The following is a 108,728-nucleotide window of genomic DNA, read 5'->3' as shown; positions in this document are numbered from 1 at the left end:
GGTGTGTTCTTCGAGCACAGCCGCGGCCTGGCTGACCCGGCCCTGGTCCCAGTGCTCCTTGGCCTCGTTCCACGGCCCCTTGAGCACCCGCATGCTGAACTTGCGGACCGCGCGCCTGGCCCGGCGGGCGGCCGGCCAGGCGACCTTGCCCACGACGGGGCGGAGGGCGGGCGGGAGCGACTCGGCCGCCGCCTGGGCCACGCGCACCGGGTCGGCCTTCACCTTCGTCATGACGACGCGGGAGACGATGATCGGGTGCTGCACGAAGCCCCTGATAAGGCCGCCGACACCGGCTCTAGCGGACTTGGCGGAAACCTTGCCGTTTGGTCTTGGGGAGTCTTCACGACTGGCGTCGGATGCCACGCGGTGACCGTACCATAGGCAGCGTTTTTTCCCTTCCGCTATGAAAGGCGAGGTCAATGAGGGAGAACCCCCTGGTCCTGCACGTTCTGGGCGCTCGTCCCAACTTCGTGAAAGCGGCCCCGGTGGTGCGGGCACTCGGTGAACTCGGCGTGCGGCAGGGCATCATCCACACCGGTCAGCACTATGACGCGCTGATGTCCGACGTGTTCTTCGCCGACCTCGGGCTGCCGGAGCCGGTGGCCAATCTGGGCGTCGGTTCGGGCAGTCACGCGAAGCAGACCGCGGCGCTGCTCGTCGGCCTGGAGGAGGTCGTCCTGGAGCACGACCCCGACCTGGTCGTGGTCTACGGCGACGTGAACTCGACGCTGGCCGCGATCCTGGTCTGCGCGAAGCTGGGCGTACGCACCGCGCACGTCGAGGCGGGCCTGCGCTCGTTCGACCGGGGCATGCCGGAGGAGGTCAACAGGATCGTCACCGACTCCCTGTCCGACCTGCTCTTCGCCACCTCGCCCGACGCGCTCTCGCATCTGGCCGCCGAGGGCGTGCCCGCCGCCAAGGTGCACCTGGTGGGCAACCCCATGATCGACAGCCTCTTCTCCGCGCTGCCCTCGCTGGACCCGGCGCCCGTGGTGGCCCGGCTGGACATACCGGCTCGTTATGCCGTGGCGACCCTGCACCGCCCGGCGAACGTCGACACCCCCGAGGCGGCCAAAGAACTGGTCTCGGCCGTGCTGGACGTCGCCCGCCAGATCCCGATCGTGGTGCCGATCCACCCCAGGGGGCGTACCCGGCTGGCCGAGGCGGGCCTGGTCGACGGCCCCTCGGTCAAGGTGATCGAACCGCTGGGCTATGTGGACTTCCTCTCACTCGTCCGGGGCGCCGCGCTGGTGGTCACCGACTCGGGCGGCGTGCAGGAGGAGACGACGATGCTGGGCGTTCCGTGCCTGACGGTCCGGCCCAACACCGAGCGGCCGATCACGATCACGCATGGGACCAACCGCCTGGTCACCCCGGCCCTGCTGCCGGCCGCGGCCGAGAAGGCGCTGGCCGACGGGGCCTCGACGCCGTCGGGTGAGCTGCCGCCGCTGTGGGACGGCGCCGCCGGGCCGCGGATCGCGCGGGTCATCTCGGCCTGGCTCAAGGGGGACAACCTCTCGCCCGCCGCACAGGGTGCGCGTTCCGAATAACCCCCTCATTCCGTACGGTCCCCGCCGTACCATGACATACCTCCGCTAAGCGATAAGGCGTGCATCCCCATGGCCGAAACCCCTGAAGAGCCCACGTACCAGCGACTCGGCCCCGTGAACTGGCTGCCCGAGGAGCGCAAGCTCGTCGAGCGCTACGAAGCGGATATCAGGGAGCTGCGCCGGCGGCTGGAGATAGCCGAGGCCAAGGCCGCCTACGCGAACTGGAAGCTGGAGGCCACCCAGGCCAAGCGGACGTTCAAGCTGGGTGAGGCGCTGGGGTCGAAGAGCCCGGGCAAGGTGCTGGAGGCGGTCAGGTCCAAGGACCGGGCGCCCAAGGCCCCGATCCCGGTCACCTTGGCCGTCGCGGCGGCCAACCACCGGCCGCCGCAGGTCGAGGTGCCGACCGTGAAGTGGCCGGCCGGGCCGGTGAACCGGCCGGACCTCAAGGTCGCCGTCATCCTGGACGACTTCTCGCGGCTGGCGTTCAGGTACGAGTGGGACCAGATCGAGTTCGGGCTCAAGGACTGGCCGGAGATCTTCGCCGAGAAGCGGCCTGACCTGCTGTTCTGCGAGTCGGCCTGGCACGGGAACCAGGGCCGCTGGCGCTACCAGATGACCGGGACGAACGCCCCCAAGGACCCGCTGCGCGACCTCGTGGCGTGGTGCCGCGCCGAGGGGATCCCGACGGTCTTCTGGAACAAGGAGGACCCGCCGAACTTCGAGTTCTTCATCGACACGGCCAAGCTGTTCGACTACGTGTTCACCTGCGACGGTGACATGGTCCCGAAATATCGTGAAACTTTGGGCCACGATCGGGTGGACGTGCTCCAGTTCGCCGCCCAGCCCCGCGTGCACAACCCGATCCAGCAGAAGCAGGGCCGCCTGCACGACGTCGTCTTCGCCGGCATGTACTTCCGCGACAAGCATCCCGAGCGCCGCGAGCAGATGGAGACGGTCATCGACCCGATCCGCGAGCTGGGCCTGCACATCTTCGCCCGCAACGGCGAGGTCGACGAGAAGTACGCCTGGCCGGAGAAGTATCGCCCGCACATCGTGGGCGAGCTCCCCTACGACCAGATGCTCGCGGCCTACCGGATGTACAAGGTCTTCCTCAACGTCAACTCGGTGCTCGACTCGCCCACGATGTGCGCGCGCCGCGTGTTCGAGCTGTCGGCCTGCTCCACGCCGGTCGTCTCCGGGTGGTCCAGGGCGATCGAGGAGACGTTCGGCGAGCTGCTGCCGATCGCCCGCGAGCCGGTCGAGTCGTACAACCAGGTGCTGCACCTGATCAACAGCCCGGAGCTGCGGGCCCGCATGGGGCACCTGGCGATGCGCGAGGTGTTCGACAAGCACCTGTTCACACACCGGGTGGACCAGATACTCCGGTTCCTGGGGCGGCCCGTCACCACCGGGGCCCGGTCGATCTCCGTGGTGCTGCCGACCAACCGGGCCGCGCAGATCGAGCACGCGATCTCCTCGGTGGCCAAGCAGATCCACCGGCCGCTGCAGCTCGTCATGGTCCTGCACGGCCTGGACATCGACCCCGTCGTGGTGGCCGACAAGGCTCGCATGGCGGGCATCTCCGATGTGGTCGTCCTGCCCGCCTCGGCCGAGCTGTCGCTGGGCGCCTGCATGAACCTGGGCATCTCAGCCGCCGAAGGCGACCTGATCGCCAAGATGGACGACGACAACCTGTACGGCGAGCACTACCTGTCGGACCTGGTCAGGGCCTTCGACTACACCGACGCGGAGCTGGTCGGCAAGGGCGCCCACTACTCCTACTTCGAGGGCCTCAACACCACCATGCTGCGGCTGCCGGGGCTGGAGCATCGGTACTCGTTCCTCGTGCAGGGCGGGACGTTCCTCGGCAAGGCGGACATGTTCCGGTCGTACGGCTTCGCGGACATCACCCGGGGCGAGGACACGCACCTGGTCCGCAGGCTGAAGGAGGACAGCGTCAAGATCTACTCCGCGGACCGGTTCAACTTCGTCTACTGGCGCAGCGCCGACGCCTCCATGCACACCTGGCAGGCCGACCACATCAAGCTGACGCGGAACGCACAATTTTCCTTTGTCGGCCGGCCGGACGATCACGTGCTTGTTTAGTTTTATCTGGTGATGCGGGCCAGGTTCTGGTCGGCCAGGCCGGCGAGTTCGAACAGGTCGGCGGGTGCCACCTTCCGGCCGACGACGAGCATGCTCATGATGACCTTGCCGCGCCGGATGACCACCGAGCCGACCTGCGCGTCGCGGTGGCCGCCCGACGCGGTGGTCAAATAGGCCCGGGACTCCTCGCCCCGCGTGGGCATGCCCAGGTCGCGCGTTCGGTAGGTCACCCGCGTGCCGTGCACGTCGGCCCCATAGGAGGCGCACTGCGCGGGCAGCGGCGCGGGGAAGGCGGAGGCGGGCATTGACACCAGCGCCTGGGTGATCGAGTCGCTGCCGGAGGAGAAGGCGACCACGGCGGCGGGCGCCTCCGCGACCTCGGGCTTGCTCAGGTCCAGCTGACCGGCCCCGCCGCACTCTGGCCGGTCGAGCTTGGCCTGGCGCACGGCCGCGAGCCCTTGCCTGGTGGACTTGAGCGAGCCGAACGCCCCGGCCTCCGGCCCGTAGGCCAGGCTCATGCCCTTGGGGGTGGGCAGCAGGCCGGCCCGGAGCCTGGCCGCTCCGGGCGCGGACCGGGACGGGGACGGGACGGCGGAGGGGTCGGCGGGCGTGGTGCCGGACGGGTCGGCGGCCGGGGGCACGTCCGGCAAGGGCGCGCCCACGACCTTGTCGGCAGCACATCCCGATATGGCCATCATGCTCAGACAGATGAGAGAAAGAGCCTTAAGCATGAATTCTCCACTCCCCTAAAGCGACTTACCATAAAACGCTAGAGGAAGCGCGGAGTAACGAGCCGAGCAACGGCGCTATTCGCGTAATTCAGGTGATTCGCGAACGACCTCGGAGTTTGCTCCATTGGATGCGGGAGCGGGAGTAGGGGCGGGGGCGGCGGCTATGGGCGCCTCCGACGCGGGCCGGTTGAGCAGCGTCCTGGCCAGGCCCAGACCGGCGCCGCCGAGCGTGAGCGCCTTGGCCAGCATCTCCTCCACACCCTGGGCGCCGTTGAGCACCACCATGTGCTCGACGTTGCCGAACGCCTTGGCGCCCGCCTCCACCACCTCGGGCCAGCGCTCGGCCAGCTGCTGGGCGACGACCGCCTCCTGGTTGGACGCCAGCGCGTCGGCGCGGGCCTTGATGGCGTCGGCCTGGGCCAGGCCCTTGGCCCGTGCCGCGTCCGCCTCGGCCATGCCGCGCAGCCTGGTCGCCTCGGCCTCGGCCTCCCCGAGCAGCCGGATGCCCTCCGCCTCGGCCTGAGCCCGCGCCACGGCGGCCCGCCGATCCGCCTCGGCGATGGTGACCTGCTCATAGGCCCGCGCGTCGGCCGGTCTGCGTACCTCTCCTTCCAGCCGCTTCTCGGCCAGCACCGCCTCCAGCTCGGCGGCCGTCGTCTGCTGGACCACGACCTCCTGGCGCGCGGTGGCCTCGGCCAGCGGCCCGGCCTGCTTCGCCTTGGCCGCGGCCCGGTCCATCTCCGCCTGGTAGCCGGCCTGCTGGATGCGGGCCTCGCGGATCGCGGCGGCCTTCTTGATCTGGGCCTCCTGCTCGGCGGTGTTGGCCTCCTGGTCGCGCTGCGCCTCGGCGGTCCTGGCCAGCGCCGACACGGCGGCGGCGTGCGGGCGGCCGAGGTTGACGATGTAGCCGGTAGCGTCCTCGATCTCCTGGATCTGCAGCGAGTCGACGATCAGGCCGAGCTTGCTCATCTCGTCGGAGGAGGAGGTGCGGATCTCGTTGGTGAGCGCGTCACGGTTGATGATCAGGTCCTCGACCGTGAGGTTGCCGATGATCGAGCGCAGGTGCCCGGAGAAGAGCTGGTGCGTCTTGTCGTCCACGGTCTTCTGCTGGTCGAGGAAGCGCCGCGCCGCGTTCGCGACGGAGGCGAAGTCGTCGCCCACCTTGTAGATGACCACCCCGCGTACGTGTACGGGGATGCCCTGCTTGGTCACGCAGTTGACTTCGAGCGGCGAGACCCGGCTGTCGAGCGAGATGCGGCGCGCGGTCTGGAACCCCGGTACGACCAGCGCGCCCTTCCCCGTGACGATCTTGAAGCCGAGCGTCTCCCTGCCCCGCGCGCCCAGGCCGGAGATGATGATCGCCTCGTTGGGCTCGGCGACGCGCCAGATCAGCTTGAAGGCGACGATCGCGACAAGTGCCAGAGCCACGATGACGCCGGTGAGAACTAAGTCCATGACTGGCTACCCCCTGGATGTCGTAGCGACTTCCCGGCTCAGCTGTTCGTGACGGCGGGCCGGTTCATTGCGCTTTGCCGGAGGACTCCGGTTCGGAGCCGTTCGGGGTCGCGCCGTTGAGCAGCGCCCTGGCCAGGCCGAGGCCGGTGCCGCCGAGGGTGAGCGCCTTGGCCAGCATCTCCTCCACGCCCTGGGCGCCGTTGAGCACCACCATGTGGTCGACGTTGCCGAACGCCTTGGCGCCCGCCTCGACGACCTCGGGCCAGCGCTCGGCCAGCTGCTGGGCGATGACCGCCTCCTGGTTCTCCTTCAGCGCCTCCGCCCGCGCGCTGATCGCCTGTGCCTCGGCCAGGCCCTTGGCCTGCGCGGCCGCCGCCTCGGCGAGCCCGAGCGCCTTGGCCGCCTCGGCGTGGGCCAGCCCGCGTGCCTTGGCGGCCTGGGCCTCGGCCTCTCCCGCCACCTTGGTGGCCGCGCCCGCCGCCTCGCCGCGCAGCCGTACGGACTCGGCTTCGGCCGCGGCGGCCTGCTTGACCTGGGAGGCCTGCGCGACGGCGCGCAGCTCGGTCTCCCGCGCCTCCGCCTCGGCCTGGGCGATGCGGGCGTCCCGCTCGGCCTGGGAGAGCGTGACGGTCTCGTACGCCTTGGCGTCGGCGGGCTTGCGGACCTGCGACTGCAGCCGCTGCTCCGACAGCTGCGCCTCCAGCTCGGCGGCCCTGGTCTCCTGGACGACGACCTCCTGCCTGGCCGTCGCCTCCGACAGCGGCCCCGCCTGCCTGGCCCTGGCCGCCGCCTGGTCCATCTCCGCCTGGTAACCGGCCTGCTTGATCTTGGATTCGCGTACGGCGGCCGCCTTGCGCGCGGCGGCGGCCTGCTCGGCCTCGGTGGCCTCCTGATCACGCTGGGCCTCGGCGATGCGGGCCACGGAGGCGACCTTGGCGGCGTGCGGCTTGCCGAGGTTGACGATGTAGCCAGTCTCGTCGTCGATCTCCTGGATCTGCAGCGAGTCGACGATCAGCCCCAGCTTGCTCATCTCGTCGGCGGCCGACGCCCTGGTCTCGCTGGTCAGCCGCTCGCGGTTGAGGATCAGGTCCTCGACCGTGAGGTTGCCGATGATCGAGCGCAGGTGACCGGTGAACAGCTCGTGGATCGCGCCGGTCATGAAGTCCTGCTGGTCGAGGAAGCGCCGGGCGGCGTTGGCGATCGAGGACAGGTCGTCGCCCACCTTGTAGATCACCACGCCGCGGATGTGCACGGGGATGCCCTGCTGGGTGACGCAGGAGACCTGGAGGTTGGCGGCCCTGGTGTCCAGGCGCAGCCTCCTGGAGGTCTGGAAGCCGGGCAGCACCGCCGTACCCTTGCCGGTGATTATCTTGAAGCCGAGGCTGTCCGGGCCCTCGCTGCGCCGGCGCGCGCCGAGACCCGAGATGATCAGGGCCTCGTTGGGCTCGGCGACCCGCCACACGGCCTTGAAGAGCAGGATCAGCACGATGACGGCGACGAGGATGCCGCCGCCGAGAAGAAGGAGCTCGGGGGACATCGGGGGCCTCCCTAGACGAGTGCTCGGGCCACATAGACCGTTCGCGGTGGGAAGTAGTCCACCACGATCACGATCGTTCCGACGGAGAACTCCTCGTCAGGCACGGTCGGATGAGCGTAGAAAGCCTCCACGCCTCCTCTGACCGGGACCATGACCTCGCCGACGAGGCCAGGGCCGATCTTGCCAGTGACCCTGCCCTGCTTGCCGACCACCCGGACTCCCCCCGTCGTGATATTTCGGACGCTACTCCAAACAGGCATTCGCGGTAATAGGTCACGCAAAATGTTTCTCGAAGCACTGCGCGGCAGGACGCGGCTTTTACCCGGAGTCCTGAGGATCGGCGCATGAGCGACATGAACGCGCGCTCGGCGCGCGACCTCGGGATGGACCGGCCCATTTCGCGCCGCGACTTCTTGGACGGCGTCGCCATGGCGGTGGGCACGCTGGCTCTGGGAGCGTCGGCGGGCTGTACGTCGCGGCCGAGCCCGCCGGAGTCGGGCGAGACCTATCCGCCGGGCATTCCCCGGGCCGAGGTCTCTCCGCCGAGCCTGACCGGACTGCGGGGCGGCACCCCGGAGTCGCTCAGCGTCGCCCACGCGCTCCGCGACGGCCGCTTCTGGCAGCACGCGGGCACGCCGGTGCCCACCGGCGAGCACTACGACCTGGTGGTGGTCGGCGGGGGCATCAGCGGGGTGAGCGCGGCCTTCGAGTGGCACCGGCAGAACCCTGGGGCCCGCATCCTCATCCTGGACAACCACGACGAGATCGGCGGGCACGCGCGGCGCAACGAGTTCCACCCGGCCGGCCGTAACGGGGTGCTGGTCGGCTGCGGCGGCTCGCGATCGCTCCGGACGCCCTCGGTGTGGACGCCCGAGGGCAAGGAGCTGCTCCACCGGCTCGGCATCGAGCTGAAGAGGTTCGACCGGTACTTCGACCAACGCCTCTACGGCGACCTCGGGATGCATCGCGGCGTGATGTGCGACCGGGAGACGTTCCGGACGGACGCCCTCGTCCGCATCGCCCCGAAAATGCGGACCGAGGAGTGGGTCAAGGGGCTGCCGATCGCCGAGCAGGCCAAGAAGGACCTCGTCATGCTGTACGACAAGCCGCGCGACTGGTTCCCCGGCCTGTCGCGGGAACGGAAGGAGGAGCGGCTGGCGGCGCTGACCTACTCGGACTTCCTGCTGAAGGTCTGCCGGGTGCACCCCGACGTCGAGCTGTTCTGCCGGACCATGCCGAGCGTCATGTGGGGGTACGGCACGCAGACGTTCGGCGCGATCGACGCCTGGGGCAGCGACTACCCCGGCTTCGGCGGCCTGGGGCTGGACGGCGGCAAGCCCTCGCGGTTCAACTCGCCGAGCATGAAGAAGGAGTGGAAGGCGGCCGACCCGAACATCTACCACTTCCCCGAGGGCAACCAGGCGCTGGTCCGCATGATGGTCGGCCGGATGATCCCCGGCTTCACCGATTCCACCTCCATGGACGGCATCACCACCGCCTCCTTCGACTACGGCCGGCTCGACCTGCCCGCCAACCGGGTCCGCTTCCGGCTGTCGAGCACGGCCGTCAGCGCGCGCAACGACGGCCCGCCCGACACGGCGGGCACCGCGACCGTCGGCTACTTCGACGGCCACCGGGTGCGTACGGTCCGCGCCGGCGCGGTCGTCCTGGCCTGCTGGAACATGGTCATCCCTTACCTCGTCCCCGACCTGCCCGAGGACCAGAAGCAGGCGCTGCGCGACGCGGTCAAGATGCCGGTGGTGGACGCCATGGTGCAACTGCGCGACTGGGAGGCGTGGCAGCGGCTCGGCATCGACCGCACCCGCTGGACCGGCGCCTACTGGTGCCTGTCGGAGCTCGACCATCCGGTCACCATGCCCGGCTACGACTGCCCGACGAAGCCCGGCAACCCGATCAACGTACGCATGCTGGCCGCCACGTGCCGCTCGGAGCTGGGCCCGGCCGCGGGCGCCGCCACGGGCCGGAACGAGCTGCTCAACACGCCCTACAGCCGCCTGGAGTACACCATCCGCGACCAGCTCGCCCGGCTGCTCGGCCCCGGCGGCTTCGACCCGGCGGCGGACATAGAGGCGATCACGGTCAACCGCTGGGGTCACGGGTACGCCCCGGAGTACTGCCGCCCGTGGAACTCCTTCTACCCGGACGGCCCGTTCCCCGCCGACCTCGCCCGCCGGCGGTTCGGCAGGATCGCGATCGCCAACTGCGACTCGGTGCCGGCCTCCCGGGCCGACGCGGCCATCACCGCCGCCCATCGGGCCATCAGCGAACTGCCGACGTGAGACTCGGGGGCCGCTGAGACCGGCCTGCCCGGCGTCAGCCGCTCAGGGCGCTGGGACCGGCCTGCCGGTGTCAGTTCTTCAGGGCGGTCAGGCTGGCCTGCCAGAGGCGTTCGGCCAGGGCTGGGTCGGACATCGCGGACGGGACCGGCTCCGGGGCGCGCTTCGCGAAGTAGGCTCCGGCGCGCCGCTCGCCGTCGGCGTGCGTGGCCAGGTGCACCAGCGTGCGCGCGCCGTACTCGGGCGGCTTGGCGTAGCCGGGCACGGCCAGGAACATCCGCATGATCCACGTCTGCGCCGCGAACCCGGTGCGGATCACGCCGGGATGGAAACAGGTGGCCGCCACCCCCCGGGCCGCCAACCCGACCGTGAACAGGGCGTTCGCCTGTTTCGTGTCGCCGTACTGGAGCCAGCCGTTCCATCGTCGCCGCTCACGCGACAGATCGTCCGGGTCGAGCCGGCCGCTTCTGCCCGCCCGTGAAGAAGTGGTGACTACCCTGTCGACCCGATCTGTTAGAGAATCGGTCAACAGAAAGGGGGCAAGATGGTTGACCTGAACCATCAGCTCGTGACCGTCCACAGTAATCTGGCGCCCCGGACTCATGACGCCCGCGTTGTTGGCCAGTACGGCAATTCGGTCATAACGCTCACGCAACACCGCCGCGAGCCTACGAACGTCGTCAAGCGATGTGTAGTCGCAGGTCAAAACATCGGCTTCCGGCCCGCTCAATGCGTCGGCCACGGCTTTGAGCCGAGCCTCGTCCCGACCGACGAGCACTACCCGGTGCCCCCGTCGTGACAGCTCGGCCGCCGCCGCGGCGCCGATGCCGGCACTCGCCCCAGTAATCACGCTAATCAACGCGTTCCTCCCACTGCGCCGGAAGCATAATCGGTGCTAGTCTCCTGTGCGATCTTCCGGAGGTGTGTTTACACAGAGTGTGCAAATACCCCTCGACTCCGAGGTTGGGACATGGGCTCGCATAACCGGTCAATTCGGTTCAAGATCTTCTTATTGCTGCTGCTACCCCTCCTGTCTCTGAGTGCGCTCTGGGGCTTTGCCCTCAATCTCACCGTGGGTGACGGCCAGGCCCTACTAAGAGCCAACACGCTTTATCAGACGATCGGCATTACCTCCACCGACCTGGGCTTACAGCTCCAAGCCGAGCGGGCCCAATCGGCCGTGGCGGTCACCACCCGTCAACTCACCCAGGAGCTCGGGACACAGCGCGCCCGCACCGACAAGTCCGTGGCCGACTTCCAGAAGTCCGCCGTGACAGCGGGTGACGCGATCAAGGACAACCTGCGCACCTCCCTCGACACCCTCACCGGGGAGCTGAACCGGCTCGGCTCCATCCGCGCCGACATCGACGGCGGCATCAGCTCCCGGCTGACCAGCCTCAACGAGTACAACCGGGTCCTCGACGCCATTTTCCGGCTCTACGACCACCTCGTCTCGGTGCCCGACCTGCCGCTCTTCCAGCAGGCGTCGTCGCTGCAGGCCATGGGCAACGCCCGGGAGATCATCGCCCGCGAGCACGCGCTGGTCAGCGGCGCGCTCATCGACCACCGGCTCACCGAGCCGGAGCTCACGGCTTTCACCGAGTACGTCGCGACCCGCAGGTTCCTCAGCGCCCGTGGCCAGGCCGGGCTCGACACGGCGCTCCGCCGGCCCTACGAGCAGATCTTCGCCGGTGAGCCGTTCAGGGACTTCACCGCCATGGAGGCGCGCATCATCGCGAGCGGCGCCCCGCCCGCCGACGGCGCGACGTGGAACGCGACCGTGGACCGGCTCACGGCGCAGCTCGACAAGCTCGGCGCGTCGTCCGGTGAGGTGCTGAGCGCGCGCGCGCTCGACGCCGCCACCAGCACCATGGTGAAGATCGGCACCGCGGGCGGTCTCGGGCTGATCGCCGTGCTCGCCTCGATCATCATCTCCGTACGCTTCGGCCGCCGCCTCGCCGGCGAGCTGGCCGCGCTCAGGTCCGCGGCCGTGGAGCTGTCCGACAACCGGCTGCCCAGCCTGGTCGACCGGCTGAGCCGGGGCGAGGAGGTCAACGTCAAGAAGGAGGCCAAGCCGCTCAAGGTCAGCGGCGCGGCCGAGATCGTCGACGTGGCCAAGGCGTTCGGCTCCGTGCAGCGCACCGCCGTACAGGCCGCCGTGAGCCAGGCCGCGATGCGCCGCGGCATCGGCCAGGTGTTCCTCAACCTGGCCCGGCGCAAGCAGGGCCTGCTGCACCGCCAGCTCGCGCTGCTCGACGGCATGCAGCGCCGTACGCACGACCCTGACCGGCTGGAGGAGCTCTTCCGCCTCGACCACCTGACGACCCGCATGCGGCGTCACGCGGAGAGCCTGATCATCCTGTCCGGCTCCGCCCCCGGGCGGGCCTGGCGCAAGCCGGTGCCCGCGGTGGACATCGTCCGGGCGGCCATCGCCGAGGTCGAGGACTACACCAGGGTCACCGTCGAGGCCATGCCCGGCAGCGCGCTCGACGGAGCCGCCGCCGCCGACCTCACCCACCTGGTCGCCGAGCTGGTCGAGAACGCCACCATCTACTCTCCACCGACCACCACCGTGGTCGTCCGCGGCGACCTGGTGAGCAACGGCTACGCGATCGAGGTGGAGGACAGAGGGCTGGGGCTGTCTCCGGGCGAGTACGCGGCGTTCAACGGGCTGCTGACCAACCCGCCGGAGTTCGACCTGGCCGACAGTGACCGGCTCGGCCTGTTCGTGGTGGCCAGGCTGGCCGAACGGCACGGCATCCAGGTGCTGATGCGCCGTTCTCCCTTCGGCGGCACCACCGCGATCGTGCTGGTGCCGCGCGGGCTGGTCCACGACCAGACCGCACTCGAGGCGGGCGGCGACGGGGAGTCACCCGCGCTGCCCAGCCGTACCAAGAAGAAGACGCTCGCGGTGGTGAACGGCACGCATGCCGGGCTGCCAAGGCGAGTGAAACAGGCAAATCTGGCACCCCAGCTCAAGACGGACGAGCCGCCTGAGCCGGAACCGGAAGCGAAGACAGAGCGCTCTCCCGATGAGGTACGGGACCTGTTCTCCGCCTACCAGCGGGGAACCCAGCGCGCCCGAGAAGAAGCGAATGAGGAGGGGGAGGCATGAGTGTGCCGACGACCAACACCGGTGAGCTGAACTGGCTCCTCGACGACCTGACGACCAGGGTCGGAGCAGTACGCCAGGCCGTCATCCTGTCGACCGACGGCCTCGCGGTCGGCTACTCCAAGGGGCTGAGCCGCGAGGACGCCGAGCACCTGTCGGCCGTGGCCGCCGGGTTCCAGAGCCTGGCCCGCGGCACGGGACGGCACTTCGGCGGCGGCGACGTGCGCCAGACCATCGTCGAGATGGAGTCGGCGTTCCTCTTCGTGACGGCGGCGGGGAAGGGCACCTGCCTGGCCGTGCTGGCCGACGCCAACGTGGACGTCGGCCACATCGCCTATGAGATGGCGATGCTCGTCAAGCGGGTGGGGCAGCACATATCCACCAACCCCAGGGCGACATCGTCATGAACGAACCCCCGCGGTGGCTTGACGAGGACGCGGGGCCGGTAGTCCGGCCCTACGCCCTCATTCGCGGGCGCACCAGAACCTCCGGGGAGGCGTTCGACCTCATGGCGATCGTCTCCGTCGTCGGCGACACGGAGGCGTACGATCTCGAACCCGAGCAATTGCTCATCCTGCGGGCAGCGCGTAACCCGATCACGGTGGCCGACGTGGCCGTCGAGCTCGATCTGCCCGTAGGCGTCGTCCGAGTGCTGCTCGGCGACCTGCGTGACCACGGCCTCATCTCGGTGTCGTCCCCCTCGGAAAAGGGACCGCGCCCGAATGAGCGCATTCTCAAGGAAGTGATCAATGGACTCCGTGCTCTCTGAGGACCCCGTCGCGCTGAAGATCCTGATCGCCGGGGGGTTCGGCGTGGGCAAGACCACGCTGGTCGGCGCGATCAGCGAGATCAGGCCGTTACGCACGGAGGAGGTGCTCTCCGATCGCGGCGTCGGCGTCGACGATCTCGACGGCGTGGAGGCCAAGACCACCACCACCGTCGCGATGGACTTCGGCCGTATCACGATCCGCGAAGGGCTGGTCGTCTACCTGTTCGGTACCCCGGGGCAGGAACGGTTCTGGTTCATGTGGGACGAGCTGTCCTACGGCGCGCTCGGGGCCGTCGTGATCGCCGACACCCGGCGGCTGACCGACTGCTTCCCGTCCGTCGACTACTTCGAGCAGCGCGGCACGCCGTTCGTGGTGGCCGTCAACTGCTTCGACGGCGCCGACCGGCACAGCGTGGACGACGTGCGGATCGCGCTCGACCTGGACGACGACGTGCCCGTGCTGCTCTGTGACGTGCGGCGGCGCACCTCGGCCAAGGAGGTCATGGTCACGCTGGTCGAGCACTCTTTGAGGACGATGACGTCAGCGAACTAGAGCGCCCGTAGACCGTTGATGACCTCTCTGAGCAAACTCTCCGTAGGGGTCGTCGCTTTGGCGAGCGGCGGCCGGGCCGACACCAGGCCGTAGTCGAGCAGATCTCCGAGCAGTACCCTGGCCACCCCCACGGGCAGGTTCAGCTCGGCGGCGATCTCGACTACCGGCCTGGTCTGAGCCATGACGCAGTCCATCATGCGGCGGTGCTGGCCGCTCAGCTCCGCCTTGGCGGGCACCGGCAGGCCGGTCGCCGACACGGTCGCCAGCAGGTCGAGCTCGGGTGACGAGGATTTGGTGCGCCCCCTGGCCACCGCGTACGGCCGCACAACCGGGCCGGCCTCCTCGTCAACCCACTCGTCTGGCCCATGGGTCACTATTGGGATCCCCCATCCTGATCGCTGTCCTGCCGCCCGCGCTGCCAGCCCGACTGGAGCGAGGAGAGCAGGGCCCTGGCCTCCTCCGGTGAGCGGCTCTCGGGCGAGCGTGTCTCAGTCTGCTCGGGGGGTGGCGACTGCTTGAGCTGCTCCGGCAGGTTGGCCTGCCGCACCCGGCGGGGCAGCGCCGGCTCCTGGGACCGCTCAGGGCCGTGCTTGACCGTGCGCTGGCGGCGTGGCAGCTGGCCGGGGGCCGTCGTGTCGTGCGGCGTCCTGGTGTCGTGAGGTGCCCTGGTGTCCTGAGGCGTCCTGACCACCGAGACGGACACCGACTCCAGCTCGGGCATCCGCACCGGCGTCGGGAGGGCCTGGATCAGCGCTGTGGGCACCAGCACGATCGCGGTGGTGCCGCCGTACGGGGAGGGCTTGAGCGTGACCGTGATGCCGTGTCTGGCGGCCAGCATGCCGACCACCGAGAAGCCGAGCCGCTCGGTCTGCGACGCCTCGAACTCGGGCGGGCTCTCCAGCTTCTCGTTGACGGCCTGCCGGGCCTCCGGGGTCATGCCCAGCCCGCGGTCCTCGACCTCGACGGCGAAGCCCCTGCCGACCAGCTCGCCGCGGACCGACACCTCGTTGCCCGGTGAGGAGAAGGCGGCCGCGTTCTCGATCAGCTCCGCGAACAGGTGCATGAGGTCGGCCACGGCCGCGCCGGAGACCCCGCACTCCGGCATCGGGTAGACGCGGACCCGGGTGTACTCCTCGACCTGCGCGGCGGCGCCGCTCAGCACGTCCTCGACCGGGATGACGCCGCGCCACCTGCGGCCGGCGGAGCCGCCGGACAGCAGCACCAGGCCCTCGGCGTGGCGGCGCATGCGGGTCGTCAGGTGGTCGATCTTGAACAGCCGCGACAGCGCTTCCGGGTCCTCGGTCTCGCGCTGCATCTCGTCCAGCAGCTTGAGCTGGCGCTGCAGCAGCGACTGGCTGCGCCGGGCCAGGTTGCGCAGCGCCTCGGAGACACCCTGGCGCAGCTTGGCCTGCTCGACGGCCGCGTCCACGGCGGTGTACTGGACGCTGTCGAACGCCTTCGCCAGGTCGTCGATCTCGCTGGTCGCGCCGTCGCACATCTTGATGGGCGGCACCTCGGCCTGGATGTCGACGTTCTTGCCCTGCCGCAGCTTCGTCACGACGCCGGGCAGCCGGATCTCGGCCAGGTCGAGCGCGTTGCGGCGGAGCGCCGCCAGCTCACGGCTGACGCGGCGGCCCACCCGGATGGAGATGAAGATGGACAGGGCGACCGCGATGAGGCCGAGGACGCCCGCCACGCCGGCCCGTACGAGGATGGCGATGCCGGCCGGCGTCATCCGGGCCAGCAACCGGTCACCGTTGTCCCAGATGACCTGGGTGTAGTCCTTCAGCTCGGGGTCGGCCATGCCGCGCCAGACCGCCGGGTCGAGCATCCGGCCCGAGACGTAGCCGTCCAGCGCGCGCTCCATCGCGGCCCAGCGCGCGGACTCGGTGACCTGCTCGAACGGGGTCCGCAGCTCGGCGTCGAGGTTGGCCATGGCCTTGGGGAACATGTACGTCCGCGTGCCGTCGAGCCTCGCGAGCATGTGCATGTCGCCCATGGACGGCTTGCCGTTGGAGGCGATGATCAGCGCGTGCTCGCGGCTCAGCAGCTCGCGAACCTCGCTGGCGGCGATCAGACCCTGCGCCTGCTGGGCCAGCTCGACGTCCGTGCCGAGCGTCAGCGACGGGTACAAGTGATGGACCGCGTCGCTGACCGCCGAGTATTCGGTGACCAGCGCGCCGGGGGTCAGCTTGCGGCTGTCGACCTTCTTCCTGATCTCAGGCAGGCGGTCGATGGCCGAGAAGACCTCTTTCAGCCGCCCCTGCATCTCAGGGGTGAGGGCGGCCTGCGTCGTCTCCGACAGGCCCCCGTCGGAGAGCCGCTTCTTGACCTCGTCGACCTTGCCGCGCGTGGCGGCCAGCTGGGCGGGGTCGGCGACGCCGCCGGAGATCACCTCGGCGGAGGCGAGGCGCTCCTGCTCGAGTGTGTAGACCAGGAAGTCGGCGTGGCTGATGACTCCGGACCAGATCGTGTCGACCTTCAGCAGGCCCATGGCCTCACCGGAGGTCGTGCTCGCGGCGAAGCCCCAGAGTCCGACCAGAGAAACCAGTGGGAGAACCAGCAGCGTCGAGATCTTGAATCTGATGGATCTGCCAGATGCCATGACGCCCGCTCCCGGATAGAAGATCGCGGGAGAGAATAGCACCAAATGCGATGGTTCTTAAGATCGACTCGCGACAAATCTATGATATGTCGGGAAATCCGCAGGTCGCTCGACTGCCCGTCCCCATGCCAGCCGTACCAGCCACGCGGCGAGCACCGCCAGCAACGCCACCTCCGCGCCCAGCAGCAACCGCTCCACCAACCCGATCATCACCCGCTCGCCGGGCAGCGCCACGTAGGTGACCGCCAGCACCCCGAGCCCGCCCGCCAGGGCCAGCCACTCGACGGTCCGCGCGACCGGCTTCCACACCTCGTCGACCGTGAGCCGGGGCACCAGCAGAGCCGCCGCCGCGGGCAGGCTGACGAACGCCGCCACCGACACGTAACGGTGAATCTCCGCCGTCAGGGTCAGGTCGGCGCCGATCGGCGAGGTCGGGATGACCGCGGCGACGATGAGCGCCCCCGACCACACCCACAGCAGCCGCTCCGGTAGCCCCCGCACCGGTGCGTTCGCCGCTTTCAGCGCCCTCAGCAGGACGAGCGAACCGAGGCCCAGCACCATCATCGCCGCTTCCGTGACGCCCCCGCGGTCGGACACGGCGTATTCGCTGACGGTCGCGTTGAGTGGGTTCAGGCCGGGGTCGAGCACCAGCTGCCCGACCACGATCCCGACCACCGCGAACACGATCGACCCGCAGGCGATGATGGGATAGAGCCTCTTTGCGGTCATGGCCCTACTCTTTCGTCTGCGGCCCACGCTCACATCCGGCGCCGCCCCTGACCCGACCCGGAGGTGATGTCGGGGTTTTTTAAGGGTCTTTTTATTACGGCAGGCGTTCGGGCGTTTTTTTGTTACGGCAGGCACGGGAGGGCCCATCCACCGACCGGGGTCGGCGGCCTTCCAGGGGCACGGTCCTCCGCCTCACCGGCTGGGCGCCGTGACGTGCGTCTTCTTGGCCGGGCACGGTCCATCGCTGCTCGCCGCTCGGGAGTGGAGGGCCCTGCGCTCTTGTCGGGCTCCGTCGGGTCCTTTCGGGCTCCGTCGCGTCGGCTCTGTCGGGGTCCGCAGGAAACCCAGCCCACTCCCAGGCTGTGTCGGGTTCCGTCGGGGACCGTCGGGTTACAAGCCCGAGGGGTCTCTGCCGACGCTGATCTCCTCGGCGATTCGGCGGAGTTCGGCCATGTCCAGGCCGGGGGCCTTGGGCAGCTGGCGTAGCAAGGCGTCCATCACCACGGGCACCGGCTGCCCGGCCAAGCGGCCGGCGATCCCGTGAACTGCCCTGAACAGCGCCTCATCCGTGTCGTGCATCGGCTCTCCTCGTTCGACTTCCGGGAGAACCGTACGGCGTCGCGGGGACAGTTTCGCGCTACGGCCTCAGCGTGTTCCACACCGTTTCGCGCTACGGCTCCAGCGTGTTCCGCACCGCCGCGCAGATCTCGGCGAGCTGCCCCAGTTGCTCGGGGGTGAGGACGTCGAACAGGCTCCGCCGTACCTCCTCCACGTGGCCGGGCGCGGCGGCGGCCAGCGCGGCGAAGCCCTCATCGGTGAGCGCGGCGAAGCTGCCCCGGCGGTCGGAGTCGCAGGGGCGGCGCCGCACCCAACCGCGTTCCTCCAGCCGCGCGACCGCGTGGGAGAGCCGGCTCTGCGAGCTCTGCGCTCTGTTGGCCAGCTCGCTCATCCGCATCGAACGTTCCGGTGCCTCCGAGAGGGCCACCAAGATCATGTAGTACGTGTGCGGCATGCCCGCCTCGCGCTGGAGCTGGCGGTCGAGCGCTTCGTTCACCAGCTGGGTCGCGGCCAGGAAGTCGCGCCAGGTGCGCTGCTCGTCATCGTCCAGCCATCGGGTCATGTGCCCATTTTAGTTGAACTCTCATATACTTAGAGGTAGCTTCCGCCGAGAGGGGTTCACCATGCCGGTCCAGCGGCTCAATCACGCGGTCCTGTACGTACGCGACGTCGAGCGCAGCGTCGCCTTCTACCGGGAGGCCCTCGGCTTCGAGGTGGTCATGGGCATGCCCGGTGCCGCCTTCCTGCAGGCGGCCGGCTCGACCAACGACCACGACCTCGGTCTGTTCCAGATCGGCGAGCAGGCGGGTCAGTCCACCGCCGGCCGGTCCACCGTGGGCCTCTACCACCTGGCCTGGGAGGTGGACACGCTCGACGAGCTGGAGCGCATCGCGGCCAAGCTGAGCGAGCTGGGCGCGCTGGCCGGGGCCTCCGACCACTCCACCACGAAGGCCCTGTACGCGCACGACCCCGACGGCCTGGAGTTCGAGGTCTCGTGGCTGGTGCCCGCCTCGCTCCTCACCGAGGAGGTGCTGACCGCGCGCAGCGGCATCCGGCCGCTCAACCTCGCGGCCGACAAGGAGAGGTACGGCGGCCAGACGCGCGGCGGCGTGGGCGTCTCCATCCCCGCCTGACGTCCCGTCTATCCCAGTCCGACGTCCAGGCGTCTCCATCCCAGTCGGACGTCCTGGCGTCACATTTCGCACTGGATGTACCGTGGCCTTATCCCACTCCCGCGCTTTGGAGGAGGGCCATGCCGAGCGATCCCGACCATGTTCTCGACGCCATCGACGGTGTCGTCGACGAATGGGAGACGTTGAGCGCCGACGCGATGCGCTGGGCGCCTCCCGAGAGCAAGTCCGAAGACCTGATCCACGAGGTGACGGAGATCTTCGGCCCGCTCGCGAACGCGCTCAGCCAGGCGTTCCGCCCACTGGGTGACGCCGTGACCCGCGTGCTCGACAACCTGATCGACAACGACGACGAGTCCTGAAATAACCCGAATAACCTGACAGAACCCGCCATAAGTCCGCCTGCCACACCGCCCGGCAGGCCGTACCGGATGCTTGGCCAGACGGGTCAGGCGGACGATCCGCCGCGCCACGCGGAGTGGGCAGGTCAGGCGGCCGAGAGGCGCATGGGGCGTAGGGCGCCCGTGAGCTTGGCGAGTTCGGCCAGCATGGCGTCGGCGGCGGCGGTCATCACGTCGTTGGGCTTGACCGTGCCGTCCTCGACGAACTGCGGCACGAACGGCAGGTTGACCGCCTCGACCACCGGGATCATCTTCAGGGTGCTGACCACCTGGCGCAGGCTGTTGACCGCGCGGGTGCCGCCGGAGAGGCCGCCGTAGCTCACGAAGCCGGCCGCCTTGTGCTGCCATTCCTGGTGCAGGAAGTCGAGGGCGTTCTTGAGGACGGCGTTGAAGCTGTGGTTGTACTCGGGCGTCACGAAGACGTAGGCGTCGCCGCGCTCGACGATGGCGCTCCACTCCTTGGTGTGCGCGTGCTCGTACTGCTTGAGCCTGGGGTGGTTCGGCTCGTCCAGGAAGGGCAGGCCGACCTCGGCCAGGTCGATCAGCTCGACGTCGAAGTCGCCGCCGGCCACGGCCCGCTCGTAGAACCACTCCCCGATCACCCTGCCCACGCGGCCGGGGCGGGTGCTGGCGATGACCACCTGCAGTACGGGCTTGGACATGGGGCGCTCCTCAGTCTTAGACGGCTAGTTGCTCAACATTATTGAGTAACTACATATTTCTTAGCAAATGGAGCGGCGGTTGGGTAAGATCTACGGCGTGAGCATTGATTCGGTGTGCGTCAGGTTCCACACCGCCCTCGAACTGATCGGCGCCCGGTGGTCGGGCGCCGTGCTGCAAATGATCTTCAAAGGCGCGCACCGCTACGCCGCGCTCAAAGCGGCCATCCCCGGGGTCAACGACACGATGCTCGCCCGGCGCCTGCGGGAGCTGGAGGCAGCCGGGCTCATCGAGCGGCGAGTGCTCGCCACCTCACCGGTCAGGGTCGAATACCACCTGACGGAGATGGGCGAGGAGCTGCGGCCGGTCATAGACGAGCTGGTCATCTGGGCGCACAAGTGGATCCCGCTCCCGGAGGAGAAGGCCTCCTGACATTCGGGTGCTGTCAGGCGGCTCCCACGTGTTCGGCGATGGCCCCGGTGACCGGTATGACCGTGGGCAGCGGCCGGGCGGTGAAATGTGCTGGCTTGTGGGTACGCAGCAGCAGCTCGCCGCTGCGTTCCCAGTCGAAGCCGCGCTTGTTGAGTAGTTTGGCGAAGACCGCGCCGGCCTTCTCGGGATCGCGTTCGGCCAGCCGCCGGATCGGCACCGGTGAGACGGCGTCGCCCCTGAGGTAGGAGCTGACCAGCTCGCGGTAGGACCGCCTGGCGATCAGATCGGGGTCCTGGAAGACCTCCTCCAACTTGGCGAAGTCGGCGTAGTAACCGAGCCCCGCCACCTCGTCGAAGATCAGGGCCACAGTCTCGGCCCCGTCCATCCGTACGGGCAGCTCCTCCGTGGCCGGCGCGGCGCCGCCCAGGCGCCCCGACTGGTAGGCCAGGTAGCCGCGGATGCGGCCGGCCAACTCGGCGGGCCGCAGCACGACCAGGTCGGCCCCGAAGTGACTGATGAAGCACCGGCGCTGCTCGCTCTGCAGCTCCCTGGCCCGCGCCAGCAGCACCGGGTTGCGGAACACCCAGTCGGGACGCTCCAGCGCGATGTGCGCGGCCACCGGCAGGAGCGTGTCACGCGCGGCGGCGGCGTGCACCGCGGGCGTGCCGCTGATCAGCCAGTCGAGGCCGAGCGGCAGCAGCCTGCCCACCACGTACATCCCTGGGCGCAGCTCCTCGAACGCCGCCGCACCCAGGTTGGAGAACGCCCGGTAGACCAGCTCGTCCACGAGGTTGAACAGCAGCACGGCCGCCCCGTCGACCACCCGCACCTCGTACACCCCCTCGACCACCTCCTTCCAGCTCGACAGCAGCTCGACCTCGGCCCTGGCCAGGTCGGGCCGCTCGCGCAGGAACCGGTCGATGACCGTGTCGCCACCGGTCAGCGGGTGCTGGTGGGCGAAGTAGTCGATGGGCAGGAAGGCCGCGGCCTCGTCGGTGGGCGGGTCGTCGGCGTAGAACCGGTCGAGCACCCCGCTCAGCTCGCGCTCGAACCTGCCTGAGGTGGCAAAGTGGATCAGCTCGGCCTTGAGCTCAACAGCCCGCGCCAGCATGGTCATCATCACTCCTCGTGTCCGGAGTGACACTAACCGTCCCTGGGGCGGTCGGGACGGCTCTTCCGCCAGTTGGGGTCACCACCTGCCGTTCGCCGCCGGCCTCGCCGATAGCCTCGTACCGATGAGGGGCCGGGCGAACCGCTGCCGTGGTGGCCCGGTCGCGCGCTCAAGAGGTGGTAGGCGAATGACGCTCTTGGATTACCTACGCGACTGGCATCCCAAGCCCGTGACCAGCGAAGACGTCATCTCGCCCCAGCCCGCGGCGGCCCTGGCGGCGGTTCTCGACGCGCCACCCACCGCCGGTGAGGCGCTGCCGTTGCCGTGGCAGTGGCTGTACTTCCTGGAGTGGCCGCCACAGACCGCCCTCGGCCTCGACGGCCATCCGGCCGAGGGTCACTTTCTGCCGCCCATCCCGCATCGGCGGCGGATGATCGCGGGTGGGCGGATGCGGGCGCGGCGGGGGCTGGAGATGGGGCGGCCCGCCGTACGGACCGCCGAGCTGACGGCCGTCACGCCGAAGGAGGGGCGGACGGGAGAGCTGTTGTTCGTGACGGTGCGGTGCGAGTACCGGCAGGGTGGGGAGTTGCGGCTGGTCGACGAGCAGGACCTGGTCTACCGCTCGGACCCGCCGACCGAGGGAGCGGCTCCTAGCGAGACCCTTCCGCCGCCCGGAGCTGGTCCCACGGATGCTGATGCCGCGTGGCGGCTTGCGGTTACCGCTACTCCGCCGCTGCTGTTCCGTTTCAGCGCGCTCACCGCCAACGCCCACCGCATCCACTACGACCAGCGCTACTGCACCGACGTCGAGCGCTACCCCGGCCTCGTCGTGCACGGCCCGCTGCTCGCCGTTCTCATGGCCGAGCTGCCCCGACGGCACGCCCTGGGGCGGCGGATCACCGGACTGACCTACCGCCTGCGCCGTCCCGTCTTCGAGGGCGAGCCGTTCGTCGTCACCGGCTCGCCGGAGTCGGGGCAGCTGAGCGTCCAGGACGCCTCCGGCAGGCTGCGAGCCGAGGCGCACTTCACCTGACCCCCGGCTCACACCGTCTTGAGCATCCCGCCGTCGACGAAGTACGTGGAGCCCACCGAATAGCCGGCCCGCTCCGAACACAGGAAGACCATGAAGTCCGCCACCTCCTCCGGGGTGGCGAACCGCTTGATCGGCGCGTGCTCCCGCGCGACCTCGTCGAGGTGCGCCTGCCAGTCCCCGCCGCTGTCCGCGGTCAGCTGCTTGGCGGTCTTCACCCAGTCGGGGGTGAGGACCAGGCCGGGGTTGACGCAGTTCACCCGGATGTTGTGGTCGATGACCTCCGTCGACAGCGTCTTGGAGAACATCATCAACGCGGCCTTGGTCACGTTGTAGATGGGTTCGTACCAGAGCGGCTGGACGGCGCAGATCGACGCGTTGTGCAGGATCACCCCGCCACCGCGCCGCCGCATGCCGGGCACGAGCCCGCGGGCCAGGCGTACCGCCGCCATGACGTGCAGGTCCCAGTACGCCTGCCACTTCTCGTCCGGGGCCTCGAGTATGGTCTCGTTGGACCCGGCTCCGGCGTTATTGACCAGGATGTCCGCGCCCCCGAAGCCCTCTTCGGCCGCCTCGATCAGCGTCCCCGTGCCGTCCGCGGTCGCCACGTCACACGGGACGGGCACCACGCGCACGCCGTGGGCTTCGCGGATGCCGCGCGCCGCCTCCTCCAGGCGGTCGCCGACACGGGCGGCGAGTACGAGATGCGCGCCCTCTGCCGCGAGCCCCTGTGCCACGGCCAGGCCGATCCCGGAGCTGCCACCGGTGATGACGGCGACCTTGTCCCTCAACCCGAGTTCCACCGAACCTCCCGCAGACTGTCCACACGTGCCCCTCCATCATCGGGCACCGCCTGCGGCGCACCGGGATCGCGCGCCGCGGGGGTGTCGGCGTGGATTCAGTCCGCCACGAGGCGGCTCCTCTGGCCCTCGTGCTCGCGCTGCCGCCGGATGACGTACGTGCCCGGCGTGCAGCCCGTGGCCCCGTGTTCGGGATGCAGCAGGTAGGCGACGGCGGAGGTCTCGAAGATGCCGATCGCCAGCCGGTCGGAGTCCATCACGTCAACCGTCCAGCGGCAGGTGCCCGGGTCGGCGACGAGCGTGTGCGGGTTGCCGCCGGCCGCGCCACGCAGGAGTTCGACCCCTTCGGGCGGTACATCCGTCCAGGTAGTCGGGTTCCATGGCCGTACGGACGACGCGACGACGGAGAGCGGGATGACGATGAGGTCGCCCTGGGCTTGGAGCCCGTCGACGACAGGGATGCGCACCGTCTGCTCGAGGTGGTCGAGCACGGCGAGTCCGGTCTGCTGGGAGAGGGAAGCGAGAGTCACAGTCATGGGGATCACCTCAGGTTCGGCGTACGAGAAGGGAGTACTGCTCGGCGGACAGCCCGTAGGTCCAGCCGGCGGCTTCGAGCGGGTCGTTGAGGAACCCCGGCACGGTCAGCCCGTACCGGCGGCGGTGCCCGTCGCGTTCGACGGACCCGTTGACCGCGAGGAGCACCTTGGTCTCCTTGCGCAGGTCGTACAGCCGCAGTTCCGACCCGGGGTTGCCGGGGTCCGGCGCGGCGGCGACCAGCCGCAGGCCGGCCTGTTCGATGTACGAGCTCCAGCCGATGCGCTCGATCGCGCACCGCCTGACCTCGACGTTGGCCTCCTGGGCGATCCGCTGGGCGTCCGGACCCGTGATCACCCAGGGGGGCACCTGGGTGCCGTGCCAGGCGTACACGTCCCACCCGTCCGCGTAGCGCACCGCCGGGCCGTCGGCACAGTGCAGCCGGACTTCGCCCTCGTCGCTCCACACCTCCGTGTGCAGGGCGACGGGCCGTTCGGAGATGACGCACACGCCTTCACGAGGCCACCACCAGCCGCCTGAGCGGGCCGCTGCCGCCCACAGATCGAGCTGCCTGGCCCGCTCGGTCCCGAAGACCACACCGGCCGCTCGACGGAGGGCGTCGTAATGGGCGATCCAGGAGACGCACTGCACGCCGTACCAGCCGTTCATCCGGCGTTCCCGCGAGCCATGCACCGCCCGGACAGGCACGAGGAGCGAAGCTTGGGTGGATCGCGCGAGCGAGCCGACCACCTCCCGGCGAATCAGCCGGTCCATCGGCTGCCATCTGACCCGGGTGTCGAGTTCGAGGCACAGCTGCCTCATCAGAGCGGAGAGCCGAGGTGGCAGCGGCCATTCCGACATGTGCCGGGCGGCTTCCGAAGGCCGAAGACCCGGCGGGGCGGTCTCCAGCGCCGCGAGCGGTGACGAGACCCAGTGGAAACGCGGTGGGGCGAGCCCGATCAGGTGGTAGAGCTCGGAGATGGCGGCCTCTTTGGCCGGACGGTCGGCGGGCATGGTCGACAGCGTCGAGCCCAGCCATTCTTCGCGGATTTCGGCAGCTTCCCGCTGCTCGGGAGCGCTCACCAGATGAAGGTGGCGTCGTCCTTTCCTACGATCATGGTGGAAATGGTGACAGATCTGGGTGGCGGCTGTCTACTGCGGAGGTATCGCTGCTGACCGCCCCCGTCCCTCCGCTTGCCCAGCCGACTGGACAAGCGGAGGTGTGCCTGTGGCAGTGCTTACGGGTTGTCGACGCCGATCCAGTTGACGTACCACCCGTAAGTCTCCGCGTCGGCGACGGTGAGCGGGGGGAGGTCCCTCTCGCTCCAACGGATATAGACGCGGAATCCGGTCGCGGTGGGGTGGTAAACGGTGCTGGTGCCCGTCAGCTCGAACTGGTGATCCGTGCCGCCGACCGAGACCGTGTAGACGGGAGTACCCCTGAAGCCCGCGGCCGTGGTGTCCACGTCGATGTAGAGGCCGGGCGAGTTGTTTATGTAGAGCTGCCAGCCCATTCCCGGCGCCGTGCTCCCGGAAGCGATCCGCTGAGTCGTCGTCCCCGAAAGTGCCTTGGCTACCGTCTGCTTGACGACAGGGCGGGCGTCGGCATGCGCACCGACCCCTGTCGTGAGGGCGGCTCCGAATGCCAGGGCAGTGGCAAGGGTGGTGAATCTTACGATGGACATGCGTGCTCCTTAGGTCAAAGTCCTCAGCGGTCATGACCTCGGAGAGACACTGTCCGCAGGGGGCAGCCATGGCGTGCGAGGATAAAGCGATCATCACACATGGTAATCGCCGCGAAGCGCTACTCCATGGCACGACACTCTCCCGAAAAAGGGAGTATGAGCTGGGGATTCTCCCGTTCGAGCAACCCCACGACGCCTTCTCATCCGATGCGCAAACCGTAACTCAGCGTGACTTCGATGCCGGAGTTCGGGCGCCTTCTCACCAGGCGAGGAAGAGCGTCTCGGGAGAGCGGTGGATGAGGGTGGGGGCCATCGTGATGTCGGTGTGGGCCAGGCGCAGGCCGGGGAGTTCGCGGATCAGGATTTCCAGGGATATCCGGACCTGCTCCTTGGCGAGTTGCGAGCCCGGGCACCCGTGCGGACCATGTCCGAAGGACAGGTGGCGGAAGGCTTCCCGGCCGATGTCGAACTCATCCGCCCGCAGGTCACCGTCCGCGGCATCGGCATCGGCATCGGCGTCGGCGTCGCGGCCGGCTGAGGCGAAGGACACGAAGACCACGTCGCCCTCGTGCAGCTCAGTGCCGCTCAGCGTCACGGTGGTGGTGACCGTACGCCGGAAGCCCTGGACCGGTGCCTCGAACCGAAGTGCCTCCTCGATGGCCGCGGCGATGAGCCGCGGCTGCTCGCGGAGCAGTTCCCACTGGCGGCGATCACGCAGCAGGTTGAGCACCACGGTGCCGAGCAGCGCGGTCGTCGTCAGGTGGCCGGCCAGCAGCAGGTTCTGGACATTGGACACGATCTCCTTGCGCTGGTCCAGCGTGAGGTCCTCAGAGCCGGGGGCCAGGTCGCGGACCATCTCCGTGAACAGGTCGTCACGCGGAGCCCTCCTCCGCGCGCGAGCGTAGCCGTCGAGCAGTTGCTGCATGTCCACGATCTCCTGCGCGACCTCGACCTGCTCGCCCTCCGTCAGCTCGGTGAACACCAGCCGCTCCGCTCCCTGCGCCCCGCGAATCGCGCCAGGCGCGTCGGCGGGGTCCAGGCCGACCAGATGGCCGATCACGGCGGCGGGCAGCGGCCTGGCGTACGCGGCCATCCACTCGACCTGACCGTCGCCGGCGAAGGAGCCGATGAGCGCCTCGGCCCGCTCGGTGATGAACGGGAGCGCGGCGGTCACCTTGGCGGACGACAGCCCTCTGCTGAGGGGGCGGCGCAGGCGCCGGTGCGCGTCGCCATCGGCGCCGAGCACCGTCCGCACGCCACCGAACCCCTGGCTCAGCACCGAGAGCGCGGCCTTGCTCGGCAGGTGGTCGGGCCGCAGCGCGCCCGCCGACGAGAACTGCTCAGGGTTGCCCAGCACCTCGCGTACGTCTTCGCGCCTGCTCACCAGCCAGGCGTCCAGTTCGGGTACGAAGGTAAGCCCTTGCGTCCGGCGAGCCTCGGTGTAGACGGGGTACGGGTCGCGGTAGAACGCCTGTGGGTTCACGTGCCTATGGTCGCGGGTGGGATATGCGCCGGACAAGCTTTGCCCAAAGGCTCAATACGTTGCCGTTTAGTGGGAAATTTCCTCATTAATGTCGCCTCACCTGCGCTTTGTCGCATTTGAGGTCTAGCGAGAGGATCGGCGGACGATGCCAACAGATATTGTTGTGATCCTCAATGATCAGCCGGGTGAGCTGGCCCGACTCGGCAGGGTCACCGGCGACGCGGGCGTGAACATCCAGGGTCTCGCGGCGTTCACCGGAGAGGGCAAGGGCGTCGTACACGTGCTCGTGGATGACGAGGCCGCCACCAGATGCCGGCAGGCGTTCGAAGGCGCCGGGATGGGGATCGCCGACGAGCGCTCCGTACTCGTGGCGGACATGGACGACCATCCGGGCGCCCTTGGCGACCTGACCCGGCAACTCGCCGACGCCAACGTCAACATCGACCTCGCCTACACGACCTTCGGCGGTGTACGGATCGTCATCGCCACCGACGACATGGCGAACGCGAAGTCGGTCCTCGAAAGCAGGCGCTGATCCTTCTCACGAGTCGCGGCGATTGACGTCGCCGATATCCGTCGCTATTGTCGTTTTGGAAATGACGAACAGGCGTGAATTCACCGACCGCCTGAAGACGAAGGTCAGGAGCCGGACGATGGACAGGAAGGTAGCAGCCATGATGGCCTGCTCCGCCTGCGATCCGGCCGCTTCGTCCTGTTGTCGTTGTTGTCGCGCCTGACGCGCACCCTTCCCGCGCACATCGCCCCACCGGCGTTTTCTCGCCGCGCCGTCAAATGACGCCGCGCGCGCATCTTTAGCTTTCTTCCCTTTTCGAGAGAGTGGATATCGTCATGCCTGAAACGCTTTCCCTTATTCAGGGATTCCGTGTTCTCTCGTGCGCCCCTGATGGCGAACCGATTAAGGACGAGCGCGCCGCCACCGATCTGGTGGGCGAGGCGTGGGGGCAGCGCGCCGAGGTGATCGTCATTCCGGCGGAACGGCTCGACGACGCCTTCTTCCAACTCCGGACCCGGGTCGCGGGTGACATCACGCAGAAGTTCACGACGTACCGGCTGCTTCTGGTGATCGCGGGGGACATCTCCCGGCACACGGCGGCGAGCTCGGCCTTGCGCGACTTCGTTCATGAGACGAACCAGGGTGACCACGTCTGGTTCGTGTCCAGCCTGGAGCACCTCGACGAGCGTCTGGCCCGCCGCGCCGGCGCCTGACCGTTCGTCTGCTTGGCCGTGTGCCCGAGTGGTCCAGGGAACCGCCTGCAAAGCGGTGGACGCCGGTTCGAATCCGGTCACGGCCTCTCAACTTGCCCGCCCACCCTTTGACCAGGGCTCATACCGAATCGGATATCGATTCCGGGCGAATAGCGCTATTAGACATCATCTGTCCGGTTCTGATTTGCTCCTGCCCTCTGCTGACCAAGAGGGGCTTTGATGGCGCGTCGGGGGACGAAGATCGTACGGCTCACCGCGGCCGGGGTGGCCGCGGGTGTGCTCATGGCGGGGATCGCGGTGCCGGCCGTAGGGGGTGCGGCGCTCGGGTTCGTGTCGGCGGTGGGCGAGGCGGAGCTCAAGCCGGTCGCCCTCGTCGAGCCGCCGCCGGCCGAGGTCACGATCGTGCAGGACGCCAAGGGGGGCGAGATCGCGCGCTTCTACGAGGAGTATCGGGAGATCGTCGGCTTCGACCAGATCGCCGAGGTCATGAAGACGGCGATCATCTCGATCGAGGACTACCGCTTCTACGAGCACGGCGCGATCGACATCGAGGGCACCGTACGAGCGCTGGCCAAGAACCTGCGGGCGGGCAAGGTGAGCCAGGGCGGGTCCAGCATCACCCAGCAGTACGTCAAGCAGGTGCTGCTCAACTCCGCCGACACCGACGCGGAGCGGAACGCGGCGCTTGCGGCCAGCTACGCGCGCAAGCTGAACGAGTTGCGGTACGCCATGGGGGTCGAGGAGAAGTACACCAAAGACCAGATCCTCGAGAAATATCTGAACATCGCGTACTTCGGGGCCGGTGCTTACGGTGTCGAGGCGGCGGCCAAGCGGTTCTTCGGCGTCAAGGCCAGCCGGCTCACCCTGCCACAGGCGGCGACGCTGGCGGGGGCCGTACAGGACCCGAACGCCACCGACCCGAACATCGACAGGAAGCACCGCGACAGGCTGCTGAACCGCCGTAACGTCGTGCTGAACCGGATGGCCGAGCTGGGCAAGATCACTCCCGCCGAGGCGGCCGCGGCGAAGGCCACCAAACTCGGCTACAAGGGAACCAAGCTCCCCGGCGGCTGCGACTCCAGCAAATATCCGTACTTCTGCCTGTATGTCCGGCAGGAGATCCTCAACAACCCCGACTTCGGCAAGACCGCCGCGGCGCGCCTGGCGATGCTCAACCGCGGCGGCCTGACGATCAGGACCACGATCGACCCCGCCATGCAGCGGGCCGCGGATCGGGCGATCAGGAAGTACGTCTACGCCTCCGACGACGCCGTCGCCGCCGAGGCGCTGGTCCAGCCGGGCACCGGCGCGATCAAGGCCATGGCCGCGAGCAGACCGTACGGCGTCGACCGCGCCAGGAACGAGATCTCCTACAACCTCGTCGCGGACGCCGTGCACGGCGGCGGCGCCGGGTTCCAGGCCGGCTCCACGTTCAAGACCTTCACCCTGATCAGCGCGCTGAAGAACGGCATGAAGCTCGACGACGGCCTGAGCGCGGGCGCCGGATACCGGGCCCCGGCCTATTCGACGTTCAAGAACTGCAAGGGCGAGAACATCGGCGACCCGACGCACACGGTCACCAACGACGAAGGCTCCCCGGGGTGGAAGACGCTGCGGACCGGCACCTGGGCCTCGGTGAACACCTTCTTCATGGAGCTCGAGCGGCGGGCCGGGCTCTGCGAGACGGTCACCACGGCCAAGTCGCTGGGCATCCGCCGCTCGGACGGGCGGAAGCTGCAGGAGTACGAGACGTTCACGCTCGGCATCAACGAGATGGACCCGGTGACCGTGGCCACCGCTTACGCGGCGATAGCGGCACGCGGCAAGTACTGCGCGCCGACGGCGATCACCCGGGTCACCGACCGCGACGGCAAGGCCACCCGGTACCGGCCGAAGTGCCGTCAGGCGCTCGACCCCGCCATCGCCGACGCGACGGCCGACGTGCTGTCCGGCGTGCTCACCAAGGGCACGATGCGCGACGTCGGGGGCATCGGGCGCGACGCGGCGGGCAAGACCGGCACCACTGACGACTACGCGTCAGCGTGGTTCGCCGGGTTCACCCCGGACCTGGCGGCGGCGGTGAGCATCGGGGACCCGCGCGGCTCCCAGAAGCACAAGCTGACCGGGGTGACGATCGGCGGGCGCTACTACGGGGCGGTGGCGGGTGCCACCCTTCCCGGGCCGATCTGGAAGGACACGATGATCGGCGCGTTGGCGGGCGTGCCCCCGACGTCGTTCTCCCCCATCGACACCGCTCGATTCGAGGGGTGCTCCGAGGGTTGCCGAACCGCGCCGACGACAGCTGAAGATGACAGCACGCCTGACCCCTGATTCGGGCGGGCGTTCGCGCGAAACCGCTGGTTGGATGTCCCGTACGCGTGTGGTGCTGATCACCTTGGATGTGCGGATTTCTGCACAGTTGATCGCTGGCCGTCTCCCTAATGTCTGTCCTGCCGGACGAACCCGGCAGCACCGACAAGGGGGAGGAACCCAATGCGTAAGACCTTTGCGATCGCGGCTCTGGCCGGCTCGATGGCCTTCACCGGTATCGCTCTCAGCCCGGCCGCCCAGGCGACCACCCAGTCCACGACCACCACCGCGAGCGCGACCAACTTCACGGTGAACTGGGGCAAGTTCTTCTCCAGTGACCGCAAGGCGTACACGTTCGGCAGGACGTGGAAGAGCGGTGGCAAGGTCTTCACGACGTGGCACGGGGTGGACAACGTCGGCGGCAAGAAGGGCTGGGTGTGGTTCGAGTACTACAAGAACGGCAGCTGGCACAAGTTCAACCAGTCGTGGGACGGCGAGGTCGTCGGCCGCTGGAGCGGGCGTGGGATCAAGAAGGTGTACACGTTCACCTGCTGGGCGGGCAAGTTCGACAACTGCGGCCGCAAGTACCGCATCTACTAGACCGGGCGACGTAACGAGCGGTGCCCCTGCCGTACTGGCGACTCCTCCCACACGGTCCGTCAGCACCGCGGATCCGCAGCGTCCCTGTCGTGAAAATCGCGGTCAGCGGAAGTAGCTGGTAAGGGTAGAAGCATGATCTTTTTGAGGCGGACAGTGGGAGTCGCCGTACTCACCCTTCTGGCCATCCCGATCACCGCCGCCACGGCCACGCCACCGGCGGCCGCCGACGTGCGCGAACGGTCGCAGGCCGAGGGCGGGACGGCGGGCCGCCGTATGCTGGCCCGGTTGAAGGTCGCCAAGCCGTTATCCAGCCGTGGTTACAGCCACCGGCGGTTCCTGCCCCGGTGGGCGCACCACAAGGGCAGGTGCGACGCACGAGAGGTGGTCCTGGCCCGCGACGGGCGACACGTACGCAGAAACGCCGCCTGCCACCCGGTCAAGGGCGTCTGGTACAGCCCGTACGACGGTAAACGGCTGAAAAGCGAAAGGCTGGTCGACGTCGACCATGTCGTGCCATTGGCGTACGCCTGGCGCTCCGGTGCCAGCAAATGGAGCCAAGCGCGGCGCCGCGCCTTCGCCAACGACCTCACCCGCCCCGAGCTGGTGGTGGTCAGCCACTCCGCCAACATCGCCAAGGGCGGCCAAGGGCCGCAGAGCTGGCGTCCGCCGCGGCGCGCCTATTGGTGCCGGTACGCGACCTCGTGGATCACCGTGAAGCATCACTACCGGCTCCTCGTGACCCGAAAGGAGAAGGTGGCCCTGCTCAACATGCTCCGCACCTGCTGAGGGCCCCATGATCAGGATTCGTCTTCGGCAGCGATCCGCTTGCCGAGGTTGATGAAGAAAAGGACCAAGCCCACGGTCAGCACGATGTGTCCCAATCCGGCGAGTCCGGAGATCATCGCACTGGTCTGAGCGCCCAAGACGGTCTGGGTGCCGTGGATGATCATCATCAGGACCGTTAACGCGAGACCGGCGTTGTAGACCCAGAAGGACCAGTTGAAGAGCCTGCTGGCCGACAAGGTGAACAGCTTCTCCAACGCCAGCACGATGAGGAAGAAGAGCATGCCGAGCGCGAGCAGGTGCGTGTGCACGACGCCGAGCTGGGTGTCGCCCGTGAAGTCGGTCAACTTGGTGAGCTCACGATAGTACAGTCCGCTGATCACGCCAATGATCATGTAGATGTGTGCCGCATGGAGGAGCTTTTTCATGGTTAGGGCCTTTCTGGGGGGCTGGCGGCGCTTCAGGACCTGGCGTCGTTCCAGGTCGTGCTGGTGAGGAAGTAGGTGTCGTAGAGCTCCTGCACGTCAAGGAGGCTCTCCGGCGGCACCTTGCCGTACGCGATGCGCTCCAGGTGGCGGAAATACTCGAACCGCTCGACGCCCGGAGTGATGACGATGAGGATGTCGGCGTCCTCTCCCGGCGCCGCGGCGAAGGCATGGGGAAGACCGGCCGGCACGATCACGAGGTCCCCGCGCTCGGCGGTGACGACCTGCTCGCCGGACAACAGCTGCGCGGTGCCGTCGAGCATGTAGAACAGCTCGGCGGAGGCGCCGTGGCGATGCGGTTTGGCGCCGTCCGCGCCGTTCGCGAGCGTGACTCGCTGGGTCGACAGCGCGCCACCGGTTGAGCTGCTGTCGGCCAGCAGCCGGATGGTGGTGGGGGCCTGGCCGATCACTTCGGCGTCCCCGGATCTGACGATGACGGACCCGTTCGCGTTGCTGTCGAAGTTGGGCACGATGAGCGACATTTCGATGACTCCTTCAGATTCAGGCTCAGGCGAGGAACAGCAGGAGGGAGCTGATGAGGACGACCACGGCGGTGGCGAAGTGGATGCCGAACGCCACCGCCTTCGTGCCGCCGTTGCGCAGGACGATGATGGTGTCGGTGAGCGGGAGGAGGGCGACGACCAGCATGAACCAGGCCTCGGCGCGGACCCCGACGAAGAAGAGCAGGGCCAGGCCGACGATGCCGTAGACGGCGTCGCGTTGGCCCTTGACGGTCAGGTAGACGGCGTCCCCGTCCTTCTTGGCAGGCACGCCGTAGCCGGCGGCGGCGGTCTGTGGCACCCGCAGGAACTGCAGGCCGATGAAGAGGATGAACAGGTCGAGCACGACAGCGAGTCCGTAAGCGATGGGGATAAGCACGATCCACTCCAATTTCTAGCGCTGCTAGTTGCAAGAGTGACGCTAACATAGCCGCGACAGTTGCGCTAGCGGCGCTAGAATCGCGGTCATGCGGCACCCGTTGCGGTCAGCTGGAACCGGAGGGTCTGGAAAGGCGTGACCCGTACGGAAACCTAGATCGACGCCAGAACACGGTCGATCGCCGAGCGACCAGCGGGCCCCCAGGTCTCCCCACCGGGGAGGCCCCGGTCTCCGGCCCGGCCGATACTGATGAGCATCAGGCCGCGCAGGATCGCCCACCCTCGTGCGCGCCGGATCATCGCCTCGTCCGTGACGCGTACGCGGTGAGGAATCGGGTGTCCGCTCCTGAGGACAGGAGCAGCCACGCGGCCGCGAGGTCCGGCGCCTCCGTGATCCCGATCGGCCGGCGCATGCTGATGGAGCGCCCGGAGGAAGCCCCCCAAGCTGTCGGCCGCGTGCCCGCCATGGGTGATGGAGGCCCGGTCGGCCGGCTCGCCGGGAACCCAGGCCGTAATGGTCCACGGCCACGGAAAGCGTTCGGACGGTTCACCAATCCGTACAACGGTCGGCACCGGGAGCGGAAGGCGAGGGGCCAGGACGGGCATCCACTGGTGCTCCTTAGCGGGTGACTTTCCGCGAGAGGTCCGCGAGGCGCTCGGTCTCCTCGCTGCTCAGCGCCACCTTCATCGCCCCGGCGATCGCCCGCATCTCGTCGATCAACGGAGCGGTACGATCCAGGTGCGCGTTGGTCAGGCCGGTCACCTTGAAGGGGATCTTGCCCTCGTTCGGATGGCCATCGGAGGAGACCACCCGCCAGGCGATGACGTACTTGCCCGCAGCCAGCGGCTTGGAGACAGCGGCAGTGACCGTGGCACCGGACACCTTGGCCTTGCCGACAGCGGCCTTCTTGCCGTCCGCCGTCGACAGCACGACCGTGGGGAAGCGGACTCGGGTATGGAACTCCAGCTTGATCCGCTTGACCACTGCCACCTTGGCGTTCTTCGCGGGCGAACTGCTCTTCAGGCCGTCGTGGGCGAGCGCGGCCGGCGCGCCCAGCATGACGAAGGCGGCGGTGCACAGGGCCGCCAGGACGAATCGCGGTAGGGATGCCATCGTGAGCTCCAGAAAGGGGATCCGGCCACGCCCTGGGCGCGGACCGACGGGACGCTCGCGCGGACGAGCAGGCAAGCGTTCGGTCACGGGGCACGCGGGCCGCCGGACCCTCCAGGTCCCTCAGCCGGCGTGCGGCAGCGCGGGCGGACCACACACCAGCAGCAAGGACGTCCAGTGACCTACGAATACCGCCAACTCGACATCACGCCCACCATGCATGCGCAGCTCATCGACCTGTACCAGCGTTGCTACGCGGCCCCGCCATGGTCGGAAACCCCTGAACAGCTCAACGGTTACCCCGCCAATCTCGCCGCATCCATGGAACGGCCCGGCTTCATCGCTCATACCGCCAGTGACGACGCCGGCCGGCTCGTTGGTGTCTGCTACGGCTGGCCCACCCCCGCCGACCTGACCGGAAACCACGTCTACGACACCCTCATCAAAACCTTCGGCCTGGACGCCACCACCGCGCTCACCCGCGACGCCTTCGAGGTCGTCGAGCTCTTCATCCACCCCGACCACCAGGGTCAAGGAATCGGCCGAAACCTGCTCACCCAGGCGACCGGCTCCTGGCCCACCGCCTGGCTCATCACCAGCCCCCAGGCTCCTGCCGCCGTCCTCTACCGCAAACTCGGCTGGCAAGAAGCCGGGGACCTGCCGACCGACTTCCACCCCCAGCTCAAGCTATCGGTCTTCGCCCTGCCCAGAGGCTGATTCAGACGCACTTCCCCCCGCCACAGGCCACGGCCGTCAGCGCCGTACGGTCAGCACCTCGTCCTTGTGCGACAGCCGACCGCCGGTGAAACACAGCCGGTACGCCGGCGACGGCGAGTTCGCCCTGATCCGATAGAAGCGGCACTCGTCAGCGCCCCGCGGATCCGCAGGCGCGCCTCTCGGCCGCCCACCGGCGTCCACCTGGTACGCGGGCAGCCGTGACCCGAGTGACGCCAGGCTCTGGCCGACGCGCAACTCCGTGTACACCCCGGCGTCCAGCACCGAGCGGCGCGCGGTGTAGAGGTCGTAACCGGAGGTCACCAGCGTCAGAGCGGCGGCCGCCGCGATCGGCAGCCAGATCGCGTCGATCACTCTGCGCCGTACCTTGCGGCGGGCCAGGGCGAGCTCCCGCTGCGAGTCGGGTGGCGTGGCCGCGGCCCCCGCGGTGAGCGGCAGCCGGGCGGTGACGGCGAAGCCGCCGTCGGCGGGCCGCGCCCGCAGCCTGCCCCCGGCCAACCGGACCCGCTCGTCCAGACTGACCAGCCCGTAGCCACCGGACCCCGACGCTACCTCCGGCCGGGCCACTGCCCCCGCCCAGGCCGCTGTCCCCAGCCGAGCCGCCGGCAGTGGCCCGGCCGGGGGCGCCGCGTTGACCACGGTGACCTCCGCCTCGCCGGACGCGTGGTCCGTGCCCAGCCGCACGGTGACCGCGGCGCCCGGCGCGTGCTTGGTGGCGTTGGTCAGGGCCTCCTGAACCACCCGGTAGGCCGCCCGGTCGGCCATCGGCGGCAACGGCTCCAGCTCGCCGTGGAGCGTCACCGCCATCCCCGACGCGGCGGCCCGCTCGACCAGCGCGGCCACGGTGTCGCCGGACGGCAGCACGGGCGCGCTCTCGCCTTCCTCCCGCAGCACCCCGATGATCTCGCGCAGCCGCTCGGTGGACCTCGCAGCGGAAACGCGCAGCTCGGCGGCCGCCTGGCGGGCGGACTCGTCCAGCCCCGGATGTACCTGAAGCGCGGCGGCGCTCAGCGCGATCAGGCTCAGCTCGTGCCCCAGCGAGTCGTGCATGTCACCGGCGATCCGGGACCGCTCCACCAGTCGCATCCGCTCACCGATCAGGCTCTGTTCTCGCTCCAGCCGCTCGGCGAGCTCCCATCCGCTGCGGATGAGGCCGTCGTGCTGGCGGACGTACCGGCCGGCCAGCCAGGGCAGCAGGATGTTCGTCACCGCGGTGGTGACCAGCGACAACCAGTTCGACAGCGTGCTGCCAGGGGTGAGATTCACCGCCACAAGTCCCGCCAGGCACACCCCGGTGAAGAACAGCAGCCCGGCACGCATGCCGGCGGTCCGTCGCCCCAGCAGGAACGCCAGCAGCAGCTGGGGAATCATGAAGGTGTCGGTGTACAGCTCCGGTGTCACCGCCAGAGCCAGCCCCACCGGCACGGCCGCGGCCACGACCGGCCACCGTCGGCCCACGGCCACGGCCAGCGCCAGAAGCGGTACGGCGGCGATCCGCACCCAGGGCAGCGGCAGGCCGGGAGGCTGCCTCACCTCGGGCGACTCGTTCGCCAGGAACACCGGCACGGTGACCGCCAGCCAGAGCAGCAGATCGGCCGGGAACGCCTTCATCGCCACGATGTCGCGGAACGACCGATTCATGGCGGTCACGCTACGCGGCGCCGCACGCCGCGACACCTGACGAAAGTAAGGGTCACCCGCTGCCGATCGTGCATGATCCCGGCCATCTCCGGATCCCTATGGTCGAGACCCCTGTCGGCGAAGGAGCCTGATGATCACCCTGCACGGACTGACCAAACGTTACGGCGACAAGACCGCCGTCGACGATCTCACCCTGGAGCTCACCCCCGGCACGGTCACCGGCTTCCTCGGCCCGAACGGCGCCGGAAAGTCGACCACCATGCGCATGATCATGGGCCTGGACTCCCCCACCTCCGGCACCGCCCTGATCGGCGGCCGCCCCTACGCGGACCTCGACCGTCCGCTGTGTACCATCGGCGCCCTGCTGGACGCCAAGGCCGTCCACCCCGCCCGCAGCGGCCGGGACCACCTGCGCGCCATGACCGTGAGCCAGGGCCTGCCTTCATCCAGGGTCGAGGAGGTCCTCGCCCTCACCGGGATGACGCAGGCGGCCAGCCGCCGCGCCGGAACGTACTCCCTGGGCATGAGCCAGCGGCTCGGCATCGCGGGCGCGCTGCTCGGCGATCCCGAGGTGCTGATGCTGGACGAGCCGGTCAACGGCCTCGACCCCGACGGGGTCCGCTGGATCCGCACATTGCTCAGATCGCTGGCCGCCGAGGGCCGTACCGTCTTCGTCTCCTCCCATCTGATGAGCGAGATGGAGCGCACCGCCGACCGGCTGATCGTCCTCGGCAAGGGTCGGCTGATCGCCGACGAGCCCATGGAGCGTCTGATCGCCGGCTCGGAGGTGCGGGTACGCGGACCGCGACTGCGACCGCTGGCCGACGTCCTGCCCGCCGCGCGCTGGACCGGCCCGGACGAGCTGACCGTCAGCGGCCACACCACCGAGCAGATCGGCCGGCAGGCGTACGAGCTGGGGTTGCCGCTGTACGAGTTGCGCGCCGTCGAGTCCTCGCTGGAGGAGTCCTACATGCGGCTGACCGCCGACAGCACCGAGTTCGGAGCCCACGCATGAACGCCCTGACCCGCGCGGCCGCCGCCGAGTGGCTGAAGCTCCGCTCCGTCCGCTCCACCTGGTGGTTCGCCGGCGGCGCGCTCTTGACGATGCTGCTGGTGGCGGTGCTGGAGGCGAAGGACACGGCCGTCTTTCTGCGCAAACAGGGCCTACCGGTAGAGCCGGTGTCGTCGGTCCTCGAAGGACTGGACTGGGTGCAGCTCATCTTCGGATCGCTCGGCATGCTGGCGGTGACCAGCGAGTACGCCACCCGTAGCATCGTGGTGACGCTGGCCTGCACGCCCTCCCGCGCCCGGCTGCTGCTGGCCAAGACGGCCGTCGTGGGCGCCACGATATTCGTCGCCGGCGGGCTCGTCGCCGTCCTCGGCGTGGCGGCCAGCGCGCCGCAGCTGGAGAAGTACTGGGAATTCGACGCCGGACAGGTGACCGGGCGAATCCTGGCCATCGCGGCGTACCTGGCGCTCATCGCCGTGCTGGCTCTCGGACTCGGCACGCTGATCCGCAGATCGGCCGGGGCCATCACAACACTGTTCGCCCTGCTGTACGTGCTCCCGATCGGGCTGCAGGGGCTCGCCACCTCGCTGGGCGCCGAGTTCCTCAACACGCTCGCCGACTACACGCCCGCCCCCATCGGGGAGCGCTTCATCGCGGGGGAGGCGGCATCCGGCCTCGTACTCACCGCGTGGGCCGCGGTGGTGGTCGCCGCTGGGGTGTGGGTGATGCGCAAACGCGACGCTTAAGCGGATCGCGGGGGTACGCCGTGCGAACTCACGATGTTCTGACTGGCTTATCCCGTCAGTCGTGCGGGACCAACCCGGCCTCGTACGCCAGCACGGCCGCCTGGACCCGGTTCTTCAGCCCCAGGCGGCTCAGCACGGCACTCACATACGCCTTGACCGTCCCCTCCACCAAGAACAGCCGCCCGCCGATCTCCGCGTTGGACAACCCGGCGCCGACCAGCGCCAGCACCTCCCGCTCGCGCGGCGTGAGCACCGCGATCCGCTCCTTGGCCGCCGACTGCCGGCTCATCCGGCCGCCACTGACCTGCTGGATCACCCGATGGGCGATCTGCGGCGAGAGGAACGCCGCACCCCCGTGCACGGCCCGTATCGCCGCCATCAGCTCGTACGGATCTCCCGACTTGAGCAGGAAGCCGCTCGCCCCGCCGTCCAGTGCCCTGGAGATGTACTCGTCCTCGGAGAACGTCGTCAGCATCACCACCGCGACATCCGGGGCCGCCCGGCGCAGCTCCGCCGCCGCGCTCAGCCCGTCCAGCAGCGGCATCCGGATATCGAGCAGGGCCACGTCCGGCCGGTGCGTGCGGGCGAGCTCGAGCGCCTCCCGTCCGTTGCCCGCCTCCGCGACCACCTCGATGTCGGGGGCGGCGGCCAGGATGGCTCGCACACCCGCCCGGACGAGGACCTCGTCGTCGGCGAGCAGCACCTTGATCACGCCCCAGACGCTACCGCCGTGTCCCGCCCCACGAATCCGAGTTGCGGCATAGCCGGGATACCGGCAGGCGCGCACTGGTCATCCGCCGAGCGGCAGGTCACTTTCTGAGGCGGAGCAGGCGGTCCACGAGGGTGCGGGCGTGGTCGGGGCCGATGGGGCGGTTGAAGAACATCGCGTGGTAGTAGACCGGCGCGATGATCACTTCCATGAACTCCAGCAGGTCGGTAGAGCCCTCCCCGCGCTTGGCCGCCCGCTCCAGCATGTCCTGCAGTTGGACGGCCCGGTCGGTCAAGTAGGTCTGGTGTTCGTGGGTTCGGGTGCTGATCTGCGCGGCGCGTATGTACAGGGCGCCGAGCGGCCCGGCCACGTCCGCCGCCAGCTGGACCGCGTAGGCCTCCAGGTCGCCGCGCAGCGAGCCCGTGTCGGGCACCGGCGACTCTTGCGACAGCCGTTCCATCACCACGTCGTCGACCAGCGCCTCCAGCGTCCCCCAGCGGCGGTAGACGGTGGCCTGGTGGACGCCCGAACGCTCGGCGATCTGGGGGATCGACAGGCTGTGCCAGTCCTGTTCTGACAGGAGGTCGAGGACCGCTTCGTGGACCTGCTGGCGGATGCGTGCGCTGCGGCCTCCTGGCCTTCGTGCCTGTTGCATGCCTCCACTTTAACGCGAAGTTCCTTGCGTTAGCTCTTCCCAAGGGCTTATCTTGAAGCGAAATCCTTCGCAATAAGGAGCCCAGCTATGGAAAGGACCTGGTCATGAAAGGCGGCTTCGTCAAGACGATCCTGGCCGATGTGGCACCGCCCATCGCCGCGTACTACCTGCTGCGCGCTTTCCACGTGAGCGAGTACACCGCGCTGCTGACCGCCACCGTGGTCGGCCTCGCCCGCACCGCCTACATCGCCCTCCGCGAGCGCAGGCTGGACGGCTTCGCCGCCTTCACCGGCCTGGTCTTCGGCATCGGCCTGGTGCTGGCCTTCTTCACCGGCGACGAGCGCTTCATGCTGGCCATCAAGTCCGTCAGCACGTTCGCGATCGCCGCCGTCCTGACGGCCACCTGCCTGGTCGGCCGGCCCGCCGCGTTCGCGCTGGCCATCCGCTTCGGCGCCGAGGACGAGAAGACGGCGGCCCGCTGGCGGGTGCTGTACCGGGCGGAGCCGACCTTCCGGCGCATCTATCTAGTGATGACCCTGACCTGGGTGATGGCCCTGGTCGCCGAGTCGCTGATCCGCATCCCGCTCATCTACCTGCTCCCCGTGGACGTGATGACCGGGCTGTCGACCGCCCTGCTGGTCGGCACGCTCTGCCTGATCGCCGCCTGGAGCGCCTGGTACGGCAAGCGCGGCGAACTCGCCGCACTCGCCGGGGCCAGTACGGATTCACCGGACAGCTCCGCCCATTCCTGACTGACGCCGCCATCATCGACTACCAAGGAGAGAGTGCATGAGCGATCAAAATGGGCCGATATTAGTCATAGGGGCCACCGGCCAGCAGGGCAGCGGAGCCGTACGAGAACTGCTCGAACGGGGTCGCGCCGTCCACGCGTTCGTCCGCGACACCGACGCGTCAGCCGCCAAGGCGCTGCGCGAGGCGGGGGCCGAGCTCGTTGTCGGCGACCTGGACGACCCGGCGTCGTTACGGGCCGCGATGCGCGGGGTCCATGGGGTCTCCCTCGTGCTGACCATGTTGGAAGGCCGGAAGGTGACCGCCAGGGGCATCGCGGCCGAAGCGCGGCGCGGCAGGTCCGTGGTGGACATCGCCCGGGAGAGCAGCGTCGGCCACATCATGGCCCTGCGGGTCCGCCATGACATTCACCAGCTCACCCCGCTCACCCTCCACAGCTGACGTCCGGGATGTGGATGGGAACCTTTCTCCAGCATCCGGATAAGTACGGCTGTGACCCCCATTCCAGATAAGGAGCCGACCCCGGCGGGCCTGACGCTCCGCATGGCGACACCCGCGGTTTCGGCGGCCTTCGACGCGCCGGACCCGATGGAGGACTCGGCGATCATCGAAGCGTCGCTGCGCGAGCCGGAGCGTTTCGCCGAGTTGTTCAACCGGCATGCCGCCGTACTGCACCGCTACGTCGTCCGGCGGCTCGGTCCAGATCACGCGGAGGACGTGGTGGCCGAGACGTTCACCAGGGCGTTCGAGAAGCGGCGCACGTACGCCTTCGACCGCTCGGACGCCTTGCCGTGGCTGTACGGCATCACCACGAACATCATCGGCACCCACCGCAGGGCAGAGGTACGCGGTTACCGGGCCCTCGCCCGAACCGGCGAGGACCCCGTGGCGGTGGCCTTCGACGAGCGGGTGGCCGCCCGGGTCTCCGCCTCGGCGACCCGGGAACGGCTCGCGGCCGCCCTGGCCAAGCTGGGTCGAGGCGAGCGCGACGTGCTGCTGCTGATCGCCTGGGGTGATCTCAGCTACGAGGAAACGGCGCAGGCGCTGGGTGTGCCCATCGGCACCGTACGGTCCCGGCTGTCCCGCGCCCGCCGCAAGATCGCCTACGCGCTGGGCGGCAGCAACCCGACTGACGTGACCGAGGAGGTCTGATGAACGATCTGGACATGGTCCGCGACCTGCGGTCGCAGGTGCGGCAGAGCGAAGAACGCGATCTCCAGGGCGCCCGGCGGCGGATGCTGGCCTCGATGGCTCAGGAGCGACCGACTCGCCGGCTCCCCCGTATGGCGCTGCGCGTCGCCGCCGTCGGCGTCCTCGGCGTCACGATCGCGGCCGGCGTCACAGTGGTGCAGTCCGTCCGTACGGATGACCAGGGGAAGGGAGGAACCGCCACCGCCCCGGCATGGCTGGCCGCGGCCAACGCGGAGACCCTGGCCAAGCACGCGACAGCGGCGGCGGCCCGCCAGACGGACGTCTACCCGCGAGCCGATCAGTGGGTCTACACCAAGAGGGACTTCTACCGCACACCCAAGATCGCCTCGGCGAACTCGCGGTCCACCGTGGAACTGTGGACCCGGGGGGACGGCAAGGAAAGGGCCATGCGGGAGCAAGGCAGCAAGACGATCACAAGGCGCAAAGGCGGGGAGGATCCCCGCGTACGTTTCGACCCCGCCTACCTACGCTCACTCCCCTTGGATCCGGACGCTCTACTGGAACGCCTGAAAAAGGACACAGCGGAGGTGATCCCTCTGCCCGAGGCGCGGGCGATCTCCCATCAGGTCCTGATGATCCTGCAAGAAGGCGCTCCAGGGGCTCGCCTGCGCGCCGCCTTCTACACCGTCCTGTCGAAATTGGACGGGGTCGGTGTGGAGAAGGTACGCGATCTGCTGGGCAGAGAAGGCTTGGCCATCTACACGGATGACACCGACGAGGGGATTCGCCAGGAAATCATCATCGACCCGAACACCTTCGCCCTGCTCGGGGGGCGCCGCGTCTACATCGGCGGAGCGGATGCGCGGTCCCCGTACGGCAAGCTGCCCAAGGGCGAGGTGGTCCTCTCGGTGGCGCAGGTGGCCGTCGGCATCGTGGACCAGGCGGGGGACGTTCCGTAACCGGGGCGGTGGCCGTCGGCATCGTGGGACCACGCGGAGGACATTCCGTAACCGGGGCGGTGGCGATTCCGAGGCGAAGACGCACAGAGGGCGTGGGACCAGTTCCCGGTCCCACGCCCTCGCCCCCGCGGTGTGGTCGTTCAGCTCTGATGGGTGACCTCCGGCGCGGGTTCCTCGGTCTTGCGGTAGCCGAGACGGCCGCGGGTCGCGACGAGAATGATGATCGCTGCCGTACCGCTCGCCAGCAGGGTGACGTGGGATGTCTGCTGCGCGTTGGCGATCGACGGGAACATGTCCGCGTAGGCGAGCGACATGAAGTTGTTGACGCTGACGTGCAGCACCATGACCAGCGGCAGGCTCTGGCCGGTCCGGTTGAACACCCAGGTGACGATCACGCTGAACAGGCAGGCGAAGGCGATGAACTCGGCGACCGTGAGCCAGGTGACGTTCGGCCACCCGCCCCACTCGCTCAGGAACAGCGGCACGTGCCAGAAGCCCCACAGCGGGCCGAGGATGAGGGTGCCGACCAGCGGACCGAACTTGCGCTGCAGGCGGGGCAGGGCGAAGTCACGCCAGCCGGGCTCTTCCGCCAGACCGGTGGTGACCATCTGGAGCAGCAGACTGGGCAGATAGGCCACCAGCACGGCGACGGGCGGCATGTGGATGTCTTCGTTGGACAGCGCGTAACCGGCGACGATGATGGCGGCGGGAACACCGGCGGCGGCCCCGAGGTACCAGACCCAGCTGACCCGCCACTTCATCATCCGCCCGACCCACCGACGAAGGCCCGCCTTGCCGTCCGCCACCGCGGTCACGATGAACGCGGCGAAGATGGGTCCGAGATAGGCGCCGGGGAGAACACCGGCGAACTGCGTGGTCCCGAGCACCGAGGGGAAGGTGAAATCTAAAACCCCCAGGCCGGTCGCCGAGAGAATGTAGGGCGTCCAGGCGAGCCAGCTCATCAGATTCGCCAGTACGAAGAAACTGAGCAGCGGACGACGACGGATGAAACCCCGTAGCCCTGTCTGACTCGCGTAATGCTCGCTGCCCGGCCGACTGTCGACTGTCATTTCATTTTCTCCTGAGAGATGCGCTTGACTGACAGTGATCAGCACACCAGTCAGGGGCCCTCCCGGTCGCTCCCATGTACGCCCCAATGGGGGTATAGCTAGGGGTACCTATGCCGCTTCACCTGGGCATACAGACGTCCCGGTACACGTCGTCGCAAGCCCGTCCCGGCGATTCGGATCCATGACTCACCCTCCGGGTCCACGCCCACGTGATCTGTCGCGAGCCACGGCCTACGTTGCGGAGTTCACCGTGGCCCACTACTGCTTGCGCCACGATCCTGTCTCGTCTCCACCTCGGCATCGCCCCACTTTGTAATGTCGACAGGTAGGCCGCCCGCGCGTAGCGGTCCGCTCCTCAACGGGACCTACAGCCTTCCTTGATCCGCTCACCGTGAGGACACCCTCATGACCGACGAAGCGGTACCCCCCAATGTCGACCCCGTCGCGCCCGCCACAGCGGCCGACCCTCCGCAAGATGAGCGCCCCTACCTGACGGAGATGTTCGGCCTGGCCAAGCAGCTGGACGGCACCTGGCCGCTCTTCGCCCGGAGCCTGAACCCCGCCACCGACCCGGCACGCCTGCGCGGCCGTTTCCGGGCGGCGGCCGCGTCCACCGCCCGCCGGTCGGTCCAGCGCAGGTTCTTTGAGGGGAACCTGACTCTGTTCGCCGTGCTGTTGGTGCTCGCCGCGGCCTTCACCGTCCTGGTGGCGGTCTTCTCCATCAACTCCTGGCAGGAGTTCATCCAGGCCGTCCTGGGCCCCGCGGTCTTCCTGACGATCTGCGACTGGGCCGAGAAGCGCCGGCATCGCCCGCTCTTCCGCTTCATCGATATGCTGCTCAGCGTGGGGGGACTCGGCTGTTTTCCGGCCGCCCTTTACATCCGCTACGCCAGTGGCCCCGCATGGGCCGTCGACCTGGCGGACCGATGGTGGATGCCGATCCTCCAGGGCATCGGCACCACCTGCGTTGCCCTGGTCCTTATATGGATCCTGGTCAACGCGGCGATGTGGCTGTGGGACCGCGAGTCTCGCATCTCTTTGACCGAACCTCTGTTTGACAAGCTGACGGCCATCCTCGCCCGCACCGAACTCGACCATCGCGGCCGTCTGGCGCCCAATGCCCGTCAGGAGATCCTCACCCTGCTGGCCAAGGCCGCCTTCCTTCTGCGGGCAGGCATCCCGGCCGTCACCCGCAACGGAACTCCTCTGACCAGGGCCGTCGTCCGTGCCCGTGCGATCGAGGCCTCCCAAGCCGTCATCGACCTCCAGCTGTGGATCGCACTGCCCTCCATGACCACCCACGACGACTTCCGCAGGCGCATCGCCGACCTGACCTGCACCATCCTCACGGGCGAATACGACCGGCTCCCCACCCGCAAGACCACCCCCGAAGCTACGCGCCGCACCTGGCACGTCCGCACGATGGATGCCGCCCGGACCCTGATCATCGCCCTGGTCCCCCTTGCCTGTCTTCTCATCACCGACCGGCTGGGTTTCACGCTCCCGTCTCCTCTCGACGGTGGAGCCTTGATCGCCGCACTGGCTTGGGCCATCGTCCTCTTCTTGAGTCTCCTCGACCCGCTTTTCCCCGCCCACCTGGCCGCCGTCCGCGACCTCATCACACTCGTCCCGTTCACCCGAGCCACAGGGAACAACCCAGGCAACCGACCCAGTCTGTGACCGGGTCGTGGGGAGCGCAGACCCTTCGCCCGCTCGCAGGTTGTTCGTCGTCGCCGCCGGCCGCCACCTCGAGACCCGCGTCGAACAAACCGGCACCGACATCCTGTACGGCCTCGTCATCGAGACCTTCGAAGGCGAAGAACGCGCCGAGTTCTATCCGAACGGCATCGGCTTTTACGAACCCTGGGACGGCTTGTACGACACCTGACCACGCGGTTCGCAGGCAAGGGCGGACACCTGGTCAGCGAGACCTCGTCTTGCTCAGATGGTGGTGCGAGTCGGTGGAGGGTGATCCATGGCGGCAACATACTTACGCTCAATTGCAGCAGCAACCTCACGCGCAGGCCGCCCTGCTCGATCCTGATCCTTCAGCCGCCGTCAGCCATCTGGCAGTACGGCGGCTCGACGACTTCCCTGGTCCTCGCCTGGGACGAGGCCCGGGAGACCCTTAAGGCCACGCCTTGCTGCCTTGCGCATCACTGGCAGCGATATCTCTTGCCCGTGAGGCCAACGGAGAACGCGTAGGCGAAGCCTGCGCCTGGGAGGGCGTCCGAGCGCAAGCGAGGTCCTGCAGGGGTCGGGCCGTTGGCCCGACTGGGAGCTACGCCTGAGCTCCCGAAGCGCGAAGCGCCGACTGCGAAGCCCGTTGTGCGCCGCAGGCGCCCCCTGGAAGAACGCCCGGAGCGAAGCGCAGGCCCTTTGCGCCGTGCCGGTCAGCCGCGGGGCGCGTACATGATCACCAGGACGCCCGCCAAACAGATCAGCGAGCCGATGACGTCCCAGAGGTCGGGGCGGAAGCCGTCTGCCACCATGCCCCAGATCAGCGAGCCGGCCACGAACACGCCACCATAGGCGGCCAGGACGCGTCCGAAGTGGGCGTCGGGTTGGAAGGTGGCGACGAAACCGTACAGTCCGAGCGCGATCACGCCCGCGCCGACCCAGATCAGGCCGCGTTGCTCGCGTACGCCTTGCCAGACCAACCAGGCGCCGCCGATCTCGAACAGCGCGGCCAAACCGAACAACAGCAGAGAACGGGCGATCGTCATAGCAGCCATTGCACCAGGCCGGGCCGGAGCAGGTCCGCGCCGGGGCTGGTGAGCATCCGCATCCCGGTCGCCATGAGGACGACCGTGCCGACGGTGTTCTGTTTGGCGGAGGATGGACCGGCAGCGACCGCGGCCATGTCTGTGGTGGCGGGCGTGAGCGTGGCCGGCAGGGCGGCGGCGAGCGCGGACGCGACTGCCCAGCGACGGGAGAACCGAGGTTCGCGAGGCTGCGCTCCGATCTCGTGGATGCCAGGGCAAGGCCGTAAGTCATGCCGCTGCTGCGGTAGAAGACGGGTATTCAGGCTTGAATGTGCGGAAGGTATGGTGAGGCTTGTGACGACGTTTCGGATCAGCGAGGCCGCGGCACTGCTCGGGGTCAGCGCCGACACCGTTCGCCGGTGGGTGGACGCGGGTCGGCTGGGCGCCGAGCGGGATGAGCACGGTCACCGGCGGGTCAACGGCGCCGACCTGGCCGCCTTCGCTCGCTCGCAGATCGAGGAGAGCGACGGCGGTAGTCGCTCCTCGGCGCGTAACCGCTTTCGCGGGATCGTGACCGAGGTGCTCCGCGATGCGGTGATGGCGCAGGTGGAGATCGCCGCCGGGCCGTTTCGGGTGGTTTCGCTGATGAGCCGCCAGGCCGCGGATGAGCTGGGCCTGGAGGTGGGGGTGGTGGCGGTCGCCGTGATCAAGTCCACCAACGTCGTCGTGGAGATTCCCGGTCACGAGCGCGTGGCCAGTTATTTGTGAGGAGCCCTCCTTGGTGTTCAGGCGTCTTTCCCGATGCGCGATCGCCCTGCCCGTCGCGCTCGCGCTGGCGGGCCTGTCCGGTTGCGGCTCCGGTCAACCAGCCACCTCCTCCACAGCATCGGCGTCGGCTTCCGCCGCGGGCGGGGCCAAGGAGGTGACGGTGTTCGCGGCGGCGTCGCTGACCGGGACGTTCACCGAGCTCGGCAAGACCTTCGAGGCCGCGCATCCGGGGACGACGGTGAAGTTCAACTTCGGCTCCAGCGCGACGCTGGCCCAGCAGATCGTTCAGGGAGCGCCGGCGGATGTGTTCGCCGCGGCGAGCCCGGCCACGATGAAGACGGTGACCGACGGGTCGCTGGCGAGTGCGCCGACCACGTTCGTACGTAACAAGCTGGAGATCGCCGTGCCGAAGGACAATCCGGCCAAGGTGGATGAGTTGAAGGACCTGGCCGACAGCAAGGTGAAGGTGGCGTTGTGCGCCGAGCAGGTGCCGTGCGGGGCGGCGGCGGTCAAGGCGCTGGACGCGGCCGGGCTGAAGGTCAAGCCCGTGACGCTGGAGCAGGACGTCAAGGCCACGCTGACCAAGGTCGAGTTGGGTGAGGTGGACGCGGCGCTGGTGTACAAGACCGATGTGATCGCCTCGGCGGGCAAGGCGCAGGGGCTGGAGTTCCCTGAGGCGGACAAGGCGATCAACGACTATCCGATCGCCACGCTGGCCAAGGCTCCGGCCGGTGACCTGGCCAAGCAGTTCGTGGATCTGGTGCTGTCGCCGCAGGGCAAGGACGTGCTGACCAAGGCCGGCTTCGAGGCGCCCTGATCACTCATGAACCCTTCCGTGCCGGAGCAGGTCGACCTGTCGAGCTCGCCACGCGGGCCCGGCGGTCGGCCGACCGTGGGGCGCGAGGTCTCCGGGCGCCTGCCGTGGATGCTGGTCGTGCCCGCCGTCGTGGGTCTGGTCTTCCTCGTACTGCCGCTGGCCGGGCTGCTGATCCGCGCCCCCTGGTCCACGCTGCTGGAGCGGCTGGCCGAGCCGCAGGTGCTGGAGGCGTTGCGGCTGTCGCTGGTGTGCGCCACCATCGCCACCGCCGTGTGCCTGCTGCTCGGGGTGCCGCTGGCCTGGCTGCTGGCCCGGGTGTCGTTTCCCGGGCGGCGGCTGGTCCGGGCCCTGGTCACCGTCCCGCTGGTGCTGCCGCCGGTGGTCGGCGGTGTGGCGCTGCTGCTCGTACTGGGGCGGCGCGGGTTGGTCGGGCAGTGGCTGGAGGCCACGTTCGGCATCACGCTGCCGTTCACCACCGCCGGGGTGATCATCGCCGAGGCGTTCGTGGCGATGCCCTTCCTGGTGATCAGCGTGGAGGGGGCGTTGCGGGGTGCCGACCGGCGTTTCGAGGAGGCCGCGGCCACGCTCGGCGCCTCGCGGTGGATCGTGTTCCGGCGGGTGACGCTGCCGATGGTCATGCCGGGTGTCGTGGCCGGGGCCGTGTTGTGCTGGGCGCGGGCGTTGGGCGAGTTCGGCGCGACGATCACGTTCGCGGGCAACTTCCCCGGCACCACCCGCACCATGCCGCTGGCGGTCTATCTGGCGCTGGAGACCGAGCCGGAGGCGGCCATCGTGCTCAGCCTCGTCCTGCTGGCCGTCTCGGTGATCATCCTGACCAGCCTGCGCGATCGGTGGGTGAGCGCGCCATGACCCTGCGTCGCCGGCGAGTGAGCGCGCCATGACCCTGTACGCCCGGCTGGTGGTCACCCGGCCCGCCTTCACCCTCGATCTCACCCTGGAGGTCGCTCCGGGCGAGGTCGTGGCGCTGCTCGGCCCCAACGGCGCGGGCAAGACCACCGCCCTGCGTGCCCTGGCCGGGCTCACCCGCCTGTCCGACGGGGAGATCGTCCTGCGCGGCAGGCCGCTGCACACCCTGCCCGCCGAGGAACGCCCGATCGGCATGGTCTTCCAGGACTACCTGCTCTTCCCGCACCTGACGGCGCTGGACAACGTCGCGTTCGGGCCGCGCTGCCACGGCGTGCCCAAGGCCGAGGCCCGCCGTACCGCCGCCGCACTGCTGGAACGCGTCGGCCTGGCCGAGCGCGCCACCGCCAAGCCACGGCAGCTGTCCGGCGGCCAGGCTCAGCGGGTGGCGCTGGCGCGGGCGCTGGCCGTACAGCCCGATCTGCTGCTGCTGGATGAGCCGCTGGCCGCGCTCGACGCCCACACCCGGCTGGAGGTCCGTTCCCAGCTGCGCCGCCACCTGGCCGACTTCGACGGCGCGACCGTACTGGTCACCCACGATCCTCTCGACGCGATGGTGCTGGCCGACCGGCTGATCGTGATCGAGAACGGCGCCATCGTCCAGCAGGGCAGTCCGGCGGAGGTCGCCCGCCGCCCCCGTACCGATTATGTGGCCCGCCTGGTCGGGCTCAACCTGTACCGCGGCGTGGCCGACGGATCGCGGGTCAAGGTCGGCGAGCTGCTGCTGTACACCTACGAACACCTCGACGGGCCCGCGTTCGTCGCCTTCCCGCCCTCCGCCGTCGCCCTCTACCGGACCCGCCCGGACGGCAGTCCGCGCAACCTGTGGCAAGCCCGCATCGAGGGCATCGAACGCCACGGCGACAACGTACGCGTACACCTCGACGGCCCCATCATCGCCTTCGCCGACATCACCCCCGCCGCCGTCGCCGACCTCGACCTGACCCCGGGCCAGCAGATCTGGGCCTCGGCCAAGGCCACCGAGACCCACGCCTACCCCGCATGAACCCGCCCGCGCCGGACGACCTGCATGACTGCAACGCCATCTGCCTCGGCGGACCCTGCCACGGCCTGCTCACCCACGTCGACCAGGACATCGGCATCCTGACCATCCCCGTCCCACGCCGCTCACCGGACGGGCCCGAGCAGCGCGCCGGCTACCGCGTCACCCGCGAACGGGTGCGCTACTGGGGCCAGGCCGAGCCGTACATCGCCCTGCACCGGGCCGGCCCGCCCTGCTCCTGGGATGCTCAGCCCCATAACCGGTCGTCGGCGTACACCCTGATGTCGGTGATCTGGCTGATGTGCCGGCCGCCGCACCGATCGCCCGGCATCACCAGGTGCGGCCCCTCGTCGTCGAGCCCCCGGCAGTCCATGCTGACGGCCAGCAGCGCCGAGGTGTGGCCGAAGTCCGGGTCGATCTCGCCCCACGAAAGCACCGCACGATGACCGTCCCGGGCCCAGTACCGAGATCAGGAAACGCAGCCGGTCCTTGCGCTCGCCCGGATCGAACATCGGCTCGGCCGCCCGCAGCACGTCGAGGAGCAGCGGCCCGGAGAAGTAGTGCCGCCGCAGCCCGGAGGTGCGGCATTCGAATCTCACCGTGGTCTCCCGCTGCGGCATCGAGCGGAGCGTCGCGACGCTCAACCAGGCTGGTAGGCGTACATCGCCCAACAGAGCCACCTGGCCGTCCGTTGGAAGATCGGTTGACGTGGGCGGCCGGCACGGTCTGGATCAACTGCTACAACGTCTTCGACGCGGCCCTGCCGTTCGGCGGCTACAAGCAGTCGGGCCGGGGTCGCGAGATGGGCCATGAGGCGCTGGAGGCGTACACCGAGGTCAAGGCGGTCTGCACCCAGCTGCGACCGAGGAACTCCCGGGCTGTTTGGGAAAGGCGGACCCGGGGATCGAGGGGCGGACGCGACGAGTCACACCGGCCGCGCCCGCCCTTCGTGTGCCGGGACTACGGATGAGTCGTGTCGACCCAGGTGAGCACTGTGAACGGGACGGCGCTCGAAGGATGGTGAAGGCTGCCGAAAGTGATCCGGTAGGCGATGTCCTCGGTGTCGCCGGGCGGTCCGAAGGGCACCTGCACGATGCCGACGTCCTGGTGGATACTGCCGCCGGTGGCGCATCTGCATCAGGCGCAGGGCGGCTTCAGCAGCTTGACCAGGAACTCGGTGCGGATGTCGCGGATGGGTGAACGTGAGCCGCCGTCAGTACACATCCCGTACGTAACGCTTGCTCGCGGCCAGCTGCTTGACGTACGCGGTCGCGTCATCAGGAGAGAGGCCGCCATAGCGGGCCGTGATGTCATGCAGCGTCTGGTCGACGTCCTTGGCCATCCGGCCGGCGTCGCCGCACACATATACGTGCGCCCCGTCCTGCAGCCAGGCCCAGAGCTGGGCACCGTGCTCGCGCATGCGGTCCTGAACGTAGACCTTGGCGCGCTGGTCACGGGAGAAGGCCAGGTCGAGACGGGTCAGTAGCCCGTCGTCGTGCATCTGGGTGAGTTCGTCGCGGTAGTAGAAGTCGGTGGCCCGGCGCTGCTCTCCGAAGAAGAGCCAGTTACGGCCGTGGTGGCCGAGGGCGCGGCGTTCGTCGAGGAAGCCGAGGAAGGGGGCGACGCCGGTGCCGGGGCCGATCATCACCATCGGGGCGCCCGGGTCCGAGGGCGGGCGGAAGTGGGTGGTGTGCTGGACGTACACCGGCACCTGGGTCCGCTCCGGGTTGCCGGCCAGGTAGGCCGAGCACGCGCCGCTGCGTGGTCGGCCACGCAGGTTGTCGAAGCGGACTACCGAGATGGTCAGGCGTATCTCGTCAGGGCTGATCAGCGGGCTGGAGGAGATGGAGTACAGGCGCGGCTGGAGCCGTTTGAGCACGCCGATCCATTCCTGGGCGTCGGCGCGTACCGGGAGTTCGGCGATGACGTCGATGGCCTGGCGGCTCCAGGTCCACTTGGCCAGCTCGCCCTTGTTGCCGGGACGCAGCAACCGGGACAGATCGCGGTCACGAGTACGTTCGGCGACGAACTTGAGCAGGCCCGAGGTGATCTTGGTGATGTCCAGATGGCGGTGCAGCGCCTCGCCGAGGGGAAGCGAGCCGAGGCCGGTGAGCTCCACGTTGTCGACCGGGCTGAGACCGGTCACCGCCAGCCATTCCATGACCAGATCGGCGCTGTTGACGGGCATGACGCCGAGCGCGTCCCCGGCCTGGTAGGCCAGCTCGCCGCCGGTGTCGAAGGTGAACTGGCGGACCTCTTTGGCCGAGCCGGGCAGGCTGAGCAGCCGGTTGCCCGACAGCGTCGCGGTGAAGGGGGCCGTCTTGCTGTGGCTCGACGCAGGCGCGGGAGACTCGACAGGTACGGACGGTGCGGCGGGCTTGGTCTCGGTGAGCGAGGCGGGCGTCGTCTCGGTGAGCGTGGTGAGCACCTGGTCGAGCCAGCCCAGCGCGCGTTCCTGGTCGTCGGGCTCGCAATCGGCGCGCGGCGCCAGGCGTACCGCGCCGAGCTCCTCAAAACGCCGGTCGAGCTGGCGTCCGTGACCGCAGAAGTCGTCGTAGCTGGAGTCGCCGAAGGCCAGCACCGCATAGCGCACGCCGTCGAGCCGCGGCGCTCCGGGCTCGGCGAGCGCCTCCCAGAAGGCGGCACCGTTGTCGGGCGCTTCACCGTCGCCGAACGTACTGGAGATGACCAGCAGGTCCGCCGCCGCGGGAAGAGTGGCCGGGGTGCAGTCGGCCATGTCGACGAGCCTGGCCTTGCGGCCCGTGTCGGCCAGGCGGCGAGCGCTGGCGGCGGCGAACTCCTCGGCGTTTCCGGTCTGTGAGGCCCACAGGACGATGAGCTCGCGCACCGGCGCCACAGGCGCCTCCGGTACAAGGGCGGGGGCCGCGACACGAGAGAAGGCGCCGGCCAGCGCACCGTTGATCCACAGAGCATGGCTCGGGTCGATGGGGGCATGGCTCGGCAAGATCGGTACAGCCGTGCCGGCGGGCGGCGCATCGCTCAAACCGGCCAGGAACCCGGCCAGATATTGGCGCTCGTGACCTGCGAGCACCGGCGGGGTCAGCTCGGCCAGCCCGAACAGCCCGGCCAGCGCCGCGACCGGACCCGGCACTGCGGCCGGCTCGGGCACTCGCGAGGGGGCGTCGTCTGTGGCCACCCTGGCCAGAGAGACCGCGCACACCTTCAGCTCGGGCTGGAACGAGATCGGATCCACGGCGTCGCTGGTGACGGCGTTGACGCTGAGGTACTCGCCGAACAGGTCGTTCCAGTGGAACGGCGCGAAGCTGTTGCCCGGCATCACCCGGTCCGTCACGACCGCGGGCAGCACGGCCCGGCCGCGCCGTGAGGAGATGGCCACCAGGTCGCCCTCCCCGATGCCGAGCTCGGCCGCGTCCCGCGGATTGATCTCGACGAACGGGTCCGGGTTGAGCTTGTTCAGCTTGGCGACCTTGCCGGTCTTGGTCAGGGTGTGCCATTGGTGCGCCAACCGACCGGTGTTGAGTACGTACGGGAAGTCATCGTCGGGCAGCTCGGCGGCGGGCAGGTGCGGGCGCGGGAAGAAGACGGCACGACCGTCGGCGGTGGCGAAGGCCAGGCGCGGGCGGCTGCCGTCCTCCCGTACGAGCGGCGCCTGGCTGAGACCGTCGTTGAGATAGCGGATCGGGTTGCGCGCGCCGGAACCGGGCGGGCTCGGCCACTGCACCGGCGTCTCCCGCAACCGCTCGTAGGTGACACCGCGCAGGTCGTAGCCGGTCGCGGGATTGCCCGCCCGCTTGATCTCCTCGAACACCTCCTCCGCGCTCTCATAGGAGAAGCCGTCCTCGAACCCCATCTCGCAGGCGATTCTGGCGATGATCCGCCAATCCGGCAGCGCCTCCCCGACCGGCTCCACGGCCTGCTGGAGCAGGGTGAGGTTGCGTTCGGAGTTGATCATCACGCCTTCGGACTCGGCCCACAGGGCGGCCGGGAGGACGACGTCGGCGTAGGCGTTGGTCTCGGTGGCCGCGAACACGTCCTGGGTGACGACGAACTCGGCGGCCTCCAGGCCGGCGATCACGGTCTTGCGGTTGGCGACGCTGGCGATCGGATTGGTGCAGATGATCCAGCACGCCTTGATCTCGCCCTCGGCCATCCGCGAGAACATCTCGATCGTGCCCTGCCCGACTTCGGTCCGAAGCGTGCCGGGCGCGATCCCCCACAGCTCCTCGACGAACCGGCGATCCTCCTCCACCAGCGCCGACCGTTGTCCGGGGAGGCCGGGCCCCATGTAGCCCATCTCACGCCCACCCATCGCGTTGGGCTGGCCGGTCAGCGAGAACGGACCGCTGCCGGGGCGGCAGATCGCGCCCGTGGCCAGGTGCAGGTTGCACAGCGCGTTGGTGTTCCAGGTGCCGTGAGTGCTCTGGTTGAGCCCCATCGTCCAGCAGCTCATCCACTCGCCGGCTTCGCCGATCCACTGAGCGGCCCGACGCAGGTCGGCCTCGGGTATCCCGGTGATCTCCGCGACCGTGGCGGGCGGATAGTCGAGCAGGAAGCCCGGCATGGCCGCCCAGCCGTTGGTGTGCTCCGCGATGAACTCCTGGTCGATGTGACCGCCCTCGACCAGGAGGTACAGCAGCCCGTTGAGCAGGGCCAGGTCCGTGCCCGGCCGTACCTGTAGGAACAGGTCGGCCTTGTCGGCCGTGGCCGTGCGGCGCGGGTCCACCACGATCAGCTTGGCCCCGGCCTTGACCCGGTCCATCATCCGCAGGAACAGGATGGGGTGGCAGTCGGCCATGTTCGCGCCGATGACGAAGAACACCTCGGCGCGCTCGAAGTCCTCGTACGAGCCGGGCGGGCCGTCCGACCCCAGCGACAGCTTGTAGCCGCTGCCCGCGCTGGCCATGCACAGCCGTGAGTTGGACTCGATCTGGTTGGTGCCGACGAACCCCTTGGCCAGCTTGTTCGCCAGGTATTGGGCTTCCAGCGTCAGCTGCCCGGACACGTAGAACGACAGCGCGTCGGGCCCGTGCTCGTCCAGGATCGCGCGCAGCCGCCGGGCGGTCGCCGTGATCGCCGCGTCGACACCGGCCTCCTCCGGCTCCGCACCCCGATCCGGCCGGACGAGCGCCCGCTCCAGCCGTCCCGGAGCCGCGAGCATCGCCGCGCTGGTGGCTCCCTTCGTACACAGACGCCCGGCGTTGGCCGGGTGGCTCTTGTCCCCCGAGGCCTTGACCACCGCGCCACGCGTTATCTCAAGCACGATGCCGCAGCCGACGCCGCAATAGGAACAGACGGTCTTCACACGCGTGGCCGTGTCGTCGTCCGGGTCTGTCGCCGTCATCGGCCCTCTTCTTCTACAGGGCCTGAACGCTGTCCCGGGCAGTGGACGCGTCGCAGCCGCAGCGGGCAGATCCAACGCGCAAAAGGTAAGAAGCTGGCGTTACAGGGACGTCACATCGGCCGACCGCGGCCGGTTAACTTCAAATCACCACCGATCCCTGCCCGCCACACACCTGTCGCTCCCGGCTCGACCCCACCTGCCGGTGATAGCAAGAAGCCCCCTGTGATGATCACAGAGGGCTTCTGACCTGGGAGCCTCGCCGAGCAGATGGTGTGCCGGTCTTCCGGGCCGAGCAGGTGACCGACCGTCGGTCAGGCGTCGGCCAGGCGGGTGCCGTCGTCGATCAGGCGGACGGCGCGGCCGGTGGTGGCCGAGCGGGTGGCCGCGGCTCCCACCAGCACGCTGCGGATGCCGTCGCGGTACCCGGCGGGGCGGCCCAGCGGGTCCTCGCTCGGGCCGCGGAAGACGTCGTCGAGCAGCAGCCGGTCGCCGCCGCCGTGGCCGCCCTCCCCCTGCTCGATGACGATCTCCTCGCGCTCCTGCCAGTGCCGGTGCAGGGTGAGCTTCTCCCATGCGCCGGCCGCGTGCTGCTTGGTGGCGGCGCTCGGGTCGATCGCGGCGTGCGGCGGCGTCCAAGATCGCTCGCACACCTCCAGCTCGATCCGGCCCTCCGTACCGTTGAACACCACGCGGTAGCCCTCGTACGGGGCGTGCGCGGTGAGCGAGTACGTGAGCATCGCCCGATTCGCGTAACGGACCAGGACCGACATGTTGTCGTCGATCGTCACGCCCGGCCCGAAGACGTCCTGGTCGCGGATGTAGCCGTCCTCGTGCTCGGCGTCCAGGTAAAGGCGCTTGAGGTGCTGATCGGCGGAGATGTCCAGGATGAACGGATCGGTCCCGAGACCGGGCGCGCCCTGACCGCGGGCCGGGCGCGGGCCCCTGGGCAGGGCCTGGCCGTAGAAGCGCAGGTCGGTCTGGGCGAAGACGAGCTCGGGCGCGGCCGCGAGCCACCAGTTGACCAGGTCGAAGTGGTGGGTGGACTTGTGCACCAGCAGGCCGCCGGAGTTGGCCCGCTCGCGGTGCCAGCGGCGGAAGTAGTCGGCGCCGTGGATGGTGTCCAGCGCCCAGTCGAAGTGGACCGAGGTGATCTCGCCGATCGCGCCTTCGCTGATCAGCTTCTTCACCGCCGAGTTGCGGGGCGAGTAGCGGTAGTTGAAGGTGACCACCAGTTTGCCCGGGTTGCGCTCGGCGGCGGCGGCGATGGCCTCACAGCCTTCGGCGTCGACGGTGAGCGGCTTCTCCACGATGACGTCGAGCCCCGCGTCGAGGGCGGCGACGACATAGTGGGCATGCGTCACGTCCACCGTGGTGACCACGACGGCGTCGGCCAGTTCCAGCAGCTTGCCGAACTCGTCCGGATGGAAGCGGGGCACCTCGTCGCCGATGCGCTCGGCGTAGTAGTCCATGCGGGTCCGGTTGGTGTCGCAGAGGCCGACGATCGTACCGGTGTCCCGCCAGTCACCCAGCAGGGCGTCGATGTACATCCGGACGCGGTGACCAAGGCCGACGAAGGCGTACCTGGTGCTCAACTTTCTCTCCCCGAGTAGCGAAAATAATGGGCCGGAGCCACTGACGGCCCCGGCCCTGCCTTGCTGACCTCAACCCTGCTGTACCGACCTCAGCCGGCGAGGGCGGCGTTGGCTTCGGTCAGGAACTTCTGCGCGGCGGCGTCCGGAGTCGTCTTGGCGAAGACGACCTCCTCGGTGACGCGCTTGAGGATGTCATCCACCTGAAGGGCGCCCTTCGGCGGAGCGGCGATCGGGCTCAGCTCGCTCCTGACCTCGTCGATGAAGCCCAGCGTCTTCTGGTCGACGGCCGGCAGCTTGTCCTTGACGGCCGCGAGCACCTTGGCGTTGGTCGGCAGGCCACGGTCGCTCAGCAGGATCGAGGCCGCGTCCGGGTCATTGACCATGAAGTCGATGAACTTGGCGGCTTCCGCCGGATGCTCGGACTTGGCGGCGACCGTGTAGAACATCGACGGCTGCAGGAACATACCGCTGGTGGTCGCCTCCTTCACCTTGGGCATGCGCAGCAAGGTCAGCTCCTGACCGGACGCCTTGGTCAGGCCGCCGAGCTGGTTGCTCCACCACATGCCCGTCGCACCGGTGTTGGTGCCCAGCGGCGACTGTTCGACCCCGCCCGCGATCAGCTCGGAGCTCTTCGCCGCGTCAGGCGAGCCCTTGGTCTGGATGAGCTGCTGGTGGATGGCCCACCAGGCCTTCAGCGTGTCAGGCGAGACACCCAGCTTCTTGCCGTCGTACAGCTTCTCGCCCCGCTGGGCCGCGAAGATCTGCAACCAGGCGGGGTTGTAGTTGTACTCGGCTCCCGTGATGCCGCCACCGCTCGCGCTGATCTGCTTGGCCAGGTTGATCCAGTCGTCCCAGGTCCAGGACTTGTCGTCGGGTACCTTCTGCTTGGCCTTCTCGATCGTCGCCTTGTTGACGAGCATGGAGAAGGCGTTGACGCCGGAGGGAATGGCGTACTGCTTGCTGTCGATGTTCCCGGCGGCGAGCGCCTGCTGGTCGAGGTCGGTCGTGACCACCTTGCCCGCCAGGTCGGCCAGGGCGCCGCGCCCGGCGTACTCGCCCAGGCCGCGGATCTCGATGCTCATGACGTCGGGGGCGTCGTTCGCCGCCACCTTGGTGGCGAGTTTCTCGTAGTAGTTGTTGAAGTCGGAGAAGTCACCCTCGACGTTGATGGTCGGGTTCTTCTCCTCGAACTTCTTGATCACCTGCTCGGTGAGCTTCTGCCGGGAGTCGCTGCCCCAGTAGGAGAAGCGGAGTTCGACCTTGCCGCTGTCCGCCTTGTCGCCGCCGCCGCAGGCGCCGACCGACGTCATGACGGTGGCCGCGAGCAGGGCGACCGTCCAAATCTTCTTGCGCGAGCTGAAATTCACAGCTCTACCTCCTGGTGAAGAGTTGCGGGGGGTGTTACTTGAGTCCGGTGGTCGCCATGCCACGGATCAGGTATTTCTGGCCGGCCAGGAAGAATCCGAAGATCGGCCCCAGCGACACGATCGACATCGCGAACATCGGCCCCCACGAGGACTCACCGCTGGAGTCCAGGAACTGGCGCAGCGCGACGGCGACCGTGAGGTTGTCGGAGTTCGTCAGGTACAGGTTCTGGCTGAAGAAGTCGTTCCACGTCCAGATGAAGGTGAAGATGCCGGTCGTGGCGAGCGCCGGGGTGCAGAGCGGAAGGATCACCTGGAGGAAGACCCGCCAGTAACCCGCGCCGTCGATGGAGGCGGCCTCGTCCAGTTCTCTCGGCAGGGTCCGGATGAACTGGACCATGAGGAAGATGAAGAACGCGTCCGTGGCCAGGAACTTGGGCACGATCAGCGGCCAGATCGTGTTGATCCAGTCGAGCTTGGAGAACACGATGTACTGCGGCACGACCGTCACATGATGCGGCAGCATGATCGAGCCGAGCATGACCGCGAACCAGAGCTTCTTCAGCGGGAAGTTCAGCCGGGCGAAGGCGTACGCGGCCAGGGAGCAGGCGATCAGGTTGGCCGCCACCGACAGGCCGGTGATGACCGCGGAGTTCCACAGGTAGAAACCGAAGGTGTGCTTGAGCGAGGTCCAGCCGTCGCTGTAGTTCTCCAGTGTGAAGGTGCTCGGCCACAGGCCGGGCTCGCGGAAGATGAGCTCCTCGGGCTTGAGCGAGCTGGACACCATCCAGAGCAGCGGATAGAGCATGACCAGGCCGAACCCGATCAGCAGGAGGTGCTTGAGCAGGCGGCTGCCCCGCGGAAGCGGGCGGAACAGCAGCGGGACGGCCTTACTTGGTGTCGCCATAGAAGACCCAATACTTCGACGCGAGGAAGTTGACACCGGTCAGTCCGGCGATGATGAGCAGCAGCACCCAGGCCATGGCTGCCGCGTAGCCCATGTCGTAGCTCTTGAAGCCCTTCAGATACAGGTAGAGCGTGTAGAAGAGCGTGGAGTCGACCGGTCCGCCCGTGCCGCTGCTGACGATGAACGACTGGGTGAAGGACTGGAACGACTTGATCACTTCGAGTACGAGGTTGAAGAAGATGATCGGCGTGAGCAGGGGCAGCGTGATCGAGCGGAACTGGCGGAGCTTGCCGGCCCCGTCCACCTGAGCCGCCTCGTAGTAGCTCTGCGGGATCTGCCGCAGCCCCGCCAGGAAGATCACCATGGGCGCGCCGAACGTCCAGACGTGCAGCAGGATCAGCGTCCCGAGCGCGGTGTCGGGGTCGGAGACCCAACCGGCGCCCTGGATGCCGAAGACGTCCAGCACGGCGTTGACCAGGCCGTCGCTACCGAAGATCTTGCGCCAGAGGATCGCGATCGCCACGCTGCCACCGAGCAGGGAGGGCAGGTAGTAGATCGACCGGTAGAACGACAGCCCGCGCAGTCCCCGGTCGAGCGCCAGCGCCAGCCCGAGCGCGAAGGCCAGCTGCAGCGGCACCGACACGACCACGTAGATCGTGGTCACCTTCAGCGAGGTGAGGAACCGCGTGTCCTCGGTGAACATCTTCGCGTAGTTGTCGAGGCCGATCCACTTGGCTGTTTCCAGCATGTTGAAGTCGGTGAACGACAGGTACAGCGACGCCAGGATCGGACCGACCGTGATCACGAACAGGCCGAGGAACCATGGCGCCAGGAAGAGGTAGGCCGTACGGGCCTCTCGCCGTTTGTGGGCGTTCACCCGCTTGGCGCGTCTCCCCGCACCCGGCGGCTTGGCGTGGGCTCGCCTGGGAGCGAGCGCCCGTTCCGGGGTTACCGCGATCGAATCGGACATAGACGCATGTGTCCCTCATTCCTGGCCGTCCGGGCACGGCGGGATCGGATAGCGCTTTCCTATAGGTGCACCAAAAGTTTCGTCAACCCTTTGCAGGCGTTACGTAGATGTTATCGATATATCGTGATCTATGTTTTCCCAGCTCGCGCCACTATCCGAGCAATTAGCTTCCCAGCTAAAATTTTCCAGGAACTACAACCGGTTGCACTGCTCCGCTCACCAGGAGCCGCTCAGCTCCTTGATCGTGGAGGCGCGGCTCACCCGGTCGTGCAGCGGCCCGCTCAGGCCCGGCTCGCCCTCAGAGCGGTCTCAGGGCCGCGCTTCCCTCGCTTGGGCAGCGACTCGCCGTGGTGCCGGCAACCGTTGCTGGGCAGCGTCAGGGGTAGATCTTCTTCTGCTCGGCCAGCATTGCGACGTACTGCTCGATACGACGTGCCCGAGTCTCGGGTTTCTTGGCGTCCTGCACGCGATACAGCACCGCGTAACGATTGCGGCTGTCCAGCGTCGCGAAGAATTCCTGCGCGGCGGGATTCTGAGCCAGGGCGCGCGCCAGATCTTCGGGCACGGTGGCGGTCCGCGGTCCGTCGTATGCGGCGTCCCAGCGGCCGTCCTCTTTCGCGCGTTGGATCTCCAGCAGGCCCGCCGGCCTCATCCGGCCCTGGTCGATCAGCGCGGTGACCTTGTCGCGGTTGACCTTCGACCATTTGCTCCTCGGCCTGCGCGGAGTGAAGCGCTGTAGCCAGTGGTCATCGTCGAACTTGGCCTTTTGCCCGTCGATCCAACCGAAGCACAGTGCCACGTCAAGCGCCTCGGCATAGGTCAGCGACTGGCCGCCCGCCACCTTCTTGTCGAGCTTGAGCCAGATTCCGGACGAGGAGGCATGGCTGACGGCGAGCCATTCTTCGAATGCCGCGGCCGACGGGAACGAGCGAGTTTCCACTAGATCACCTGCTGTGATGGCGCGGACGTGAGGGTGTCCCAGGCGGCCATCGCGCAGGTGATGACCGTTTCCAGTTCGGCGCGGGTGGCGCCGTCGCGGGCTTGTATGGACAGGCCTTGAACCACGGTGGTGTAGTAGCGGGCGATGGCGTCCAGGCTGGTGGGCGGTGCGGTGAGGTCACCGTCGGTGACGCCGCGAATGAGCCGGTCTTTGACGGTGGTGAGCTGGTCGTGCCGGCGGTCGGCGAGGAATTCTCGGACCGCGTGGTTTTCCACGGCGCCGGTCGGCGCGGCGAGGATGAGCATGCAGTAGTGCGGGGCGTCGGGGCGGGTGATCTCATCGGCGGTGGCACGCAACATGGCGTGGATCGCGGCGCGTGTGGTCGGTTGTTCACGCAGCGCGCGCCTGGGCGGCTCGCCTGAGGTCGCGCCGTAGAGCGCCATGACCTTGCGGAACAGGTCTTCCTTGCTGCCGAAGCAGGCGTAGATGCTGGCCGAGGCGATCCCCATGACCTGGGCTAGGTCGTTGAGCGAGGTGCCCTCGTAGCCCCGTTCCCAGAACAGGTCCAGCGCCTGACGCAGGGCGGTGTCCGGGTCGAACGTGCGCGGCCTGCCGCGAGCGGCCATCGGGATGTGCCTCCGTACTTGTTTGCCGTTCGATCAAGTTTACCTTGACCTGCGACGTACGGGCGTGCCACGATTTGTTGGCCGTTCGATAAATAAATCCGTTCGATAAATGGAGAGGGAGCCCATCGTCATGAGCATTCCCGCGACCATGCGCGCCCTGGAGCAGACGTCACTGAACGGCCCGCAGGACCTGCGCCTGATCACCGACGCGCCGGTACCGAGCCCGGGCCCGGGCGAGGTCCTGATCCGGGTCACCGCCGCCGGCGTCAATTTCGTCGACATCTCGCAAGCCCATGGCACGTTCGCGGGCGGCCCGCGGCCGCCGTATCTGGCGGGCATCGAGGGCGCCGGTGAAGTCACCGCCGTCGGTGAGGGGGTGACCGGCCTGGAGCCCGGCGCCCACGTCATCGGCGTCGACGTCACAGGCGGCGCCTTCGCCGAGTACATGGTGCTGCCCGCGGCCGGCGCGGTGCCCGTGCCGGCGGGCTGGGCCGACGAGCAGGCGCTCGGCCTGGTCGTGAACTGGCCGACCGCGCTGGCGGCGCTCAAGCCGCTGGGCCACATCGCCGCCGGACAGACCGTGCTCATCCACGCCGCGGCCGGCGGAACCGGCCAGGCCGCGGTGAAGATGGCCAAACACTACGGCGCGACGGTGATCGCCACGGCCTCGCCAGGCAAGCACGAGGTGGTACGGGCACAGGGCGCCGACCACATCATCGACTCCCGCGGCACCGACATCGCCGCCGAGGTCCTGCGACTGACCGGCGGCGCGGGCGTCGACCTGGTGCTGGAGTCGGTCGGCGGCGCCACCCTCGACGCCAGCCTGGCCGCTGCCAAGCGGGTCACCGGCCGGGTCGTCGTCTATGGCCTGGCCGGCGGCGAAGCCGCGATCACCAACTGGGAACTGGTCTACAAGCACCAGATCCACCTCATCGGCCTGAACATCGGCTCCCTGATCCAGACCGCACCACAGATCTTCGGCGAAGTCATGAGCGAGATGTCCGGCCTCCTCGCCGCCGGGGTGCTCGGCCCCGGCCGGCCGACCGTCTACGAGCTGGCTGAAGGGCCGAAAGCGCTGGCGGAACTGGAAGCGCGGGCCACCGTGGGCAAGCTGGCGCTGCTGCCCTGAGCCGACCGTGACGCCAGGCGGCTTCTGCCGATGGCAGGCACGAGCGCAGGCTTGCGCCCGATCACCCCGAAATGACAGGAGCAACAGGCATGGCCATAGAGGAAAAGACAGTCCTGGCGACCGGGGCCAACCGCGGCATCGGGCCTCGGCGCCGGCCAGGCAATCACGAACGCCGAGGTGGGACCAAGGAGCTCGCCGACGAGTAGCCCGTCAGTGCTCCGGCGGACTACCCAGCTTGTCCCGTTCAGCCCTGGTCAGGCGGGCCACGACCAGGTCGTAGGAGTGATCGATCAGGTCGAGAAGTTCGTCGTCGGGCACGGAGCCGTCGAGCGTGATCGTGTTCCAGTGGCGCTTGTTGAGGTGGTAGCCCGCGGTGATCGCGGCATACCGGCCGCGCAGGCCGACCGCGAGGTCCGGGTCGCATTTGAGGCTGATGCTGCCGGGGAGCGGGCCCAGCGCGACCAGCGCGAATATCTTGCCGGCGATTTTGAACACCGCCACCTCGTCGCCGAACGGGTAATCCTCCACCGATCCTGGCTGGGCGCCGCACGCCGCGATCATCCGGTCACGCCGGGAGTTGTGCGCCATCGCGTACTCACCTGCCATTCTCTAGACCGCGGCTGGTGCCAAATCCTAACTTTCTCAGCATCCGCGCAGGAGTTCGTCGTCGCCGCTGAGACTCACGGAGCAGCCCGCAATGGGCCGAGATTCATCATCGCTGGTGACGTCGCCGCCCGTGATCGTGTAGTCGGCATCGGTCGTCAGGTAGGGGTTCAGCCGAGAGGACAGCCACGCGTGCGAGGGACGGAACGGGCACGCTGCGCAGCAGTTCACCCCCACACGAGGTCTAATATCGACCCCGCGATGAAGAGGATCAGCGCCGTCCATTTCACTGGATCGCCGGTGGCCTGCCGCCCGAGGAGAAACAGGCCCCATGAACTCAGGACCCGTACAGCGGCCACGGTCAGGCGCAAATGGGCGTCGATTCGGACCTGCCGATATTGCAGGGCGAACGCAAAAGAGCTGCCAGCAACGAAAATTCCGAACCCCACGACTGTCGTGATGACCAGTTGCAGATAAAAGAAGAGGACGGCAACCACTGCCGCACCGACCGCAACCATCCCAGGAATGATGCAGCCGGACAGACCCCCATCGGGGCTGTACCTTCTGTGTTGCGCGGCCAGGAAAGAATTCGCCTGGTCCGACAAGTCGAGTCGGCGAGCTACCTCCTGCAGGGCTTCCGCTTCAATGAACGTCGCCTGATCAGGGCATATGCGGTCGCCGTGCTGCTCGCTACACGGGAATTCCGCTCTCATTCGGATGCTCACTCGTGCGATGAATTCCTCGACATCGGCAACCGATAGCAGCGGCGGCACCGCTGCCACCGGAGACTCGGAGAACCAATACCCCTTTATATGAGGAATGACAAATCCGTTGATCGGAACGGTACCCGGGACAATGGGGGCCTCGATCGCTGCTCCGAGGATCGTTTTGGCGAGCTGTTTCGGCAGTTGGTCATACTTCGCAAACTTCCGGATCTCACTAAGTAATTCGCGTTGTCGCGTGGCCCGCTCATGGGCTCTCAGTAACCGCTCGCGACCTACGAGATCGAGTGCGACCGCCAGCCCGGCGAGAAACTGGAGCAGCTTTCCCGACTTGGCCAACCACCACGCTGCCGGCTACTCACCCGATGCTTGCGACAGTCCATGCAGAAGGGCGGACACGACATCGACCTTACCCAGACGCGGCGCGGGCCTTGTCGGCCAGCAGTCGCACCATGTCTCCGTCGTCGGCGAGGAACAGGCCGCTGTAGACCAGCACGCCGATCTCCTGCGACGCCGCCGTACGGCGCTGCTGTACAGCCCTCCCCACGACCTCTCACTTCAGACTCGGGCGGCGCCGAGTTCGGCGAGCAGGGCGTCGAGCACGTGCATGGCGCGCCACGCCTTGGTCATGCCGAACTGCGCGGAGAACCGTACGACGGCACGGGCCTCCTCTGATGTGGCGCCGGCGGCGAGGGCGCGCGTCAGGTGGGCGCGGAAGCTCTCCTGCAGGGTCTGGAAGAGCACGTCGACGGTCATCGTGATGAACGCGCGCTCACGAACCGACAGCAGCCGCATGTCGGCGCGCATCCGCGACTGCAGGTCCATGTAGCTGCCGAACGGTGCATCAAGGGCGGCCACGGCCTGCCGCATCGGCTCGGGGATCGGGCTGCCCGTGCCGTTGGCGTTCACCTCGTGGCCCTGGCCGGTAGGGGCGGGCAGGGCGTGCTCCCGTTCCAGGTCGATCAGGCGAGCGAGCGCCGTCAGGGCGGCGGGATAACCGCTGTCGTAGGCGACGAAGCGGAGCATTTCGCGCAGGTCGTCGGCCGACAAGCCACAGTCTGCCGCCATGGTCACGTGCTGCTGGAAGGGCAGGCCGAGGGTCTGCTGGCAGACGTCGGCGGTGAGGCACAGCAGGACCTTCTCGCGCGTGGTCAGCTCCGGGCTCTCGTCCCAGAGCAGGCGGTCGGTGGCGGCGCTCATCTCGGCGAATACCGGGTCCAACGCCTTTGCTTGGTCAGCCATTGGAAATCCTCCATATGTGAACGGCTGTAGTGCTACGACCGTAGCGCTAAAGTCGTTCGCCTACAATGGGCCACCATGGACACGACCCCCTCCGCTCCGGCCGGCCCTTCTGGCGGCAGGCGGGGCCGCAATCCGCGCGGCCAGGGCGAGCGGCTGCGCGAAGACATCGTCGGCGCCGCCCTGCGACTGCTGGACGAACACGGCGACGACCAGGCCTTGTCCATGCGCGCGGTGGCCCGGGAGGTCGGCGTCGCGGCGACCTCTGTGTACATTCACTTCGCCGACCGGGACGCGCTCGTCCTTGCCGCCCTGGAGAAGTTCCATCGCGAACTCTTGGAGGCCGTCGATCAGGCCGAGACCGGTGCCGCCGATCCGGCGGGGAAGCTGCGTGCCCGTGTCCTGCTGCTGGGCAGGTGGGTCCAACGACACCCCGGCCTGTACAAGGTGCTGCACGAGAGCACGCTCAACCAGCGGGCGGCCATGTCCTTCAAACAGGAGCTGGCCGAGCGCACCACCGCCGCGGTGCGGCGGTGTATCGACGCCGGGCTCGCCCCGGCCGACGACGCCGCAGTGGTCTCACTGGACTTGAGGGCGGCGGTCCACGGGGCTGTGTCGATGCGGGTCAATCAGCCCGACCTGCCATGGCCGCCGCTGGAGGAGCAGGTCGATCGCTTCCTGACCAAGCTTGTCGGCCTCGGGTGAAAACCAGATGCCGTCGGCGCGACAGATCGTTTACCCTCCGGGCGTGGAGCTTCGAGAAGAGCGGCCGGCCGACGCGGACGCTGTGCGTCACGTCCATCTACGAGCGTTCGGCGACCACGGCGGAGTTGTTGCCGGCCTGGTCGACACCCTCCGCCACGGCATCCGCTCCGACGGGGGGTTCGCGCTCGTGGCCGAGGCCGACGGACAGGTCGTCGGGCACGTCATGTTCACCCGCAGCCTGCTCGACGCGCCGCGGCGGCTGGTCGACGTGCGGGTACTCAGCCCGCTGGGCGTGCTACCCGAGCACCAGCGGCAGGGCATCGGCTCGGCCCTGGTCCGCGCCGGGCTCACGACTCTCGCCGAAGGAGAAAGCCCCCTCGTCTTCCTGGAAGGCGACCCCCGCTACTACTCCCGCCTCGGATTCACCCCGGGGGCCGAGCAAGGCTTCCGCAAGCCGTCCCTGCGCATCCCCGACGACGCCTTCCAGGTGGTCAGGCTTCCGGCGTACGAGCCGTGGATGACGGGGACGCTGGTCTACTCCGAGCCGTTCTGGCGTCACGATGCCGTCGGGCTTCGAGACCCCGACGCCTGATCAGTCCAACCTCGAGTCCCTACCTGCACGGAATCGCGCCATCCCGACGCCTAGTAGACCAGCGATCACGCGTCGAGATGACGTCGGCTGTAGGTCAGCGATCTATGAGTCCTTGGCGGAACAGGCTTTCCGCGGTGTCGACGACGGTGGTGACCACGTCGCGGGGCGCCCAGCCGAGCACCTTGCGGGCCTTGTCGGTGTGCAGGACGGGGACTTTGCCCAGCTGGCTGAGGGCGTCCCGCAGCGCGGGGTCGGTGCGTGCGCCTTCACGTACTTGCTCCGCGGTCAGTTCCTGAGTGGGGACCCGGGCAGCGCGCTCGCCCAACTGCTCGGCGAGGATGTTCGCCATCCACAGGAAGCTGATCGCGTGTTCAGCAGGATGCGTAGATGACGACCTTCGGCCAGCAGACGTGAGACATGGGACCCAGCGGGCAAGGCGGTTCCGAAATCCAGGTGTCCACTCCTGGGACACGAAGGCAAGATCTCAGCATGTCTACCGACATCAGTGGGATGATCGAGTGCCGACCGGGTGCCCGCCTTTGGGGCCCGGACGATGAAGACTCTGTGTGGCAGGCCGCCATCGACCTCTTCCTGCTCAACCGCGGCAACGCTTACGACGGACTCGCCTGCCTTTTCGGGATCCGCAACACCTTCGGCTTTCGCCCTATAGCCGAAGGCCGTGGCTTTCCCCGCGACGCCTCGGAGGGGCTGACGAGCGAGCTTGCCGCCTATGGTGGACCTGCCGACGTATTCGGCATCACGTGGCTCACTTGGGCTGAGGTCGCCTCTATCGACTGGACCGAGACAGACAGCTCCGGCACGCGAAGCCGCGGCATGGTCGCCGGCGACCAGAGTGACTGGGGCCGAGTGTGGAGCGTGATGCGCACGCTCAGTGAAGTGCACGGCGCGCACAGCGTGCGGCTTGTCGTCTGGTTCCACTAATCACCCGGGCTGGCCAGCCACGGCGCTGAGTCATTCGCAGCCCACCTGGCCGCCTGTGGTCAGCGCCCAGTACCAGCCTGGGAAACTGTGGCCGCTCTTGCTGCAACGGAATCTGCGCGCCAGCCAGCGGCGTGGCCGAGCGTGAGGATTCTGCACCTGGGGTTCCGGAGTGATGTCTCCGCCCGAATGCGGCCGGCTTCGTTCGGGTGTCGCGTTTGAAGAACAACCCGTCATGGCTGTCGCGGATCTTCAGCGTGGTCACGTGGGAGTCAGGCGCCACCTGAAGCCCGCGTCGCCCAGTTCAGTGACGAGTTCCCGAGTGGCAGGGTGTGATCGTGTAAGACCTCGTTGCTGTACTTCTCTGCTGTAGTGCGCTGAGCACACGGCAGGACGCCGACAACTGATCCGCAAGGCCTGCGTCCCCACATGAATCGTGATCAATGCGAGTGCATCGCGAGACGGTCGGATCAGATGCTTGCGGTGTGGACATGTGCAACGCGAGTGTCTCACCCGCCGCCGAAGGGCGGCTTGCCGAGCGGGTGGTCGCCGCCGCGCTCGCCGGCATCATCCTGCCCTTCATCCAGTTCGGCTGGCTGCTGCTCGTAGCCGCCCTGTCCGACGACTCGCACTGCGGCCACTTCGGCTGCCTCAGCCAGCTGACCGATGCCTGGACGGTGGGGAACTGGGCGGCGGTCGTGCTCGCCTGGCCGCTGCTGCACCTCCTACGGGTGCGCCCGGCGTGGCCCGTCGCCGTGCTGGCGCCCTTCTTCCTGGTGCCAATCTGGGAACTCGCCGACGCACCGGTCGGCGTGGTCGCCGGATTGTTCGCCTACCCACTGGCCGCCCTGGCGAGCGCGCCGCGCCTGTCGTGGCGGCGGCGCAGTCTGGTCCTGACCCTCCTCCTTCTGCTCTGCGCCTTCCTCGCGCTTTCTTCCGGATAGTCCCGGCCCGGACAGCCCTCAGGTCGGCCTCACCGCAGGTCAAGATCAGGGGAGTACAGCATCTGATCCGCAGCCAGTTCGAAATCGTCCACCGGTGCCAGAAATGCCTGCTCACGGGCACCTCCGACTGATCATTTTCTATGAACGTCCATCGACGTCCAGGGACGTTGTCAGCAGCAACATCGGCGCGGCGTGAACCAATGGTCGTGTAGTGGGATCTAACGAGATCACAGCATAGAAGGGACCCATGTGATCATCTGGTTGAGCTGCACCTTCGGGGGCAGGCAACCATGTCACCGTGGATGGGCCTTTCGCACGCGACCAGGGCCGCGCATGACACAGGGCGCCCCCGCAGCCGTGAGCGTGTCCCAGGCATGGTGATCCGCAAAAGCGCCCCGCGCTCCACTCAGCGAATCGACGTGACCCGCCTTCCCGAAGACGTCGTGGCGCTCATCGACGCCCTCGGTCCTGGTGAGAACCTGGTCCTCACACGTGACGGCGCATCGATCGCGACGATCTCCAGCACCATTGACGTGGTCCAAGGCGCCATCGTGGATCGCGACGCGCCAGATGGGGCCAACGACCAAGCACCGATCGACCACGAGAGCGTGACAGTCGTGGCCACCGCGATGGAGCTGTCGACCGCGGCTCGGGTCGCACTCTCCACCCAGCTCGGGGCGGACTACGTAGTGCTCGATATGCATGCGGCTCCCGCCACAACCGATGTGCTGCTGGTACCCCCAGGCAGCCCGCAACTGATCACAGCGCTCCGATCGATGTTCCCGAAAGCTCGCGTCGTCGTCACCGAAATCGAGGACCACGAACTCGGAGTTCAGTACCACGGCCCGGTCCGACGACTACTCGACGCCGGCGCTGATGCGTATCTACCTCCGGCGGCTCTCCCACAGCTGGCCAGGCAGCTTGACTACACACTGAATCAAGGGCGCGAGATCGCTGGCGGCGCCGCGACACCACCGCAGATCGCACCGACCGTGGAGCCGGCGGATCCAGACGACGAATGACCCCGTGCCTCTTCGCTGGATCCCAGGTAGGGCGTACCGTGCCTGATGATCTCCACTGTGCTCCCCTGTCGGTCACGTCCACGGACGTGACCCAGGGAAGGGCAGAGGGGCTTGTCGATCACTTTCACGTCGCCCTGAACAGCGGACATAGATGGCTACAGTGCACGGGGCTCGGGCTGGGCGTGCTGCTGGATGCGACCGTGATCAGGGCGCTGCCGCTGCCGGCGTTCGTCGCGGTGATGGGTCGATGGAACTGGTAGCTTCCCGGCCCTGCTCCTACAGGTGCCCGCCGGTCCAGAGGTTCCGGTCCCGGTTCGTACGCCTGGATCGCGGGCTGAGCCCGATCCCGCGGGCCAAGGTTGACTGGATCTCCGGGTAGGCGGGGGCGCGGCGGGCTGCGCGAGGCGATCAGCGGCAACAGCCCATCCGTGACCGACACGTCATGTGCCGTCCACGGGTCATCTCACCGGAAGTCGCGTGCGTGGTCGAGTGCCCATTCATCGAATGTGATCGCCGAGCGGCCCAGGACTCCTCGACGGTGGGCACCGCCGGCGAGTTCCCGGCAGCCGCATCGTCGAGGAACTGCAGCACCGCCTCGACTTCCCCCGCCGGCATGAATTGCGAGAACTGTCGCATCGCGGCATCGCGGGACAACTCCCGCACCGGGATCTCCCTGCCCACAGCGCGGCCGATCGCGGCGACCTGGTCACGCTGGGAAATCCGAGCCGGGCCGGTGAGCAGCCCGCTCACAGCCCGTGCGGTGTCGCCGGACAGCGCCGCACAGACGACGGCGGCGACATCCCACTCGTGGATCGGAGCGGTCAGCGCATCCGGCTGGTACAGCGCCACGCCTCCGTTGGCCCGGATCTGGTACGCCCAGCCCAGAGCGTTGGTGGCGAGCACGAGCGGACGGACCGGCACCATCAGCACATCTGAGGCGACAGCGAACGCAGCCTCGACCGCACGATGCTTCTCAGCGATGGCGTTGCCTGCCGAGGAGGGGTGGATCACGCTCCCTGAGGACATCAGCACGATGCGCTCCAACGCGGCGGCACGGGCGGTCTCGATGACACCGTGGACGCCCTGGTGGTTGGCGTAGAGGAACACCTGCCTGGCACCCCCGAACGCTGGGAGAAGACTGGCCGGGTCGGTCAGGTCCGCGGCGAACACCTCGACGCCGTCCGGGAACTGACCGGGGGCCGGACGGCGGGCGGACGCGCGGACGGGGACGCCTTCAGCCAGAAGCCGCTTCATGACGAACTTGCCGACGCTCCCGCGAGCTCCCATGACCAGGGTGGGCTTGCGATGAAGACTTGCCATGACAGGCTCCAATGCACGCAGTGACCACGCGCCACGGAGACCCTGATCGGCCGACGGGGCGTTCCGACGCAGCACCCCGATACTGAAGAGCATAACTCCGTGATCAGGAGTGGCAGAGGTCTCCGCCACGGCCCCGTCCCGGTCCAGCGAGGGCATCGCTGCAGGTGGAACCGCTGACGCAACGGGTGGGCGAGCGCCGCGAACTGCTCAGCCGCGCCGATCTCCAGAACATCCTCAGGAGGTGGCAAGTGCGCATACCGAAGGTTTCTCAACGTCTTTGACGCTTTCGTCAGGGCAGTGATCTACTCCCTGCCATGACGACTCTGACGGACCTTCAGCCCGCCCCTGTCATCGACGAGACAGCCCGGCTGCTGACCGAGCACTACGTTTTCCCTGAGATAGCCGAGCAGCTCGCCGACCTGCTAAAACGACGCCTCGCCCAGGGCGCCTATGACGTCGACGGTGCCGAGGAACTCGCCCGTCTGGTCACCGCGGACCTGCAGTCCGTCAACAACGACAAACACCTGAGACTGAAGCACCACGCCGACCCGGTGTCCCCCGAGCAGGGCGCGGCAACCCTGGAGTCCATCCGCCGGGACTTCGACACCTCGCTGGGCGGTGCGCCCCGGGTGGAGTTGCTCGAGGGAGGAGTCGCCGTCGTGGAGCTGGCGCCGATGCTGTTTCCGCTGGAGTGGGCCGCCGAACCGCTGAGCGCCGCGCTCACCCTGGCCTCCCGCGCCCAGGCGCTGATCGTGGACCTTCGCAACAACCGGGGCGGCGACCCGGACACCGTCGCCTTCGTCTGCAGTTACCTCCTGGACGAGCGCACCCACCTCAACACCATGTACTGGCGCAGCGGCGAGCGCAGCGAGCAGTCCTGGAGCCTGCCGCACGTTCCCGGCGCGCGTTTCGGCGGCAGCAAACCGGTGTACGTGTTGTCCAGTGACAGCACCTTCTCCGCCGCTGAGGAACTGGCCTACGACCTGCAACAGCTCGGCCGCGCCGTTGTCGTCGGTGAGCCCACCCGCGGCGGCGCGCACCCGTGCGAGGGCTGGACCGTCCACCCCCACCTGGAAACCACCGTCCCCACCGGTCGCGCCATCAACCCCGTCTCCGGCGCGAACTGGGAGGGCACCGGCGTGCGGCCGGACGTCCCTTGCGCTGCCGCGGAATCCCTCGACCAGGCACACGCGCTGGCCCTCGCCCGACTGGCAGGCTGACGCAGCCCAGCTCATCGACGGTGCGGTACCAAACGTCGTTCGTGATCAAGGCGCGGGCGGCCTGCACTTTATCCGGTGGCTCTACCGCTCGGACCGCGTGGTCGAGCACCAATCCGACTGGCTGCGCGCTCCCGTGTCAGCTCCCTGTTCCCGATCCTGATCAAGCGCAACAACGCTCAGAACCCGAACACCCCACTGCCCAAAGCCCGCCTCCGCGATCTCCGCCGCATTCACGCGACGACCCTGTCCTGGCGGGCGTTCCCGTCCACGTCGTCGCGGCCCGGCTCGGCCCCGCCGACCCCTCGATCACTCTCCGGGCCTACGCCCACGTGATCCGCGCAGCGGAAGCTTGTCCTCGGTGCGGCCCATCGCGGTCAGGAAGATGATCGGGAACCGATGTCCCAGCCGCCGACAGGTCTCCAACCCGGAGCCGTGGGCAGTCTGATGTCCAGCGGCGGGTCTCCGACGGCAACCTGACCGCCAGGCCGGGCATGCCTACCCTCGACGACCTGGGCGCGGTGGTCGGCGGCGCGCACGCCGACGCCGCCGCCGACGACGACCATGACCAGCACGTCGCTCATCGCCGCCACGGCCGAACGGGCCGCCCTGCTGCGGGGCCTGGTCGAACGCCTCGGCTGGCGCATGATGGGCGCATGCCTTCTCGCTCAGTCACCGCGCCGACCACCGCCGATCACGAACGGGCATGGGAGCACGTCTCCGCCGTGCTCCCACCCACCCCCCTGCTGCCGACCGCGCTGGCCCCCGGCGCGTTCCTGAAGGCCGAGACCCAGCAGCCCACCGGCTCGTTCAAGGTACGCGGAGCGCTGGCCGCCCTGACCGCGCTACCCGGCGACGCGGCGGCCGTCACGGCGAGCGCCGGCAACCACGGCCTGGCGATGGCCTACGCCGCCACGCTGACCGGCACCCCGGTCACCGTCGTCGTCTCCACCAAGGCGTCCCCGGCCAAGGTAGCCAAGATGGCGGCCTACCCCATCACCCTGGTCCGGTACGGCGACGACTTCGACGCCGCCGAGGCCCACTCCTTCACCCTGCCGGGGTGGTACGTGTCGGCGTACAACGACCCCCATGTGATTGCCGGGCAGGCCACGATCGGCCGCGAGCTGGATGCCCAGGCACCCGGACCGCTCACGGTCGTCGCGCCGGTCGGCGGCGGGGGGCTGGTGGCCGGGCTGGCCCTGTGGGCGGAGGGCCGGGGCGACGTCACCGTGGTGGGCGTCGAGTCGGCGGTGTCTCGGGCGGTCTCGGCCGCCGTGACCTCCGGGCGCATCGAGCCCCAGGTCATCGGTGACACCATCGCCGACGGCATCGCCGGCAACATCGAGGCGGGCTGCGTCACGCCGGACCTGATCCGGGGCCGCGCCGAGCTGACCGCGGTCACTGACGCCGAGATCCACGTCGCGATGCGCTGGTTGTTCACCGAGCACGGACTGGTCGTGGAGGGTGCGGGGGCGTGCGGGGTCGCGGCGATGCTGGCCGGGAAGGTCACGGTAAATGGACGGCTCATTGTCGTACTTTCAGGAAGGAATATCACTATTCCGACAGCCATTAATATACTGGCCGAAAATTAACCTTCCCATCGCCACCAAAGGTTAATAAGATACGTTGAGACTTTCGCCGGGACCTTGTTCAGCAGGGAGATCTCGATGTCGGAAATCCTCGTCCAGGTGGTGACCGAGGACGGTCGCGAGATCGGCTGGGGCAGCAATTTCGCCGAGCCTTTCAAAGAGCGATCGAAGGACGTCGCGCGCGCGGTCGAGCAGGGCGCGCAGGCCATCGGCGAGGCCGTTGGGTCCATCCCGAAGGTCACCGGCTGGCTCCTCGACGAGCTGGAAGCGACCTTCGGCGTGACGCTGACCGCCGAGGCCGGCGCGATCCTCACCAGAGGCTCGGCGGGGGCGACGTTCGAGGTCACGCTCACGTACCGCAGGGACCGGTGAAGGCCGACCGCAAAGACGCCGTCGGCCGCATCCTGGTGGACGGCAGACCTCGGGGGTGTGGGTTCATGCTGGGGCCCCGGGTGGCGGTGACCGCCAATCACGTCGTGCGCGGACGGGACGGCCAGCCGGTCGACGCCTCGCTGGTCCGGCTGGTGCTGCCGCGCGAAAGCCTCGAAGTGGCGCGCGTCGAGGTGGACCCCGAGCTGGACGTCGCTGTGCTGCGCCTGCGCGACGAGGCCGGGCTCTGGTTGCGGCCGGGACCGGCCGAGCTGAACTCCCGCTGGCAGGTCTCCACCCAGCCGCACCCCAACGACCCGTTGCTCGACGGCCGCATCGCGGCGGTGCGGCGGCTGTTCGTCAACGCCAAGGGCTTCCGGCTGGAAGCCCACCAGCTCCTGGTCGACACCGAGGCCGACGACTACGAGGGCTATTCGGGCAGCCCGGTCGAGTCCCCGGCCGGGGTGGTCATCGGCGTGCTGATCGAGCAGGTGCGCTCCCGGTTGCGCTCCTCGGCCGGCGACGCGCGGCGGGCGCTGCCGCTGCTCTACGCCGCTCCCATCCAGGACGTCATCGAGCGCTTCGGCCTGGAGACCGGCCGGGAGCCCGAGGAACTGCCGACGGTGTCGTGCCGGATGATCGGCATCCCGGTCGCCTTCGGACTGGACCTGTTCCGAGACCGGGTCCGGGAGCGGGCCCTGATCAGCCAGTACCTCAGCGACCCCGGAACCCGGCTGATCACCATTGTCGGGCGGCGCGGCATTGGCAAGAGCGCGCTGGCCGCCAAGGTACTCGACCTGCTGGCCAACGGCGTCTGGCCGCACGGCGGCGACGACCCGCTGCCGCGTGGCATCGTCTGCCTCAGCACGCGCACCAGCGAGATCACCATCGAACGCATCTTCATGGACTGCGCCTCGGTGCTCGGCGAGGGTGAAGAGGGCCGCCTCCACGCCGTCTGGCGTAACCAGCGGTCGCTGGCCGACCGCATCCACGAGTTGTTCTCCGCGATGTCCGACGGACGTTACGTCATCCTGCTCGACAACATGGAGGACAAGCTCGGCGACGGCGGCGAGCTGGACGACGAGCTGGGTGTCTTCTTCGACATCCTGTTCCGGGCCCGCCGGGCGCCGTGCGTGCTGGTCACCACGCAGATCCCGCTGGCGCTGCCACCGGAGCTGCTGCGCTTCGACGTGCGGGTCAACCTCGTCGAGGGGCTGCCGACCGACGACGCGGTCGAGCTGCTGCGCGACCTCGACCGAAGCGGCGACATCGGGATCAGGGACATTCGGCCGGACCGGCTCGCGCGGGCCGCCGAGCGGGTGCACGGCATTCCGCGCGCCCTGGAGCTGGTGGTGGGCGCGCTGGCGGACGACTACCTGACCCTGCCGACGCTCGACGACCTGCTGGCCACCTTCGCCCAGCGCGGCGACGTGCTCGGCAACCTGGTCCGCGACCAGTACAACCGGCTCGACGACGATGGCCGGGTGGTCATGAACGTACTCTCGGTCTTCGGCCGCCCGGTGCCCGCTCGGGCCATAACCTGGATACTGCCGGGCCTGGACGTGCCCGCCGCGCTGCGCCAGCTCGTCCGCGCCCAGCTGGTCGGCGTCGACCGCACGACCCGCACTTTCGCCCTGCACCCCATGGACGCCGACCTCATCTACGCCCGCCTCCCGGCGGAGCGGCAGCGCGAGCTCGACGCCAAGGTCGCCTCCTGGTACGCGGCCGAGGCCGTGCCCGAGGCCGAGTGGCGCTCCCTCAACGACGTCACCTTCCAGCGCTACGAGTTCGAGCACCGTGTGAAGGCCGGCGACTTCGACGCGGCGGCCCGGGTGCTGGGCACCTTCGACGAGTTCCTCATCTTCCAGGGCTCGGTCGCGGCGGCGGTCTGGATGCACACGCAGCTCGAAGGCCGTCTGACCGACCCCGAGGCGAAGGCCATGCACTACCTCGGCCTGGGCATCGCCCGCATCCGGGGCGGCCCGTTCAGCCAGGCGGTGACCCTGCTGGAGCAGGCCTTTGAGGTGGCTACCGAGATCGGCGACCTGCGGCGCCAGCAACGTTCACTGCTCCAGCTCGGCAAGGCTCACCGGCAGCAGCGCCAGGCCCCCAAGGCGGTCACCACGCTGACCCTGGCCATCGCGATCGCCCGCGAGAACGAGGACTGGGTGCACGAGGCGCACGCCCTGCTCGGCCTGTGCCTGACCCACTGCTACGCCGGGGACGCCGCGCTGGCTCGCGCGGTCGCCGACGAGCTGGACGAGCTGGTCGACCGTCACCCCGACGACCTGCTGCGTGGCCGGGCCGCCGACGCCCGCAGCATCGTCTGCCTGGTCTCGGAGGACTGGCAGGGTGCGATCGACGCCTGCGAGCGGGCGCTGCTCACCTACGAACGCTCGGGCGTCCCGGAGGCGATCGGCTACGTCCGCAGCATCGAGGGGATCGCTCACCTCGGGCTCGGCCTGGTTGACGAGGCCATCCAGATCTTCCTGCTGGGCCGCCACGAGGGCGCGAAGGTCGAGACGATCGAGGTCGAGGGCCTATGCCTGTTCAACTTGACCTGGGCGTACTGGCGTGCCGGGCGGGTGCCGGAGGTGGTGGCGACCGCCGCCGAAGCGGCCGACCTGCTGGAGGAGTGGGGCGGCACGGACGCGCTGGCCGCCCGCGCCCTGGCCGAGGCCGCGAAAGCACTGGCCGAAGGCGACACCGCGGCGACCGCCCACCACCTGCGGCGCACCGCCGAGGCGGCCCGGGGCAACGCCGAGCTCATTCCGCCCGCGTGGTTCGCGGCCGAGGCCGACCGCCTGTCATGACCGCCCGCACCGCCTCCTCGGGGCTGTCCCCGGTGGCGGCGATCATGCCCCATTTCCCCGGCACGGCGGCGATCGGCTCGCCGTACCGCGCCAGGTCCGCCAGGCCGCCCTCGGGGACGAGCACGCGGGTGGCCGCGTAACGCGCGTTGTGACGGAGGGCGTGGGCGCGGGTCAGGGCGGCGGCGGTCGGGGTGGGGTTGAGGTCCTGCACGGCCAGCACGACCCGGCCGCCGGCCCGGCCGTCGAGCCGGCCGACGCCGAAGTCCACGCCCATCGTGACCAGCTCGCCGGGCAGCCGGGCCATGACCTCGCCGATCGCGGCGTACTGGGCTCGGGTGAGGCCGGGATGGCGGTCGGCGTCGACCAGCACGTTGCCGGCGCACGCGGTGCCGCGCATGAGCTGCAACGTCGCGCCCTCGGCGCCCAGGTGGGCGGACGGGGCGGCCAGGTAGTCAAGGTGGGCCTCCAGGACGTGCGGGCCGTTCACCGGGACCGACAGGTCGCCAGTCAGGTCGAGGCCGGGCCGGATGCCGTAGCCGCCCGAGCCCTGGGCCGGTTTGAGGCAGCCGCGCGTCACGCCGTGCCGCTCGCGGAGCAGCCGGGCGGCCCGCCGCAGGCCGGCCCGGTCGTGCACGGCGTATCCGGGCAGCACGGGCACCTCCACGCCGTGGTCGCGCAGGACGGGCGCGTGGTCCCGTTCGGTGGCCGCGTCCGCGGTGTCATCCACGTGGGGGTGCAGCAGCGTCTTGTCCGACCAGATGGCCAGCAGGTCCTGCGGGTTGGCGTCCACCTCCAGGTACGGCAGGCCCGACCGGTCGAGAATCCAGCGCAGAAGCGTGATGGTGGGGTCGTCCAGGGCGTACACGGAAAACCGCGACCACCCGAGCAGCGTCGGCGGACGGGCCGTGAGCAGGTCGTGGGACAGGTGGTAGTGGCGGCGCGGCACCTCCAGACCGCGCGCGCCGTGGAAGGCCAGCGCCTCGCGGAACGCGGCCCCCCGGCCCACCACCAGGTCTCCAGGCCGGGCGAGGTAGACCGAACGGGCCTCGACGTACGCGCCCGGATCGCCCGGCGACTGCGCGTCGCCCTTCAGGTCGGTCGTCGAGTGGATGATCACCTTCGGTCCGTCGCCCGAGGGCGGCCGGATCCAGTCAGGCATCGGGATGGACCCAGTAGCTCGTGAGGATCAACCGCCGCCCCGCCTCCAGGGGGGTCGCGTGGTGCAGGCCACGGCCGTCGAACAGCAGCAACGTGCCCGCCCTGCCGGTGCAGACGACCTCCTCGAAGCCGTAGGCGGCGCGCAGGCGGGCCACCTCGTGCGGCCACAACGCGCCGACGTAGAGTACGTCCTCGTCGGCGAAGCCCTCCTCATCCACCCGGAACCAGTCGTGGTGGCGGGCCTCGTGGAGCAGCCGCCAGGCGCCCCGGTGGCTGCCCTTCAGGTAGACGGTCGGGGCGTTCTCCGGGCCGACGTCCTCCAGGTAGAGCCAGGCCTTCACACGTAGCTTCCACGTGTCGATGTGGTAGCTCGTCTCGAAGGTCGGGATGCTCCCGGTGCGTACCTTCAGCCCGACCGTGCGCCGCACCGGCTCGGCCGTCCGGGACAGGTAGCCGCGCACGATGGACGGCACAGTCTCCTCATCGAAGAACGGGGCGAAGGCCTCGATCTCGGCCGCCCTCGGGTAGCGCAGCGCGCCGTCGCCCTCGGGCGACTCGTCGAACTCCGCCGAATCCGGCACCGCCGCGCGCATCCGGGCGATCGTCTCCGCGTCCAGGAAATCAGGAATAATCACCACCCCGTCGCGGCGCAGGGCGGTGACGTACCCGGAAACTGAAGAATTGGCGAGAGTGGGGCGGAGTTTCCGAAAATAGCCCACCCGCACCGGGAGGAAACGAAGAACACGCAGCATTCCAAAGAGTTCGCCGAACGCGTACGCCGTGCGCCACATATCCTGAGTGTCGCAGATTACGGCGTTTCGTCGAGGAGAAGCGGCAACCCGACGTCGTCCGCGTCGTGCGGCCACCCCGGCGTCTTACCGAGCCACAACACCTCGACCACCAGCGCGGGCCGAGCAGCACCCGGGTTGCCCGGCCGGATCAGCCCGGCCTCCACATAGCGGCGCAGCGCCGGGCGGCCGACCTCCAGGTCCGGTTCGATCATTAGCTCGCGGAAGGCGGCACGCAGATCGCCGTCCACAGGTACGGCCTGGGCCAGCCCGGTGAACGGCCTCGGCGCCGCCACGCCGGGCAACGAGCCGGTGTCCATCTCCCCGGGCGGCGCGGGCTTGCTCGCCTTCACGACCGTGATCACCATCTTGGCCGCGCCGCCCCACCGTCGGTAGGACGTTGCCATGCTGGCACCGGAGCACGGAAGCCGGTCACGGCGCCGACTCCTGTGCCGACCGGATCGATCGGGCGCGTCCCCGGCCCGATCGCGTCGAGGACGGAATCCTCCTCGCTGATGGATGGTGCCCATTTCTGGCGTTGGTCGTGAATACGGCAGGCGCAGTGCGCTGAGCGGCGGGTCATGAGCACTGGGTGACCGTCTGTCTCTCTGTCCGACTCTCGCGAGACGTGAGGACGAAGCAGTCTTCTGTGCCTCAAGCAGGGCTGTTGGCAAGATCCCGGGATTGCCCTGACAAACACAAAGGCCCGCTCCAGGTTTTCCCTGGTAACGGGCCTTGATGCTGTGTGCGGCCGGAGGTACTCGAAACCCCAACCTTCTGATCCGTAGTGAGAACGTGATCGTCCACAGCCGTCCACAAGTGCCTCGACATGCTGGTCACGGGCCCCTATCGTGCGATCCCAGTCCTCCTACGTCCGTGATCGTCCAAGGTCGTTGTTAGCAACTGCGTTAGCAAGATCGGCCAGCGCGAAATGCTTCCGCCGGCACGGCTGTCACCTCAGCCATGGTCGCCCGATGTCAGGACCCGACGAAGGAGGGGCCTGGCGGCGATCGCCCCGACCACGAACGGCATGCACCAAAGTACGCGATCGTCACGGCGTCAGCCAATAGACACCCGGATTAGGAGAGCGGGGACGCATGCAGTCCTTCGCCGACTCCGAGCTGCACAAACGCTACTCCTCTGCCTCGCAGAGAAGTAGATCATCCCGCGTTGACCCCGCGTTTGGCAGCCATCGGCGAGCTACCCCCTCCAAGATCTGCATGATCTCAGAGGCCCCTGACGGCGATGTGCGGCGGAGTCTGTATTCCAGCCCTGGCCAGGCACAGCACCTTCCATAGCATTCCGTCGTCTTTCACGCCTTACGCGTCCACGGAAGAACCACGGAGCCGCGCTGACCACACGTCGCGGATCTGCGCGGTTGGCCACTACGGCGTACATCGAAGTGGGCGATCGACGCGGCCTCAGCCACCTCTGCGAAGAACACCTGCCTTGGGGAACGGTGATCGCATGGCTAGCTCTCGGAGTGTGAGCGTGCAAAAACTAGCCTTTCCCCGAAGAGCCAGGCGACGGAGGGGCTCTCCACGGAGGCCTCTCCTCGACAAAGTTGATGTGGCCCCACTAAACCAACTGTCCATGTTTCCGCAAGAGCAGCATCCTCGCCGCAGTCCTCGCGTGAGCCAGCGACAAGTCCACGACGCAGAGTGACGCAACAATTAAGGACATTCAAAAACGAAGTTTACGACCTGGAGGGTTTCGGTCTGCAATGACAATCAAGATCACAGAGAGTAACCATACGAGTTGCTTTCACGGTCAGCCTGGTGGATTGTTTGTCGCTTCAGCGCCAGAAGGATTGCAATCCACCGGCATGTCCGATAAGTTCATGATCGCCAACGGAGACGTCTGATGGCATATCTGAGCAAGTCGCTTTCCCACTCGCATGCGAGAGGTCGAAAGATTTCGACCTACGCAACCAAACAGATCCAATGCTCATTTCCACCTTCGCATGAAACTTCACTTTCGTGCGGGAAATGTCCAAAGTTATCGAAAGGATAACCTTGCAGAAGGCGGCGCTTTTCAAGAAATTCGCAACGACGCTGACACTGACGGCCTCGCTGGGCGTGGTCGGCGCTCTCGCATCCCCCGCTTACGCCACGCAGGACCCTGATGGGACGACTGTCGTTGAGTCGCCTGACGGCGATGTCCAGATCTGGACTGCCGGCGGCGGTTCGGACGGCTGCTTCGCCGAGTACTTCAATACGGCCTACAGCACCAAATGTATTGGTGCCCTCAAAAGCGGATATGTCACAACTCAGGCTCATTGCACCTCGGGCTACTACTACGGGGATGCGACGTATGTCTCCAAGAACACTGTCATCAGAGGCATTAGCGACGGCGAATGTACGTTTAGCGTGAGTTACGCGAATACGCTTTGGGGTTAAGCAGGCTGTAGGAGTCTAAAAAGGGAGGGTGCCATGTCAGCACCCTCCCTTCCTTCGGGGGAATAATGGATTCAGTTGTCAGGTTAATGGGACTATGCCAGGGGTATGGCCGCATACGTGTCATTGATGGGCTCAATCTTGATATTGGGGCTGGGGTTATGGGGCTACTTGGCCCTAATGGGGCTGGAAAGTCCACGTTGCTCCATACTCTCGCTACCGTGTCGCCTCCAGTAGGCGGCACGATCAGCATCGACGGCGTGACGATCGACTCTGAGCCGAAGGCGCGGGAGGCTCGACGTCACATCGGTTATCTGCCACAGCATTTTGGATATCTTCCCAGTTTCACAGTGTGCGACTTCGTCTATTACAGCGCCTGGCTCAGGGAACTACCCGCCCGAGAAATAGATCAGGCCGTCAACGCTGCAATTGGAGAAGTGGGCCTGGCCGACCGGGCCAAGAGCAAGCTGAAATCTTTGTCCGGCGGCATGCTCCAGCGTGCTGGCATCGCTGCCTCGGTCGTAGGCCGTCCACCCTTGATTCTGCTGGACGAACCGACCGTTGGGCTCGACCCGCGGCAGCGCCTCGATTTCCGTGCCTTGATCCGGTCCCTGTCGGAGACCTCTGCTGTCGTACTCAGCACGCACCTCGTAGAAGACATTGGTGCGATCTGCGATGACATCGTCGTGATGGAGAGGGGCCAAGTCCTGTTCCGCGGCTCCCCGGACATGTTGTGCGCCTACGCAGTGCCTGGCGCCGCTGGAGACAGCGATTTGGAGCGGGGCTACATCTCCGCTCTCGACGCAGGGAGGGTGTAGATGCGGCCGTTCTGGATCGAGATTCGGCGATCGCCCCTCAGATGGGCCTTGCCCCTACTGATCATTGTCGACCTCGCCACGTTGTTCGGACGCAGTACATACTGGATCGGCATCTGGCCCCAGGCGAGTGCGGCGGCTCAACTGTCAGCGTTGTACCTCGGACCCACAGCAGCGGGCTTGGCTGCGTGGGTCGCAGCACGGAGCGGGCGAATCGACGCATACCTTTCATCCGCCGCGCGTCCCGGCTGGAGGGCGGAATTCATTCGCTACAGCGCGATATTGTGCTATCCAGTCGCCGCGTACGCTCTCGGCGCCATTCTGGCTAGCGTACTTAGCCTACCGAACGCAGGTCCGGGGTTCCTCTGGGGCGGCTACCTGTTGCTTGGGCTGACCACCGTGATCATCTGTGTGGCAATCGGCTATCTGGCAGGTCGACTGTCGCGCTCGTCCCTGGCTGCGCCCGCCTTTTCCACCATTGGGACATTTATCGCCCTCATGGCGCTCCCCACTTTAAGGACAGGTGCCACCGCTGGTTCCCTAGAGTTCTTCGTCCTCTCCGGCCATCCAAACGTGTACCTTGCCCCCATTCCTCTGACCTGGAAAGTCGTCTTGGCGCTCCTGGTCTCCACCCTTGCTGTCGTACTCCCCGGCCTGCTACGCCGCGCCCGCTCAGGCTGGCCGTCCGCACGGCCGCGCGCCGGTGCTGCTGTAGGCTCATCAGCCGTCCTCATCGCACTCGTGTTTTTGGCCGCATCCGGTCCTCTGACCGTGTATCGCGAACCAGTGAGCCCACTGTGTTCTAAGGGAAGTCCTCAGGTTTGCGTGTGGCCAGAGGACCGCAAGTATCTGCCAGACCTAGCTGTGATGGCCCAACGCCTGACCGGGCTACCTGACGAGTTCACAGTTCCCAAGGCGTTCTTCGAGCAAGGTCTACGGGGTCTGCGCCCCGATCATGCTGATTACTACGCAGATATTCGCATTATCGACGGTATTTTGTGGTCCGCTGCGGGTTCCATGAGCTCCCAGGTTATGAACGGCACCTTCAGGTCGACTTTATGCGACACAGACACCTCAACTGCTGCGGATATCCGAGGCAAGGCGCTATGGGAGATGGACGGGATGATCGTCACAATCGTTAATGGCGGGGGTCGACCAGAGAGCGTCCGAGGTGGTCCACCCCTGAACTACGGCGCACTCGGCCGCATTGCTCAGCGCCCAGATGAGCGGAATAGATGGTTCCTGAAGCGGCTGAAGATCGTTCGGGAGACTCCCTGTGTTTGATCGTTCACTCGTGCTCAGCTATCGCGCCCGTCGATCTAGTGGCTTAATCGGCGGGACGCTTGCGGTGCTCTTCCTACGGTGGTGGTTCTCCGGCGGGATGGTCGACATGCCTGCCGCGGTGCCCCAGGGCACTGTCGCACTCCCCTACAGCGAATTTCTGACAATTGTGATCGCGGCCTTGGTGGCCGGATCTCTGGATGGCCCGCTCCGCACCTTCGAATCCATGGCCTCGAAACGGTTTTTCTATCTTCAATGCCGACGGCTTGTCGCAACGAGCGGCATCGTCATATTGGCGATTTTCACCACCGCGGCAGTCACGCAGCCAGCATCGTCAGCGCTCGACTCGGCCAAAGCATTCGTGATCTGGCTCGGCTTGGCGTTGCTATCAGGACGCCTCATGGGAATGAGCTTGTCCTGGGTTATTCCCAGCCTGTCAATCTTTCCCTTGACGTTTCTCGGATACGAGACCAGCGAGACTCCCTTCTGGTGGAACTGGGCAACCCCCGGCCAGACCGACCCCCTCACCTGGATCTTGGTTGTCGTGGCCCTTGTCATCGGAGCGGCTTCCTACCACCTAACTCCCTGGCGCATCGCGTCGATCCGCCGAAGGTTGAGGCTCAGACGAGAGAATCCGGCCTCACTGTGCACTGGCAGCCCTCGTCAAACCACATAGCTCGGGAACCAAGCGGCTCGCAGGTGTTCGTCTCTGTTTTCCCCGGCGTGGGGCGGTGCGGGCCGCGACCGGCCGAAGAGCCGCAGCGCGGCCGGCGACCGCCCGACGCTCGGCAGGTCGCCGTAGGCGAGCTGCCCTTGAAGACGTAGAGAAAGTTCTCATCCAGAGTCGAGCGTGTCTTGGATGATCTTGATTGTGCCAGCGTCCTAGACAGTTCCTGGCTGGCTGCGCGGGTTGCCCGGCCTATCGCACGCGCCCGGACAGTAGCGCCCGCCAGATGTCTCTTCCCTCGCGCGTACTCATGCGGTGGGTTTCATGGGTGGTGGGGCTGCTGAGGTGTGTGCGCTTGATGAAGGTCTGGCCGCCTGCGGCGCACAGCTCATATACGACCTCGTCGCAGTCGCAGGTCCAGGCGATCACCCGGCACCGCGGGTCGTTGCGTGGCTTCATCCAGGTCAATGGGGTGCAGTTCGGCTCCGGCGGCGGCACATGGGGAGCCAGGCACGATGTCACCTGACAGGCGGGGCTGGTGCGAAGGCCAGGAGCACCCAGACCGTCCGACCGTATTCGTCGCCGTAGACGCCCCAGCGTGTCGTCAGTTCCTCGACGAGGTGAAGGCCACGACCGGTTTGCTCGTGTTCGGCAGCTTGCCGGATGTGCGGGCCTGTTGGGCCGCCATCGTCCAGGACGGCGAGGATGAGCAGTTCACCGCCCGCGTGGATGGTCACCCCGAAATTGCCGCCGACCCGGCCGCTGCGGGAGTGGCGGATGGCGTTGGTGGCCAGCTCGGAGACGATGAGTGCGGCTGTGTCGGCTTCGGGGCGGTCGGCCAGGTAGCTGGTGACGAAGCGGCGGGCTTCACGTACCTGGCTCCTGGTGCCTGGGAAGTTGCGACACCACCGGTGAATCTCTTTGTGGCTTTTCGAGGCTGTTGTCACGTCGGCTTACCTCACGTTCGTGCAGGTCAAAGCCCTGCCAACTGCTATCAGTACTTAAAGTACTGGTGCTATACTTCTTGTACAAGCGACTTGATGTACTTGCGCCGCACAATAAGTACTGGTCAGGTAAAGAGCAGAGATCCAGTTAGAGGCGGCGGCCCGAGGAGGGTGCACATGTTCGGACTCATGGTGCGATTCACCTGCAAGGACGAGACGAGCGCCGCGGCGTTCGACGAGCTCGTCGGTGAGACAATCGAGGCGATCCGCAAGTACGAGCCGGGAACGCTCGTGTACGCCTCACATCGGGTGGACGGCCAGCCGCTCCAGCGGATCTTCTACGAGCTGTACCGGGACCGTTCAGCCTTCGACGCCCACGAGCAGACCGAGCACACCAAGCGGTTCCTGGGGGCTCGCGAAGCGCTGCTGGCCTCGGTCGAGGTCGACTGGCTGGAACTGCAGAGCGGGAAGGGCACGGCGTCGTGAGTACCGAGTACCAGCGAGCGTTGGGCAGACGCATCGCCCAGGAGCGCAAGCGGCGGGGCCTGTCTCAGGTGGAACTGGCCCGGCTGGTGGACCGATCGGTGGCGTGGATCTCCCAGGTGGAGCGTGGCGTGCGCAAGGTCGATCGGATGTCGGTCCTGGAGAAGGTCGCCGAGACGCTCGATGTGCCGCTCTCAGAGCTGGCCGCCGAAGCTCCCGTGGTCGCCGCCACCAACGACGAGGTACCCGGTACGGCCGGTCTGCGCCTCGTGCTGTCGGGCGCTCACTCACTCCAGGCCATGTTGCACGCCACTCCTGTGCCTGCCACCAAGCAGCTCAAGCCGCGGGTGGATCACGCGTGGGAGCTGACCCACGAAGCCCGCTACGACGAGCTGGCCGACCTGCTTCGCGGCCTGGTGCCCACCCTGGAGAACGCCGTCCGCTCGGCCCCGGCCGAGCGCCAGGCCGAGTTGTTCGAGCTGTTGGCGGTGACGTATCAGGCGTGCTCGGCGTCGTTGGCGAAGCTGGGTGAGCCGGAAGCGGCGTGGATCGCCGCCGACCGAGCCATCAGTGCGGCCGAGCGTGCGGGTGATCCGTTGATGATGGCGGCCAGCGCTTTCCGGCTCGGCTTCGTCTTTCTCGGAGCGCGCCACTTCGACCAGGTGGAGGAGACCGCCCGCACCGCCGCCGACGCCCTGTGGTTCCTCACCGATCAGGGCAAGCCCGAAGCGATGTCGCTGTGGGGCGGCCTGACCCTGCAACGCGCCGTGGCCGCCTCCCGGCTGAACCAGGCCGACACCGCCTACGAGCACCTCACGCGGGCTCGCGAGATGGCTGAGCGCCTCGGTGACGGGCGCAACGACTACAACACCGAGTTCGGACCGGCCAACGTCGCCCTCCACGAGGTGGCCGTCGCGGTCGAGCTGGGCGACGCCGGTCACGCGCTGCGAGTTGGAACCGCAGTGGACACCTCGACGCTGTCGAGTGAGCGCAAGGGCCGGCTGTACGTCGATCTCGCTCGTGCGCATGCACAGCGTCGTCAGGTCGATGAGGCGGTGGCCGTGCTCCTGGAGGCCGAGTCCATCACGCCGGAGCAGATCCGTAACCATCGCGTGGTCCGCCAGTTGGCGTCTGACCTGCTGTCCATGCAGGATCCTGCTTCGCCTGACCTGCGTGGGCTGGCTGATCGGGTGGGCGCGTAGAAAAAGTACGTGGAGTAGTACTGAAAGTACTAGCAGTTACTCTCAGTATCAGGTAGCGTTTGTGTTGTAGCTGGAACTTTCCGTAACCGGAGGGTGGCAGCCCAGCACAAACGCTCTTCCCGTTTCAGGGGTGGATCAAGGAGGTCCGCTCACGGAAAGCGAAGAGAGGCCACACATGAAGGTGGCCTGAGCGGGAGACCCGCCCAGGCCGGATGCGTTAGCACCCTAGTTGGCGCTTCGATGCTACCGCGTCCGAGCTGACGGCACAGGCTCCCTCGTCCTGAAACGCCTGATCAACAGGCTGACGAGAGGTGTTTTCGCCATGCGTACCGTCCCCATCCCTGTGGACGCCAGCAAGCTCACCATCACCTGCGTGAAGGCCCCGCGGCCTCGCGTGCTCAACCGCGACACCGGCGAGATCAAGACCGACAAGAACGGCAACACCGTCTACGAGGTCACCGTCTCGGTGGAGGACGAGTTCGGCCGGATCGAACTCATCAAGATCGGCATCACTGGAGAACCGCCCATCACCGCCGGAGACCAGGTCAACGCCGTCGGCCTGGTCGGCTACGTGTGGGAGATCGCCGGAAAGTGGGGCATCTCCTACCGGGCCACCGCCCTGCTCCCGCAGCAGGAGGCCGCCAGTGTCTGACCAGCTCATGTCGATGCTCGGGGTCCTGGCCGCCGTGGCGGCCGGGCTCTGGGCCTGGCGCCGCTGGCACTACCGCTCCTTCTGGCTCGTCATCGGCTTCCCGATCACCGCGATCAGCGTCCGGGCGTCCTGGCGCAAGGTCGCCCTCGGCTGCAACCTCACCAAGAAACGGCAGCGCTTCTGGTTCACCACCGTGCCCGGCCTGGTCGCCTCCACCGGCGTCGTCCGCGTTCGGCGCAAGTGGCAGCGGATCGCCGTGGACACCAAACCGTTCATGTGGCTGCCGCTACCTACCCGGTACGGCTGGCGCGTCACCCTTCACACCCTGGAAGGGCAGATCCCAGCCGACTACGCCGAGGCAGCCGAACGACTCGCCCACTCCTGGGGCGTGCACGCCGTGCGCGTCTCCTCCGACAAGCCCGGCCGGATACGTCTGGCCGCCACCGTCCGTGACCCCCTGGTCAAAGTCGATGAGCTCCCGCCATCCACCGAACTCCTCAAGGTCACCGTGGGGCGACTGGAGACCGGCAAACCGTGGATCATCGACTTCCGCACCGTGCCGCACTACATCAACGCGGGAGCCACCCAGTCCGGCAAATCCAACCTCGCCAACGCTCTCATCGTCGGCCTCGCGCCGCAACCGGTGGCGCTGGTCGGCTTCGACCTCAAAGGCGGCGTCGAGTTCACCCCGTACGCCCCCCGGTTGTCCGCGCTGGCCACCACACGAGCCGAATGCGGCGGATTGCTGGACGACCTGGTGGCACTCATGACCGACCGCATGGGCGTGTGCCGGATGGCCTCGGCCCGCAACATCTGGCAACTCCCGCCCGGCATGCGCCCTGTACCGATCGTGGTCCTGGTGGACGAACTGGCCGAGCTGTACCTGATGGCCGACAAGAGCGAAAAAGACGAGATCGCCAAGACCTCCACCGCGCTGCTTCGAGTCGCCCAGCTCGGGCGAGCGTTCGGCATCTACCTGTTCTGCTGCGGTCAGCGAATCGGCTCCGACCTCGGACCCGGCGTCACCGCGCTACGCGCCCAGTGCTCGGGACGCATCTGCCACCGGGTCAACGACCCCGAGACCGCCACCATGACCCTCGGCGATCTCGACCCCGCCGCGCTCGACTCCGCTCGTGCCATCGCCGCCGAGACACCGGGCGTCGCCATCGTCGCCAGCCAGGACGGCCAGTGGTACCGGGCTCGCTCCATCTACGTCAGCGAGCACACCGCCGAACACGCCGCCCGCACCTACGCCGACCAAGCACCCACTTGGGTCGACGTGATGACCGCTCAACCCGTGGAGACACCCGACCAGCAGACGGCCTGAACCGACACCGAAAGGGGGTCGAGATGCGCCACATCGCCGCCTGGCTGCTCAACACCGGTCCTGTCCTCGTCCTGGCCCTCATCGCAGGGGCGGGCTCCTTCACTCACATCCGCGACACCGCCAGCCAGCACGGCCAGACCGGCTGGATGTCCTGGGCCATCGCCGTCTGCATCGACCTGACCTGCGTCATGGCCGCCCGCGAACGCCAACGCGACAAGAAGACCGGCCGAGCAAGGCGCGGTCTGATCTCCTGGCCCGTTCTGGTGCTGATCGGAGGCATCATCCTGTCCCTGGCCGCCAACCTGGCCCAAGCCACCCCGACCATGTGGGGCTGGATCACCGCCGCCACCCCGGCCGGCGCCTTCCTTGTCGCGGTCTCCATGCTCGAACGCCGCGCCACCACCATCCGCACCAACTCACCGCAGGACGTCCCACAGACGTCCTCACCAACGACAGAGACGTCCCAAGTCGTCTCGGGAGAGTCCCACATCGTCCCGCACGCCGACCGCCCCGCCCTGGCCCCGGCCTACGAAGGCGATCGCCAACACGCCGGTCCCACACCCGATCCGGCCCTCGTGGACTACGCCCGCCGCGTCGCCGACGAGCACCACGCCAAGCATGGCGGACCGGTCACGACAGAGCTCCTCCGGACCCGCCTGGGCGTGTCCGACCAACTCGCCGCTGACCTGCTCGACACCCTGCGGCCCGCCCACACCCAGTGAAGGGAACGCCCTTGATGTCCACCACCCACTCACGTCCCGCGTTCATCGCTGGACTACGCGCCCTCGCCGACCTGCTCGAAGACCGACCCGACATTCCGACACCTCGCAGCACGACCGTTCACCACTTCGTGCCGAAGTCCGAGGACGCCGAGATGCGCGCCGAGCTCGACCGCCTGGCCGCCCTGCTCGGCAGCCACATCGACAGCGAGGGCGGTCACTACGCGACCTCGCTGTTCTTCGGCCCGATCGAGTACTGCGCCGTAGCCATCCTGGCCGAACCGCGCGCCCGCCACGCCGCCCACGAAAGCTACCGAGGCTGCGTCACACCCGACAGCCCGTACGAAAACCGCTGACCATGGACGCCACACTCGCCCACTACCGCTGCTGCACCTGCAACGGAAGCGGCCTCACCGACGACCAGACCTGCGCCGACTGTCACGGCACCGGCATCGACAACCACGGCGCATAGCCGCAAGCGCCCCCCGCCTGGCCACACATCCGCCAAGATCCGCGCCAGGCCGGGGGCCATCCACACCAGCGTCACTGGATAGGACGGATCCCATCGTGCCCCACCTTGCCCACAGCCATGCCGTAGCCGGAATGATCGACCGGCTCAACCAACCCGACTACGACCGCTGGGCCAACCAGATCAAGCGCACCGGCGGCTGCCGCCAGCCCATCCACCTACGCGGCAAGGTCGAACACTACGACCAGGCCACCGGCCAACTGCTCCACCGCTACAGCACCACCACCGAACCCAACGGCGTCCTGCGCGTCGCATGCAAGACGCGACGGGCCGCCCGCTGCCCGGCCTGCGCCGAGATCTACCGCGCCGACACCTACCAACTCGTCCGCGCCGGCCTCATCGGCGGCAAGGGCGTGCCCGAGACGGTCAGCAGCCACCCGTGCCTGTTCGTCACCCTCACCGCACCCTCCTTCGGAGCCGTCCACGCCCGGCGGGAGAAGAACGACAGGGTCCTGCCCTGCCACGCCCGCCGCGACGCCCAGACCTGCCCACACGGACAGGTCATGTCCTGCACCAACCGGCACCGCGCCGACGACCCGCGCCTTGGCGAACCGCTGTGCGCCGACTGCTACGACTACGACGGCTCAGTTCTGTTCAACGCCATCAGCCCCGAACTCTGGCGCCGCTTCACCCTGGCTCTGCGGCGTCGCTTCGCCAAGCTCAACAGGCTGACCGTCCAGGCTCTGCGCGAACACGTCACCATCGCCTTCGCCAAGGTCGCCGAGTACCAGCGCCGCGGCGTCGTCCACTTCCACGCCGTCATCCGCCTCGACGGACCCGACGGCCCCAACTCACCACCACCCGCCTGGGCCACCGCCGACGCCCTTGCCCAGGCCGTCCAGCACGCGGCAGCAGCTGTGACAGCGGAGGTCAAGCCGCTCAGCCGCGCCTTCCAGTGGGGCCCGCAGCTCGACGCCCGCCGCATCACCATGGACGGCGATCTCACCGAACAGGCGGTCGCCGCCTACATCGCCAAATATGCAACAAAGGCCGCTGAATGCGTCGGCACCCTGGACCGGCGCATCCAACCTCTCGACAACCTGGACGCGTTCCCGATCCGCGACCACGCCCGCCGACTCATCGCCGCCTGCATGCACCTGGGCAACCACCCCGGCCTGGCCGATCTGAGGCTCACTCGCTGGGCCCACATGCTCGGCTTCCGCGGCCACTTCTCCACCAAGAGCCGCCACTATTCCACCACCCTCGGCGAACTCCGCACCGCCCGCGAAGAACACATGCGCGGCCAAGAGATCACCACCGGCCGCCTGCCCTTGTTCGACGAGGACACCGTCCTCGTCATCGCCCACTGGCAATACGCCGGACAGGGACACTCGGCCGGAGACGCGCTCCTCGCCACAGCCATCACCGGCACCGCTTCGGGAGGCCATCCATGACCCGACTCCTTCTCACCGTCCCCGAAGCCGCCAAAGCCCTGGCCATCTCACGCAGCAAGCTCTACCAGCTCATCGCCTCCGGAGCGGTCGCCTCACTCCGCATCGACGGCTCCCGCCGTATCCCCATATCCGCTCTGAACGACTACATCACCCGCCTCGCTACGGAGGGGAACGCAGCATGACCAAGACCGCCGTAGGCACTCCCGACGAGCCCAAAAAGCCTCGACTTCGCGACGGCGTCGTGAAGCGCGGCAACACCTGGTCGTACGTCATCCGCGTTAAGGATCCCGAGACCGGCGAGAGCCGACCTCGATGGGTGAGCGGCTTCGCCACCGAGGACGACGCCAAGGCGGCTCGCGACGAGGCAAGGGTCAAGGCCCGGCGCGGTGAGTACGTGGACCGCAACACCATCACGGTCGCCCAGTACCTCGACGAGTGGATCGAAGCCCACGCCGTCGAGATTAAGCCCAAGACCCTCAAGGATTATCGAGACATCATCACGCGCTACATCAAGCCGCAGATGGGCAACGCCCGTGTCCAGGCGGTACGTCCTTCGTCCGTGACCAAGCTCTACCGGGATCTCATGGCCCACGGCGGCAAGAACGGCCGACCCCTGTCTCCTCGCACCATCGAGTACGTCCACGCCGTCCTTCGCAAGGCATTCCGGGACGCCGTAGAGGTAGACGAGATCCTCTCATCCAGCCCTGTGGACAAAGCGAAGCGACCTCGCCGGGAGACCAGCGAGCCGGGAGCAGTGTGGACCGCCGCCCAGCTCAGATCCTTCCTCACCGCGGCTCGGGATCACAGGCTCTGGACCTTCTTCCACGTGGCCGCCTACACCGGCGCGCGTCGCGGGGAGCTGCTCAACCTGCGCTGGTCAGAGGTCGACCTCGACGGCAGGCAACTCACCATCATCGGCTCGGCGGCCTTCGTCGACGGGAAGCGCATTGAGGGGACAACGAAGAGCGGCCGGAAGCGCATCGTCAGCCTCGACGAGCAGACGATCCAGGTCTTCCGCGACCAGAAGAAGATGCAGGCCGAGGACAAGCTGAAGGTCGGTTTCGAGTGGCGAGGCGACGGCACGTACGTGTTCACGACCGGCTGGGGCGAGCCGGTCCACCCGGACACTCTCAGCTCGCTCTTTCCGATCCTGATCAAGCGCCACAACGAACGGAATGCGCAGAGTCCGCTCCCCCACGCCCGGCTCCATGACCTCCGCCACATCCACGCGACGACCCTGCTCCTCGCAGGCGTGCCGGTGCACGTCGTGGCGGCCCGGCTCGGCCATGCGGACCCCTCGATCACCCTGCGGGTCTACGCCCACGTGATCCGCTCGGCGGAAGCCTCGGCGGCCGACGTCTTCGCCCAGGCAATCAAGGAATGATCGCCCCGTGTTAGCAGAGGTGTTAGCAAGATCCCGAGATTGTCCTGACAAACACAAAGGCCCGTTCCAGGTTTTCCCTGGTAACGGGCCTTGATGCTGTGTGCGGCCGGAGGTACTCGAAACCCCAACCTTCTGATCCGTAGTCAGATGCTCTATCCATTGAGCTACGGCCGCTCGCTGCGTAAGCCAGCATAGCGGGTCCAGAGCCGTGCCTCGAACCAGATACCGCCCTCACGCCCCACTAGATTCCACCTTCTTCGGCCAAAGGGTGTACCCCAGGGGCCAGAGCAGGGCGATCAGCGGCACCTTCAGCATGCCGAGCATGAAATCGATCAGTGCGCCCGTGCGGGACGGCTCGTTGACGAGCCAGATCAGGCCGAACAGGAAGGCGCAGGCTATGGCGTACGCGAGGACGATGCGGAGCCAGAAGATCCACTCGTAGCGGGCGCGGGCCATGCCGCCCGCGGGTGGCTGCCACGGAGGTGGGCCGTCGGCGAAGCGGTGGCGGAACTTGGCGTCGGCCCAGCGGATCGTGCTGTGGCCGAAGACGATGGAGTACGCCAGGTACGCGGCCGCTATGCCGTGCCTCAGGTCGGCCGTGGCGCCACTGCGCATGTCCATGACAGATGCCGCCAGGAGGATCACGTCCAGGAGCGGTACGCAGATGAGGAGGGCGGTGCTGAGTCGGCGGCGGTTCCAAAGGTAGCGGCTCGCGAGGCCGAGGCCGAGCAGGAGCCAGAAGCCGACTTCGCAGCCGATCAGGATGGCGACAATCACGTATCCCATCCTTGAGGGCTCCTCTGGCCGGCACATCGTCAGTGAAGAGGAGCCTGTGGATACATCGAAGTGTTTATCCACAGGCAGACCCACGAAGGAGTGAGCCGGGTCTGGACGGTGGTGGGATGGGGGGCATGCAACGCGAGGCGTCGTGGGCCGGGCTGGCCTTCGTCGGTGGCCTGCTCCTGATCGTGGGCGGAGCCTACACTCATCGCGAGGTGCCCGAGGGGTGGCTCGCGGTGCCGCTGGCGTTCGTGTGCCTGGGGGTGGCGGTACGGCAGCGGGCGCCGTTGGTGGGGCTGGCCCTGGGGACCGTGGGGATCGGTGTTGATCTGGTCGTGGGGCCGTCGTTGCCGACTGTCCTGATATTTACGGACAACGTGTATGCGGCGGCGTTGTACGGGCCGGCGTCTTTTTCGCGGTGGCTGCTGGGGGCCGCCACTGTGCTGGCGGTGTTGGCCGGGGGTGTGACGGGGGTCATGTCTGGCGACTGGCGGGCGCTGGCGGTCAACGGGATTCAGGCGGGGCTCGTGCTGGTTACGCCGGTGACCACGGCGATGGTGTTACGCCAGCAGCGTGAGCAGGCCGCTGCCGAGCGTGCCAGGGCGGAGCAGGTGGCGCGGCTGGCGGAGCTTGACCGGGAGGCGGCCATCGCGACGGAGCGTACGCGGATGGCTCGGGAGTTGCATGACATGATCGCCAACCACTTCAGCGCGATCGCCATCCAGTCGACGGGCGCGTTGTCGCGTACGGACCTGGATGCGGTGGCCATACGGAAGATCATCGAGTCTGTTCGGGAGAACAGTCTGAAAGGGCTGGCCGAGATGCGGACCATGATCGGGCTGTTGCGGCAGGAGGGGGATGAGGCCGAAGCCACCCGGCCGCGACTGGCTGATGCGGAGAGTCTGGTCGAACGGTCGCGGCGGGCGGGGATGGCGGCTGATTTCCGCGTCGAGGGGGAGCCGCGGGAGCCGTCTCCGGCGGTGGATCTGGCCGGCTATCGGATCTTGCAGGAGGCGCTGACCAATGCGCTCAAGCATGGCGGGCAGTCGGCTGCGGTCAAGGTCGTTTATGAGTCGGAGCAAGTGACGGTGGCTGTGGACAACCCTGTGGATAAGTCTGTGGGTAACCCTGTGGATGAACGTCCCGGGGCGGAGGTTTTTCCTGAGGCCGGGGCTGGGCTGGTTCCCGGGGCGGGGGCGGGGCTGGTGGGGATGAGGGAACGGGCCGCGTTGGTCGGGGGGTCGTTCGAGGCCGGGGTGGGCGGGGGTTTGTGGCGGGTCAAGGCCGTGCTGCCCATGCCGAAGGACAGGAAGGGGCAATGGGAGGCGGGATGACGATCAAGGTACTGGTCGCGGACGATCATGCGGCTGTCCGGGCGGGGCTGGTGCTGATTCTCGGTGGGGCCCAGGACATCGAGGTCGTCGGGGAGGCGGCCGATGGGGAGCAGGCGGTGGAGTTGGCCCGCGAGACCCGGCCCGACGTGGTGTTGATGGATGTGCGGATGCCGAAGCTCGACGGCATCTCGGCGACCAGGGAGCTCGCCGGGGTGGCCGATGTGTTGATCTTGACGACGTTCGATGTGGATGAGTATGTGTTCGGGGCGTTGCGAGCGGGGGCGGCGGGGTTCCTGTTGAAGAACACCGACGCGGAGTCGCTGGTCGCGGCCGTACGGCTGGTGGCCAGGGGAGATGGGCTGATCTCGCCTACGGTCACGCGGCGGTTGATCTCTGCCTTCGCCGAGCAGCCCGTACGCAAGGCGCAGCAGGTGGAGGGGTTGACGCCGCGTGAGCAAGAGGTGTTGGCCGGGATCGGTCGCGGGCTGTCCAATGCCGAGATCGCCAAGGAGCTCGACATGGCTGAGGCGACCACGAAGACGCATGTGAGCCGGGTGTTGAACAAGCTGGGTCTCAAAAGCCGGGTCCAAGCGGCGATTTATTACTCAGAAGGCCCCCGCTAGTCTGAAGGTCGTGACCATGTCTCCTCCTCCCCCGCCGCCACGGCCGACGGGCTTGATCGTTGGCTTGGCGTTCGCCGGGGCCTTTGGTTACTGGATCCTCAATGTGATCGTCGGACTCATCGTCGTGAGCATGTCGTCGACGGTCGCGATCGGGGTCGCCGCGGGGTTCCTGGCCGTGGTCGGGATCGGCGCGGGGATCGTGCTCGTGGTGCTGCGTAAGCCGTGGGCGCTGGGGCTGGGGCTGGGGCTGATGATCGGGTGGGCGCTCGCCTCCATCGTCTCGGCCGGCTATTGCACGGGGCTGAATCCGGGCATGTACGCATGACCGGGCCAACATCGAGTCCGGGCATGTACACGGACTGGGCCAACATCGAGTCCGGGCATATACGCATGACCGGGCCAACGCCGGATCCGGGCATGTTCACATGACCGCGCCCGCACCGGACGATCGTGACGAGGGGACGCCTCCCCAGGGAGGGAGCGCCCCGACGCGAGTGGAGGCGAGCGGCGACCCGTCTCCCGGACAATCCGCTCCCCCGCCGTCCGAACAATCCGCTCCTCCGCCGTCCGAACAAATCAGCATCCCGCCGTCCCCCGGCGGGCCAAAACCGCCGCCCAACGGCAAGCCCAGCAGCAGGCCCAAGGGCAAGTCCGTCGGGCTGATCATCGGGCTAGCGTTTGCGGGGCTGGTCGCCTACAGCATCGTCAACGCCATCCTCGGCATCCTGATCTTCGTCAGCACCCTCGACCAGAACGGCACTAACTACCCCATCATCATCTCCTGCACGATCTTCCTCGCCCTCTTCGGTCTCGGGGCCGGGGCGGGGCTGCAGTTCCTGCGCAAGCCGTGGGCCACCGGTCTGGGTCTGGGGTTCCTTGTCGGCTGGGCGTTGTGGTCGATCCTGTCCGCCGGAATCTGCACCGGCATCAGCCCGGACCTGTACGCCTGACATGCCGCTCCACGAGATCTTCGTCGGCCTGGGAGTGCTCGTCGCGTCCGTGGTCTTCGTGCACGAGGCCCGCCGCCGCGGCGCGCTCAACGAGCAGTCGCTGGTGGCCGTGACCGGTGCGCTGGTCGGCGGCGCGATCGGCATGCGGCTGGCGGGCTGGCTGGAGACGCTGAACCTCTCCGACCTCTGGCTGTACGGCTCGCGGAGCATCCTCGGCGGCCTGACCGGCGCCTACATAGGCGTACTGATCGCCAAGAGGATCATCGGCTACAAGCAGCGGACCGGCGACCTGTTCGCCCCGGCGGTGGCGCTGGGCATGGCGGTGGGCCGGATCGGCTGCCATCTGACCGAGGCGCCGGGCCGTCCGACCGAGTTGCCCTGGGGCGTACACGCTCCCCCGACGACGCCGGAGTGTCCCGGCTGCCTGAGTGGCCAGGCCATGCACCCGTCGTTCGTCTATGAGATCGTCTTCCAGCTCGCTGTGTTCGCCGCGCTGCTCTGGGCACGCAGGCGGCTCACCGAGCCGGGCGAGCTGTTCACGCTGTACCTGGCCGCGTACGCCGCCTTCCGCTTCCTCGTCGAGTTCACCCGCGCCAACGAGACCGTCTGGCTCGAGCTCACCAGACCGCAGTGGTTCCTGATCCCCGGCCTGCTGCTGCTCGCCCTGAGGCTGCGGTACGGCTGGCGGCGCGGCCACTACGATCCCCTCTTCAAGCGGAAGGTCATGACATGAGCACCGGAATGGGTCTGCGGGGTGACCGCATCCTCAGGTACGTCAACGCCTTCTGTCCCCACTGCCACGGCCAGGACCTGGAGCGGGTCGAACGGGTCAGCGGCTACCTGACCGTCCGCGACGAGCGCGTGTGGCTGGAGCGCGGCTGCCGCAAACACGGCCTGATCAGGACTTTGTACGACGAAGACCCAGAAATCCTGACCTATCTGGAAGAGTGGACCGCTCCCACAAAGCTCCACATGCCGGATATTTCGGGGAATTTCGACCCCATCCCTGCGGCCTACCTCCGAGGGCTGCCCGAGATGCAGACCCAGCACACCTGCATCCTGCTCGAAGACATCGTCGAAGCCTGCAATCTGCGCTGCCCCACCTGCTTCGCCGACAGCTCCCCCGATCTGACCGGCATCGTCCCCATCACCGACATCCTGGCGAACGTCGACCAGCGCCTGTCCCGCGAGAACGGCAAGCTCGACGTCCTCATGCTGAGCGGCGGCGAGCCCACCCTTCACCCCGAGCTCGCCCAACTGCTCGCCGAGCTCCACCAGCGCCCTGTCACCCGCATCCTGATCAACACCAACGGCGTCCTCATCGCCCGGGACGACGCCCTGCTCGACCTGCTCACCGAGCACCGCGAGCGGGTGGAGGTCTATCTCCAGTACGACGGCGGTTCTGCCGAGGCGTCGAAACACCACCGGGGCGGTGACCTCAGGCAGCTCAAGGCGCAGGCCGTACAACGGCTGTCGGAGCGGGAGATCTTCACCACGCTGGTGATGACCGCCGCGCTGGGCGTCAACGACGGGGAGATCGGCGACGTCGTACGGCTGGCGCTCGACACGCCGTTCGTCGGCGGGGTGTCGCTGCAGCCGCAGTTCGGCTCGGGCAGGTCGGGGCCGATCGACCCGATGAACCGTCTCACCCACACCGGCGTGCTCAAGCGGCTCGGCCCGCAGACCGACGGCCTGGTGACCTGGCGCGATCTCACCGCGCTGCCCTGCTCACACCCGCACTGCTGCTCGGTCGGCTACCTGATCCGCGACGACTCGCAGCAGTGGCGTTCGCTGGTCGCGCTGATCGGCCATGACCGGCTCAAGGCGAACCTGGGCCTGGTCTCCAATCGCATCGCCGACACCGAGATCCCCCGCGAGCTGCGGCTGGCCGTACAGGAATCGCTGCTCGGACTGCTGTCGGAGCAGTCGTCGTTGTCGCACCCGCGGATCGGCGACCTGTGGCGCGACATCTGCGAGAACTGCGACCTCGGCGTGTCCACACTGCTCACCCTGGCCTCCTCGGCGCTGCCCGGCCGACGGAAGAGGCTTCGCAAACTGCTCGGCGAGCGGGTGGTGCGGGTGACGGTCAAGCCGTTCATGGACATATCAACCATGATCGAGGAGCGGCTCACGCAGTGCTGCGTGCACGTCGGCACACGGGCCGAGCAGGACCAGTGCGCACCGTTCTGCGCGGTTCAGGCGTGGCCCCAGCTCTCGGGACAACGGCTGTCCGCGGTCGCCACCACATCCCAGCCGTCCGCAGTCACCGCCCCCCACCAGCTCAAGGTGATCATGTGAAGGATCCGCTCCGGTTGTGCGTGTACGCGACCGTCGCGCTGCTGGCCTGGCTGCTGGGGCCGTGGGCGGTGCTGGGGTTCGCGGTCCTCGGTTTCGCCGGGTACTGGAAGGCGTGGCGGGCCGGGCTGACCCGTAGCAAATGCTTGCTCAAGGACACCCGGCTCGTCCTGGCCTATCTCGGGTTAGTGGCGCTCGTCGCGGCGGCGGCGATCATCCACTCCCTGCGGTGAGCTCCACAGGGATGTACAGGCTGAGCGTCTCGGCGATGCAGGCCGGGCGCTTCTCGCCCTCGACCTCGATCGTCATCTTCAGGTTGGCCAGGTAGCCGGCGGGCGTGCCCTTGACGTCGCTCAGCTCCCCCAGCGCCCTGACCCGCGCGCCGACCGGCACCGGCCTGGGGAAACGCACCTTGTTCAGGCCGTAGTTGACGCCCATCTGGATGCTCTCGACGCGTACCAGCTCCATCATGAACGACGGCAGCAGTGACAGGCTCAGGTAGCCGTGCGCGATCGTGCCGCCGAACGGTCCTTCCTTGGCCCGCTCCACGTCGACGTGGATCCACTGGTGGTCGTCGGTCGCGTCGGCGAAGAGATTGACCTGCTCCTGAGTGACTGTGCGCCACTCGGTCGGGCCGAACTTCTCGCCGACGGCCGCCTTGAGTTCCTGTACGTTCGCGAAGGTCCGCATGGCTCCGAACGCTATTGCGCGGGCGGGACGGCTGCCAAGTTGAGCACCCAGTACTTGTCGGGGTTGGCCCCCTTCGTAGTGCCCCCGTAGACGATCGTGCTGGGCGCCGACGAGGTGCCGTCGCTGCTCCAGCCACCCGGGGTTGCGATGCGTGCCAGCTTGCCGGTGTTCAGGTCGTACACGGTGTCGGCCGATCGCAGGAAGCGATCGAGGATGGCGTACATCCTGAAGCCCTTCGGGAGCTTCTTGACTCCGGTCCCGTCGACGCGCTGGACGACAGAAGTGGTGCCCTGGCGGCCACGGCACCAGACCGGCCCGCAGCGCAGGTCCTTCATACCGTCCTTGATCACCACCTTGGTCTCGGTCCCATCGGCCAGGTTGACGACCTTGGACTGGTTGTAGCCGGGCGTCTCGAACTCTTCGTCGTCAGTGCTCGCGTCGCCCGCCCATGGCCAGCTGATCAGCCGCAGCCCATCGGACTTGGGCACGCGGTTGGGAGCACCGTTGCCGAACGGCTTCCGGTAGACGCCGCCCTTCCGCGGCGACCAGACGACGTTCTCACCGTCCACGCCGATGGCCTCGACGGCCGCGCCACCGCCGGTCAACGTGACGGCCAGCTTGGCCTTGCCGCCGGACAGCGGGGCCCACCAGAGCTCGGTGACCGCGTTCCCGCCCTTCGACCCGCTGGAGAACCAGACGACGTTCGTACCATCGGTCGAGGCGGTCTGCAGGAAGTATTGTTCCAACCCCCGGGTCCGAGGGATCTCTGTTACCACCCGGGACTTACCGGCCTTGGCGTCGTATACCTCGATCTTGCCGGCCTTCCCGGACGAGGGCTCCGCGGTGAGCAGCACCTCGGTGGCGTTGAGGCCGGTGATCGGGCGGTAGCGCCAGCCGTCGGCGTTCTTCGCGGGCATCTGGAAGACCGCCTGTGGCCAGAGCTTGTCGGCCGGTATCCCCTTCGCCTGGGTCGTCGGCCTAACGGTCACGGTCCTTGTGGGATGAGGCTTGGTGACGGTCGTGGTCGTGGTCGGCGAGGCGGCCGCCTCTTCTCCGCCCCCGCTGGAGAAGACGCCCTGGGCGACGACCGTACTCGTGCTCACCACCCCGACCACCGCGGCCGCCGCAAGCAGTTGCGCGCGCCGCCTGGTCCGCCGCCGCCTGCGCTCGCCGACCCCGGCCAGCAGGTCGAGTTCGGGAGCCCGGTCCGCCGCATCGCGTAGCGCGCCGCTCAGTTGGTCCTCTGTCCTCATGTCCGTCCCCTCTCCAGCACAGCGGGCCGGACCCGGAGCGTGGCGAGCGCCCGGAATGCCTGGCTGCGCACAGTTCCACGTGAGATGCCGAGGATCGCGGCGATCTCCTCATCCGGCAGGTCCTCGTAGTAGCGCAGGACCAGCACGGTCCGCTGCTTCCTGGGCAGCGTCGCGAGCTCCTTCCAGAGCTCGCCGAACGAATGCGTGTCGTAATGGACGCCATCGGGGACGTCGTCGGTCGGTTGCTCCCTGCGCCGCCGGCGCCACCAGCTGATGTGCTGGCGGGCCATGGTCGTGCGTACGTACGCCTCGGGGCTGTCCTTGTTGCGGACCCGGCTCCAGTTGTCGCTCAGCTTGAGCAGCGCCTCCTGGGCGAGATCCGCGGCGTCCTCGGCGTTGCCGGTGAGCACATAGCCGTACCTGACCAGCGCCGCGCCCCTGGCTCGGACGAAATCCTCGAACTCCACATCACCGGGACGCACGAACCGCTCGCTCTGTTGCAAAGATCTTTACTCGAAACCATCGCGCACGTGTTCGAGTGCGCGCTACAGTTCTAGGGACCGACTCGAACAAGGGTTCGGCCTGGTGGGAGGGGGTGCGTCCGATGACAATACTGGCGACGGCCCCTGCTCGGACACGCCGTAGCGCTTTCTTCCCAAATCTAAGACGGCCGCTATATCCCGCAATAAAGTCCGAGAGCGTGGACCCTGTGCGCAATCCTTACGCCCCCGGAGCCGGACAGCGCCCGCCGGAGCTCGCCGGGCGCGACCGCGAGCTGCAGCAGTTCGAGGTCGTGCTGGAGCGGGTGGCCCGTGGCCGTCCCGAGCGCAGCATGGTCGTCACCGGTCTGCGCGGCGTCGGCAAGACCGTGCTCCTCAACACGTTCAAGTCCATGGCGATGCAGCGGCTGTGGGGCACGGGCAAGATCGAGGCCCGGCCCGACCAGTCGATCCGCCGTCCCGTCTCGGCCGCGCTGCACATGGCGATCCGCGAGCTGGCTCCCCGGCATCGCGCGCCGGAGCGCATCGAGGAGTTCCTGGGCGTGCTCAAGGCGTTCGCGATGCGCGATCCGGCCGCCGCCAAGGGCACCTCGCACTGGTCACCCGGCATCGAGGTGCCGGCCAGCCGTGGCCGGGCCGACTCCGGCGACCTCGAGATCGACCTCACCGAGCTGTTCGTCGACGCCGCGAGTGTGGCCACCGACCTGGGCGTCGGCATCGCGCTCTTCATCGACGAGATGCAGGACGTGCAGCCCGCCGACGTCTCGGCGCTGTGCGCCGCCTGCCATGAGCTGTCGCAGTCCGGTGGGCCGCTGATCGTGGTCGGCGCGGGCCTGCCGCACCTGCCGAGCGTGCTGTCGGCCAGCAAGAGCTACTCCGAGCGGCTCTTCCGCTACGCCCGCATCGACAAGCTCGATCGCGAGGCGGCCGACCTCGCGCTGATGCTGCCGGCGCGGGAGGAAGAGGTCGAGTTCACGCCGGACGCCCTCGACGCCCTCTACGAGGCGGCCGACGGTTACCCCTACTTCGTCCAGGCTTACGGCAAGGTCGCCTGGGATCTGGCGCCGCGCAGCCCGATCACCCTCGACGACGTCAAGGTGTCCGCGCCCGAGGCCGAGGAGGAGCTCGCGGTGGGCTTCTTCGGCAGCCGCTACGAGCGGGCCACCCCGGCGGAGCGCGACTACATGCACGCCATGGCGCAGATCGGCGACGAGCCGGTCGCCACCGCGGAGGTGGCCGACGCGCTGGGGCGCAAGCCGTCCAGCCTGTCACCCGCCCGCGACAGCCTCATCAAGAAGGGGCTCATCTACAGCGCTGAGCGCGGCCTGATCGCGTTCACCGTGCCGCATTTCGGGAGGTTCCTGCGTGCCCAACCGATCTAGGCGACACCCCTAGTCCTCTATTGGGCTGTCTAGTGGGGAAGCTAGATAGCCCAATAGAGTCATATCTTGTTGTCGAGGGTTCTATAGCGCTGTCTAGCGTCAGGCCGATACAGGCGTATAAACCGGCAGAGCGCCGCTGCCCTCGTGCTCGACCACGGCCACCCGTACAGCCGGACGCCGCCCGCTGAGATAGACCGCGAACACGACATCAGCCCCATCCCGCCGCTCGAAGGCGAAGAAGCGCCAGCACAACTCACGCCAGCTGTCGTACGGCTCGACCGCGGCGAGCTGCTCCCGATGCTGCCGCCAGGGGCCACTCGACCGAAGCCTGGCCAGTGTGACCTCCGTGGCCGGCCCGGGGCGCTGCTCGCACGGCGCGCGATAACGCAGCCGATCCACCATCTCCTCAAGCTCGGGCGACAGTACGAGGAGCACGACCACCCCGGCGGCCATGAACCACGACGGGTGCAAGAAGACCAACCAGCCGGGCTCTTCACCCCATATCGACAGCACGGCCATCCCGGTGAGCACCATGGTCCTGGCGATCGAACGCAGCCCGACGGGTGCCGCGCTCACCTCGCCGAAGCATCCGCATCCCGCGTCGGGCCGCCGCCGACGTACCTCCAGCAGGACATAGGTGCACATGGCGAAGAAGGCGACCGCCATCCACCTGAAGATCGGAGACGTGCTCACCAGCAGCCCGGTCGCGATCACCAGCTCACCGACCGCGCAGACGATCAGCATCGGCACCTCGATGCGGGCGGGCACCAGCGTCGCCGGCCCCAACCGGGCCAGCGTGCCCATCTCCCCGCCCGTACGCACAGTGGACACCTTCGCCACCGCCCCTAAGACGAGCAGCACGATCAGCGCGGGCAGTTGCGATGCCAGCACGAGCGTCACCCCAATCCGATCTGTGCGTTGAAGCACCCTTTGACCAGGTCGCCGCCCAGCTCCACGTACGAGAACGGCGACAGCTCGGCGATCCGCCCGCGAGGAGAGGTGTCGCACTCGACACAGCGGTCGCAGAAGCGCCCGGCCACGCAGCCACACGCCACGATCGGCACGTTAGCGGATCGATCGGTGCAGATGTTCCGTACCTGCAGCATCGACCCGATGGCGAGGTACGGCAGGCCCGTGCAGGACACCTCGGCGTCCGGGCAATCCACGTCAGAGCGCTCGACCATGGGGTACGCGGCCCCCCGATCCTCCTCGTCGAAGATGTCGGACCAGGTGGCGGTCCCGGAGACACGTGACTGCAGGCCTCCGTAGGCGGGCGGCGGAGCCGGCACGGCCCGCGCCGGATAGGCGGGCTGCGAGGTCGCGGGCAGCAGGGCCAGACTCGCCCCGCCCTTTCTGATGCCGATCGCGTCGAACAGGAACCCAGGCTCGAACCGCGCATGTCGCACCATGATGCGGCCTGTCGCACGGTATGGGATGACGATGGTCCGGCGCCCCCGATGCGGCCCGCAGTCGAGCTGGACCGACAGGTCCTTGCGCCCCTCCACGGACAGGATGGTCCCGGTCAGCCGCGTGATGTCGGCCCAGAGGCGCTCGACCACCCGGCCGTCGCGCAGGGTACGCATGATGACCGTCGAGCCCACGGGCAGATCACTCGGCGCCTGGTCGCCACCGTGCCAGGCGGTGGCCCAGGGAGCGATGACGAGCCGTTCCTCGGCGCCCTCGGGGGTCTCGATAGTTATGAGATGTGGGCTGATGTCGAGGATGTCCCCTATGACCGCGCGTAAAGGGTCCCCCTCGCCGGAGCCCGGGATCCCGGCCTCCCGGCCCAGCGCCGCGGCCGCGAGCACCCGGCGGCGTTCCACGCTCGGATACCCCATCAGTCCCTCCCTTGTCGCGCTAATAGGGTCACACGACTCCGGGGGTGCTTCGCTGCACTCGTGCATTCGAGAGCAAAATACGCACCCCTCGGGGCAGAAGTTGACCCCCAGCGACGTACAAACCGCCACCGACCTTGACCTACCTTTATCGTCGGCGGGCCGAATCCTGAATTCCGGTTACGCCCTATCTTGGCCTTTGGCTGCGATTCTGGCCACGATGCAGACCGCCAGCTGGGAAGAGGAGTTCCGCGAGTACGTCGTTGCGCGCGGAGCTGCCCTGCTGCGCACTGCCCACCAGCTCACGGGACATCCGCTGGACGCGGAGGATCTCCTGCAGAACGCGCTGACCAAGACGTACCTGGCATGGGATCGCATCCAGGACAGAGCCGCGCTCGACGGATATGTACGGCGGGCGATGGTCAACATCAACATCTCGCAGTGGCGGCGGCGCCGGCTGGAGGAGTACCCGTCGGAGGACCTGCCGGAGGTCGCCCCGGAGGCGGAAGCCAGCGGCGACCTGCACGATCTCCTGGAACAGGCGCTGATCCGGCTGCCCACCCGGATGCGGGCCGCGATCGTGCTGCGTTACTACGAGGACATGACCGAACCGGAGATCGCCAGAACGCTGGGCATCAGCCTCGGCACGGTCAAGAGCACGATGTCACGTGCCATGGCCAAGCTCAGGGTTGAGCTGGGCATTCCCCCTCAACAGCTCCGGCCGTAGCGCAGGGCCGTACGACATCCCGGATCGTGCGCAGCGTGGCCAGGAAGGTTTCCAGCTCCTCCGCGCTGAGCAGGCTGGTCAGGGACTTGTCGATGTCCTCGAGGTGCTGCGGCAGCACGATGTCGAGCTTCTCCCGCCCCGCGTCGGTGAGCGTGGCGTAGGAGGCCCGGCGGTCGACGGCGCAGGCCACCCTGGCCACCAGACCGTCGCGTTCGAGCCGGTCGACGACCCTGGTCACACCACTGGTGGACAGGCCCGTCTGCGCGGCCAGATCACTCATCCGCAGGCTCTGCCGCGGCGAGCGCCCCAGCCGGAGCAGCGTCTCAAAATCGATCTCGGACAGCCCGGCAGCGCCGAACACCGGCTGCATCCTGGCCGCGAGACCTGCTTGAACCTCCGACAGCAGGCCCATGGCCGTCAACCGGGGGTCATCAATGTTGACCACGTTCATAGCTTAGCCGACGATTGTTGACGAGAGGAATATTCCTCGTGTAGACATTTGTTGCCGCAAACATCCGCACAGCAACCATCCTCTGAGGAGAACCCCATGACCACTCGCACCTGGGAAGGCCTGACCGTCCCCGCCTCCGGCACCTACAACCTCGACGCCGCCCACACCACGATCGGCTTCGTGGTCAAGCACATGATGGTCAGCAAGGTGCGCGGCAGCTTCGGCGACTTCACCGGCTCCGTGACGATCGCCGACAACCCCCTCGAGTCGTCGGCCGAGCTCACGATCAAGACCGAGAGCCTCACCACCGGTGTCGCCGACCGTGACGGCCACCTGCGCAGCGACGACTTCCTGTCGGTCGAGAAGTTCCCGACGCTCACGTTCAAGAGCACCCGCGTAGTGAGCCACTCGGGCGACGAGTTCACCGTCGTCGGCGACCTGACCATCCGCGACGTCACCAAGGAGATCGAGCTCACGGTCGAGTACGGCGGCGCCGGCACGAACCCCTGGGGCCAGGCGGTGTGGGGCTTCTCGATCAGCAGCGAGTTCGACCGCGAGGACTTCGGGCTGACCTGGAACCAGGCCCTGGAGACGGGCGGCGTCCTGGTGGGCAAGAAGATCAAGGTCGAGATCGAGGGCGAAGCCAACCCGGCTGCCTGACGTCGCGCTTTGCCCAGCGGCCCGAGCCGCCCGACATCTGGATTTATCCAGCGGCTTTGACCCGCTTCAAGTCTCGTTCGGCCCGCGACCTGAGTCGCTTGACGTCGCGTTTTGTCCGGCGGACCCGCGTGGCGGGTCCGTGCGCCGAGCCCGCCCCCGCCGCGCCTTGGGGCGGGCTTGCTGTCTGACCCGTTGTCCACAGGAGGTTATTCACAGGCAGTGGATAACCTTTGGACAGGCCGGGAGGGGGAACCGCTTTGCTGCCTTGGCAGAAGGCCGGTACGCTGTCCTGAGCCGCGTGGCTACCAGGAGGATTCGCCTAGTCAGGTCTATGGCGCCGCACTGCTAATGCGGTTTGGTGGCAACACCATCCGGGGTTCAAATCCCCGATCCTCCGCAGATAGAAGGCCCTTCCCCGTTCAGAGGGAAGGGCCTTTTTTGATCTCTGCAGGGCTCAGGGTTGCAGTTGGCTCTCAGCCAGGGCCCCAGAGCGCCTCGTCCATGCGGTCGCTCGCGTCTCTCACCCGCATCGTCGCTACGTAGTTGTAGCGCTCTGTGGTCGTGACTCGGGTGTGACGGAGGATCTCCTGAACCACCCGGAATGTGTGCGCCTTGCTCGATCAGCAGGGTCGCCGCGGTGTGACGGGCGTCGTGGATCCGGGCGTCTCGTATGCCGGCTTGCTTGAGGATGGACTTCCACTGCTTCCAGTCCTCTGTGCGCTCGATGGGGCTGCCAGTCCGGGACCTGATCCCGTTGCCGCGCCTGCGACGTCATCGGCGGGAGCCTTCCGCCGCGGCTCCCCCTGGGGCGCGGAGATCGCGCGACGGCTCGGGTGACTGCGGCCACCGACGTCGGTCGGCCTAGTTATGCGATCCCAAATAGGGGTATTTCCGGCAGAACACTTGTTTCGGGGTGATTCGGTGTCAGATCGGAAAAACGTCACCGCTTGGCTGCGAGAACATCCCCCACCTGGCCCCTTCCGGCCGGAGTTCTGGCGCAGCCCGCTGCGCGGCCCGTGGCTGACCTCGGTTTTCGGCTTCGTCCTGCTGTTCGGGATCCCGATCATCGCGATCACCGGACTGGTGTCCTACGCCGCCTACGATCCGCAACTGCCGATCAACGACACGACCCCCGAAAAGGGATGGCTGGGCTTCTACCTGTTCGACTGGCCAACACACCCGGCCTGGCTGTACCGGGTCACGCAGGGAGTGCACGTCGTCCTCGGGCTGACGTTGACCTCGGTGCTTCTGGCCAAGCTGTGGTCGGTGATACCGAAGCTGTTCACCTGGCCACCGGCGCGCTCCCCCGCCGAAGCCGTGGAGCGTGCCAGCCTGCTGCTCCTGGTCGGCGGCGCGGTGTTCGAGTTCGTCACGGGCATCCTGAACATCCAGCTCTTCTACGTCTTCCCGTTCTCCTTCTACCCGGCCCACCTGTACGGGGCGTGGATCTTCCTCGCGGCCTTCGTCGTCCACGTCGCCGTCAAGCTGCCGAAGATGATCCGATCGCTGCGCTCGCGGAGCCTTCTCCATGAGCTGCGGACCAGGCTGGAAGAGACCAGGCCGGAGCCACCCGATCCCGATGGCCTGGTTCCCCCGTCTCCGGCGGAGCCCACCATGTCCCGGCGAGGCGTGCTCGCCTTCGTGGGCGGCGCCTCGCTGCTCACTCTCGGCCTGTCCGTCGGCCAGGCAATAGACGGACCGCTGCGCCGCACCGCGCTACTGGCCCCGCACGGACGGGTCTACGGCCCCGGCCCCAACGACTTCCAGGTGAACAAGTCCGCCACCGCCATGGGTGTCCATCTGGCGGACACCAGTCCGGCGTGGAGGCTGGAGCTGGCCGGACCGCATCCAGCGCGCCTGAGCCGCGCCGAACTGCTGGCGATGCCGCTGCACACCTACGCGCTGCCGATCGCGTGCGTGGAGGGATGGTCCACCGAACAGTCATGGACGGGCGTACGGCTGGCCGATCTGGCCCGACTGGCAGGGGTAGTGCCCGGCATGGCGGAAGTGCTCGTCGAATCCCTGCAACGCGGCGGCTCCTTCAGCCGGGCGTCGCTGAGCGCTGGTCAGGTGGCCGACCCCCGTTCCCTGCTCGCCTTGAGGGTCAACGGCGCCGATCTGTCCCTCGACCACGGCTATCCCGCCAGGATCATCGTCCCGAACGCCCCAGGCGTCCACAACACGAAATGGGTCCGCGAACTCAGCTTCCATCCGACAGCGAAATGAGCGACGACATGCCTTCCCGGATCCGCAGGAGGATGGCCGGCCGCTATGGGGCC

General features: G+C 68.0%; 123 protein-coding genes and 3 tRNA genes (2 of these 126 cut by a window edge). 68 read left to right on the top strand and 58 right to left on the bottom strand.

Features of this window, described 5'->3' with window-relative positions:
* On the bottom strand, positions 1–264 hold the 5' portion of the coding sequence (locus tag ACIBO2_RS21025; RefSeq protein WP_358550243.1) for a glycosyltransferase. It extends 1,323 nt beyond the left edge of the window; 264 of the gene's 1,587 nt are visible here — the first part of the coding sequence; it begins with the start codon at positions 262–264; the stop codon falls past the left edge of the window.
* A 155-nt stretch (positions 265–419) separates the two neighbouring features.
* On the opposite strand from ACIBO2_RS21025, the gene wecB reads away from it, so the two are divergent.
* The gene (gene wecB, locus ACIBO2_RS21020) at positions 420–1,550 is read left to right on the top strand and encodes a non-hydrolyzing UDP-N-acetylglucosamine 2-epimerase (protein ID WP_358550241.1); all 1,131 of its coding nucleotides are present in this window, start codon (positions 420–422) and stop codon (positions 1,548–1,550) included.
* A 69-nt stretch (positions 1,551–1,619) separates the two neighbouring features.
* Positions 1,620–3,656, top strand: a complete 2,037-nt coding sequence (locus tag ACIBO2_RS21015) for a glycosyltransferase (protein WP_397298500.1) — start codon at positions 1,620–1,622, stop codon at positions 3,654–3,656.
* A gap of 2 nt (positions 3,657–3,658) precedes the next feature.
* On the opposite strand, the gene ACIBO2_RS21010 is transcribed toward ACIBO2_RS21015, so the two are convergent.
* The 4 genes from ACIBO2_RS21010 to ACIBO2_RS20995 all read right to left on the bottom strand — a co-directional run bounded on the left by ACIBO2_RS21010 (position 3,659) and on the right by ACIBO2_RS20995 (position 7,591).
* Entirely contained in the window at positions 3,659–4,354 is a 696-nt protein-coding gene (locus ACIBO2_RS21010; RefSeq protein ID WP_358550237.1) for a hypothetical protein, read from the bottom strand.
* A 108-nt stretch (positions 4,355–4,462) separates the two neighbouring features.
* Positions 4,463–5,842 carry an SPFH domain-containing protein gene (locus ACIBO2_RS21005; protein ID WP_358550235.1) on the bottom strand — a complete coding sequence of 460 codons (1,380 nt, stop codon included), beginning with the start codon at positions 5,840–5,842 and terminating at the stop codon, positions 4,463–4,465.
* A gap of 64 nt (positions 5,843–5,906) precedes the next feature.
* Positions 5,907–7,379 carry an SPFH domain-containing protein gene (locus ACIBO2_RS21000; RefSeq protein WP_358550233.1) on the bottom strand — a complete coding sequence of 491 codons (1,473 nt, stop codon included), beginning with the start codon at positions 7,377–7,379 and terminating at the stop codon, positions 5,907–5,909.
* 11 nt (positions 7,380–7,390) lie between these two features.
* Positions 7,391–7,591 (bottom strand): hypothetical protein, encoded by a 201-nt coding sequence (locus ACIBO2_RS20995; RefSeq protein WP_225300038.1) that lies wholly within the window; start codon positions 7,589–7,591, stop codon positions 7,391–7,393.
* A 132-nt stretch (positions 7,592–7,723) separates the two neighbouring features.
* On the opposite strand from ACIBO2_RS20995, the gene ACIBO2_RS20990 reads away from it, so the two are divergent.
* Positions 7,724–9,679 carry an NAD(P)-binding protein gene (locus ACIBO2_RS20990; protein WP_358550231.1) on the top strand — a complete coding sequence of 652 codons (1,956 nt, stop codon included), beginning with the start codon at positions 7,724–7,726 and terminating at the stop codon, positions 9,677–9,679.
* 70 nt (positions 9,680–9,749) lie between these two features.
* Here ACIBO2_RS20990 and ACIBO2_RS20985 read toward each other — a convergent pair whose 3' ends face one another.
* Positions 9,750–10,526 carry an SDR family NAD(P)-dependent oxidoreductase gene (locus ACIBO2_RS20985; protein ID WP_358550229.1) on the bottom strand — a complete coding sequence of 259 codons (777 nt, stop codon included), beginning with the start codon at positions 10,524–10,526 and terminating at the stop codon, positions 9,750–9,752.
* 222 nt (positions 10,527–10,748) lie between these two features.
* Between ACIBO2_RS20985 and ACIBO2_RS20980 the strand changes: the two genes are divergently transcribed.
* The 4 genes from ACIBO2_RS20980 to ACIBO2_RS20965 are packed head-to-tail and all read left to right on the top strand — an operon-like array spanning position 10,749 to position 14,110.
* Positions 10,749–12,791 (top strand): ATP-binding protein, encoded by a 2,043-nt coding sequence (locus tag ACIBO2_RS20980; protein ID WP_358550227.1) that lies wholly within the window; start codon positions 10,749–10,751, stop codon positions 12,789–12,791.
* Positions 12,788–13,195: a roadblock/LC7 domain-containing protein gene (locus ACIBO2_RS20975; protein ID WP_358550225.1), complete on the top strand. Its 408-nt coding sequence runs from the start codon at positions 12,788–12,790 to the stop codon at positions 13,193–13,195. The genes ACIBO2_RS20980 and ACIBO2_RS20975 overlap by 4 nt, the downstream gene beginning before the upstream one ends.
* Positions 13,192–13,557, top strand: coding sequence for a DUF742 domain-containing protein (locus ACIBO2_RS20970; RefSeq protein ID WP_358550223.1), 366 nt, complete (start codon positions 13,192–13,194; stop codon positions 13,555–13,557). Before ACIBO2_RS20975 ends, ACIBO2_RS20970 begins: the two co-directional genes overlap by 4 nt.
* A complete protein-coding gene (locus ACIBO2_RS20965; protein ID WP_225300026.1) occupies positions 13,538–14,110 on the top strand; it encodes an ATP/GTP-binding protein in 573 nt (190 codons plus the stop codon). The genes ACIBO2_RS20970 and ACIBO2_RS20965 overlap by 20 nt, the downstream gene beginning before the upstream one ends.
* Here ACIBO2_RS20965 and ACIBO2_RS20960 read toward each other — a convergent pair.
* The 5 genes from ACIBO2_RS20960 to ACIBO2_RS20940 form a co-directional block, all read right to left on the bottom strand.
* Positions 14,107–14,484: a DUF742 domain-containing protein gene (locus tag ACIBO2_RS20960; protein ID WP_358550221.1), complete on the bottom strand. Its 378-nt coding sequence runs from the start codon at positions 14,482–14,484 to the stop codon at positions 14,107–14,109. The two genes, ACIBO2_RS20965 and ACIBO2_RS20960, sit on opposite strands and share 4 nt — an antisense overlap.
* The gene (locus tag ACIBO2_RS20955) at positions 14,484–16,715 is read right to left on the bottom strand and encodes a nitrate- and nitrite sensing domain-containing protein (RefSeq protein ID WP_358550219.1); all 2,232 of its coding nucleotides are present in this window, start codon (positions 16,713–16,715) and stop codon (positions 14,484–14,486) included. The genes ACIBO2_RS20960 and ACIBO2_RS20955 overlap by 1 nt, the downstream gene beginning before the upstream one ends.
* A gap of 57 nt (positions 16,716–16,772) precedes the next feature.
* Positions 16,773–17,444, bottom strand: a complete 672-nt coding sequence (locus ACIBO2_RS20950) for a DUF998 domain-containing protein (protein WP_358550217.1) — start codon at positions 17,442–17,444, stop codon at positions 16,773–16,775.
* Between the two features lie 390 nt (positions 17,445–17,834).
* Positions 17,835–18,023 carry a hypothetical protein gene (locus ACIBO2_RS20945; protein WP_357957558.1) on the bottom strand — a complete coding sequence of 63 codons (189 nt, stop codon included), beginning with the start codon at positions 18,021–18,023 and terminating at the stop codon, positions 17,835–17,837.
* Positions 18,024–18,114: 91 nt separating this feature from the next.
* Positions 18,115–18,564: a MarR family transcriptional regulator gene (locus ACIBO2_RS20940; protein ID WP_358550215.1), complete on the bottom strand. Its 450-nt coding sequence runs from the start codon at positions 18,562–18,564 to the stop codon at positions 18,115–18,117.
* Between the two features lie 61 nt (positions 18,565–18,625).
* Here ACIBO2_RS20940 and ACIBO2_RS20935 point away from each other — a divergent pair, with 61 nt between their 5' ends.
* Positions 18,626–19,135: a VOC family protein gene (locus ACIBO2_RS20935; protein ID WP_358550213.1), complete on the top strand. Its 510-nt coding sequence runs from the start codon at positions 18,626–18,628 to the stop codon at positions 19,133–19,135.
* A gap of 119 nt (positions 19,136–19,254) precedes the next feature.
* Entirely contained in the window at positions 19,255–19,494 is a 240-nt protein-coding gene (locus ACIBO2_RS20930; RefSeq protein ID WP_357957564.1) for a hypothetical protein, read from the top strand.
* 125 nt (positions 19,495–19,619) lie between these two features.
* Here ACIBO2_RS20930 and ACIBO2_RS20925 read toward each other — a convergent pair whose 3' ends face one another.
* A complete protein-coding gene (locus ACIBO2_RS20925) occupies positions 19,620–20,195 on the bottom strand; it encodes an NAD(P)H-dependent oxidoreductase (protein ID WP_358550211.1) in 576 nt (191 codons plus the stop codon).
* A gap of 97 nt (positions 20,196–20,292) precedes the next feature.
* Between ACIBO2_RS20925 and ACIBO2_RS20920 the strand changes: the two genes are divergently transcribed.
* A complete protein-coding gene (locus tag ACIBO2_RS20920) occupies positions 20,293–20,625 on the top strand; it encodes a helix-turn-helix domain-containing protein (RefSeq protein ID WP_358550209.1) in 333 nt (110 codons plus the stop codon).
* Between the two features lie 13 nt (positions 20,626–20,638).
* On the opposite strand, the gene ACIBO2_RS20915 is transcribed toward ACIBO2_RS20920, so the two are convergent.
* Positions 20,639–21,745: a hypothetical protein gene (locus tag ACIBO2_RS20915; RefSeq protein WP_358550207.1), complete on the bottom strand. Its 1,107-nt coding sequence runs from the start codon at positions 21,743–21,745 to the stop codon at positions 20,639–20,641.
* 178 nt (positions 21,746–21,923) lie between these two features.
* Here ACIBO2_RS20915 and ACIBO2_RS20910 point away from each other — a divergent pair, with 178 nt between their 5' ends.
* Complete coding sequence (locus ACIBO2_RS20910) at positions 21,924–22,769, top strand: hypothetical protein (RefSeq protein ID WP_358550205.1); 846 nt, start codon at positions 21,924–21,926, stop codon at positions 22,767–22,769.
* An 8-nt stretch (positions 22,770–22,777) separates the two neighbouring features.
* On the opposite strand, the gene ACIBO2_RS20905 is transcribed toward ACIBO2_RS20910, so the two are convergent.
* The 5 genes from ACIBO2_RS20905 to ACIBO2_RS20885 all read right to left on the bottom strand — a co-directional run bounded on the left by ACIBO2_RS20905 (position 22,778) and on the right by ACIBO2_RS20885 (position 27,268).
* Entirely contained in the window at positions 22,778–23,569 is a 792-nt protein-coding gene (locus ACIBO2_RS20905; RefSeq protein ID WP_358550203.1) for an SDR family oxidoreductase, read from the bottom strand.
* A gap of 95 nt (positions 23,570–23,664) precedes the next feature.
* A complete protein-coding gene (locus tag ACIBO2_RS20900) occupies positions 23,665–24,102 on the bottom strand; it encodes a hypothetical protein (protein WP_358550202.1) in 438 nt (145 codons plus the stop codon).
* A 10-nt stretch (positions 24,103–24,112) separates the two neighbouring features.
* Complete coding sequence (locus ACIBO2_RS20895) at positions 24,113–25,183, bottom strand: DUF6745 domain-containing protein (protein ID WP_397298491.1); 1,071 nt, start codon at positions 25,181–25,183, stop codon at positions 24,113–24,115.
* Positions 25,184–25,338: 155 nt separating this feature from the next.
* A complete protein-coding gene (locus ACIBO2_RS20890; RefSeq protein ID WP_358550198.1) occupies positions 25,339–25,785 on the bottom strand; it encodes a hypothetical protein in 447 nt (148 codons plus the stop codon).
* 259 nt (positions 25,786–26,044) lie between these two features.
* Positions 26,045–27,268 (bottom strand): cytochrome P450, encoded by a 1,224-nt coding sequence (locus ACIBO2_RS20885; RefSeq protein WP_397298488.1) that lies wholly within the window; start codon positions 27,266–27,268, stop codon positions 26,045–26,047.
* A gap of 145 nt (positions 27,269–27,413) precedes the next feature.
* Between ACIBO2_RS20885 and ACIBO2_RS20880 the strand changes: the two genes are divergently transcribed.
* Entirely contained in the window at positions 27,414–27,803 is a 390-nt protein-coding gene (locus ACIBO2_RS20880) for a hypothetical protein (RefSeq protein WP_358550194.1), read from the top strand.
* 6 nt (positions 27,804–27,809) lie between these two features.
* Here the strand turns inward: ACIBO2_RS20880 and ACIBO2_RS20875 are convergent, their stop codons facing one another.
* The gene (locus tag ACIBO2_RS20875; protein WP_397298486.1) at positions 27,810–28,025 is read right to left on the bottom strand and encodes a hypothetical protein; all 216 of its coding nucleotides are present in this window, start codon (positions 28,023–28,025) and stop codon (positions 27,810–27,812) included.
* An 80-nt stretch (positions 28,026–28,105) separates the two neighbouring features.
* Between ACIBO2_RS20875 and ACIBO2_RS20870 the strand changes: the two genes are divergently transcribed.
* The 5 genes from ACIBO2_RS20870 to ACIBO2_RS20850 all read left to right on the top strand — a co-directional run bounded on the left by ACIBO2_RS20870 (position 28,106) and on the right by ACIBO2_RS20850 (position 32,191).
* A complete protein-coding gene (locus ACIBO2_RS20870) occupies positions 28,106–28,495 on the top strand; it encodes a DUF4180 domain-containing protein (protein WP_358550190.1) in 390 nt (129 codons plus the stop codon).
* A gap of 14 nt (positions 28,496–28,509) precedes the next feature.
* Positions 28,510–28,581 (top strand) — tRNA-Cys (locus tag ACIBO2_RS20865).
* A 133-nt stretch (positions 28,582–28,714) separates the two neighbouring features.
* Positions 28,715–30,826 carry a transglycosylase domain-containing protein gene (locus ACIBO2_RS20860; protein WP_397298484.1) on the top strand — a complete coding sequence of 704 codons (2,112 nt, stop codon included), beginning with the start codon at positions 28,715–28,717 and terminating at the stop codon, positions 30,824–30,826.
* Positions 30,827–30,988: 162 nt separating this feature from the next.
* Positions 30,989–31,405: a hypothetical protein gene (locus ACIBO2_RS20855; protein ID WP_358550186.1), complete on the top strand. Its 417-nt coding sequence runs from the start codon at positions 30,989–30,991 to the stop codon at positions 31,403–31,405.
* A 132-nt stretch (positions 31,406–31,537) separates the two neighbouring features.
* Positions 31,538–32,191 (top strand): HNH endonuclease family protein, encoded by a 654-nt coding sequence (locus tag ACIBO2_RS20850; protein WP_358550185.1) that lies wholly within the window; start codon positions 31,538–31,540, stop codon positions 32,189–32,191.
* Between the two features lie 11 nt (positions 32,192–32,202).
* On the opposite strand, the gene ACIBO2_RS20845 is transcribed toward ACIBO2_RS20850, so the two are convergent.
* The 5 genes from ACIBO2_RS20845 to ACIBO2_RS20825 form a co-directional block, all read right to left on the bottom strand.
* Positions 32,203–32,616 (bottom strand): DUF2871 domain-containing protein, encoded by a 414-nt coding sequence (locus ACIBO2_RS20845; RefSeq protein ID WP_358550183.1) that lies wholly within the window; start codon positions 32,614–32,616, stop codon positions 32,203–32,205.
* A gap of 32 nt (positions 32,617–32,648) precedes the next feature.
* The gene (locus ACIBO2_RS20840) at positions 32,649–33,155 is read right to left on the bottom strand and encodes a cupin domain-containing protein (RefSeq protein ID WP_358550181.1); all 507 of its coding nucleotides are present in this window, start codon (positions 33,153–33,155) and stop codon (positions 32,649–32,651) included.
* A 25-nt stretch (positions 33,156–33,180) separates the two neighbouring features.
* Complete coding sequence (locus ACIBO2_RS20835) at positions 33,181–33,552, bottom strand: DUF4267 domain-containing protein (protein WP_397298481.1); 372 nt, start codon at positions 33,550–33,552, stop codon at positions 33,181–33,183.
* 152 nt (positions 33,553–33,704) lie between these two features.
* Positions 33,705–34,157, bottom strand: coding sequence for a phosphotransferase (locus tag ACIBO2_RS20830; RefSeq protein ID WP_397298479.1), 453 nt, complete (start codon positions 34,155–34,157; stop codon positions 33,705–33,707).
* 13 nt (positions 34,158–34,170) lie between these two features.
* A complete protein-coding gene (locus ACIBO2_RS20825) occupies positions 34,171–34,665 on the bottom strand; it encodes a copper resistance protein CopC (RefSeq protein WP_358550176.1) in 495 nt (164 codons plus the stop codon).
* 174 nt (positions 34,666–34,839) lie between these two features.
* On the opposite strand from ACIBO2_RS20825, the gene ACIBO2_RS20820 reads away from it, so the two are divergent.
* A complete protein-coding gene (locus ACIBO2_RS20820) occupies positions 34,840–35,379 on the top strand; it encodes a GNAT family N-acetyltransferase (RefSeq protein WP_358550174.1) in 540 nt (179 codons plus the stop codon).
* A 36-nt stretch (positions 35,380–35,415) separates the two neighbouring features.
* On the opposite strand, the gene ACIBO2_RS20815 is transcribed toward ACIBO2_RS20820, so the two are convergent.
* Positions 35,416–37,038, bottom strand: a complete 1,623-nt coding sequence (locus tag ACIBO2_RS20815; protein WP_397298477.1) for a sensor histidine kinase — start codon at positions 37,036–37,038, stop codon at positions 35,416–35,418.
* Positions 37,039–37,168: 130 nt separating this feature from the next.
* On the opposite strand from ACIBO2_RS20815, the gene ACIBO2_RS20810 reads away from it, so the two are divergent.
* Entirely contained in the window at positions 37,169–38,053 is an 885-nt protein-coding gene (locus ACIBO2_RS20810) for an ATP-binding cassette domain-containing protein (protein WP_358550170.1), read from the top strand.
* The gene (locus ACIBO2_RS20805) at positions 38,050–38,793 is read left to right on the top strand and encodes a hypothetical protein (protein ID WP_397298474.1); all 744 of its coding nucleotides are present in this window, start codon (positions 38,050–38,052) and stop codon (positions 38,791–38,793) included. The genes ACIBO2_RS20810 and ACIBO2_RS20805 overlap by 4 nt, the downstream gene beginning before the upstream one ends.
* Before the next feature lie 55 nt (positions 38,794–38,848).
* Here the strand turns inward: ACIBO2_RS20805 and ACIBO2_RS20800 are convergent, their stop codons facing one another.
* Positions 38,849–39,505: a response regulator gene (locus ACIBO2_RS20800; protein ID WP_397298472.1), complete on the bottom strand. Its 657-nt coding sequence runs from the start codon at positions 39,503–39,505 to the stop codon at positions 38,849–38,851.
* A gap of 97 nt (positions 39,506–39,602) precedes the next feature.
* Positions 39,603–40,157: a TetR/AcrR family transcriptional regulator gene (locus ACIBO2_RS20795; RefSeq protein ID WP_397298470.1), complete on the bottom strand. Its 555-nt coding sequence runs from the start codon at positions 40,155–40,157 to the stop codon at positions 39,603–39,605.
* A gap of 104 nt (positions 40,158–40,261) precedes the next feature.
* On the opposite strand from ACIBO2_RS20795, the gene ACIBO2_RS20790 reads away from it, so the two are divergent.
* Genes ACIBO2_RS20790 through ACIBO2_RS20775 form a run of 4 tightly spaced genes read left to right on the top strand, consistent with a single transcriptional unit; the run spans position 40,262 to position 43,018 of the window.
* The gene (locus ACIBO2_RS20790) at positions 40,262–40,909 is read left to right on the top strand and encodes a VC0807 family protein (protein ID WP_358550162.1); all 648 of its coding nucleotides are present in this window, start codon (positions 40,262–40,264) and stop codon (positions 40,907–40,909) included.
* A 37-nt stretch (positions 40,910–40,946) separates the two neighbouring features.
* On the top strand, positions 40,947–41,348 hold the full coding sequence (locus tag ACIBO2_RS20785) for an NmrA family NAD(P)-binding protein (protein ID WP_358550160.1): 402 nt from the start codon (positions 40,947–40,949) through the stop codon (positions 41,346–41,348).
* 51 nt (positions 41,349–41,399) lie between these two features.
* Complete coding sequence (locus tag ACIBO2_RS20780) at positions 41,400–42,059, top strand: RNA polymerase sigma factor (RefSeq protein WP_397298467.1); 660 nt, start codon at positions 41,400–41,402, stop codon at positions 42,057–42,059.
* Positions 42,059–43,018: a CU044_5270 family protein gene (locus tag ACIBO2_RS20775; RefSeq protein WP_358550156.1), complete on the top strand. Its 960-nt coding sequence runs from the start codon at positions 42,059–42,061 to the stop codon at positions 43,016–43,018. Before ACIBO2_RS20780 ends, ACIBO2_RS20775 begins: the two co-directional genes overlap by 1 nt.
* 140 nt (positions 43,019–43,158) lie before the next feature.
* On the opposite strand, the gene ACIBO2_RS20770 is transcribed toward ACIBO2_RS20775, so the two are convergent.
* Positions 43,159–44,088, bottom strand: a complete 930-nt coding sequence (locus ACIBO2_RS20770; RefSeq protein WP_358550154.1) for a type II CAAX endopeptidase family protein — start codon at positions 44,086–44,088, stop codon at positions 43,159–43,161.
* Positions 44,089–44,493: 405 nt separating this feature from the next.
* Here ACIBO2_RS20770 and ACIBO2_RS20765 point away from each other — a divergent pair, with 405 nt between their 5' ends.
* Positions 44,494–45,768 (top strand): hypothetical protein, encoded by a 1,275-nt coding sequence (locus tag ACIBO2_RS20765; RefSeq protein ID WP_397298465.1) that lies wholly within the window; start codon positions 44,494–44,496, stop codon positions 45,766–45,768.
* Between the two features lie 40 nt (positions 45,769–45,808).
* Positions 45,809–45,976, top strand: a complete 168-nt coding sequence (locus ACIBO2_RS20760; RefSeq protein WP_358550150.1) for a hypothetical protein — start codon at positions 45,809–45,811, stop codon at positions 45,974–45,976.
* A 505-nt stretch (positions 45,977–46,481) separates the two neighbouring features.
* Here the strand turns inward: ACIBO2_RS20760 and ACIBO2_RS20755 are convergent.
* Together ACIBO2_RS20755 and ACIBO2_RS20750 are read right to left on the bottom strand one after the other, a co-directional pair.
* Positions 46,482–46,814, bottom strand: coding sequence for a YnfA family protein (locus ACIBO2_RS20755; protein WP_358550149.1), 333 nt, complete (start codon positions 46,812–46,814; stop codon positions 46,482–46,484).
* The gene (locus tag ACIBO2_RS20750; RefSeq protein WP_358550147.1) at positions 46,811–46,951 is read right to left on the bottom strand and encodes a hypothetical protein; all 141 of its coding nucleotides are present in this window, start codon (positions 46,949–46,951) and stop codon (positions 46,811–46,813) included. The genes ACIBO2_RS20755 and ACIBO2_RS20750 overlap by 4 nt, the downstream gene beginning before the upstream one ends.
* 196 nt (positions 46,952–47,147) lie before the next feature.
* On the opposite strand from ACIBO2_RS20750, the gene ACIBO2_RS20745 reads away from it, so the two are divergent.
* From ACIBO2_RS20745 to ACIBO2_RS20720, 6 genes are all read left to right on the top strand, one after another.
* A complete protein-coding gene (locus tag ACIBO2_RS20745) occupies positions 47,148–47,561 on the top strand; it encodes a TOBE domain-containing protein (protein ID WP_358550145.1) in 414 nt (137 codons plus the stop codon).
* A 13-nt stretch (positions 47,562–47,574) separates the two neighbouring features.
* Entirely contained in the window at positions 47,575–48,378 is an 804-nt protein-coding gene (gene modA, locus ACIBO2_RS20740) for a molybdate ABC transporter substrate-binding protein (protein ID WP_397298462.1), read from the top strand.
* A gap of 6 nt (positions 48,379–48,384) precedes the next feature.
* Complete coding sequence (locus tag ACIBO2_RS20735; protein WP_397298460.1) at positions 48,385–49,248, top strand: ABC transporter permease; 864 nt, start codon at positions 48,385–48,387, stop codon at positions 49,246–49,248.
* A gap of 28 nt (positions 49,249–49,276) precedes the next feature.
* A complete protein-coding gene (locus ACIBO2_RS20730; RefSeq protein ID WP_358550141.1) occupies positions 49,277–50,308 on the top strand; it encodes an ABC transporter ATP-binding protein in 1,032 nt (343 codons plus the stop codon).
* On the top strand, positions 50,305–50,751 hold the full coding sequence (locus ACIBO2_RS20725) for a hypothetical protein (protein WP_358550139.1): 447 nt from the start codon (positions 50,305–50,307) through the stop codon (positions 50,749–50,751). Before ACIBO2_RS20730 ends, ACIBO2_RS20725 begins: the two co-directional genes overlap by 4 nt.
* 257 nt (positions 50,752–51,008) lie before the next feature.
* Entirely contained in the window at positions 51,009–51,275 is a 267-nt protein-coding gene (locus tag ACIBO2_RS20720) for an aldehyde dehydrogenase family protein (protein WP_397298457.1), read from the top strand.
* Here ACIBO2_RS20720 and ACIBO2_RS20715 read toward each other — a convergent pair.
* The 8 genes from ACIBO2_RS20715 to ACIBO2_RS20680 form a co-directional block, all read right to left on the bottom strand.
* The gene (locus ACIBO2_RS20715) at positions 51,266–51,397 is read right to left on the bottom strand and encodes a hypothetical protein (RefSeq protein ID WP_358550135.1); all 132 of its coding nucleotides are present in this window, start codon (positions 51,395–51,397) and stop codon (positions 51,266–51,268) included. The genes ACIBO2_RS20720 and ACIBO2_RS20715 overlap by 10 nt on opposite strands.
* Before the next feature lie 121 nt (positions 51,398–51,518).
* Entirely contained in the window at positions 51,519–55,628 is a 4,110-nt protein-coding gene (locus tag ACIBO2_RS20710) for a molybdopterin-dependent oxidoreductase (protein WP_397298455.1), read from the bottom strand.
* 311 nt (positions 55,629–55,939) lie between these two features.
* Entirely contained in the window at positions 55,940–57,220 is a 1,281-nt protein-coding gene (locus tag ACIBO2_RS20705; protein WP_358550131.1) for a Gfo/Idh/MocA family oxidoreductase, read from the bottom strand.
* A gap of 89 nt (positions 57,221–57,309) precedes the next feature.
* Positions 57,310–58,587 carry an extracellular solute-binding protein gene (locus tag ACIBO2_RS20700; protein ID WP_358550129.1) on the bottom strand — a complete coding sequence of 426 codons (1,278 nt, stop codon included), beginning with the start codon at positions 58,585–58,587 and terminating at the stop codon, positions 57,310–57,312.
* Positions 58,588–58,621: 34 nt separating this feature from the next.
* Complete coding sequence (locus ACIBO2_RS20695) at positions 58,622–59,491, bottom strand: carbohydrate ABC transporter permease (protein WP_358550127.1); 870 nt, start codon at positions 59,489–59,491, stop codon at positions 58,622–58,624.
* Complete coding sequence (locus tag ACIBO2_RS20690; protein ID WP_358550125.1) at positions 59,475–60,461, bottom strand: sugar ABC transporter permease; 987 nt, start codon at positions 60,459–60,461, stop codon at positions 59,475–59,477. Before ACIBO2_RS20690 ends, ACIBO2_RS20695 begins: the two co-directional genes overlap by 17 nt.
* Positions 60,462–60,837: 376 nt before the next feature.
* Positions 60,838–61,401 (bottom strand): YdeI/OmpD-associated family protein, encoded by a 564-nt coding sequence (locus ACIBO2_RS20685; protein WP_358550123.1) that lies wholly within the window; start codon positions 61,399–61,401, stop codon positions 60,838–60,840.
* Entirely contained in the window at positions 61,401–62,027 is a 627-nt protein-coding gene (locus ACIBO2_RS20680; RefSeq protein WP_397298451.1) for a TetR/AcrR family transcriptional regulator, read from the bottom strand. Before ACIBO2_RS20680 ends, ACIBO2_RS20685 begins: the two co-directional genes overlap by 1 nt.
* Positions 62,028–62,157: 130 nt before the next feature.
* On the opposite strand from ACIBO2_RS20680, the gene ACIBO2_RS20675 reads away from it, so the two are divergent.
* A complete protein-coding gene (locus ACIBO2_RS20675) occupies positions 62,158–63,156 on the top strand; it encodes an NADPH:quinone oxidoreductase family protein (protein WP_397298449.1) in 999 nt (332 codons plus the stop codon).
* A gap of 210 nt (positions 63,157–63,366) precedes the next feature.
* On the opposite strand, the gene ACIBO2_RS20670 is transcribed toward ACIBO2_RS20675, so the two are convergent.
* The 4 genes from ACIBO2_RS20670 to ACIBO2_RS20655 form a co-directional block, all read right to left on the bottom strand.
* The gene (locus ACIBO2_RS20670) at positions 63,367–63,762 is read right to left on the bottom strand and encodes an MmcQ/YjbR family DNA-binding protein (RefSeq protein ID WP_397298447.1); all 396 of its coding nucleotides are present in this window, start codon (positions 63,760–63,762) and stop codon (positions 63,367–63,369) included.
* 224 nt (positions 63,763–63,986) lie between these two features.
* Entirely contained in the window at positions 63,987–64,820 is an 834-nt protein-coding gene (locus ACIBO2_RS20665) for a hypothetical protein (RefSeq protein WP_397298445.1), read from the bottom strand.
* 70 nt (positions 64,821–64,890) lie between these two features.
* Positions 64,891–65,028, bottom strand: a complete 138-nt coding sequence (locus ACIBO2_RS20660) for a hypothetical protein (RefSeq protein WP_397298443.1) — start codon at positions 65,026–65,028, stop codon at positions 64,891–64,893.
* A gap of 11 nt (positions 65,029–65,039) precedes the next feature.
* Positions 65,040–65,723 carry a carboxymuconolactone decarboxylase family protein gene (locus ACIBO2_RS20655; protein ID WP_397298441.1) on the bottom strand — a complete coding sequence of 228 codons (684 nt, stop codon included), beginning with the start codon at positions 65,721–65,723 and terminating at the stop codon, positions 65,040–65,042.
* A 75-nt stretch (positions 65,724–65,798) separates the two neighbouring features.
* Between ACIBO2_RS20655 and ACIBO2_RS20650 the strand changes: the two genes are divergently transcribed.
* On the top strand, positions 65,799–66,425 hold the full coding sequence (locus ACIBO2_RS20650; protein WP_358550109.1) for a TetR/AcrR family transcriptional regulator: 627 nt from the start codon (positions 65,799–65,801) through the stop codon (positions 66,423–66,425).
* Positions 66,426–66,468: 43 nt separating this feature from the next.
* Positions 66,469–67,017: an N-acetyltransferase gene (locus tag ACIBO2_RS20645; RefSeq protein ID WP_358550107.1), complete on the top strand. Its 549-nt coding sequence runs from the start codon at positions 66,469–66,471 to the stop codon at positions 67,015–67,017.
* A 94-nt stretch (positions 67,018–67,111) separates the two neighbouring features.
* Here the strand turns inward: ACIBO2_RS20645 and ACIBO2_RS20640 are convergent, their stop codons facing one another.
* Positions 67,112–67,366 (bottom strand): hypothetical protein, encoded by a 255-nt coding sequence (locus ACIBO2_RS20640; protein ID WP_358550105.1) that lies wholly within the window; start codon positions 67,364–67,366, stop codon positions 67,112–67,114.
* A 140-nt stretch (positions 67,367–67,506) separates the two neighbouring features.
* Between ACIBO2_RS20640 and ACIBO2_RS20635 the strand changes: the two genes are divergently transcribed.
* From ACIBO2_RS20635 to ACIBO2_RS20625, 3 genes are all read left to right on the top strand, one after another.
* Complete coding sequence (locus tag ACIBO2_RS20635; RefSeq protein ID WP_397298438.1) at positions 67,507–67,959, top strand: hypothetical protein; 453 nt, start codon at positions 67,507–67,509, stop codon at positions 67,957–67,959.
* A gap of 488 nt (positions 67,960–68,447) precedes the next feature.
* On the top strand, positions 68,448–68,900 hold the full coding sequence (locus tag ACIBO2_RS20630; protein WP_397298436.1) for a hypothetical protein: 453 nt from the start codon (positions 68,448–68,450) through the stop codon (positions 68,898–68,900).
* 374 nt (positions 68,901–69,274) lie between these two features.
* A complete protein-coding gene (locus ACIBO2_RS20625; RefSeq protein WP_358550099.1) occupies positions 69,275–69,922 on the top strand; it encodes a hypothetical protein in 648 nt (215 codons plus the stop codon).
* A 408-nt stretch (positions 69,923–70,330) separates the two neighbouring features.
* On the opposite strand, the gene ACIBO2_RS20620 is transcribed toward ACIBO2_RS20625, so the two are convergent.
* On the bottom strand, positions 70,331–71,335 hold the full coding sequence (locus ACIBO2_RS20620) for an SDR family oxidoreductase (protein WP_397298434.1): 1,005 nt from the start codon (positions 71,333–71,335) through the stop codon (positions 70,331–70,333).
* 221 nt (positions 71,336–71,556) lie between these two features.
* Between ACIBO2_RS20620 and ACIBO2_RS20615 the strand changes: the two genes are divergently transcribed.
* Positions 71,557–72,462: a S41 family peptidase gene (locus ACIBO2_RS20615; RefSeq protein WP_397298432.1), complete on the top strand. Its 906-nt coding sequence runs from the start codon at positions 71,557–71,559 to the stop codon at positions 72,460–72,462.
* Between the two features lie 374 nt (positions 72,463–72,836).
* On the opposite strand, the gene ACIBO2_RS20610 is transcribed toward ACIBO2_RS20615, so the two are convergent.
* Positions 72,837–73,106, bottom strand: a complete 270-nt coding sequence (locus ACIBO2_RS20610; protein ID WP_397298430.1) for a hypothetical protein — start codon at positions 73,104–73,106, stop codon at positions 72,837–72,839.
* Between the two features lie 9 nt (positions 73,107–73,115).
* On the opposite strand from ACIBO2_RS20610, the gene ACIBO2_RS20605 reads away from it, so the two are divergent.
* From ACIBO2_RS20605 to ACIBO2_RS20595, 3 genes are all read left to right on the top strand, one after another.
* Positions 73,116–74,051 (top strand): threonine/serine dehydratase, encoded by a 936-nt coding sequence (locus tag ACIBO2_RS20605; RefSeq protein ID WP_397298428.1) that lies wholly within the window; start codon positions 73,116–73,118, stop codon positions 74,049–74,051.
* A 75-nt stretch (positions 74,052–74,126) separates the two neighbouring features.
* Positions 74,127–74,420, top strand: coding sequence for a CU044_2847 family protein (locus ACIBO2_RS20600; RefSeq protein WP_358550089.1), 294 nt, complete (start codon positions 74,127–74,129; stop codon positions 74,418–74,420).
* Between the two features lie 65 nt (positions 74,421–74,485).
* Complete coding sequence (locus tag ACIBO2_RS20595; RefSeq protein WP_397298426.1) at positions 74,486–77,230, top strand: trypsin-like peptidase domain-containing protein; 2,745 nt, start codon at positions 74,486–74,488, stop codon at positions 77,228–77,230.
* Here ACIBO2_RS20595 and ACIBO2_RS20590 read toward each other — a convergent pair.
* From ACIBO2_RS20590 to ACIBO2_RS20580, 3 genes are read right to left on the bottom strand one after another with little or no spacing between them, the layout of a single operon-like run.
* Positions 77,184–78,389 carry a hypothetical protein gene (locus ACIBO2_RS20590; RefSeq protein ID WP_358550085.1) on the bottom strand — a complete coding sequence of 402 codons (1,206 nt, stop codon included), beginning with the start codon at positions 78,387–78,389 and terminating at the stop codon, positions 77,184–77,186. The genes ACIBO2_RS20595 and ACIBO2_RS20590 overlap by 47 nt on opposite strands.
* Complete coding sequence (locus ACIBO2_RS20585) at positions 78,382–79,140, bottom strand: phytanoyl-CoA dioxygenase family protein (protein WP_397298424.1); 759 nt, start codon at positions 79,138–79,140, stop codon at positions 78,382–78,384. Before ACIBO2_RS20585 ends, ACIBO2_RS20590 begins: the two co-directional genes overlap by 8 nt.
* Before the next feature lie 56 nt (positions 79,141–79,196).
* On the bottom strand, positions 79,197–79,583 hold the full coding sequence (locus ACIBO2_RS20580) for a hypothetical protein (RefSeq protein WP_358550082.1): 387 nt from the start codon (positions 79,581–79,583) through the stop codon (positions 79,197–79,199).
* A 1,581-nt stretch (positions 79,584–81,164) separates the two neighbouring features.
* Between ACIBO2_RS20580 and ACIBO2_RS20575 the strand changes: the two genes are divergently transcribed.
* The 4 genes from ACIBO2_RS20575 (at position 81,165) to ACIBO2_RS20560 (ending at position 84,861) form a co-directional block, all read left to right on the top strand.
* Complete coding sequence (locus ACIBO2_RS20575) at positions 81,165–81,575, top strand: hypothetical protein (protein WP_397298422.1); 411 nt, start codon at positions 81,165–81,167, stop codon at positions 81,573–81,575.
* Positions 81,576–81,640: 65 nt separating this feature from the next.
* Entirely contained in the window at positions 81,641–82,390 is a 750-nt protein-coding gene (locus ACIBO2_RS20570; RefSeq protein WP_397298420.1) for an ATP-binding cassette domain-containing protein, read from the top strand.
* 1,291 nt (positions 82,391–83,681) lie between these two features.
* On the top strand, positions 83,682–84,344 hold the full coding sequence (locus ACIBO2_RS20565; RefSeq protein WP_397298418.1) for a hypothetical protein: 663 nt from the start codon (positions 83,682–83,684) through the stop codon (positions 84,342–84,344).
* A 346-nt stretch (positions 84,345–84,690) separates the two neighbouring features.
* Positions 84,691–84,861 carry a hypothetical protein gene (locus ACIBO2_RS20560; RefSeq protein WP_397298416.1) on the top strand — a complete coding sequence of 57 codons (171 nt, stop codon included), beginning with the start codon at positions 84,691–84,693 and terminating at the stop codon, positions 84,859–84,861.
* Here ACIBO2_RS20560 and ACIBO2_RS20555 read toward each other — a convergent pair.
* Complete coding sequence (locus ACIBO2_RS20555; protein ID WP_397298414.1) at positions 84,854–85,282, bottom strand: ATP-binding protein; 429 nt, start codon at positions 85,280–85,282, stop codon at positions 84,854–84,856. The two genes, ACIBO2_RS20560 and ACIBO2_RS20555, sit on opposite strands and share 8 nt — an antisense overlap.
* 174 nt (positions 85,283–85,456) lie before the next feature.
* Here ACIBO2_RS20555 and ACIBO2_RS20550 point away from each other — a divergent pair, with 174 nt between their 5' ends.
* The 9 genes from ACIBO2_RS20550 (at position 85,457) to ACIBO2_RS20510 (ending at position 92,969) form a co-directional block, all read left to right on the top strand.
* Positions 85,457–85,765 (top strand): putative quinol monooxygenase, encoded by a 309-nt coding sequence (locus ACIBO2_RS20550; RefSeq protein WP_397298412.1) that lies wholly within the window; start codon positions 85,457–85,459, stop codon positions 85,763–85,765.
* The gene (locus tag ACIBO2_RS20545) at positions 85,762–86,964 is read left to right on the top strand and encodes a helix-turn-helix domain-containing protein (RefSeq protein WP_397298410.1); all 1,203 of its coding nucleotides are present in this window, start codon (positions 85,762–85,764) and stop codon (positions 86,962–86,964) included. Before ACIBO2_RS20550 ends, ACIBO2_RS20545 begins: the two co-directional genes overlap by 4 nt.
* 322 nt (positions 86,965–87,286) lie before the next feature.
* The gene (locus ACIBO2_RS20540; protein WP_397298408.1) at positions 87,287–87,616 is read left to right on the top strand and encodes a hypothetical protein; all 330 of its coding nucleotides are present in this window, start codon (positions 87,287–87,289) and stop codon (positions 87,614–87,616) included.
* Positions 87,609–88,943 (top strand): FtsK/SpoIIIE domain-containing protein, encoded by a 1,335-nt coding sequence (locus ACIBO2_RS20535; protein ID WP_397298406.1) that lies wholly within the window; start codon positions 87,609–87,611, stop codon positions 88,941–88,943. Before ACIBO2_RS20540 ends, ACIBO2_RS20535 begins: the two co-directional genes overlap by 8 nt.
* A 23-nt stretch (positions 88,944–88,966) precedes the next feature.
* A complete protein-coding gene (locus ACIBO2_RS20530; protein WP_397298404.1) occupies positions 88,967–89,665 on the top strand; it encodes a DUF2637 domain-containing protein in 699 nt (232 codons plus the stop codon).
* A 14-nt stretch (positions 89,666–89,679) separates the two neighbouring features.
* Positions 89,680–90,018 (top strand): hypothetical protein, encoded by a 339-nt coding sequence (locus ACIBO2_RS20525; protein WP_397298402.1) that lies wholly within the window; start codon positions 89,680–89,682, stop codon positions 90,016–90,018.
* Positions 90,019–90,265: 247 nt separating this feature from the next.
* Positions 90,266–91,585: a replication initiator gene (locus ACIBO2_RS20520; protein ID WP_397298592.1), complete on the top strand. Its 1,320-nt coding sequence runs from the start codon at positions 90,266–90,268 to the stop codon at positions 91,583–91,585.
* The gene (locus tag ACIBO2_RS20515) at positions 91,582–91,767 is read left to right on the top strand and encodes a helix-turn-helix domain-containing protein (RefSeq protein ID WP_397298400.1); all 186 of its coding nucleotides are present in this window, start codon (positions 91,582–91,584) and stop codon (positions 91,765–91,767) included. The genes ACIBO2_RS20520 and ACIBO2_RS20515 overlap by 4 nt, the downstream gene beginning before the upstream one ends.
* Positions 91,764–92,969 (top strand): tyrosine-type recombinase/integrase, encoded by a 1,206-nt coding sequence (locus ACIBO2_RS20510; RefSeq protein ID WP_397298398.1) that lies wholly within the window; start codon positions 91,764–91,766, stop codon positions 92,967–92,969. The genes ACIBO2_RS20515 and ACIBO2_RS20510 overlap by 4 nt, the downstream gene beginning before the upstream one ends.
* 101 nt (positions 92,970–93,070) lie before the next feature.
* Here ACIBO2_RS20510 and ACIBO2_RS20505 read toward each other — a convergent pair.
* Both ACIBO2_RS20505 and ACIBO2_RS20500 read right to left on the bottom strand, forming a co-directional pair.
* Positions 93,071–93,143: transfer RNA gene (locus ACIBO2_RS20505), tRNA-Arg, on the bottom strand.
* A gap of 57 nt (positions 93,144–93,200) precedes the next feature.
* The gene (locus tag ACIBO2_RS20500; protein ID WP_397298396.1) at positions 93,201–93,755 is read right to left on the bottom strand and encodes a hypothetical protein; all 555 of its coding nucleotides are present in this window, start codon (positions 93,753–93,755) and stop codon (positions 93,201–93,203) included.
* A 125-nt stretch (positions 93,756–93,880) separates the two neighbouring features.
* Here ACIBO2_RS20500 and ACIBO2_RS20495 point away from each other — a divergent pair, with 125 nt between their 5' ends.
* The 7 genes from ACIBO2_RS20495 to ACIBO2_RS20465 all read left to right on the top strand — a co-directional run bounded on the left by ACIBO2_RS20495 (position 93,881) and on the right by ACIBO2_RS20465 (position 99,184).
* Positions 93,881–95,083: a sensor histidine kinase gene (locus ACIBO2_RS20495; RefSeq protein WP_397298394.1), complete on the top strand. Its 1,203-nt coding sequence runs from the start codon at positions 93,881–93,883 to the stop codon at positions 95,081–95,083.
* Positions 95,080–95,706 (top strand): response regulator transcription factor, encoded by a 627-nt coding sequence (locus ACIBO2_RS20490; protein ID WP_358534751.1) that lies wholly within the window; start codon positions 95,080–95,082, stop codon positions 95,704–95,706. Before ACIBO2_RS20495 ends, ACIBO2_RS20490 begins: the two co-directional genes overlap by 4 nt.
* Positions 95,707–95,809: 103 nt before the next feature.
* Positions 95,810–96,031 carry a hypothetical protein gene (locus tag ACIBO2_RS20485; RefSeq protein WP_397298392.1) on the top strand — a complete coding sequence of 74 codons (222 nt, stop codon included), beginning with the start codon at positions 95,810–95,812 and terminating at the stop codon, positions 96,029–96,031.
* Positions 96,032–96,131: 100 nt separating this feature from the next.
* On the top strand, positions 96,132–96,656 hold the full coding sequence (locus ACIBO2_RS20480) for a hypothetical protein (RefSeq protein WP_397298390.1): 525 nt from the start codon (positions 96,132–96,134) through the stop codon (positions 96,654–96,656).
* A gap of 1 nt (position 96,657) precedes the next feature.
* Entirely contained in the window at positions 96,658–97,389 is a 732-nt protein-coding gene (locus ACIBO2_RS20475) for a prolipoprotein diacylglyceryl transferase family protein (protein ID WP_358534745.1), read from the top strand.
* Entirely contained in the window at positions 97,386–98,954 is a 1,569-nt protein-coding gene (locus ACIBO2_RS20470; protein ID WP_397298387.1) for a radical SAM protein, read from the top strand. Before ACIBO2_RS20475 ends, ACIBO2_RS20470 begins: the two co-directional genes overlap by 4 nt.
* Positions 98,951–99,184, top strand: a complete 234-nt coding sequence (locus ACIBO2_RS20465) for a hypothetical protein (protein ID WP_358534741.1) — start codon at positions 98,951–98,953, stop codon at positions 99,182–99,184. Before ACIBO2_RS20470 ends, ACIBO2_RS20465 begins: the two co-directional genes overlap by 4 nt.
* Here ACIBO2_RS20465 and ACIBO2_RS20460 read toward each other — a convergent pair.
* Genes ACIBO2_RS20460 through ACIBO2_RS20450 form a run of 3 tightly spaced genes read right to left on the bottom strand, consistent with a single transcriptional unit; the run spans position 99,165 to position 101,376 of the window.
* Positions 99,165–99,641, bottom strand: coding sequence for a MaoC family dehydratase (locus tag ACIBO2_RS20460; RefSeq protein ID WP_357957657.1), 477 nt, complete (start codon positions 99,639–99,641; stop codon positions 99,165–99,167). The genes ACIBO2_RS20465 and ACIBO2_RS20460 overlap by 20 nt on opposite strands.
* An 11-nt stretch (positions 99,642–99,652) precedes the next feature.
* Positions 99,653–100,894 carry a hypothetical protein gene (locus ACIBO2_RS20455; RefSeq protein WP_397298385.1) on the bottom strand — a complete coding sequence of 414 codons (1,242 nt, stop codon included), beginning with the start codon at positions 100,892–100,894 and terminating at the stop codon, positions 99,653–99,655.
* The gene (locus ACIBO2_RS20450; protein ID WP_358534737.1) at positions 100,891–101,376 is read right to left on the bottom strand and encodes a SigE family RNA polymerase sigma factor; all 486 of its coding nucleotides are present in this window, start codon (positions 101,374–101,376) and stop codon (positions 100,891–100,893) included. Before ACIBO2_RS20450 ends, ACIBO2_RS20455 begins: the two co-directional genes overlap by 4 nt.
* A gap of 218 nt (positions 101,377–101,594) precedes the next feature.
* Between ACIBO2_RS20450 and ACIBO2_RS20445 the strand changes: the two genes are divergently transcribed.
* A complete protein-coding gene (locus ACIBO2_RS20445) occupies positions 101,595–102,776 on the top strand; it encodes an ATP-binding protein (protein ID WP_358534735.1) in 1,182 nt (393 codons plus the stop codon).
* Between the two features lie 99 nt (positions 102,777–102,875).
* On the opposite strand, the gene ACIBO2_RS20440 is transcribed toward ACIBO2_RS20445, so the two are convergent.
* Together ACIBO2_RS20440 and ACIBO2_RS20435 are read right to left on the bottom strand one after the other, a co-directional pair.
* Complete coding sequence (locus tag ACIBO2_RS20440) at positions 102,876–103,667, bottom strand: MauE/DoxX family redox-associated membrane protein (protein ID WP_397298382.1); 792 nt, start codon at positions 103,665–103,667, stop codon at positions 102,876–102,878.
* 5 nt (positions 103,668–103,672) lie between these two features.
* A complete protein-coding gene (locus ACIBO2_RS20435; RefSeq protein WP_397298380.1) occupies positions 103,673–104,614 on the bottom strand; it encodes a hypothetical protein in 942 nt (313 codons plus the stop codon).
* Positions 104,615–104,831: 217 nt separating this feature from the next.
* On the opposite strand from ACIBO2_RS20435, the gene ACIBO2_RS20430 reads away from it, so the two are divergent.
* Positions 104,832–105,338 carry a SigE family RNA polymerase sigma factor gene (locus tag ACIBO2_RS20430; protein ID WP_358534729.1) on the top strand — a complete coding sequence of 169 codons (507 nt, stop codon included), beginning with the start codon at positions 104,832–104,834 and terminating at the stop codon, positions 105,336–105,338.
* Here the strand turns inward: ACIBO2_RS20430 and ACIBO2_RS20425 are convergent.
* Positions 105,295–105,789, bottom strand: coding sequence for a MarR family transcriptional regulator (locus ACIBO2_RS20425; protein WP_357957670.1), 495 nt, complete (start codon positions 105,787–105,789; stop codon positions 105,295–105,297). The genes ACIBO2_RS20430 and ACIBO2_RS20425 overlap by 44 nt on opposite strands.
* 96 nt (positions 105,790–105,885) lie before the next feature.
* Here ACIBO2_RS20425 and ACIBO2_RS20420 point away from each other — a divergent pair, with 96 nt between their 5' ends.
* Both ACIBO2_RS20420 and ACIBO2_RS20415 read left to right on the top strand, forming a co-directional pair.
* Positions 105,886–106,449: a YceI family protein gene (locus ACIBO2_RS20420; RefSeq protein WP_358534727.1), complete on the top strand. Its 564-nt coding sequence runs from the start codon at positions 105,886–105,888 to the stop codon at positions 106,447–106,449.
* A gap of 308 nt (positions 106,450–106,757) precedes the next feature.
* Positions 106,758–106,846, top strand: a tRNA-Ser gene (locus ACIBO2_RS20415).
* Here the strand turns inward: ACIBO2_RS20415 and ACIBO2_RS20410 are convergent.
* Entirely contained in the window at positions 106,828–107,199 is a 372-nt protein-coding gene (locus ACIBO2_RS20410; RefSeq protein ID WP_397298590.1) for a tyrosine-type recombinase/integrase, read from the bottom strand. The two genes, ACIBO2_RS20415 and ACIBO2_RS20410, sit on opposite strands and share 19 nt — an antisense overlap.
* A gap of 171 nt (positions 107,200–107,370) precedes the next feature.
* Here ACIBO2_RS20410 and ACIBO2_RS20405 point away from each other — a divergent pair, with 171 nt between their 5' ends.
* Positions 107,371–108,675 (top strand): molybdopterin-dependent oxidoreductase, encoded by a 1,305-nt coding sequence (locus ACIBO2_RS20405; RefSeq protein WP_397298377.1) that lies wholly within the window; start codon positions 107,371–107,373, stop codon positions 108,673–108,675.
* An 8-nt stretch (positions 108,676–108,683) separates the two neighbouring features.
* Positions 108,684–108,728 carry the 5' portion of a hypothetical protein gene (locus tag ACIBO2_RS20400; RefSeq protein WP_358534723.1) on the top strand. The gene runs 504 nt beyond the window's last position, so only the first 45 of its 549 coding nucleotides appear in the window; it begins with the start codon at positions 108,684–108,686; the stop codon falls past the right edge of the window.

Origin of the sequence: Nonomuraea sp. NPDC050022 (assembly GCF_044460705.1) — a bacterium.
GTDB lineage: Bacteria > Actinomycetota > Actinomycetes > Streptosporangiales > Streptosporangiaceae > Nonomuraea.
Note: the sequence above shows the minus strand (reverse complement) of the source record. Positions and strands in the feature narration are given on the sequence as shown.

Bases quoted from the DNA above. Each gene is read 5' to 3' on its own strand.
- ACIBO2_RS20910 (WP_358550205.1), top strand. From the start codon at position 21,924: ATGACGCTCTTGGATTACCTACGCGACTGGCATCCCAAGCCCGTGACC.
- ACIBO2_RS20460 (WP_357957657.1), bottom strand. From the start codon at position 99,641: ATGCGGACCTTCGCGAACGTACAGGAACTCAAGGCGGCCGTCGGCGAG.
- ACIBO2_RS20790 (WP_358550162.1), top strand. From the start codon at position 40,262: ATGAAAGGCGGCTTCGTCAAGACGATCCTGGCCGATGTGGCACCGCCC.
- ACIBO2_RS20845 (WP_358550183.1), bottom strand. From the start codon at position 32,616: ATGAAAAAGCTCCTCCATGCGGCACACATCTACATGATCATTGGCGTG.
- ACIBO2_RS20975 (WP_358550225.1), top strand. From the start codon at position 12,788: ATGAGTGTGCCGACGACCAACACCGGTGAGCTGAACTGGCTCCTCGAC.
- ACIBO2_RS20525 (WP_397298402.1), top strand. From the start codon at position 89,680: ATGTCCACCACCCACTCACGTCCCGCGTTCATCGCTGGACTACGCGCC.
- ACIBO2_RS20990 (WP_358550231.1), top strand. From the start codon at position 7,724: ATGAGCGACATGAACGCGCGCTCGGCGCGCGACCTCGGGATGGACCGG.
- ACIBO2_RS20530 (WP_397298404.1), top strand. From the start codon at position 88,967: ATGCGCCACATCGCCGCCTGGCTGCTCAACACCGGTCCTGTCCTCGTC.
- ACIBO2_RS20425 (WP_357957670.1), bottom strand. From the start codon at position 105,789: ATGAACGTGGTCAACATTGATGACCCCCGGTTGACGGCCATGGGCCTG.
- ACIBO2_RS20925 (WP_358550211.1), bottom strand. From the start codon at position 20,195: ATGTCCAAGCCCGTACTGCAGGTGGTCATCGCCAGCACCCGCCCCGGC.
- ACIBO2_RS20580 (WP_358550082.1), bottom strand. From the start codon at position 79,583: ATGGCAACGTCCTACCGACGGTGGGGCGGCGCGGCCAAGATGGTGATC.
- ACIBO2_RS20600 (WP_358550089.1), top strand. From the start codon at position 74,127: ATGTCGGAAATCCTCGTCCAGGTGGTGACCGAGGACGGTCGCGAGATC.
- ACIBO2_RS20840 (WP_358550181.1), bottom strand. From the start codon at position 33,155: ATGTCGCTCATCGTGCCCAACTTCGACAGCAACGCGAACGGGTCCGTC.
- ACIBO2_RS20935 (WP_358550213.1), top strand. From the start codon at position 18,626: ATGCCGGTCCAGCGGCTCAATCACGCGGTCCTGTACGTACGCGACGTC.
- ACIBO2_RS20610 (WP_397298430.1), bottom strand. From the start codon at position 73,106: ATGCGCCAGCCGAGGCGTTCGACCAGGCCCCGCAGCAGGGCGGCCCGT.
- ACIBO2_RS20900 (WP_358550202.1), bottom strand. From the start codon at position 24,102: ATGACTGTGACTCTCGCTTCCCTCTCCCAGCAGACCGGACTCGCCGTG.
- ACIBO2_RS20430 (WP_358534729.1), top strand. From the start codon at position 104,832: ATGCAGACCGCCAGCTGGGAAGAGGAGTTCCGCGAGTACGTCGTTGCG.
- ACIBO2_RS20570 (WP_397298420.1), top strand. From the start codon at position 81,641: ATGGATTCAGTTGTCAGGTTAATGGGACTATGCCAGGGGTATGGCCGC.
- ACIBO2_RS20965 (WP_225300026.1), top strand. From the start codon at position 13,538: ATGGACTCCGTGCTCTCTGAGGACCCCGTCGCGCTGAAGATCCTGATC.
- ACIBO2_RS20495 (WP_397298394.1), top strand. From the start codon at position 93,881: ATGCAACGCGAGGCGTCGTGGGCCGGGCTGGCCTTCGTCGGTGGCCTG.
- ACIBO2_RS20595 (WP_397298426.1), top strand. From the start codon at position 74,486: ATGCTGGGGCCCCGGGTGGCGGTGACCGCCAATCACGTCGTGCGCGGA.
- ACIBO2_RS20620 (WP_397298434.1), bottom strand. From the start codon at position 71,335: ATGCTCTTCAGTATCGGGGTGCTGCGTCGGAACGCCCCGTCGGCCGAT.
- ACIBO2_RS20585 (WP_397298424.1), bottom strand. From the start codon at position 79,140: ATGCTGCGTGTTCTTCGTTTCCTCCCGGTGCGGGTGGGCTATTTTCGG.
- ACIBO2_RS20830 (WP_397298479.1), bottom strand. From the start codon at position 34,157: ATGCCCGTCCTGGCCCCTCGCCTTCCGCTCCCGGTGCCGACCGTTGTA.
- ACIBO2_RS20605 (WP_397298428.1), top strand. From the start codon at position 73,116: ATGCCTTCTCGCTCAGTCACCGCGCCGACCACCGCCGATCACGAACGG.
- ACIBO2_RS20855 (WP_358550186.1), top strand. From the start codon at position 30,989: ATGCGTAAGACCTTTGCGATCGCGGCTCTGGCCGGCTCGATGGCCTTC.
- ACIBO2_RS20650 (WP_358550109.1), top strand. From the start codon at position 65,799: ATGGACACGACCCCCTCCGCTCCGGCCGGCCCTTCTGGCGGCAGGCGG.
- ACIBO2_RS20890 (WP_358550198.1), bottom strand. From the start codon at position 25,785: ATGTCCATCGTAAGATTCACCACCCTTGCCACTGCCCTGGCATTCGGA.
- ACIBO2_RS20950 (WP_358550217.1), bottom strand. From the start codon at position 17,444: ATGACCGCAAAGAGGCTCTATCCCATCATCGCCTGCGGGTCGATCGTG.
- ACIBO2_RS20710 (WP_397298455.1), bottom strand. From the start codon at position 55,628: ATGACGGCGACAGACCCGGACGACGACACGGCCACGCGTGTGAAGACC.
- ACIBO2_RS20940 (WP_358550215.1), bottom strand. From the start codon at position 18,564: ATGACCCGATGGCTGGACGATGACGAGCAGCGCACCTGGCGCGACTTC.
- ACIBO2_RS20775 (WP_358550156.1), top strand. From the start codon at position 42,059: ATGAACGATCTGGACATGGTCCGCGACCTGCGGTCGCAGGTGCGGCAG.
- ACIBO2_RS20695 (WP_358550127.1), bottom strand. From the start codon at position 59,491: ATGGCGACACCAAGTAAGGCCGTCCCGCTGCTGTTCCGCCCGCTTCCG.
- ACIBO2_RS20955 (WP_358550219.1), bottom strand. From the start codon at position 16,715: ATGGCATCTGGCAGATCCATCAGATTCAAGATCTCGACGCTGCTGGTT.
- ACIBO2_RS20815 (WP_397298477.1), bottom strand. From the start codon at position 37,038: ATGAATCGGTCGTTCCGCGACATCGTGGCGATGAAGGCGTTCCCGGCC.
- ACIBO2_RS20675 (WP_397298449.1), top strand. From the start codon at position 62,158: ATGAGCATTCCCGCGACCATGCGCGCCCTGGAGCAGACGTCACTGAAC.
- ACIBO2_RS20945 (WP_357957558.1), bottom strand. From the start codon at position 18,023: ATGCACGACACGGATGAGGCGCTGTTCAGGGCAGTTCACGGGATCGCC.
- ACIBO2_RS20655 (WP_397298441.1), bottom strand. From the start codon at position 65,723: ATGGCTGACCAAGCAAAGGCGTTGGACCCGGTATTCGCCGAGATGAGC.
- ACIBO2_RS20500 (WP_397298396.1), bottom strand. From the start codon at position 93,755: ATGGGATACGTGATTGTCGCCATCCTGATCGGCTGCGAAGTCGGCTTC.
- ACIBO2_RS20970 (WP_358550223.1), top strand. From the start codon at position 13,192: ATGAACGAACCCCCGCGGTGGCTTGACGAGGACGCGGGGCCGGTAGTC.
- ACIBO2_RS20490 (WP_358534751.1), top strand. From the start codon at position 95,080: ATGACGATCAAGGTACTGGTCGCGGACGATCATGCGGCTGTCCGGGCG.
- ACIBO2_RS20730 (WP_358550141.1), top strand. From the start codon at position 49,277: ATGACCCTGTACGCCCGGCTGGTGGTCACCCGGCCCGCCTTCACCCTC.
- ACIBO2_RS20785 (WP_358550160.1), top strand. From the start codon at position 40,947: ATGAGCGATCAAAATGGGCCGATATTAGTCATAGGGGCCACCGGCCAG.
- ACIBO2_RS20810 (WP_358550170.1), top strand. From the start codon at position 37,169: ATGATCACCCTGCACGGACTGACCAAACGTTACGGCGACAAGACCGCC.
- ACIBO2_RS20575 (WP_397298422.1), top strand. From the start codon at position 81,165: ATGTCCAAAGTTATCGAAAGGATAACCTTGCAGAAGGCGGCGCTTTTC.
- ACIBO2_RS21005 (WP_358550235.1), bottom strand. From the start codon at position 5,842: ATGGACTTAGTTCTCACCGGCGTCATCGTGGCTCTGGCACTTGTCGCG.
- ACIBO2_RS21000 (WP_358550233.1), bottom strand. From the start codon at position 7,379: ATGTCCCCCGAGCTCCTTCTTCTCGGCGGCGGCATCCTCGTCGCCGTC.
- ACIBO2_RS20735 (WP_397298460.1), top strand. From the start codon at position 48,385: ATGAACCCTTCCGTGCCGGAGCAGGTCGACCTGTCGAGCTCGCCACGC.
- ACIBO2_RS20630 (WP_397298436.1), top strand. From the start codon at position 68,448: ATGTGCAACGCGAGTGTCTCACCCGCCGCCGAAGGGCGGCTTGCCGAG.
- ACIBO2_RS20540 (WP_397298408.1), top strand. From the start codon at position 87,287: ATGCGTACCGTCCCCATCCCTGTGGACGCCAGCAAGCTCACCATCACC.
- ACIBO2_RS20825 (WP_358550176.1), bottom strand. From the start codon at position 34,665: ATGGCATCCCTACCGCGATTCGTCCTGGCGGCCCTGTGCACCGCCGCC.
- ACIBO2_RS20640 (WP_358550105.1), bottom strand. From the start codon at position 67,366: ATGGCGAACATCCTCGCCGAGCAGTTGGGCGAGCGCGCTGCCCGGGTC.
- ACIBO2_RS20590 (WP_358550085.1), bottom strand. From the start codon at position 78,389: ATGCCTGACTGGATCCGGCCGCCCTCGGGCGACGGACCGAAGGTGATC.
- ACIBO2_RS20755 (WP_358550149.1), bottom strand. From the start codon at position 46,814: ATGACGATCGCCCGTTCTCTGCTGTTGTTCGGTTTGGCCGCGCTGTTC.
- ACIBO2_RS20625 (WP_358550099.1), top strand. From the start codon at position 69,275: ATGGTGATCCGCAAAAGCGCCCCGCGCTCCACTCAGCGAATCGACGTG.
- ACIBO2_RS20915 (WP_358550207.1), bottom strand. From the start codon at position 21,745: ATGATGACCATGCTGGCGCGGGCTGTTGAGCTCAAGGCCGAGCTGATC.
- ACIBO2_RS20860 (WP_397298484.1), top strand. From the start codon at position 28,715: ATGGCGCGTCGGGGGACGAAGATCGTACGGCTCACCGCGGCCGGGGTG.
- ACIBO2_RS20470 (WP_397298387.1), top strand. From the start codon at position 97,386: ATGAGCACCGGAATGGGTCTGCGGGGTGACCGCATCCTCAGGTACGTC.
- ACIBO2_RS20670 (WP_397298447.1), bottom strand. From the start codon at position 63,762: ATGGCAGGTGAGTACGCGATGGCGCACAACTCCCGGCGTGACCGGATG.
- ACIBO2_RS20770 (WP_358550154.1), bottom strand. From the start codon at position 44,088: ATGACAGTCGACAGTCGGCCGGGCAGCGAGCATTACGCGAGTCAGACA.
- ACIBO2_RS20805 (WP_397298474.1), top strand. From the start codon at position 38,050: ATGAACGCCCTGACCCGCGCGGCCGCCGCCGAGTGGCTGAAGCTCCGC.
- ACIBO2_RS20515 (WP_397298400.1), top strand. From the start codon at position 91,582: ATGACCCGACTCCTTCTCACCGTCCCCGAAGCCGCCAAAGCCCTGGCC.
- ACIBO2_RS20420 (WP_358534727.1), top strand. From the start codon at position 105,886: ATGACCACTCGCACCTGGGAAGGCCTGACCGTCCCCGCCTCCGGCACC.
- ACIBO2_RS20725 (WP_358550139.1), top strand. From the start codon at position 50,305: ATGAACCCGCCCGCGCCGGACGACCTGCATGACTGCAACGCCATCTGC.
- ACIBO2_RS20635 (WP_397298438.1), top strand. From the start codon at position 67,507: ATGTCTACCGACATCAGTGGGATGATCGAGTGCCGACCGGGTGCCCGC.
- ACIBO2_RS20795 (WP_397298470.1), bottom strand. From the start codon at position 40,157: ATGCAACAGGCACGAAGGCCAGGAGGCCGCAGCGCACGCATCCGCCAG.
- ACIBO2_RS20435 (WP_397298380.1), bottom strand. From the start codon at position 104,614: ATGGGGTATCCGAGCGTGGAACGCCGCCGGGTGCTCGCGGCCGCGGCG.
- ACIBO2_RS20520 (WP_397298592.1), top strand. From the start codon at position 90,266: ATGATCGACCGGCTCAACCAACCCGACTACGACCGCTGGGCCAACCAG.
- ACIBO2_RS20680 (WP_397298451.1), bottom strand. From the start codon at position 62,027: ATGGCCGCTCGCGGCAGGCCGCGCACGTTCGACCCGGACACCGCCCTG.
- ACIBO2_RS20850 (WP_358550185.1), top strand. From the start codon at position 31,538: ATGATCTTTTTGAGGCGGACAGTGGGAGTCGCCGTACTCACCCTTCTG.
- ACIBO2_RS20930 (WP_357957564.1), top strand. From the start codon at position 19,255: ATGCCGAGCGATCCCGACCATGTTCTCGACGCCATCGACGGTGTCGTC.
- ACIBO2_RS20615 (WP_397298432.1), top strand. From the start codon at position 71,557: ATGACGACTCTGACGGACCTTCAGCCCGCCCCTGTCATCGACGAGACA.
- ACIBO2_RS20480 (WP_397298390.1), top strand. From the start codon at position 96,132: ATGACCGCGCCCGCACCGGACGATCGTGACGAGGGGACGCCTCCCCAG.
- ACIBO2_RS20510 (WP_397298398.1), top strand. From the start codon at position 91,764: ATGACCAAGACCGCCGTAGGCACTCCCGACGAGCCCAAAAAGCCTCGA.
- ACIBO2_RS20550 (WP_397298412.1), top strand. From the start codon at position 85,457: ATGTTCGGACTCATGGTGCGATTCACCTGCAAGGACGAGACGAGCGCC.
- ACIBO2_RS20475 (WP_358534745.1), top strand. From the start codon at position 96,658: ATGCCGCTCCACGAGATCTTCGTCGGCCTGGGAGTGCTCGTCGCGTCC.
- ACIBO2_RS20690 (WP_358550125.1), bottom strand. From the start codon at position 60,461: ATGTCCGATTCGATCGCGGTAACCCCGGAACGGGCGCTCGCTCCCAGG.
- ACIBO2_RS20750 (WP_358550147.1), bottom strand. From the start codon at position 46,951: ATGGCCGCGGTCGCTGCCGGTCCATCCTCCGCCAAACAGAACACCGTC.
- ACIBO2_RS20455 (WP_397298385.1), bottom strand. From the start codon at position 100,894: ATGAGGACAGAGGACCAACTGAGCGGCGCGCTACGCGATGCGGCGGAC.
- ACIBO2_RS21010 (WP_358550237.1), bottom strand. From the start codon at position 4,354: ATGATGGCCATATCGGGATGTGCTGCCGACAAGGTCGTGGGCGCGCCC.
- wecB (WP_358550241.1), top strand. From the start codon at position 420: ATGAGGGAGAACCCCCTGGTCCTGCACGTTCTGGGCGCTCGTCCCAAC.
- ACIBO2_RS20880 (WP_358550194.1), top strand. From the start codon at position 27,414: ATGCCAACAGATATTGTTGTGATCCTCAATGATCAGCCGGGTGAGCTG.
- ACIBO2_RS21015 (WP_397298500.1), top strand. From the start codon at position 1,620: ATGGCCGAAACCCCTGAAGAGCCCACGTACCAGCGACTCGGCCCCGTG.
- ACIBO2_RS20765 (WP_397298465.1), top strand. From the start codon at position 44,494: ATGACCGACGAAGCGGTACCCCCCAATGTCGACCCCGTCGCGCCCGCC.